We start from the raw sequence: 115343 nt of genomic DNA on the forward strand, positions 1-115343 counted from the left end.
TCCTTCTGAAGCAACAGTAGATAGCCAGTCAGGCAGAGCCCGCTCCTTTCTGTTCTTTCGCGAAATAATTGGCGTCACCCCGGAAGGTTGGGCGAATTCCTTTGTAAATGTTGGAGAGTCTACAGGAACAATGACTGTAGAAATCAACCCAATTCTGAAGGTAGAGTACCTCAAAAACTATGTTAGCGAAGCTTACCTCGTTTCTGCCAAGACAGCAGAGAAGTTACGGTATCTTCAGCCTGCTCAGAGTCTTTTATCTTATGCACTACGTTGCTTGATAGTCTATGTAATGTTGCTCGGCTATGTTTTGACCTGCGTGGAACCGACAAAGCCCACCCCACAACCGACTGAAGTTGAGATGATCGGGGGAACTCTTCACGTGGACGCTTTGATTGAACGCTCGCAGACTCCAACTCAACAGCCAACTCCAACCAAAAAGACTGACCCAGAGCAGTGATTAGGGCGAGCGAACTCGTCACAGTTTTTGTCGATGCAGACAACACTCTGTGGGATACAGATAGAGTGTTCGCGAGCACTCAGCTCCGCTTGCTTCACGACGTTGAGGAGTCACTCGGACTCACATGGCCAGATGAAGATCGTCTTCAATTCGTGCGGGCAGCAGACCAAGAGCTTGCCTCCCTACATCATGATGGCTTGCGCTACCCGCCTGCATTGCTCGTACGTGCCCTAAGCTTGGCCCTGGATGGAATGGATCCGGTTCGGGCAGCGAAAATTGCGTTGCATGGAAGCGAGCCTGCAAAGATCTATGCCGACCAAGAAGGCGTAATCCTCAACCGCTATTTTCAATCTCTGAAGGCACTTCCACAACTTAAGAAGGGCGTTGCAGACGGCCTTAGGCAGATGAAGGAGCTTAACTGGAACATCTTGATGATCACAGAATCTGCTGTGACGCGAGCAAGGGAAACTGCCGACGCTTTGAGCATCTCTCAATTCTTTGACAGAGTACTTGAAGGCCGCAAACGCCCCGAACTGTATCAAAGAATCCTGAAACTAGTTGGCTCTCCGTCCAACGCCTACATGATCGGTGACCAAATTGATCGCGACATTGCACCAGCGAAGCAGGCGGGGCTCAAGACAATCTACTTCCCCGGTGGCTTTAAGCCCCGTTGGCACGACGAGGAGGCCTCGCCGCCTCCGGATTTCGTGATCTCCGATTTTAGAGAGGCTGTGCAAATTATTCGCTTGGAGCACGCATGCTGACTGCGGAAGCATGGTGCTGCGCCTAGAGGTTTGGCTTTATATACTTGATTGCCAAAGGCCTTCAGTCGATGAAGGGGCACTCCAAATTCTCTCAATCCGTGGGGCGTAGATTTGTCAAAAGGGCTCAGCGGTTCGACTATTAAATCGTGGTTCCAATACCGCTGCGAGCGCAAGACGCGCTATGAGCTAATGAATGCCACTGAGCGGGCTTCAATCCCGATTGGATCAGATACCCGCGAGCAGAGTTGGGCAATCCTCGGTGTAGACTACGAAGATCGAGTGGTGTCCAAACTAGCGAGGCAGCGGCAGGTTCACCTCAATGGGTCCGAGATTTGCCTCCCAACGGCAATCACCAATGCCTTCCTAAGAGGCGAAGGGAGCAAAACGTTTGCAGCTCAGGTGAATGTGCGCCCGAAACAGATTCCCTCTGTGTTTGGCGAGATTGCCGATTTCAACCTGCGAGACACATTCGCTGATCTCGTTCGCCGAGATTTCATCGATGGCAAACCGAGCTTCACGGTTATCGATATCAAGGCGACCCGCGCTGCTCGGTCTTTCCACAAGACCCAGGTTGCTTACTACGCGATTTTGTTGAGCCAGGTCCTTTCCGAGAGGAAAATCGAGGGAACCGTCTCCCAGTTTGGAGAAATCTGGCGAATTCCTGATAATGGGGATGCCTCTGGAGACGGCCACCAGGTCGACAGCTTCCCGCTTGCTCCATACATCCGGCTCGTCGAGAGCTTTGTCGGGCAGACGCTGCCCAAGATTGCCGCGCGAGAAGTGTCACCTGGCACTGACGAGACCTTTTTCCATCTATATTTCAAATGTGAGCAATGCGCCTATTTGACGCACTGCTTGACAGCAATCGATCCGGAAAGACCGCCCAACAAGCGGGACGTCTCTGCTGTTGCGGGTCTCTCACACGAAGGGAAGAGAGCCCTCCTCGATCACGGCATACGATCGGTCAAATCCTTGGCAGAGCGGGCGCAAGGCATCGGCAAAATGGATGGAGTCGGTTGGTCGCTTTCACGGCGAGCCGAACAACTGATTGCCCGTGCTCGCGCAATCAATGCCGGCCATATTCAAGCTGGGGCCGAAGAGCAGACTTTTCTGATGCCTCCGCGTTCTGACGTCTCAATCTACTTGCTGGCCGATCATGATCCAGTCGATGATGGTCTGGCGACGCTTGGCTATCTATTGGTCCGAGATGGAACTGTTGAAGAGACCATCAAAGTTCTTCCGACGGCTGACAGGAAGGCGGAGGCCGATGCGCTGATCGAGGTGTTCTCGAAAGTTATCGCCGATCTCCAAATCGTTGACGCGCACAATCAGGCGCTCTCCGACGATGATTCAGGTGCCTTATTCGCACATATCTATCTCTATGAGCCGAGCGAGGCGAACGCGCTTCAGAACGCGGTGAAGAGACATCTGTCCGACGCGAGGATCAGGACGGGTCTCTTACATCTCGTCCGCATATTTCCACCTGAAGAACTGGTGCCAGAGCCCGAGTTCAGGGGCATGAACCATTTGCCTGCGACTGCGGTGAGGACAGTTATCGAGCAGCTATTCGCGGTCCCAACGGCGGTATCCTATGACCTGCGGCAAGTATCACAGGCGATGGCAAACGATGGGCTCATCCCAAAGCCCTATGCCCCTAGCGAACCATTCCATCGCCCGTTTTCCTCACTTCTTTCAATTGAAGTAACACGTGGAATCCGAGAAGGACGCAAGGACCATGTGGCCATAGCCGACGTCGAAGATGACGTTCGAGGCCGATTGAATGCCCTTCGCGAAATCGTCGAGTGGCTGCAGAAAGACAATCGCGACCGCACTGATCGCAGCGAGCGACCCACTTTGCGATTGAACAAGCTACCCTTCCGTTTGCAGGCAACCTTCGACCCGCTTGAAGCCGGTGACCTCGATATCCTTCGCGCTTTGGAATTGTTGGAGAATCGAGCCGGAATGCTGGATACGTTGATCCGTCTCGCAAAGCCGGCCTCGTCCCGGCGCGATAATGGCAACGCAATCGGACCGCTTTTTCTTATCGGAATCAACAAGACCAAAATGGGCCGAGTCTTCGTGTTTCGACGACCCGCCGAAGCTATGGACGTTGATCTTGAGGGTGGGCTGGGCCTCGTCTTGAGCGATGGGAGCCCTGATGTACTCCTCGATCCGCGCCGATGGCCTGACCTGAGCTGCCAGCTGATGGATCCTGGACCGAACGATGACACAGGAATGCTCAGGGTCAGTGTATGGAATTCCGTCTTCGATAGTCCAACGATGAAAGACCTAGTGCGCCGCCTCGACAAAGATGGGTGGTGGATTGACCGAACTTTCGTCGACTTCAATTCGCCCAAGGTGGCACGCTTCATCGACTATCTTGCCGGAGAAGCAGCATGAGTGTTCGCACTGACGTGCTGCGGTTCTTGCAGGAGCCGAAGGCGTTCTTCGATGATGTCAGCGATGGCGATGTTTGGCTCGCAGGCCTCAACGAATTTGCCATCCCCTCGATCGAGGAGAAGGGAGACAGGCATCTCCGGGAGGCTCAAGTCAGCGCCTGGGAAGGCCTCGCCCATCGAAAGACAGGATTGATCCTTGGACCGCCCGGGACCGGGAAGACGTTTTTGCTCTCCTGGCTGATTGCTGGCTACTGTGCGGCCCGGCGTAAAGCGGGGTTACCAGCCCGAGTGCTCGTCACGGCGTTCACTCGCAACGCGATCGGAAACGTTCTTGATGCTGTGCGGGATCGGCAAGTGCTGCATGATCCGAGCGCACCGCCACCGCTTTTCCTCGGATCGCCGCCAGCAGGAGGGCTCGCGGACGGCGTGCTCACCTACGGCGCAAAGGAGCAAGGTCAGGTCATCGACCACCTCAATGGCGGCGAAGCTGTGACGGGGATGACAGTCTGGTCTCTCTACAGACTTCTGACGACAGGAAATCCGCCAGGTGGCGATGGCATGAGCGCTCCGCTTTTTGACCTGGTCTGCATTGACGAAGCCTCGCAGATGGTCCTCGGACACGGTCTACTTGCCATGGCTGGACTGGCCGATGCGGGGCGCGTGGTGGTTGCAGGAGATGACCAGCAATTGCCGCCCATCAGAGCAGGTAGACCGGTAACCATCGAAGGTCGCGAATTGGGCGGATCGCTTTATGCGTTCATGAAATCGGTTGGTGCCGACGAATTTGCGCTGGAAGAGACCTTTCGTCTCAACAAACCTCTCACATATTTCCCCGAGAAGACCTTCTATCCCGGCAAATACGTGTCGCGTTCTGAAGCCAGTAAGCTTGAATTGCGCGAGGACTGGCAAGCTGACTTGTCACAAACCATACGCTTGGCGCTAGCACCTGATTATCCGCTCGTCGTCCTTCTCCATGATGGCCCCACTGCCGCTACCGCGAACCCGTTCGAAACACAGATCGCGAGTGAGATTGCAGCCGCATTTGCCCACCGCCTGACAGCTGATGGAACTCCGCCGTCCGATCTCTGGAGCAAACGGCTCGCGATCGTCAGCCCGCACAGGGCGCAAAATGCGGCGATTAGAGCGGGGTTACCTGACTCCATTCGAGCCGACGCGTTTGTTGAGACAGTCGATCGCATTCAGGGCAAAGAGCGGGATGCAGTCATCCTATCATATTGCGTGGCGGACCCAGAATTCGCACTCACGGAAGCTGAATTCATATTTTCGCCTGAACGATTGAATGTTGCGGCGACGCGAGCGGGAAAGAAGCTGATTGTTATTGTCAGCAAGCGCCTCCTGGAAGCCGTACCATCTGACCAGGAACTGCTCGATAAGGCAGAACTCTTGCGCGAGTTTGTGTTTTCCTGCCCCTCGATCGTGACCTCTCAGATACAAGGTCCCGCGGGACGCTCCGTAGCGATTGATATCAGGGCGAGGGGCTTCGATGACAACGAAGCCGACGTTGATCTGACGCCTGATCCGCCGCCGGTGGAAGTGAAACACGAGATGACCGACCTGGCACGAGGTGTCCTCGAAGTCATCAATCGGCTCGCACTCGACAGCGCATATGGAAATGCAGCCTTGTCAAAGGTCAAGAGTGCCATGGCCTTACCGGCTGAGCCATTCGCTGAAGCGTGCCTGCTTCATCACCTCGGATGGATTTCGTTACGCCAACAACCCCGGCGCGATGGCAGTGAACCCTTCTGGGTCGCAAAGCCATTCAAGGAAGCTCGCAAGGTCTTCAGTGTAGACTACGACACCGTCAAGAGCCGCATCGAGATGTGCGTGCGCGAGGCCAAGACCAGGCGCTATGCATTTTACACGGACGTGCGCGATCGCTTTGCTTGGATGGACAAGGAGCGCAACGATCTTTTGGCTCCTGTAATCAGTCGCCTGGAGGAAGAAGATTTCTTACGCCTCGAACCTGTAGGCAACTCGTTTGCGATCGTTGTGAAGGCACTTGCAGAACTCGATTCTCTGCCGGAGCCGGAAGAGTTGGATGGGCTCGGCGACGAGGATTTTGCAGCGCTCAATCGCTTGGAAGAGCTCGAAGCAAGTCGCATCAATTTCGGGGTCTATGACAGCTGGGTGTCGACGGTCGAACTCGCTCGAGATCTCAAGGTCCCTCTCGACCAGTTGACCGCATCCTTGTCCAAGCTTGAGGCGCATGGCCACTTGCTTCTGGCGGATGAAGGCAGAGTGCGCAGTCGCTTCGCGGAGATTGGACGAGAACTTAAGCACGTTAAGCAGCGCTTTCGCAGCGACGATGCAGACACACGCCCCTATTTGGTTCGGAGCCTAAAGGCCGTCCTTCGAGAGCGAAACAAACCCACCCGATCCATTCGTTTGGCAAGCGCTTTCGATCAGGCTTCGAAGGGCACCGATTCCTCGATGGGACATGCTCTTTCGGGGATGGCGCGCGTTCTGCACGAGTTTTGGGGCGAGGAAGCAGCCTTAGCGAAATTCCAGGCCGACAGCCTGACGAGTATCGTTGCGGCCTGGCGCGGTGAAGGAGAAGACGCTTTTTCGATCGCCGCTGACACAGGGTCAGGGAAGACCGAAGCTGCAGTATTGCCGCTGATCGCGGGAGCTTTGGCTGACGGCATCGACGGGGTGATGGGCACTCGTGCGATCCTAGCCTACCCACGCATTCGACTGGCCGCCAATCAGGCACAGAGATTGGCCCACTACTTGTCGATGTTCGGAGCCGACCAAGAACTCCCAAAACTTACCCTCGGCCTTCAAGTGGGTGAGGTTCCTTGGGACTTCGAACGAATTCCAGAAAGGCTTCAATCCCTTTGGAAGGTTGCAGGGCCGAACGCGTTTGTCTTCCCATTCTTTGCTTGTCCTAGCTGTCAACATGAACTGATCCTTCGGCCAAGCGCAGGAGCCAAGGGCGCCGACCTCCTGGCCTGCAACGACTGCAAATGGTCATTTGATGGGTGGATCGGCTCGAAGACTCGGTTGGCCGAAACGCCCCCTAGCCTCTTCCTGCCGACCACCGATAGCTTGCACCAATGGCTTCATGATCCAAGATATGGTCGCATTTTTGGCGACGACATGGACTGTGCGGCTCCGCGTGCGCTTCTGGCAGACGAGATCCATCTCTACACCCATATCCATGGGGCTCAGGTGGGCCTTGCTCTCCAGCGCTTGGCAGCGCGTGCGCAGACTTCGAGAACCGATGGAAAGCCAATGCTGGCGATCGGGATGAGCGCCACGGTTGGCGACCCTGCGTCAGCATGGTCGAAGCTCATCGGCCGCGATCAGATAAAGGTCATCCAACCGAGCGAAGAAGATGCCGAACCAAACCCGAGAGGGCGTGAATACTTCTACTTCGTACAACCTGAGGTTGAATCTCGCGGAGCAGACATTGCCGGTGCATCTACGACCATCCAATCGCTTATGTGCATTGGCCACGGCATGCGACGACGAACTGGATCTGATGGCGGCTTTCGCTCCCTCGTATTCTTCGATTCAATCGACAAGATGCGGCGTCTGCACAGCGCATTTATCGACGCTGAGGAAGGAAGAGAGCTAGCTGCTTATCGCACCCGCGCATATGGAGATGATGCTGCCGGGGAGCCTCAGACAGAATGTTGCGGACAGCCGCTTGGCTGCGGAAGGTTCGCGGATGGGGAATGCTGGTGGTTTGCCGCAACTGACAATCGGCAAGTCGGCGCGAAGGGAAGAAGAACGCCGGGCCAACCGCTCGCGGTAGCTTCGTCGCCAATCTTCTCTGGTACTGGCGGTAACGCGGAACGCCTTGTGAAAGGCTCGGATGTAGTGTTCGCAACCTCCTCACTCGAGGTTGGGTACGATGATCCGGACATCACCCTCGTTTACCAGCACTATGCGCCGCTCAACCTCGCCAGCTTTGTGCAGCGAAAAGGCCGCGGCGGACGGGGCGCAGACGACCGGCCCACAACTGCGGTGACGCTCTCCATCTATTCGCCTCGCGACAACTGGTGGTTCAATAGACCTCAAGACATGGTCTCGCCTGTCGGCTTCGAGGCTCCGCTCAATCCATCAAATGCGTACGTCCGGCGAGGCCAGGCGGTGGCGACATTGCTTGACGGGCTTGCTCGGTTCGAACGAAGGGGTGGAAATGCGCTCAATCAATTCGGACAGCCGAACTCCGATGCCTTGGCATCGGCAAAAGACTTGCTCGATGTCATGTTCGGTGGAGCGATCTGGGACGAACTTGGGGTAAAAGACGCAGAGGCGCTATGGGCAAAGGCAACTGAGGAGCTTGACCTCACCACCTGTGACACCATCCCCCAAGTTCGGATGGCTCTAACATGGGTGCCGGGAGCACTGTTCGAGACCATCAACTTGCCGACACTCGACATCCTGGGCGAGGATGTTGTCGGGGGAGAGCGTCAAGACATTTCGCTGGCATTATCGACGGTCGCGCCAGGCAACGCTACGAGGCGCTTTAGCGGACATGCCGTCCACTGGATTGCGCCGAACGAAGGCAGGGCACCGTGGTTCGGCGAAAGCGATTACCTCGGGCGCGGTGGTCAAAGCCTGCGCGCATCGACGGAAGAGCTTCTAACCGAATTACCCATCGATGCCCGAGAGGCATTGGCAGATGTCCACGAAACTCTGTTCAGGCCGAGGGCTATCACGGTCAGTCGCCTCGGACGGATGCAAGGCGCTGAATGGGTCGGCGAGATCTGCCTGAAGCAAAATGACCCTCGCCAATGGACAGAGGTGACGAGGGATGAAACCTCTGTCCGCCATGATAGCCGAGGAGAACTAGCAGGCTTCGTCCTAGTTTCCGCCAACTGCGAACCCGCCGAACTTCTCTCAGTTGAGGATACCAATGGCAAACTCAGCAAGCTCGGCGTCTATCTGGCAGGCGTCACCGAGAACAAATCTTCGGGTCTCGACATTGCGAGAGTTTATTGGGGGGCCGACGCGGAAGTCCGCTTCGATTCACGAGACACTGAGCCAGTCGCATTTAATCAGACCTTCGTGCATCCCAAGACGCAGCGTGCGTTGCTGCACGGCTACAAGGTTACCACTGAAGGAATTCGGTTCGAACTCGGAAAGGACGCCATCGATCTGGCTGTCGAAGAGACTTTCGCGAAAATGGAACGCGACCAGCAGGAGCGCCGCTGGCGAAGCGCACAGTTCACACGCTACCTGGTAGACAGTCGTGCCCGTTCTATCGGGATTAATGCCTACGAAGCTCGTCGCGGCGCAGATTTACTTGTGGCCGCTGCCGGCGACCCCGAGCTGCGCACCGAACTCGCCAAGCTAGTCCGTAGGCGCTGGGATGATCGGCGCTTTTCATCCCTGCTGGAGGACGCAAGGCAGCGAGTGCTTTCCTGCCATCCGATGATGACGCAGCGCCGAGTAGAGCGAACTGCGGGCTTGCTCGCCAATGCCAGGTTTCGAGACATGCTCGATCAAATTTTGACTGAAGTTGGCGATGAGCAAAGTATGCGCGGCTATTTAAGGAGTTCGCTGCTGCATGGCCTTGCACTTCGTTTGAAGTCAGCAGTAGCGATGCTTGGCGGAGGCGATGAAGGCCGCATGTTCGCGCATGTTCGTCTGCCCCTCCAATTCGGCCAGGATGCGGAAGATCTGATTACGGTTGCGGAAGCGGGCTCTCATGGAGACGGCACGATCAGATCCGCGGTTTCTCAAACGGACAAACTTATGCAGATCTGGTCGAACCACCAACTCTGCGAATGTGGCAATGCAGTCGAAGACGCGATGCTTCGAGTTTTCTGGAGCCTGCGTTCAAAGCACGACCAATGGCGCAGCTTCAACCCTCGCGACCCATCCGCGCTAACGGCGATATCGCAAGAGCTGAGACCAGGCGCCGATAGGCCGCTTCCGGCTTCGATTTCCCGTGTCTTGTTTGGAACCGAGAGCGTCGGCGCGGAGACATTTTCCCTATATGATATCGCGGAAGACGTTGAACAGGCGCGAGATCGGACCATCGAGAGAATGGGACGAATCCCGACCGATTGGGAGCTTGCCAGTGCCGCTGTGACTGATGCTGAAAGTGGGGCAAGCGGCGAGTTAGCGCGGTTGTTGGAAGCTTATGGCCTCCTCGACGAACCGGACGAGGAATCCTTTAGTCCCACGGCCAGGCTCGCGGAACAGGTTTTCCGTTTGGGAGCATCGCTTTGTCACGATGGTTGCAGGGCTTGTGTGCACCAGTCGAGCGACCTCATGGGTGACTCCCTGGTCTATGCGAGCACCAGTCGGACACTGCTGGAACGCTTCCTAGCCTAAATGGGGCGAACTTTGAGGACATCCAAAGAACCATGTTCCTCAAGCCAAGCCCAAACTTCATCGGTCACGTGTTGCAAAGTTGCCTGTTCGTTTGCCAGAGCGTTGATAAAGAGTGCGACGTCCCCATCGCCCAACTCGTTTTCACGCTCAGCCTGTAGGGCTTCATAATCAGCAAACAATTGCTGAATTGTCGCAAGGAATTCTGAGGCCCTTGCGCCGTCTTGGACAGCAATAGCCTCTCGGCCACATTTCGCCATTTTGCTGCCGAGATCCGATTGCCCCAGCAAGCGATCGAGTAGGTCTCCAATCGGTATCAGCGATCGAAATTGCCTCTGGACAATGTCATCCCAACGGGCGCGGAGGTCTCTATCCAGTCCGTTCAGTTCGCGATTGAGATCCTGTTCATACGCGAAAACCGCCTTATCGAGGGCCGTGACATCGGCGGACTCCTCCAGCTGGTTGCCGACATCCCAAGCAAGCTCAAGCACATCGCTCAGCTTCTCTGCTCGTCTCGATTCAGAGGCATAGTCAAGGCGTGTCGCGATCTCTCTCAGCGCCTCGATACGCTTTACCCGCTCTGCTGCCGACGCCAGACTTGTCGTCGCCTTTCCCAAGTTCTCGCCGAATTTTCGCTGCTCGACTGCTGTTGGCAGATCGGTCAGGAGATGTTCGAGTTCTGCAAGTGCATCAGACATCGACTATGCTCACATCCTTAGTCCAGGCCGGTAGCCAATTTGATTTGCCGCCCGATCTCGTGAATTGCGGAGAGGGAAACTCCCTTTCCTGAAGCACTGACGCAGTCGCGCGCATGATCGCGCAACTCCTGGACAGCCTTTTCGCCTGATCGAGCGAGTTCAAGAATATCCTGAAGTTCGCGTGCTGGCTGTTCGGACAGCCAGGCAATTCGCAGCGGAAGCTTAGCCGGAATTTCATCGTCATCGAGAAAGGCGTCGATCAATTCTTCGACTGCAGGGAACCGCTCGGAGTTGCGCTCGATTGCTCGCGGCAACTCTGCCTTCCAGCTTGCAACCAATTCGAATGCCACGTTTGGAAGCAAATTCGACGACTGCGTGATTGCCTTGTCCAGTCGATCCAGATGGCTTTCGATTGAAGCCTTTCGCAGCAAGAAGTCGAGCGCTTCGGCGCGATCCTTGACCTGTTTGAACTCAACAGATGCGATCGTAGACCGGTTCTTGTTCCAGTAACCGGCCAACTCCTTGGCTTTGCGCATGTTCTCGGGCAGCCCGAGGTCGGCCTCAGGCGCTTCAACCATGAATCCGCTGTCCCTCAATTGGATGATCGCCGCCAGGGTTTCGCTTGAATCGATCAAGCCAGGCGATTCCGTCGAGATGAGTTGCCTCAAGTCGACTCGAATGCGCTCGTGCCAGTTCTTGGTAGCGTTCAACCAGTCGTTCCAGGGCTTGGAGCGCGCGCCAGGATCACTGACAGCTTCATCTTCATCACTGAGTATGTTGCGCAGTTGGTCGATCGGCTCTGCCTTCGGATCGAGCACGCCTCGCAGCCATGCCCGAGCCTGGAGAACCTGCGTCATGGCGCCGACCGGAGACCAGATCTTACTGTCTTCCGTCAATGGCAGGCGGCGTTCGAGATAATCGACCGCGAGGGTTTCCAGGCGGCGCATCAGAATTGACAGGTTCCGAAGATGGAAAGCCCGATCCTCGGTACCAAGTGTATCCCGGTCGATATCGAGAGTGAGATAACTTTCAAGCCCGACACGAACCCACTCTTCTGGCGGAATTACCAGATAGTCGCGCGATCCGGACGTGCTGCCGTGGAGCTTGACCATCTCCTGTGTGATGATCTTGTCGAACAGGAAGGGAGCAACGCCGGTCGAACGCTTATCGAGACTATCGACGAGTAAGTGCAGCAAGCCATTCCATTGGCTCGCGTTCTCAAGTCCTTTGCCTTGCACCCATTTGGCGAGATCGAGCCGCATCTGCTCGCGCTTGTTGCGAGTGGGCCCGCGGTTGCGAGGAGGGACGCTCGTCCGGTTCGTATTCCTCGAAGTGACCTCAGATATGAGACGCCGCCTTTGCTCACCTGGCTCTGCGACTTCGGTTTCCTTCGTTTCCTCCGTGGCTGGCGATGGTTCTTGAGAGGGAGGCGCAGGTGACGGGGCGACGGCTGGCCCAGCCATCGTCGCCTCATCTTGGCCAATCCAAGGCAGCCCAAACGCCTCGAAGATCGTTCGGGTAACGCCAGCGAAAGCGAGCTCGCCTTCGAGTTCGACCGTGTCAGCGGATTCTGGATTTCCCCAGTAGGTAACCAGCCGGCGGAATCTCCGCGCCTGATCATCGTCTTCGATTTGAGCGGCAATTATCTGCCCGAGACGGGGTGCCACAGCGATATCGGGCTTCCGTGACGGCTCAAACGCCGAATGCTCGATCAGAGGTCCAGGGAATCTCTGTTGTTCCAAGAGTTCCGGCTGCGAGAGGTTCGGTACAACAACGGCCTGCAATATACCGCGCGGCGTACGCCATGTCTGGCCATCATCATCCACCTTGAGCGCTTCGTAGAACCTCGCGAGAGCTGTTTCCGTAAAGGGGAATAGTCCAACACCTTCGCTATCGCCGAAAGTCTTGAAACAACTCTCCTGTTTAGCGCAGGCATTGCAGGGATTTGGCGGTGGCTCGAGCCCGCTTGAATCTTGGTTTGCTGTTCGCCAGGCTCTCAAGGCATCGGATCCTGCACGCACCGCGTTAAGATAGCGCGATACGAAGGCGACACGTTCTTTACCTTCCAGATCGTCGACATCGCCTCCGGCCATTTCGCCCAACCGGATCTCATGCGTGATCCGTTGGCGATAGTTGGCCTGAAGTTGTCTATAGTACGCGGGCGTAAGGCCAACGACCGAGATCAATGGACAAACGTCCTGCTCCGCCTCGTCTCCTCGTGCCGTAGCGTTGAAAACCAGCACGTCGATCAGGCTGTCATCGAGGCCTTCCCAACTTGTAATATCCTCTAGCAGAAGGACGAGGCGCATATCCCGGGTTGCCAACGCCTGTCGGACCTTTCGGAAAAGGGTCTTGAGACCCTGTGCAGAAACGCCAAGGACATTCTGGATCGCATCGTTTCTTCGGCGATTCAGCGACGCGATCAACTCCAGCGTGGTAGGAATTTCGTCCGCAATTTCACTGGCGATTTCGTCGGGAAGCCAGTTGTCGCGCTTTAGGCTCTTGATCTTGTCGGATTCGGTCGCGAGAGCACTACCGAGTTTCTTGGCTCCACCTAGGAGTTGTGACGCATATTTGTAGGTGATGTCTCCAAGTTCAGCGACGTCGAATACATTGAAGGAGGCGCTTTGCTGATCACGGTTGCCATCGGCTCCGTCCAGCAATGTCAGTATCCGAGAGGGAGCAGACCATTGGCTCCGTATCTGGCTGTTCCCGAGCAATTCATCTGGGCGATAGCGCTCGCACCACCGTTCGTCAGGCATCTCTTCCTCGAAATGCCCTGGGGCCATCATCGCAGAAAGCGTGTTCAGAAAGATATTGGCTCGCCCCTGCAGGGTCGCTCGCTGGGGCGTGCCGAGCCCTTCGAAATGCTCGTGAAATTCTTCAGGGAGACGGTCCTTTAACTGTCGTAGAGCTCCTTCGAGACTCCCGTCTGCGCGTCTCAGAAGGAGCTTTACGTCTTTACCTTTCGGCCAATTGACCGAGAGCCATCGTATGAGGTGTGACTTACCTGATCCCGGCTCACCCTGAACCACACAAAAAGCATGCTCTCTATCGGGATCGGATAGGGAAGTGAGTACCGCCTGCTCATCTGCCCCCTCCAAGTCCGCCGCGCTGGTGCCACTGACCTCGAAACCATGGATTGGCGTATGTGTCGCGAGAAAGACTGCATCATCGCCCTCAAGGGCCTCTGTAACCAGCATCGAGCGCGTTTGTTGTGCGGTCCAGCAAACGCGGAAAGGATGTTCACTCATCAGTGCTTCACCTCGGGCCAGATTTCGACCTCATCGAAGCTTACGCTGCGCGTGGTGGGATCCGGGCAAAGCGAGATTGCATCGGCGGTATCCCGCGACAGCTTGAGCGAGATCTTCCCTTCCGAACTCAGGTCCCGCAGAGCGTTGCTCAAAACCGCTGAAAGCGTCCTGGTGTCTGCGGTGTAGCCTTTCCTTGCGCATGCCTGCCTAAACAGTCGCCCCCTATCCAAGTAAGGACACCGGTTCGCCAAGAGGTCAACAAAGGCTCCGGCCGGCATGGAAGTTTGCTCTTCGACGCCGGCTCTCCGCATCTCAATCTCGATCCGCCTCGCCGGCAAAGGATAATCCACCAGCCTAGCGTCAGGCATCTTGACGCTCAGTCCCATGAAGAGCAGCCAACGTCTCCACGCAGGGACTTTGGTCGGATTCATTAGCCGCCCGTCCTCGTCCTCGCCGACCAATCCAGCATCCACGAGATCGGCGAATTCAGCAGCCCCCAACTCATAGAGCCAGCCCAAATCACGCCGGGAATGGCTTTCGACCACCAGCCACGCATAGGCTTCGGCAATGACCGCTTCGATATTGCCTTCATCTCGACTGCAAAGAAAATCGTGGACGTAGTCCGCCAACTGCGCCGGTGTCTTTAGCTCGCCCACATCGTGCAATTGGATCTCGTCTCCATTGCGTTCGACCAGTTCCAGCGCTGTCGCGGCCCCTGTTCCGTTTGCGGCATTCGTCGCCTGAGCCGCGACCTGCTGCCCTCCAGCGGAATAGCCAGGGTTTAAGATGGAAGAAAATTCACCGCGCGGAAGTCTCCCACCCAGAGCGCCTAGTCCCGCAATCAAAGACCAGACACGCTCTGGCGTACCTTGAGGGTTAGAGAGAATACTCATTCCTAGAACTCAGCCCCCTGCCAAAGACATGAGAAATTCTTGTGAGATTGGTGCGTGATGGGAAACCCACTGGTCAAATCTACGCCCACGATACTGCCTGTCCCGCCTTGCAACGACAATAGAGGTAAATGCCGCATCCTTAGCCCATTGAACAAAGCGTTCTACGTGCCACCCGTTTCTTTCATCAGGAGAGACGAGCAATGCGGTCGGCAGATTGGCAAGTTTGCGGCCTTCGGTCCATTCATCCAGTGTAAGAATAAGTCCGAGCACTTTAGGATCTTGACCAAGGGCATCCGCAATCCCCTCGGCGAGTTCTGCATCGACCACAAATTGCTGGATCCCGATGCTCGTGATTGTGTGGACCAGCGCTGGCAAATTGGTCTCAAGAGTACGATCCACGGGTTCGACCAAATGCACGCCATGAGAGATCTTCGAGTTTTCGAAGGCGGGCGTGTCCTGCCAGGCCGCCTCCAGGCCCATGGCCTCAACATGCCGCGGGGGCCTGATCAACTGATCTCTGCAGTGAGGACAACGACCGCAACTCGGCAGGCAGGTATTGGGCTCGATGAGCTCGAAGGCTGTCCTCACCATGCATGCATCAAGCGGCTTGCGGACGAGATTGAGCCAGGGTGTTAATTCGTCTCGTGCGTTGGCCACTTCTCGATCGCGATGCTCATAAATCTTGTCCCAGGCCGATGTAGGGTCATCGGACAGAAGGCCGCCGTCACTGATTTCGATCTCCCATACGCGCGCTTCGTCACCGCCCTTTGGCTTCACGGCTTTGATTGAAATGGCCTGAGCGCGCTGAAGAAGCGTGAGCAACGCCATGTTCCAATTTCGATTATAGTCTGTCGATTCTGGCCGAAGGCCCTCTCTGATCGCGTTGAGGTCGACGCTCATGTGCCATTTGCCGCCCACCCAGCCTTGGTCCGTTGCTGAGGATCGCATCGCCGCCCATCGCTTCTCGGCCAACTCGCGCGTCAACCAGCCGCCAACGGCCATCCGTCGAGCTGTTGAAACATCATCTCCGCCTTCTCTAGAGCCAGTAAACAGCAAGGCGGCGAATGCTTGCCCACCATCGCGCGCGGCGCGACCGATTTCCTGATACCAGCGTGCCGCGCTCTCCGGCAGGCACGCATGAATGACGGAACGGACATCGGCCTTGTCGATGCCGATACCAAAAGCAGACGTTGCAACGATCAGATCGTAGTGATTGTTTGACCAATCCTCGATGATCCGCCGTCTATCTGCCGAACCCGTGTCACCCGTGAAGAGAGCCATCTTTTGGTAGCCTCGATCATCGGACAACCATTTGAAAATGCGTTCTGCATCGACCACTTCGGTCGTGTAAACAATTGCTGGGCGAGGGGCACGATCGACCACGAACGACAGCGCTTCCTGCCTTTCCTCGTCGGAACTGCACTGGCTAACAACGATATCATGTTCGTAGCGCGGGACCCTGGCGTCGATCTCCAGCCACTCGCCAGTTAGCGACCAATCGCGCCGCAGGATTGCTCGTGCTGAAGGTGGCATGGTCGCGGACAGCAGCACCGCACGCACGTCGGGGTTGGATTTACGAAGCTCCGCGAGCAATCCGGGAAGGCGTTGGAAGTCGGGACGAAAGCTTCTGCCCCAACTCTCAATTATATGCGCTTCATCGACAAATAAGTGGGTAAGGCGGCCGTTAAGTCCAAATGCGGCGGCTTCAGGCGAAGCGACCTCTACTAATCGACTGACAATATCTGAGCGAAGTGCAAGCTCTGGACCCAGAAGCAAGATAGGGATTTCTCCGCGCCTGAATGCATCGACCACATCTCGGATACCTTCACTGCCGAGATCTCCGATCAACGCGCGGCTACCCTCCAAACCCGGGATTCCCCGCAAAGTTCGCTCATGGTCGAGTGCTAGCGCTATTGTCGGTGTCACAACGACTACGCACGAACCCACGTGCGATTCCCTTCCGTGAAGGGCTGCCAACTGAAACATCAAGCTTTTACCAGCACCTGTCGGGAGCGACACAAGCAATCCCGATCCAGCAGGGGCAGTAAAGAGAGCCCGGACCGCGGCCTTTTGGGAAAGTGATCGATAGCCGGGAAGACTGGTCAGACGACGCAGAATGCCATCGCCGACACCTTCCTCAAGATAGCGTCGACTCTGGGAATCGACGTGGATCTGAGGCCACCAGAACGGTCCGTCCTCGTCACGTATCCGGATCGCGCTTGGACCGATCCTAGCGAGACCAAATCGCGCAAGACCCTCATCGCTGAATCCAGAAAACTCGTGATCGTCAGATTCAAATCTTCCACCACTCAGCCATGCCAACGTCCGAAGCAATGCAAGCCGATCACACTCACTGGTGCTCCGGTCCAAGGCCGCCAGAGTTCGCGTTCTCAATGCCGGGGCCCATGCCTGTGAGAGCCATGGATTGTAACGGGCAGGTTCTGATCCAGTGCTCATGGCTCTCACTTCTTCCAGAGCCAAACACAAAAATCAAAGCATCATCGCTACATCTTGTTGAACCAAAAGAGGATTGGCCCATCGATCGCGACAAAGGGCTAATCAGGCTGTTTCTTCAATCTTGGACCATGTGAAAGATAGCGCTCAACCTTCTCCACGGTTCGCCGGCGCGGCCGGCGGCCAGCCCTTAGATCAAGCACAAAGCGCGGATCACCGACGGCGCGGCGCCCGAACCGCGTTGCCGAAATGTGCGTTTCCTCGAGATGACGCTCGATGCGATCCAGCAATTCCATAATCCACCTCGACTCACTCGGCACTTGTGTTCCTGTTTTGTTCCTATTAGGAACGACCCGATGAGTCTAGGAAATTTCCTTTATCCCGGCATCGGCCGGAAGGGTGCAAGCGATGGAACAAGTACGGGAAGAACTCGACAGGCTGATCCAGCAAAGGCGGCTTGGTTATTCCTCGATCTCCCGCATGATCGGCCGCAACTCGTCATATATCCAACAGTTCATCAAGCGGGGTTCTCCACGTCGATTGGACGATGCCGACCGCCGTACGCTGGCGAGTTTCTTTGGTGTCGATGAGCAACTCCTGGGCGGACCGCCTTTGCCGGTGCGCGATGGCTTGATCGAAATCCCCGTGCTCGATGTCGATGCATCAGCCGGTTTCGGAGCAATTGCCGAGAGCGAAACTGCGCATACACGTTTCGGCTTCGACGAACGTTGGCTCGCTCGGCTGACGCCTGCAAAGAGCCCCAGCCTCTCGATCATTCATGTCCTGGGCGACTCCATGGAGCCTACGCTTAGCGACGGAGACGAGGTCATGGTCGATGCGTCCGACCACGGTTCCCGGTTGCGTGACGGGATTTATGTCCTGCGCGCCGACGATGCTCTCGTCGTCAAGCGCGTCACCCTCAAGCCTGGTGGGCGCAAGATAACGATTAGCAGCGACAACCCGGCCTACCCGAGTTGGGACGACGTCGACAGATCTGAAATCCAGGTCGTCGGTAGGGTCATCTGGTTCGGGCGTGCGATCTGAGATCGGTTGCCAGGTTTCAGATACCGATCTCGAAAGGCTTTACCCTTTCCTTTGTCAGTTCGGGCTTGTCACTTGCAGGCGAAGCGCTGCCAACATCCCTGTCTTGTGAAAGACCCTTGGCAGCTGCCGCCTTGAGCCTTTGCGTTACTTCGAGGGCCGAAGCTTTCTCGCCGCTGTTGGACTTGATAGCCCGGCCGAGTTTCTCGGCATTGTCTGCAATCAGCGTAAGGCCGTCGCGAAGCCGGGTGACCGTGACCAGGAAGGTCTGCCGATTGGCGAGATTGCGCTCGCGGCTGTCCATCACCGCGATCCCGCGATCGGAGGTCAGTCCCTGCGCCATATGCGCATTGAGGGCATAGGCGAGGTCTATGCGTTTGAGCATGGGGTCACCGCGGCTCAGGCGGAGCTCTTTGCCCGCTGATGTCTCCACCAATACGCCCTTTGTGTCGATGGCCACGATCCTCGCCTGGTCGGCGTTGAATAGCCCGCGCTTGTGGTCGTTGTCGGTCCAACGGATCTTATCACCCTCAATGATGGACAGCGATTTGCGTTCGAAGAGCGACAGCCGGCTATCGTCTGCGCCCGGCCGCAATCGCGCGGGATTGAACTTCCGAACTCGCCCCTTCCTGTCCTCAAGCACGAGCTGCTTGCGCGCATGGTCGATGGTTTTGACGGTGTAGTCGCCCTTGGAGAGTTTCTGGGTGCTTTCGCGCGAGCGAAAGTTGAGGACCATGCCTGGCTGGTATGTGCGAAGGTATCGCAACTCCTCGTGTGTCACATTCATCCGCGAATGAACGGTCAGACGGCCCGATCGTGGGCCGAGCTCGCCATTGGCCTTGAGTCCGCGCTGGACAGCCTCGTTAACCGCAGACCGTAAGGCCCGTCCCGACGCGTAGATCGAGGTCCGATCCCGCTCCGCCGGGCTGAGCGAAAGCCACTTTTCGGCAGCAACAATCGCACTGTCCCCGCGAGCCTCGATGGTTGAAGGAGAAAGAGCCTGGAGCGCATCGTCGATACGTCCCTCCTGCGCGGCGGCCTGGGCTCGCCGCAGGACGGGATCGCGGCCGCGCAAATTCACATCCATGTTGGCGCGCTTGATCCCGGCCTGCTGGACAAGGTCGAAGGGCTTACCGGCATCGACGGCGCCTAGCTGTCGCTTGTCACCGACGAGAACCAGACGATGGACTTCGGCTAGGTTTGCCAGCCGTACCAGCTTGGCCTTGTCCTCGTTCGACACCATCGAGGCCTCGTCGAGCACCAGGACATGGTCTCCGAGCGCGCTCCGAGCCTCACTCAGCAACGTAGCATTTCCCGGCTCGTGCAGAAGCCTGCCCCATTGGGCAAGAAAGCGGGCGATGGTCATCGAACGGATGCCGGTGTCGCGTTCGAGCATCTGGATGAGCGTGTTCTGCACCGCGAGCCCCAGCACTTGCTTGCCTTCCTCGCGGAGCAGCTGGGCGACCGGCTTCATCACGCTGCTTTTGCCCGCCCCGGCTATGCCCTGGATCGCTACGATCCTGTCACGCGATGAAAGGACAAGGCTCGCCGCATTCTCCTGTCCTTCGTTGAGCGAAATTCCGTGGTTGATCGCTGCAACAGCCTGAACCCGTTCTGCTGCGTCTTTCCGATCCAGGATGGGCAACACTGCACCTCGTCCCTGGTCGACATTCGCGAGAATGGTGCTTTCAAGGTCAAGCGCCTCGCGGCTCGCCAGCCAGCCTTTGTGCTCGCCTTTGCCGGACTCGAGTGCGCCGCTTCTGACCAATGCGTTCACACGGATTTCGACATGCTCCACCGTCGTCGGCAGCCCAAAATCGAGCGCAGCCTTCAGCAATCCCTCACGCGGGAACGCTGCCTCGCGCTGCGAGAGATGGCGTACCGCAGAGGCCACAGCTTGTGCGGCCGCGATGGTCGGCGCATCCTGCTTGAGGACATGGGCAGGGATCAGTGGATCAGCCGGATCGCCCTTGATGCGCTGCGCAAACTCCCTCAGCTTCGCAATCCCGCGATGAAGGAGGCTTTGCTCTTTCGAGGCTTCGGAAGCCTTCGCCGCGGCACGCATCTGGGATGCATCAATCAGACCACCGAGATCGAGACCGACCTCTTCGGCTCGCTGGCGCCACGACGAAAGAAGACCCTCGCGATCGCGCACTGGCTCTTTGCCTTTGCGTGTTTCCAGCGTTGCGACAATCCCTGCCTCAAGTCCGCCCCCTCGCCTGGCTGCGAGGACTTCTTCGCGCCGCGTTGAAAAGGCCATGACCTGCTCGCGGGCAATGCCCGCTGCTTCGAAATTGCCATGCTTTCCAACCGGCCCTGCTTCGTAGCCCATTTTCTCGACCGCCAGACGAAAGCGCGCCATGGTCATCGAGTTGAGCAGGGTGTTGAACGACCAAAGCTTGTCATTGCGAAGCGCGCGCCACTTCCCGTCGCTGCCTTGCGTGACATTTGCCACGACCGCATGAAAATGCAGGTTCGGCTCCTGGTTGCGGTTGGTGTCGTGCTGGAAAAGACCAATCGTCAGATTATCTGTCGCGACCTTCCCGTAGCCAGCCTGACTGCCCATCCGGGTCTGCGCCGCGTTGTTTTCTGCCCAGCGCAAGGTCTCGATGACGGCCTCGCGATAGGCATCGATTATCCGCTGGTCGCCACCCACCAGCGCGAGCAACGACCAGCTTTTCGGCAGTGAGAATGTGAGGTCGGTTCCCGGCCTGTGGGCTTGGCCCGCATTGCCGACCTGGATACCACCGGGAAGTTCTCCCCGCAGCAAGGCATCGAACTGCTCGGCGCTGACGCGGCCCTCGAGACCAAGTCGTTCCGCTCCCTTCCCGATCCAGGTTCCGGACCGATCGGCATCGGCGCCGATGTAGTAATTGTCTGCCGCGAAATAGCTCGCGGCGGCGGAAGGGGAGCGCACATTGGCGACGGAAAGCATTCTGTCTAATCCTCGTCGGGCTCCCCTCGCGGCCAGGTAATCCCTCCCCATTTTCCTTTCACATGTCGGGCTCGAACTCGCCGAAATCCTTTTCCGGAGGATCTGCGACCGCACCTTCACGCAGGTCCTTTTCGACCGGCGTGAGTGGCTGGCGCCCGTTGGCAGCTGAACGGCCACGTTGCGTCGAACCAGCCTTGCCAGCTGCGTCATCGCCGGCGGCTCCTGGTTCGGACGGATGCTGTTCCGCGCCCATTGCTGGTGCATCCTCACCGGTTTGCACGGCGGCGAGAGGTAGCGTTGGACCTGCATCCAGATGCGAAACGGAATGGGTTTCGGCACCGAGATCACCAGCAGCGCGGCCTGCGTTCAGCTTTTCAAACGGCACAGGCTCCTGCCGATCTTGCAGTTGATCGGCGACGCGGCGCTGCCCCTCCAGGTCGAGTTTGTGCTGCCTTAAATCGACAGGCTTACCAGCACCGTCATCGTTCGAGGCGGGATGCTCGTCATTCGGTTTCGAACCCGGTTTTGCCTGGAGCGTAGCTGCCGCCGGACCCTGGCCAGACTTTTTGAGCGGTTTCTCGCGGGCGATGAATCCCTCGGCAATACGGCCACGCGTGCGCGGAATGAGCGATACCGGCGCAGCGGGGAATCCGTCGGGAAACTTGATGTAGGCCGACAACCGCGGAAGGTTCATGAACTGGTCGGGTAGAAGCAACGGCTCGATCTGCCGCCTCGGCGTCAGGCTGACTGCGTCGCGCGCATTGTTGTACCCGTAGCTGTAGCCTTCCTCCATGTCGCGCACCTGGCGGTGGCCGATGAAATCGGAGCACCAAGTCGCCGTTTCGCGATCGGCTGTCGCCAGGATGAGCTTGGTGCGCGCAAGCGAGGACAGTGTCATGGCCATGTTCTCGCCGTAGACTTCCTTGAGCTTGGCAAACGCATGCACCCCGGTGACGATCGCTCCGCCGAAGTTGCGCGCAGTTTGCAGCCCCTTTTCGAGGGCCGGTAGTCGGTGAAGGGCGCCGAGTTCGTCGATCAGAAACCACATCCGCAGGTCCTGTGTGCGCTCGAGCGTCATCAGCGTATTCATCGCCGTGTCGAGCCACAGCGTCAGCAACTGCGAGGAGATACTCATGTCGACATAGCGGGCAGAGAGGAACAGGATCGAGCCCGCTTGGCAGTCGCCTTTGACCCAGTCGCGGACCGAAAAGCGCGGTCCGGATGAGGGCAAGAGCTTGAGCACTTTCGCATTCGCATTAAACACCGCGCGGATCGATTCCGCCATGCGGGCCGCCTCCGGAGCGGTCAGCGGATCGGCCATGGTACCGCGCATCAGCTTATGCACTTCGGACAGGTCAGCGGTCATCAGCCGCCGTGCCAAAGCCTCGTTGGTTGCCGTGCCGGCACGGGCAAGATGGAGACACATCTCGACGAACAGCATGCGCGCCGCAAGCACCCAGAATTGTTCTGAACCACCCCCGTCATGGGGCACGAGCGCCTCGGCAGCGGCGTGAAACTCAGCTTCCGTCGTGCAGTCGTTGAACACGCTCCATAGCGGACATCGAACATCGACAGGATTGAGAATGATGTCGCGCGCGGGATCGTAGAAGGCCTCAATGAATGCCCCTGTGAGGTCGAAAATGACCGCGCGCTGGCCGCGTTCACGCGCTTCGGCAACTAGCTCGGTTAGCGCCACGGTCTTGCCGGTTCCGGTTGTGCCAATAAGCATGGCGTGGCTCTGCTCGAGCCGCCACGGCCAGCTTACACCGGCGAGATGTGCGGGTTGGTAGTGGCCCGCTTCGGCGAGCGCCGACGAGCTCGCAAGCCGCCACTTCCAGCCGAACTTGCGTCCCAGTTCCTCGGCCCGGAATGCCTTGTTGTGACGCTCAATTTCTTCTTCGAGTTCGTCGAGCGAAACAAGCATTGCCCCGCGCTCGTGCTTGCGCTCCTTCGACCGCCCGCCAAAGCGCTCGGCGAACCACCAGAAGAACACGAATGCGGGGATCAACAGCACCGCCGAGACGAGCAATCCCTGCTTCACTGCCGCACGAAACGCTTCGACCGCCCCGCGCATCGGCGGGAACTCGCGAACGATGTCAAACGGGAGGCCGACTCTTTCGCCGTCAAGCAGCTCAAGGTTGACCAGTTTGGCCGGATCGAACTCCATGAAGGCATAGAGACTGGCGTAGATATGCATCCAGACCAGGTAGATCTGGTGATCACTCAGAGCCGACCGCACTTCCCAATAGCAGGTGCCGACCGCAACCAGGCCGGTGACAATCAGAGGACCCTTAAGCCCCGCGGCAAACATGAAACCGAAGTGGCCGAGCAGTTGGCTCCCGCGGGTGAAGTTCAGGAGATTATGCTTCATGGGAATGGCCTCCCATGTTCGCGTTGACGGGGAGGCCAAGACGCTCGAGGCGTCGCCGGTACGCCTCGTGAGTACGATCGCGCAAACTCGCGTCAGAATGGCTGGCCAGAAGCGCATCGAGCGCCACCGAAATGAAGATAGCCTGGCGCGCGGGATCGAGCCCTGCGGGGCGGTCCTTCGCCTCGTTATCGCGCTGCCACGCTGCAACAATGAGGTCGCGAATAAAGACGCTGACACTCACGCCATGGTCCGCGGCACACTGGCGAACCCAGTTACCAACGGAGAGAGATACGAATGTCTGAAGCCGATCTTGTCGGGTCATGAAACAGGTTCCTTGTCGGGCCGACGGAACCTGGCTCACCTTGCGGAAGGTGCCGATGAGAATAAATCGTGAACAACTCGCAGTCAATCGAAAGATTCGGACTATATTTCAAAATGATAGATGTATGTGAGTTGTCAGCGGATCAGCGCAAACCCGCTCTACTCGCAGACGGGTTGATTTCGCCCAAAACCATATTCTTCAGCAATAACAGAGAGATAAATCCCGAAATCGCGGGGTACGGTGTGCTCCCTTGTTCCCATGTGCTCGGGGTGGTCCAGACAGTGAGGGGGATTGATCAAGGACGACCTTTTCCGACCTGCTCGTTGGAGCGCGAGCAACCGGGCCTGGCAGCTCACCGCATGCAGATAGTAAGCAGTTGGACGCCTCCAGCCAAAGACAGCACCTGCGAAAGAGGCAGCGGCCAAGGGCGCGTGGGAAGCAAGGCAAGCGGGGCATGTCGCCTGCCCAGCTTCCCGCCGCCCGACCCGTTGCCGGTTCGCAAGTGCGCGCGGGCCCCAGGAACAAATCACGCCGCACCCTCAGGAGCGCATCGCAAGATGCGCGGGACAGAGTGCGTCCACAGCCCCGCTCCATTTATCGGGCGCCGCCGCATTGCGGTGGGCGGCCGACAGAGCAACCGACCGAACCGATTTTTTGCGCTTGATTGGACTACCCGGCAAACAAGAAAAAAGGGCAGGAACCGTTCCCGGTTCCCGCCCTGTCGGAAGTCTCAAAACTCGTCGAGCATGCCGCCATGCACCGTGTGGACCACCCGCGCTGCGAGATGAGCTGGCAACATGTTGTAGTCACCCTCGTCGAGGGCAAAATACCCGAGTTCGTCATCCTCGATAACGTGCTGATCGAAGAAGCTGTGCAGCGCTCTCTTCTCGGCTGTTTCCAGAGCCTCGAAGTAGCTCCGGGACGCAACGGCGCAATGCATCGAATAAGCCATGATAATCCTCCTGATTTCTGTCGTGAGACGACAGGAGGTGCGCGCGATGGTCTTGTGCATCCCGGGTCAGGGATCGCCCGAATGGGCGACCGCGATAGCGGCGGTGGGGGTAACGATTTTGTTCGCTGCCGGATGCAATCCGGTGGCGGGCGAAATGGTGGGGCCCCGCCGTCCTTGAGGCGGGAGGCGCAAGGCCATCATGCTGGGAGAACCGTGAGCAAGAACCCACCACCTCCGCCCAGATCAAACATCTGCTGGGTGCGAATTGCCTTTCCTACACCCCGAGAACGCGGGCATGGAAACAACCGGGGAGCAGATCCGAGGGGGACAAAAGGACAATTAACATGCCCCGAAACAGGAGCGCGATTGCAGCCCTGCAAAAGCTCGAAGCAGACCGCGAGGCGCTCGACGCCAAACAACGCGAACTTGAAGTGCAAGCGGCCAGAGAACTCGGCGAAATCATCCTGGGAAGCGGCCTCGAAAGCTTCTCGAAGAAGGGCCTGAGGAAGGTTGCTGAAGAACTCGGGAAACTCGGCGAGGATGCCGCGATCGAGAAACTGACGGGGCGCGGTGCAACCCGTGCTTCGCATCCAACGCCGGGAACCCAGTAACCACAGAAGAAGAGGCCCTGCCGCTTGCGGCAGAGCCTCTTCGTAAGGGGGACGACCGGGATCGATGTCAGTCGATCTCGGGAGCGTCGGTGTTGTCGTTCTCGTCACCCGAGCCGTTGCCGCGGGAGAGGAAGTCGACCTTGTCCGCGAGGATCTCGGTGCCGTAGCGGGTGACCCCGTCCTTGTCCTCCCACTGGGTGTAGTGGATGCGGCCCTGCACGCTGACCAGCTGGCCCTTGGAGCAGTACTGGCCGACGGTCTTGGCGAGGCCGTTGAAGCAGGTCACCCGGTGGAACTCGCTTTCCTTGGCAGTGTAGCCGTTCTCGTCCTTATAGGTCTTGCCGTCCTTGTCCCGTGCGGGGCGATCGGTGACGACGGTGATCCCGGTGACATTGGTACCGCCTTTGGTCTCGCGGGTGTCAGGATCGCGGGCGATGCGGCCGGTGAGGATTGCGATATTGGTCATGGTGTAAGTCCTTCAGTTCTTCAAACCGGAGACCATCTCCGGCTTGCGAACATCCAGAAGAAGCAGGGCATGGGAGGACTGCACCGCAGGCCTGTAAGGCCGAAGGGGAACCTGTTCATGACGGGTGGTGCGGGCAGGCAGCGCAGCTGCCAACACGGCCGGAAAGGAACGGGTTGCTGTCCTCAGCTGACCTGATTCAGGACTGTTCGCGAAGAAAGCCGGATGGGTATCGGGTGCGGGTCTGAAGGTGCCGTGACCGGCGCTTGCAATCAGGCTTCGCCTTCCGATGCCGCCAGCAGATCCATGAAATTGCGCGCGGCCTCCCGGTCCTCCTCGTTTTCGAACGCCACGTCGAGATCGGGGGCGGACCCGAACATGTGCAGGAACGACCACAACGCAAAGCGCTTTCCCCGGTCCTCCTCGAGCCCGAGATCGACCCGGCAGTGCTCGATGCCAGCTGACAACGTGTCGGTGGCAACCCCGGAGAGGTCGGTGGTGGCAAAGTAGCGCTGCAGCAGATCGTCAAGTTGCATGACCGGTCCATAGTCGGGTCTGCGCCGAATGCACATCCGGGCAATGCAGTTGCAGATTGTAAAGGCCCCCTCAGGACCCGGGAGAGGTGCCCAACAGACCGCGACGATCGACCACTGTGATCCGACGCGTCTTAGCATCGATCACCAGTCGTTCGGTCACGCCATTGCCAGGAAATGCGACAACGTAGCGTGGATTGAGCGAGAGCATCTGCTCGTTGCGCTTGAACCCGGCGCGGGCACCGAGACGACGATCGAGCGAATAGGTCAGCTGCTGGACTTCGCGGCGCTCAGCCCAGCTCGCGGCGAGGCGGTCGGCACCCTTGCCGTCGCCGCCATGGACCAGGAAGAGATCGGGAACCGCATCACGAACCTTGTCGAGTGTCGCCCAGATATTGTCGGCGTAACGCTTCGCGTCCTCGGCGCTCTCGAAGCTCTGACGACCACCGGCGAAGACGACCGGAGTTCCTTCCGGAATCAGAGCGTGACGCCGGTTCTCAGCGCGTGCGCGAAGGAAATCGCGGGCATCGATTACGGCCGAAGTGAGATTGCGCGAATGACTCGAGCGCGACCCGGAAACGGGCTTCCACGAGGAACCGGTCTCGTCGCGGTATAGTGCTGCCGCCGCCTCACGCATCTGCTCGAAGGCCAGCATGCTGGCTTCGGCAGCCTGCGCGCGCTCGACCTGCTCTTCGAGATTGCTCGAGTGCACTTCGGAGCCATCGGCTGATGCGAGGAGGACCCGGATCTCGTCGCTGGCCCGGTCGAGCTGAGCGGACTTCCGGCTGGCGGCACGGTGAAAGAGGTTGACCATACCCCAGGCGATATCCTCGGCATCGGCTTCCAGGGCCGTGTCGGAAAACATCGCGAAAAGGTCGGACCATACGGCGCCAAGCGTCTGGTCGATCGCATCCTCGCAGGGAAAGTCGGTTGGGTTGAGGGGAGCTGGCCTGATGCTCAGGCCTGAGAAGTCGAGGCCGCTCAACTGGTCGATGAAGCTGTCGTACATGGGTGTCTCCTGATCTGATCGTGCAGACAAGGAGAGGAGGCACCATTGCCTCGGCCTTGTCCGCCGGAGCCCGATCAGGGCCGGGACAAGGGGCGAGGCGCACCGCGTAGCGGGAAACCTGCGGCCCTAGGCTGGCGCGGGCAACACGGGCCGACGGGCCGCAGGTTGCGGCTCGCCCCGACCGGCCCAAGGGCCTCTTCCGGCGGACTGGAAGGAGGCAGGATCAGAATCCAGTGTTGCAGGTGGATCGGGAGCGCTCGAAGATCGCTTCGCCATTCGAGAACCGACCGACCATGCGCAGCTCACCGAACAGGTCGATGAACCTTCCCGACACCTGGCCGAGCCAGTGCCGTGCCCTCGGCACTCGCGGGTTGTAGAAGTCGGCCTCCCAGTACCGCGCATCGTCGCGTTCGGCGAGCCAGATCGCGGCAAGGCCGCAATAGGTCGATATGCCGCAATCGGCGAAGGCGTTGCGCAGGAGGATACGGTCCTCGCGGCTGCGCCATCCGTCGAAGCGCTCGAAGCTAGGGAAGGTCGCCTTCGCGGTATCGATGATCTCGTCGACGAGGCACTCGTAGACCCAGTCGACATCGTCGTCTTCGCTGCCATCAAGCAGACGAAAGGCCACCACGGCGCCGGTCGGATAGCTGACGGAACGTCCCATCTCACTGCTCCTCAGGCTGCATTAGCGAGATCAATGTCGGGCTCGCTTTCGCTGGATTGGTGACCCCCAAGGTCAAGCAACAGGCTGGCCGCTTCCTCGGCCTTGGCCGCAGCGGTGAGGATCGCGCGCTCGTCCGATTTGAGGATCTTGAGCCAGGACGCGATGTAGCTGGCGTGATGATCGAGGTGGGCAACCGGCAGACCCAGTTCGGCTCCGAGAATGGCTGACGACAGTTCGGCGATCAGTTCTTCGGCAGCATAGGCCTCGCTGCCGAAGCGGTTCTTGAGATCGCGATCGAGCCGCGAAGAATGACCCGTCCAGTGCGACAGCTCGTGCGCGAGCGTCGCGTAGTAATGGTCGTAGGCATCGAAGAGTTCGGCTGGCGGCATGGTGACGCGGTCGCGCAGCGGCTCGTAATAGGCCTCGGCTCCATGGTGGCGCAGATCGGCGCCGACGTGGGCAAAGAAGGCATCGAGCCGTTCTTCGCGCCCTTTTGGCTCAAGGGCGGCAACCAGCGGCTTGGGATGGTAAAATTCAGGGAGGCCGTCGCATTGGTCGGCGTTGAACACGGCGTAGGCCTTGAGCACGCGCCGGTTCTCGGTGTCAGCTTCGCCTTCGGCGTTAACGAGCTCCTTGGTGTAGCTCTTGTAGAAGATCGCGATGGTCGATTTCTCACCCTTGCGGACCTGTCCGCCGAGTTTCTGGCACTGGTGGTAGGTCATCCAGTAGGGCGAGGCATAGCCACAGCCATCGGCCACCATCCAAAGCCAGAAGGTGTTCATGCCGCGATAGGGCGTCCCGCAGGAGCGCAAGGGCCGCGAGACCGGCACACCGCGCCACGGCTTGACCCAGGGCTTTGTGCCTTGCTCGAGCTTTTCAATGATGGCGGCGGTGATGCGCTGGGCTGGGGAAGCTGAAGCAGTGGGACGGGACTTGGTCATGGAAGTTCTCCTGATTGCCGGGACGGGCATGTCCCGGTTCAGGAAGAGCAAAGCTCCCTCCCCTCTCATGCAATGATGACCTCCTTGCGCCCGCACGTTGGACACATGAAGGAACTCGAGTTGTTTCCAGGAGCGGCTATAGAATTGAGGAAGCACTAGTCATGATGGTGAGCGACTGGTGGTAAGAGGTGCTTGGTAATCAAATTGAGGTCTGCAAATGGGTTTTGAAGATGCAATGCGGGTTGCGGCCCACAGCGCCGAGCAAGCCGTCAGGAGAGCGATGGGGAAGTACCGCGATGGCCTTGTAACCGACGAAGACGACCTGACCGGTGTCTTAGTGGGCAATCTCGATGCCGAATTTTCGGCGAAAGGCGCGAAAGCCATTGGAGGACTCCAATGGTCTAGCTCGATCCTGCGTCATCGAAAGGGGGTGGCCGCGGAGGAGAAGTGTATTGGCGCTGACATGATCATCCATGTTCGGGTCGATACGCCGATTCAGACATATTCGAAGGCAGTCCTAGTTCAGGCGAAGCGCCAGGAGCCGGGCGACCAGATGAACACGAAGGAGCGGAACGATCTGCTAGCGCAGTGCAAGAAGATGCTGGCGGTCAGTCCGGCTGCGTTCATCTTCGATTACGCGAAGGGCAACATGCGGTGCGCGTCGGCGACCAAGATAGCCGGTTCAACAAACAAGGATCTCTACGCCGCCTGCAACTGGACAGCCTATCGGTTCTTCTTGGAGCTTTTCCGCTGCCCGATAGGCGACCCAAGGATCACGTCGGCCAAGGCCTCGGATCTCCCGGTCCCAATTGTTCTGAAACTCGCGGGAACTGGCGAGCTCACCCAGGAATAGGCGACGCCGGCGAACATCCTCTCGCATAAGCGATGAGCACTGACCCACTTCCCTTGGCAGCAAGCCCATTATGATGGTCGAAGCGCATCACTGATTGCGCATAAACTGGTCGAACGTGTCGAAGGGGCGATCCTCCTCTTCTTCCTCGTCGAAGCGAAAGAGCCTGCGCGGAGGATCGTCAGGGTAGATCAGGAGCGAGATCGCCATGTCGTGATATTCGGAGAAGATCGTCGACTCATAAACGCTTTCCCGTTCCGCCCAGACACCCTCGGCCAGTTGAGTCCCGTTGGCCGGATCGGAAATCGTAACCTTGCCCGAAGCTAGCGAACCGTCGGGAACGGGAATAACGGTCTGCCGCGCCCGGAAGAATACGCCGGAACGGAAAAGCGGTTTGCTGCCCCAAGACCAGTCGATGAACCCGTCGCGACTAACCACGATCATGGCGCGCTTCTTGGTGATATCGAGCCACTTCAAGATCGCGGCAGTGAGCGACACTTCATAACGCTTGCGCAGGAACTCAAACGCACCGATGTTCGGGAGGTCCAGACCGGATATCTGGGCGCGAAAATCGTCGAGCGGCATGAGCAGGAAGGAAGCGAATTCATTCGCCTGCGCTTCCATCAACCCGTAGTCGCTGTCCCAGGCCCACATATCGCTCTTGGCGCAATAAATCGGCTCGCCGCTGAGTTGCCGATGCAAGAGGTAGTGCCCGAGTTCGTGGGCGAGCGTGAAATTGATCCTGCCTTTCGACGAAAGGGCGGAATTGTAGAAGATGCCCCACTCTCCGTTCTGTGCCGGGTGCGGGATCAACGCGCCTTCGAATTTGTCGAATGCCTGACCTTCGATCAACGTGATCGGTTCGTCGGGAAAAACGTTCGCCGAGAATTCCCTGGCAACGGCGGACACGTCGATTGGGAATCGGTCGAGGCCGTGCAGTTCGTGAAAGACTTTGACGAGCTGGGATAAACGGATCGCCCATCCCTGCGGCGTCGTGGGGAGCTTTATTTTGGCTTGGCCCATGCGTCGATCATATCCTGAATACGTTGCTTGTCGCCTGCGTCGAGCCGGTTGAATTTCCTGAAGAAGGCTTCCTTCACAAACTTGTCGTCGAGGTCAGCGTTCTCGTCGAGCAGATATTCGGTCGTAACGTTCAGAACCTCGGCAATCTTCGTCAGCTTTTCAGCGGATGGTTTTCGCGTTTCGCGATTCTCCAGTTCCCAAAGATAGCTTTTGCTCGACCCCGACAATCTGGCCAGCTCGTCCAGGGAATATCCCAACTCCAGCCTATGCTTTTTGAGCTTCTCTCGCAGTGGAACAGCCATGTTTCTCCCGTTTTGCAGCCCCTGTTTCCTTGTTCGATGATATCGAACGAAATCCTACTTGACAAGCGAGTAGGGTTCGTGTTCGATATAGAGAACATAAACCTATCGGACACGAGGATTCAATTGTGGCGAAACGAGGACCGGATACGCATCATGTCGTTCCCAACCGCGAAGGCGGCTGGGACGTGAAGCGTGGTGGAGCAAGCCGTGCGAGCAGCCACCATGAAACCAAACAGTCGGCAATCGATTCCGGGCGCGATCTCAGTCGCCGCCAGGGGACCGAATTCCGCATTCACAACAAGGACGGACGCATTGCGAGCAGTGACAGCCACGGTCGCGACCCGCATCCGCCCAAAGGCTAAATCAAGGAGATTTCAAATGGCAAACAAGCCCGATCATATCTTTATCGACCGCAAGAAATACGACTGGGATCAGCCGACCATCACGGGTCTGCAGATCAAGAACCTCGCAGGGGTCGATGTCGCGACCTACAATGTCTGGCAGGATGTCGCGGGTCCCGAGGACATTCCCATTGCGGACGATTTTCCGGTCGATCTGACCCAGCCCGGTGTCGAAAGGTTCTTCACCGGCAAAAAGACTTCAACGGAGGGCTAAATGAGCTTTCTGCCGCCTGACGATCTGGAATATCTCGAAACCAAGGGCATCGTCTTTGAGCAATGCGTTGACGGTAACAAGAAAGGCATCGTCATTCGCGGGTGGTTGTTGCCGGAGGGAATGTACGATCAGGAGAGGGTCGATCTCCTGATCCTTATTCCCAATGGCTATCCCGATGTACGGCCCGACATGTTTCACCTCATGCCTTGGGTCAGGCTGGTCAAGGGCAACAAGTATCCCAGCAAGGCCGATCATGCGGTAAATTTCGGGGGCCAGTCCTGGCAGCGCTGGTCGCGCCATTGCGATGACTGGCGCCCGGGTATCGACGGCATCTGGACAATGCTCAAGCGTGTCGAACATGCGCTGCTGGTGGCTGCATGACTCAGTACAGCGCCACCCTGCAGGACCGTCATCTCGAAAGGGTAAAGGCCCTGCTTCACCGCGACGACGGCAAGGAACATGCCGCTTATGTTTTCTTCAGCGCTGCAAAAATTCAGCGCGACCCATGGGACCGGGAGTCCCACGAGAAATACCTTTCCATCAATGTCAGGGAAATACCCTCCGAGGACATCATCAGCGCCGATAGCGCCCATGTGAGCTGGTATACCGATTCATATGTGAAGGCGCTGCGCGATGCAGAAGCCAACGATCATATCGTCGGCATCGTCCATTCCCATCCGCGAGGCTGTCTCGAATTTTCGGCACAGGACGACGAGAACGAGCAGGATCTCGTTCAGCTCGCCGTCAACCGCAACGGCGACGGAACCAAGCTCATCAGCATGGTGCTCTGCGGAGATGAATTGTTGGGCCGTGTCTGGCTACATCCTTCGGAGACAGGCTGGGCAAAGCTCCGTTCGATCAAATCGTGGGGAAGCGACCTTCGCTTCTGGTTTGCTGATGGCCAGAGCATCCAAAGCTCGAAAGTTCTGGCAAGGCAGGCATTGGCATTTGGCGACTCGCTCAACCACAATCTCAGACAGATGCGCATTGGCGTTGTTGGATGTGGCGGAACGGGTAGTGCCTTAGCCACGCTCCTCGCACGGCTCGGCGTCGGACAAATCGCAGTCTTCGACAATGACATTGTCGAAGCATCCAATCTCAATCGTCTGCACGGCGCAACGCAATTCGATGCCGACGCAATGCGCCCGAAAGTCCAGGTCATTGCCGAAGGCATTGCCCGCATGGGTCTAGGCGTAAGGGCCGTCGCATTCGAAGGGTGGGTCGGCGATGAGCGGAATCGCGATGCGTTGCGCTCGTGCGATCTCATCTTCGGTTGCACAGACGATCATGACGGTCGCATGTTTTTGAACCGCTTCACGTATTATTACCTTACACAGGTGATCGACATTGGCCTGGCCATTGATGTCTCGGACGCCGATCCGCCGCAAATCGAAGCGATGGACGGAAGAGTGACGGTGCTTGGCCCCGACAATGCTTGTCTGGTCTGCGCGGAACTGGTCGAGCCGGAAATCGCGCGCGCCGAAGCGATGAAGCGGGACCAACCCGACGACTACGAGAAGCTCAAGCATGAAGCATATGTCGTCGGGGAAGGTAATCCTGCTCCGGCGGTTGTGACGTTCACGACCGAGTTGGCCTGCATGGCGGTGAACGAAATGCTGCAAAGGATGGTCGGGTTTCGCGCTGTCGAAGGTAGCACGCCAAATCGCGTGCGTAAGTTCCATCTGTGTGAGGATCGCCGTCCGGGTTACAAGCCGAGAACCGGTTGCCGGATCTGCGACGATGACGGACTGTGGGGACGCGGCGATGTCGATCCATTCATTGGGCGGGTGAGTTGATGGCTGAATGGCTCGTTACTGCGATCCGGACTTTGTTGATTGCAATCGGGCTGATTGCGAAACCGGAATACCTGTTCCGGCTTGTCGGCGAACACCCTGTCGATGACGAAATCGAAGATGGTATTGTTTATGTTGTTGGCGGCAAGGACTACCAGAAATGGGCGTATTTTCGCTGCCCTACAGACAAGTCCGAGATCATCCAGCTTTCCCTGATGCAAAAGCACAGGCCGTGCTGGCGGGTAAGCTCAGACTGGCTACGACGCGCCACGATATATCCGTCAGTCAGGCAAACGGCAGGCTCGTTTGCCCATTTCTGGATGGCCAAAGGCGAAGTCAGTCTCTGTGCGGATAGCGGCGCTCAGCCGCGACAGGACTGGCTGGCTTGATCGTAAGTGGGCCGGTGATCCAGAAACATCTGACTGGATGTAGGTTTCCAAACAGCGGTCTCGAAACTGAGGACGGCAACCATGTCGACGACTGCTGACTGAGCGGTTGGGTCGCCCGAATTTCTGCATTCCTAAGACTGGTAGCCTAGCCCCGACTGACCGCCACCAGGTGAATTCGGCTCAGAACTTGACATGGAGAAGGGCGGCCCGTCCCAAAAGGGACGGACCGCCCGCCGAGTGACCTGGACCTGTCAGGAGGGGTCAGGCAGCCTGCTCGGCAATCTCCTCAGTCGAGTCGTCGGTGGCCGCTTCGTCTGCAAGGTCATTAACAGGAGAGCTACACTCAGCATTGGCTAAACGCATGATGGCAGGGACCCAGGCCTGCGCCCGTTGCTTGACATCGGCCTCGCCAATGAAGTTGCCCGAGAAAATGCGCTCGGCAGCGCTCGTAAGCTCGGCTTTCTTTGAGGCAGCGTATCGACTGACCAGTTCGGGACCGCCGGCGGCATCGAGCGCTTCGAGCGTGCGGGCCTTGGCCACGCGGTCGAAGTAGTTCGCCGCCGTGGGACGCCACCAATGCGCGGTCTCGATTTCGAGGAGGGAGCCGAGCGCCTCGTGCAGCGGCACCGAGCGTTCGCCTTCGCAGGCCAGGCTGGCAACCAGTGTGCGCGAGACAACGTGGCCAAGCCACGCCGAGCGCGCCTCGTCTGACAGCGCCCGGAACCTAGCAAACCGTTCAACGTCGCTTGTCCCAGCACGCCAGCTTTCATCCAGCGACCCGGCGAACTCAACCAAAGCAGCACTCGCCGGTGCGTCCTTGGCCTCGAACCCAGTAACCGGGCCGGACGCGACCGAGCCAACAAGCGTCGACGCTTTCTTGGCGCGCCAATCATGCCGATCGGCATCGGCGAGCGTGAAAACCAGGAAGTCGAGCGCCAGTGCCGGATCGTTTGCGAGATGGATTGCCAGGATGTCGCGGCGTTGCATCGCGAGCTCGTCGAGCAAGCGCTGGGACAGCGAGCTGCTCTTGGGCTTCGCCTTTCCGCTATCCTCGACTGCCTCGATAGCGCCATCGTCGTCGGTGAAGACTTCGGTCTCGGTGTAGAACTGCGGGACCAAAGTCGGCTCGCCATTGCGCGCGAGGACAAGGAAGGCACCAGCCTCGGCCTTCAACTCGTCTGCCAGCACTGGGGGACGATCATTGAGCGCGCGCATCGCGCGGTCGATCACCACGAGTTCCTGTTCGGCCTTTGCCACCTCGTCCTCGTCGCTGTCTTCGTCTTCGAGCACGGCGGCGACGCGGTCGTAATCGGCCTCAAGCTCGCCGAGTTCCTTCGCTTCCTGTTCGGTCATCGGCGCAGGCTCGCATGGCAGACGGCCGAGACCTTCGACGAGGTCATGGCTGACGTAGTTGCCAAGCGTCGGGCGCACCCAGGCAAGGCCATATTCGATCGCGGTCTTTTCCGCCGCCTCTTCCATGGCCTTGTGCGCAAGGTCTTCGAGCAGTGCGATATCGATCCAGCTCTCGCTGGCATCGTCGTCGAACAGTTCGCGTTCGATCCTGCCACCCGCAGTGAGGTAGGCATCGCGTCCGACGAGAACAGCTCGCGGATCGGAGCCACGAACAGTTGCGTCGAGCACCATGCGGCGGATCGTGTCGGGCGTGACCTGGTACCAAGCGTCCTGCAGTTCGGCATAGACATGCGCCTGGCGCTCGACGTCGGAAATCGCGCCGTAGGCCTTGGCCATGTCGAGCGTGATCGTGCCCTCGGCAAGTGCTTCGAAGACGCAGGGTGCGAGGCTTGCCAGGCGCAGACGTCCTTCGACGAACCGGACAGTGAGGCCGAAGCGGCGGGCCACGTCTTCCGTCGTAGCTCCTGCTTCGATGATGGAGGCGAAGGCCTGCGCCTCGTCGGCGGGGTTCATCGCGAGACGCTGGAAGTTCTCGGCAAGGCTGGCCTCGCGCACTTCGCTTTCCTCGCCTTCGATGACGAGGCAAGTAACCTCGTGGCTTTCGGGCAAGGTGCCCTCTTCGGCAAGCGCCTGCAGCGCGGCGAGACGGCGACCGCCTGCTTCGACCTCGAACTTGCCGCGCTTTCCTTTGCGCACGACGAGGTTCTGCAGCAGGCCGCGCGCGGCAATGTCTGCCCGCAGCTGGAGGTCGGCCAGCACGTCGCTCGACTTGCGGACGTTGCGCGGGCTCGGGACAAGCTTCTTCAAGGGGATCGACTGGATCATGGGTGTTCTCCTGATGGAATGAAGGCGCAGGTGAGGATCACGAGGCCCACAAGCCCAAAGGGCTCCCTCCACTCTCATTCTGAGATTGGGGTCTGCCCGAGAGATCAGGCGGCAAGCGCGGGCAGAACCGACGAGGCATTCGACACCGGGACGAACAGGCGCGTGCGGTAGCGGATGATCTCGGTGAAGCAGCCTTTGCCCTTGTACCAGTCGAGCCGATCGGGCGAGAACCCGGTCAGTTCAAGCCGCTGTTCGCCTCCGACCAGCGATCGCTTGACGGTCAAGGCATCGTGGCTTGCGAGGCCCATCGGCTTGCCGCTGGCGATGACGAGGTTGCCGATCTGCTCAGGCGCCGGTCCGGATACTCCGGAAAGACCAAAGGTCTCGGCGATTGCGGCGAGATCGATATCGAGCACTTCACGCCCAATGATCGACTGGCCGTCCTCGGCAACGAGCCGAGTGACGCGGACATGATCGCCAGGCAGGCGCTTCCACACCGGAAGCAACAGCCCGGTGGCGAGATGGACGCGCTCGGTCACCGGTGAAGCAGAGGCCTCCTCTTCCTCGGCCCGCCAGGCGCTCGTGAACGCGGTGACGCCAATTTCTTCCCAGTGGCTCTCACCGAGTGCCTCAAGTGTCCAGTTCGCGGACTTGAGCGGGCGCAGCAGGCGGCGGCGTTCGATCACGGCCCCGTCGTCAGCAATGAGGCGTCGGGCCGGAACCGACAGTGCGACCATGCCAGAGCGCGCATTGCGCATCGGGATCGCGTGCGAACTGCCAATCTCGTGCATCCGCACCAGGCGCTTCAATCGCAGAGGCCGAAGGTGCCTCGTCACTTCGAGCGAGACGAGACGGGTCTCGGCACCGGTCACGGGGTCTGTGCGCAGGAGTTCATCGGCGAGGACCGTGAAACGATCAACCCTGACGGTTTCCAAACCCTGGTCGAGCGTTCCAGCCTCGCGCGCAGCTTCGATCCGCGCTTCAACGAGGCCGAGATATTCATCGAAGATCGCGTTCTGGAGCGCGATCGGCAGCGCGAGAATGCGGTTGAGCCAGCGCTGGATTGTTGGGAGATTGTCGGTCAGCCCGCAATCGGGGCTTTCAAGCCGGAGGCCGGTCCGCTCGACGAAATTGCCGAACGTGGTGGCTTCGAGCTTGCCGTCATAGAGCAGCTGGAACCAGCGGCTGAGCGCGTCGCGCGCATAGTCGCTTTCGAGATTGTCGGCCGGGTCGAACAGGTTCTGTCCGCCGGTCTGGCGCTGGCCGCGCGTCAGCGCGCCCAATGCATCGAGCCTTCGCGCAATAGTCGAGATGAACCGGCGCTCGCCCTTCACATCTGTGGTGACCGGGCGGAAGAGCGGGGCCGAAGCCTGATTGGTGCGGTTGGTACGGCCGAGACCCTGGATGGCGTTGTCGGCGCGCCATCCCGGTTCAAGCAGGAAGTGAACCCGGCGCTGCTGGTTCCGGCAGCCAAGGTCGGCATGGTAGGATCGACCCGTGCCGCCTGCGTCCGAGAAGACCAGGATGCGCTTGGTGCCTTCCATGAAGCTTTGCGCTTCGGCGACATTGGCGCTGGGGCTACGCCGTTCGAGGCGTTGCCGACCATCGCGGCCCAGGACAAGTCTGCGGGTCCGGCCCGTGACTTCGGCCACTGCGTCGGTTCCGAAATGCTCGATAATCGCATCGAGCGCGGTGGCGATGGGCGGCAGTGCGCAGAGTTGTTCGATCAACGCATCACGCGCGGCTACGGCGCGCGGGCAAAAAACGGGATTGCCCTCCTCGTCGCTCATCGCCTCGGAACGAAGATTGCCATCCTCATCGGCGAAGACCTGCATCAGGCGCACCGGGAAACTCTTGGTAAGGTAGTCGATCACGTATTCACGCGGGGACAGATCGATATCGAGAGCTTCGCGTTCTTCCACGCTAAGGTCGGCAAGGCGCCGGTCGAGCATGGCCTCCGCGGTCGAGACCAGCTGCACGACAACCGAATGGTCTTCGCCAAGTGCGGCTTCCATCGCGGGGATCAGGCTCGGCAGTTTCATCGAGAGCAGGAGCTGGGCAAAGAATCGCTGCTTGGTGCCTTCGAAAATCGACAGCGCCGCAGCCTTGGCGTTGTGATTGAGCGTATCGCCGCTGTCCTCGTCGACCACGCGGGTTGCTTCGAGCGCAGCTTCGAGGTTGCGGTGAATGATCGCCCAGGCATCGGCATAGGCATCGTAGATCCGCACCTGTGCTTCGGTCAGGCTGTGTTCGAGGATTTCGTACTCGACCCCGGCGAAGGACAACGCACGGGCGAGATAGAGGCCCTGCGCCTTGAGGTCACGGGCGACGAGTTCCATCGCCGCGACGCCGCCGGCGCGGATCTCGGTCATGAACGCCTCGTGGGTCGGAAAGGCGGTCTCCGGTCCCCACAGGCCAAGCCGTGAGGTGTAACCGAGGTTGGCTATATCCGAGGCGCCAGTGGCAGACGCGTAGAGTACGCGGGCGCGCGGCAGATGGTTCTGCAGCCTGAGGCCGGCCATGCCCTGTTCGGATCCTTTGATCTTGCCGCGAGTGGAGGAGCCTCCAAGCGCATTGGCCATGGCGTGGGCTTCGTCGAAGGCGATCACGCCATCGTACTCCTCGCCCGCCCAGGCAAGGATCTGGTCAAGCCGCGTATCCTCGGCGCGGCCCGAGCGCAGCGTCGGGTAGGTGACGAAGAGAATGCCTTCGGACATCGTGACAGGGTGACCGAGTTTCCACCGCGAGAGCGGCTGGAGATCGAGCGGCGGCCCGCCAAGCGCTTCCCAGTCGCGGCGTGCATCTTGGAGCAGCGCCTCGTTCTTGGTGATCCAGACATGCCGGCGCTCGCCTGCGAGCCATCGGTCCATGATGACCGCGGCGATCTGCCGTCCTTTGCCCGCTCCGGTTCCGTCCCCGAGGAAGAAGCCTTGGCGGTAGGAGTGTCCGTCCTCGGAGAGTTCCAGCGAGGTGCCTTCCTGGCTCACCTTGAACTGACCCGGAAGATCGCGCGCAAATGCCTGGGCAGCGTAGACCAGTGTCTCGCATTGCGCTTCGGACAGAAGGCCCTCGGCCTGCCAGCAAGCGGGAAGGCGCGGTGTGACGTCCGGCTGGGGCGCCGCGACCGAACCCATGGCAACCGATTCCACGAGCGGGGTGGGATGGATCGGAGCATCTTCGAAGGCGATGCGGCTGGGCCCGTAAGGCAGGTAGATGCCTGCCTGTTCGGGCACAGGCGCGGGGTCGGCGAGGACCGAATAGGCAAGGTCGATCGCATTCGCCGTGGCTGCTGGTGTCGCGGCGAACGGCGCCACCGGCCGAACCGGCGCGCTTTGGGCCGAAGTCTTGCCAACGAGGCGCACTGGCTTGCCGAGCGGCAGGCGATGGATGTTGGCGGAGGTCTGTACGCGTGGCGGAAGCGCAGTGATAAGCTCGTGGAGCGAGATGAGGTCGGCAGTATCTCCGGTGATCGCAGGCGAGGACGCGGGCGTCGTCTTGTCGAACACAACCAGGCGAACGGCGATCCCCGTCCCTGTCCGGCGAAACATTTGTTGCAACCGAACATCGAGGAGCAGCGATGCTTCGTCCTGTACCTTGGCGAAAGTGGAAGCATCGAAGCCTTCGGGCATGATGGCGACCATCCGCGCCCCATTTGCAGCCGTTCGGATCGCACCGCGTAGGTGACGCATGGCGGTCTCACCGTCCTTGCCGCGTTCCTGGCTGTGAGCGAACGGCGGGTTCATCAGCACGACCGACGGAACAGGGGCGCGAAGCAAGTCGGCGATCAGTTCCCCGTCATGCGCAGTGATGGTAGCCGTTGGGAAGACGTGGGCCAGACCGTCTCGTCTTGCCGGATCGATCTCGTTGAGGAGCAGCAAAGCGTTCTGGAGGCAACCCCAGAGAGCAAGGGCACCATTGCCTGCGGACGGTTCGAGGAGCGTGTCTTGCGCGCAGACAGCTGCGGCCTTCGCCATCAGACAGGCCAGCATTGGCGGGGTCGAGAACTGCTGGAGCTCGACCTGTGCTTCGCTGCGAACGTGCCGTGGCGGCAAGGCTGCTTCGAGCCAGTCGAACCGCGCTTCGGCTTCGTGTACATTCGTCGCCAGATCGATCCGTGAGGACTCTCGAAGCCAGAGTAGTGCGCCCATCTCAACCGCGCTGTTGTAGTCGTCGATCGTCCAGGCACCTCCCCAGTCCAGAACACCGGTCTCTTCGGCGAACAGCCCGGAAATGTCGGTACGGGTAAGATGACGTCCCGAAGCAAGAAGCGCGGCAACTCGGGTGCCAATGGCATAGGCCAAGGGCATGGACGGCAACTGCTCGCCGGCGGGAAACAGGTCTGATTGAAACATGGCAATTCGTCCTCCTGATGGGGGCATCGGGACACGCCCTCTGCCGGATCAGGAATTCGAGAAGCTCTCTCTCCTCTACCGCGCCGCTTTGCGGCGCAGCCATGCTGTAAGTTCATCGTTCCAATCTGTGTCGCGTGACGACGGCTTGCGAACGTGGATCGTCCGCCCATCGCGGGCATAGGCGGCCAGGGCACGCGACGCGGCCAGCTCGCCGCCAGCATCGTGATCGACGAAGAGGTGGAGTTCGGTCACGCTATCGGGCACGCTCACGAGGCCGAAACGCTCATTGCCCAAGGTAGCCCAGACGGGGATGCCGGTTAGCGCATAGGCCGACATCGCGCTCTCGATACCCTCGGCAAGGCCGAGCTTTCCGGAAACCGGATCGAAGAGGCGGACAGCAGCTTCACCGAGCGCGCCAAGTGCGCGTTTCGGCTTTTCGAAAGCGGCCTTGCCTGAAGCCTCGGTAGACAGGAACGTGCGGTGGATGGCGATCGGGCCCTCGTCGAGGCTGACTGCCGCGATCATGGCGGGCAGAAAGCGGGCCCGTCCTTTCGGGCCAAGCGGCGTTCGTGGATGGAAGCGGAGCGCCGGAGATGCGGCGAGGATGCCGCGGCTTTCAAGATATGCCTTTGCCGGACTGGCACGCAGTGGCTGTGCATCGCGCCAGATCCTCAGCGCTACCGCCGAGGGTTTGCGGGTGCTGATCGATTCGGGTTCGTTGGTGGTCGCAGAACCTGAAAAAAACGCCGGTGCCTCGAAACCTTCACGCGCCAGAGCAGCCAGCACGCTCTGCTGATCGCATCCCGCGAAACAGTGGAAGAGGATGGCCTGTCGGCCGAGCGACACACCGAGTGACGGCGTGCGGTCATCATGCGCGGGGCAACAGGCCATGCCCTTTGTGCCGGACCATTTGCCCCCTCGCGATTCGCAAATGCGACGGGCGGTCTCGGCAAGCGACCGGTTGGGATGAGTTTGGACAGACAGGGACATGCGAGCTCCTCAGCATGCAAAGTGGCCCCCTCATCAGCGTTCCTCTCCTCTCCCAAAGGCAGGCATTCGCGGCTTTCCTACAGGCACATGTTCTTTTTATGTTCTCTTTCGATTCGAATCAATGGAGCACAAGTCGAGATGAACTGCCTCAATTGTCTGACCGCGCTAGCGGTCGCCTGTCTGGGGATGATCGCGACCTCCTCACAGCAAGTTCGCGCCCAGGATTTCACCTTGTTCGAGCACGCGATCGTTCCGCCGAAGACGGACCAGCAGTCGGCAAGGGAATATCTTCCCGCAATCTACCAGGCCGAGCCAGCAACCGTATCCTACCGGGAAGGCTTGTATATGGCGGCGATAGCCGAGGCTGAACGCCGTTACGGGCTTCCGACCAACCTGCTTCGTGCTCTTATCTGGGCTGAGTCCCGCTTCAATCCGATGGCTGTTAGTCCAGCCGGTGCTGCCGGGCTGGCTCAGCTTATGCCGGCCACGGCGAGAGAACTGGGCGTCCGGAACCGTCATGACCCTCTTGCATCGATCGACGGTGGCGCCAGGTACCTTCGCGATATGTTGGACCGGTTCGACGCAGTCCACCTGGCCTTGGCTGCTTACAATGCTGGCCCAGGTGCCGTCTCCCGATCACGCGGCATTCCCAACAATGGTGAAACGCCGCAATATGTCTGGTCTGTGTTGGGACGTTGGCAAGCAATTGGTACGTACAATTGACGAAACTACCTGATTTCCGGCTATTGTCTGAAATCATGTGCCGGAATGAAGACGGACAACGCCAGTGAATGAGACCCCCGGTGAGCCGTTCGACTTTCGCAAGGCGTTGAAGGCACAGAAGCGCCGGAAGCTGAGAAAGGAGATCGCGTTGGGTTTGGGAGCATTCGCGATCGTATTTGCTGGAGGGATGCTGGCACTCAACTGGCCAGTCCATGATGCCAGCCTTGCTAACGACGATCAGCAGCCTCAGACTTTATTCCAGCAAGCAAGCTCCCCGCAATTCGACATCTGCGGATCCACCCGGCGCACATGCGTCGTGGATGGAGATACTTTCTGGCTTGATGGCGTGAAGATCCGGATTGCCGACATCGACACTCCTGAGATCAGCGAGCCTCGTTGCGACTATGAATACCAGCTCGGCATGCGCGCGACGCACCGCCTTGTCGAATTGCTGAATGGCGGGCCCTTTGAACTGAGGACCATCGGTAGCAGAGACGAGGATCAGTACGGTCGCAAATTGCGGGTTGTAACGCGCGGCGGCCGCTCGCTTGGCGATCAGCTGGTCAGCGAAGGCTTGGCGCGAACCTGGACCGGGAGACGTGAACCATGGTGCTGAACCGCGAGCAGGAATTGTGGGCGGTCGCGCTCTGGGTCGAAAAGAACCATGGCAAAGAGGGACCCGCGTATATCGCGCAGCAAATCGAGCGGCTATCAATCGAAGGGGACGAGGCAGGCATAGCAACGTGGAAGACTGTTGCTGAGCGCTTCGATCAGCTTAGCTGCCAAAGCTCTACGAACTGAGGCTCTGCACGATGCGGAATTGGCTTAAAGTCTGGGGCATCAGAATTGAGTTCGCCTTGCTCGCGTCAGTGTCCCTGATAGGGCTGGTCCTGAGCCTTCAGTCCTGCACTGGCTGAGAAGAAATTCGTTCTTCCGATCAACCCTTCGCAAACTTGCCCTGGATGACCTTTCCTCCTGTCCGGAGCTCATCGAGGTGGTCGCTCCACCATTGAGCCATGCGCACGCGCTCGTCCCAATGTTTGCCGCGATGATAGATGCCCCGCACGACATTGCTGTCGCCATGCGCCAAAGCACGTTCGATTGCATCCGGATTCCAAAGTCCCGACTCGTTCAGGAATGTCGATGCTGTCGCCCGGAGTCCGTGCGCGGTGACTTCTTCTTTCGAGTATCCCATGCGACGGAATGCGGCATTGAGCGTGTTTTCACTCATGGGACGCCTGGAGCTGCGCGCAGATGGGAAGACATATCCTTCGCGGCCGAGCATCTCGGCCAGATCAGTAAGATAGCCTCTAACTTGCTTGGAAAGCGGGACGGCATGCGCTCGGCGCGCTTTCATTTTACCGGCAGGGATTTTCCAGACCCCATCGACGAGGTCGATCTCATGCCATTCGGCGTGCCGGAGTTCGCCGGGGCGTACGAACACATGCGGCGCTATCTGCAAAGCTAACTTCGTCACCATGTAGCCAGTGAAGTCGTCGATTGCGCGCAGCAGCCCGCCTAACTCGGTGGGCTCAAGGATGGCTGCATAATGCGTGGCTCTCGGCGTTACGAGAGCACCCTTCAGCATACTGGTCGGATCGGATTTGCAGCGGGTAGTAGCGACACCGTAGCGAAACACGCGGCCTGCGAACGAGCGGCATTTCTTCGCAGTCTCGTGCTTACCAGTGGCTTCCAGCCGTTTCAGAGGAGCCAGGACTTCGAACGGCTCGATCTCGTGGATGGGTCGGTTACCGATGGCAGGCGCAAGCTTGTCGAGGAAATAATTGGCCTTGACGATCGTGCCATCGGCGCGGCCATTCTGGACCATCATCTGCTCGATATATTCACGCGCGACTGCCTCGAACGTCTGTGCAGAAAGGAACTCGGCGCGGATTTTCCGCTTCCGCTTCTCAAAGGCCGGGTCGCCCCCAGAAGCAACAGCTCGTCGTGCCTCGTAGGCTGCGTCTCGGGCTTGCTTGAGGCTGATGTCAGGATAGCTGCCGATGCAGAGCTTCTTTTGCGCACCACCGATCCGGTATCGGAATCGCCAAAGCTTGCTGCCGGTCGGCGTGACCTCAACATAAAGGCCGCGCTCATCGGTTACCTTGTACGGCTTATCTTTGGGCTTGAGTGCGCGGAGGCGAGTATCTGTCAGCGGCATGTGGGGGCCTTTTCATCTGGGCCTTTGCGAAACGGCCTCAAAAGGCCCACAAAAGTGTCTGGAACCCCCGAGAACAGGCGGGACGATCCGGAACGATCCAAGGGCCAAATCCCTAGGATTTCTGCGGGTTTTATAGATTATTTGGGAGAACGTGAGAAGAACAAATGGTGCCCAGAAGAGGACTCGAACCGCTCTCAGAATGCCGCAAAACTGCGAGAATCTTGACCTTGGTTACTTAAGTGAGGCCCCCGTCGGTGCCCCCAGATTGCATTTTTACCAGAGGATTTGGGTCCCATCCTCGAAAAAGTCTAATGATTTCAATGCCCGTTCTTTACAGCAAATTTACGGGAAAGACCAGCCATTTTGCCCCAATCGAGTGACTGAATTCAGGAGCTATCCGCGCGCCTTCGCCCACTCCTCCCAGTAGGGCAATAGCTCATCAGGCAGGCTTTTCACAAACTCGTGGCCCAATGAATAATGAGGCATCGCCTCGGAAACCGCGTCGAGCAGCGCCGCTCCCTGCACCCTGTCCTTGCGCCGCTTTAGCGGGTTCCGCTTTGCCTGAGCGCCCAACCACAGTTTGTGGAGCGCGAACCAGCGGGGATCAGGTGCGACGATACGCGCCGGGCTGCCATCGCGGCACGGGACGACCTGGTCCACCCGTCGACCCGGCAAGAGCCATTCCTGTTCGGGTAGCGGAACTGGTCTTGGCCGATCCTTCCCGGCAAGCGTCGCAACGCGCGATGGCGCGACTAGCAATTCGACCTCATAGGCCTTCGCGTTGCGCGCTTGGAATTCCCGTTCGGTATTGATCGTGAACGTCGGATCGACCGCCTTGAGCATGTCCCATAGCTGAGTCCCATCTTCCGGCTCGTCCGCCGCCCAGGCAAGATCAAAGTCTTCGGTTTCATCGGGCACATCGCGAAACGTGCCTGCCGCTTCGATGGCATAGGCTGCCATTGCGTTGGTGCCGACAACAAGCAGGTGACTACCGAGAAGCGACCGTCTGTCTGCCTCACGGAGAATGGGTCCGGCGTCCGCTGACAGCATCGGCAAGCGCAATGCGCGAGCAATCCGGCTGCTCTCATTAAGAGCATCCCGTGCGCCGTCGCGGCGCTCCTTCAAGGAAGCTTTTGCAGCCTTGTAATCCTCAAACTGGACTTCCTTTTCGTCGTCCCACGCGCCGAGACTTTTGCCGTTTCCTACGCGATCGAAAACCTCATAGAGGTACTCGTACTCGCCGATCTTCTTGCGCTTCAGGTCGTACGGCATCGCGAAGAGTTCGCGCTCGGCTTCGATCCACACATCGTATCGCTGGCGCATGTTGATGAGCGCTCGTTCCTGCTCTGCGGAGAAGGGGTGGATGATGGCCATACGCGAGTTTTATCCCGCAAATCTCCAATTTTCAATAAACGCGGGATAAATGCCCCTTGGCATCATACTTCATCGACCATCCTTGCCTTGACGGTCCAACCGGATGCATCTTCCTTTATGGGATTCTTTGGGTGAGAGTTGCAATGAGCAAACTAGCCGCACAGGTGCTTGCAGCAGTGAATGGTCCCTATCGAACCAAGCAATCCGCTCAGCAACTCGCGGCGCTTATCGGAGACCCTTCGAGCGCGCAGACACACAATGCCGCTGCTTTCGCTTTCTTCTCAGAGATTGCACCGGCAGTCCAGTTGGCCTTCATGGCAGAAATGGGTGTCGATGAGGCCAAGGTGAAGGCAGTCGCACGTCAATTTGCCGACATGGCCGGGTACCCGTTGTCTCTGGCACCTTGAAGGCCAGGGACAGCTGAATTCAGCATTCACTCAGCCCCAATATCCGCCCATTCAAGAACCAGTTTGTCACCCTTCACATGGGGCAAGGCCTTGCGTGGAATGAGCTTCCCGCGAACCTCGAAGTCAGACGTGATCTTGACCAGAAAGACCATGCTGAAGTTCCGTCTGAGGTTCAGCGTGACCCGGTCATTGCTCTTGAAAGGCGTGATTGTCTTGACCTCGACCAGGTCATTGCCGAGCCGTCCGTCCGATCCTTGAGCGTAGTTGCGGTGCAGCTTTATGCCGTGCGTGATCGCCCCGTAGAGTTCTCCGATATCGCCATACACCTGAAGGTGCTTGCCTGTGTGAAGGTGATAATCTTCAGCCGTGGCGATCAGGTTCTCGAAGATCGAGACCAGCGACAGATCGGCATTGGGATATTTTGCCCGCCATTCCTTGTACTGGATTTGCTCGTTGATCTCGTCCCAGCTGATCCATTCGCCATCATCCCAGATGGCATTGTCCGGCCCAAGTTGCTGCATCCGCAATTCCGCTAACGTGTAAAGATTTTCGCGTTTTCTTTGCATGTCCGCATCAACGTGCAAAGCGAAAGCGCATTTGCTGGTCATATCGGCTCAAGCTGCGATTCGCGCCAAAACCGGACTTCCGCTGCACCAGAACCGTAGATTCGGACCTGCATTGACCCGGAGCGGGCACTGGCAGGAAAATTTCTTTCAGTCCCGGACTGTCCATAGCGATCCAACACCGTCCACCCGCCATTGCGGAACGGCATTAGTTCTCTTTTTGTTCTTTCCTACAGCCTTGCGATTCGCATAGTTTGGCCAGCGTCACCTAAGCCAAGGGTGGCGCTGAGTTGAACATCTGATCGCACGGTCCGCAACGGCAATTTGAGAACCAACCCATCGTCGCAGGGGAGTGCGGCAACGGTGACAGAACCCTGAAGCAAAGGAGTCTGTCATGTCGAATATCGAATTACTCACCTGCCATGAGGTTATGCGCCTCACCGGCATTCGCAGCCGGACAACGATCTGGCGACGCATCCGCCGGGGTGCCTTTCCTCATCCCATCGACATTGGCGGCGGACGTATCCGCTGGCGTTCCACTGACATCGAGGAGTGGATCGAGGCCCTCCCCCTGCGCAGCTATTGACCCCTCCAAGGCGGGCAATGGCCCGCAGAAAGCATCTCTCCCATGTCTATCCTTTCCCTGATCAACGCTGCCCTGCGGAAGCATGGCTGGCTGATCGCTTGCCTTCCGAGCGACGACGAAGAGCGTGCGGCCCAGCTCATCAAATTGCTCGTTGAAGACAATGCCGATGGGCGCGCCCGTCGTCACACATTGCAGCCCTGGCTCTGGTACGAACGCCCGGTTCGGGAGCGGTTTGAGGGGCAAGATTGTTGCCTCACCGTCGAGGGACCGATCTACCGGAGCCGGGACGGAACCGGATTTCCGCTTGGTAGCCAGCTTCGTACCGAATTCGGGTGGCTCGACCTCACGCCAGAAGAGACCAACCTGCTCGCAGATGACGTTCGATCAGCGATCGACCTCGTACTTCTTCGCTGGTTCACACGCCCCGATATGGCGGAACGCCAGCTGCCTACGCGCCAATCCCGCGAACGGTATTTTGACGACGATGTCGCCCGCAATCTGATCCTGTCTGCGACGCCTCCAACGGCAAGCATGGAGCAAGACGCCCATGTCAGTTGACCGGAAAAAGACTGGAGAGAGGAAGGGCCACGATACTGCGTATCGGACCCGTAATTTTCATACACACCCCACGCACCTGTGCACCGAGGATTTCTGCGGGTTTGAGGCGATGCGGATAGCATCGCGTTCAGGCCACTTGCCCAAGACCCTCGCAATTCCGCCATTCTTCGCGATGGCGGATAGCATCGCCACCGGAGCGAAGCGATGAGCGCGCGTGCGCAGACGGTGCGCCTCAGTCCGTCGCAATATCGGGTGCTGGCTGACTTCGCCAGGCGGAAGGGCCTGAGCGATTACGCCATGCTGGCGCGGGTCGTGGAAGCAGGCTTTCTCGCCATGCTCCACGGCACCGACAAGGAGACCGATCTTGCCGAACTGGCGCGCGAGATCGGGTCGATATCTGAGCGCATGGCAGAGGCCGAACGGGTGCTCGATCGCACCCTGTTCACGGCCTGTGCGGCCTACGCCTACACCCGCCACGCGGCGCTGGGGACCAAGAAATCCGACGAGACAATTGCAGCCGAAGCGCGCGCCGCATTCGAGCGCCAGCGCTCGCTTGCCCTGGAGATCGAGCCATGAATTCGAACATCGATTTTGTCACCCGCGCCCATGCCTTGTGGCGTGTGCGCATGGCGCAATGGCAGCAACGTTTTCGCTTCTTTTCCACGATCACTCTTGGTGCAGCAGCGACCGGAGCAATCATCGCCCCGCAGTTCCTGCTGCACGGCCCCGCGATAACGACCGCATTGCAGTACGCATGGGCCAATGTGCTGACCTTGCTGGGCTCGCTGACAGGCAGTGACATCAAGATGAACATTGCGATGGAAGGCCAGCGCTGGACCGTTTCCGCGGCCTGGTTCGCCTCTGAACCGCTCTTCACCGATACCTTCTGGCAGGTCGTCAAAGTGATAGCTGGCGGTGCAATCACCGGCCTTGTGATAGGCTTCTTCACGGTCTGGGTGCTCCAGCGAACCATGTCCGAACAGGGCAAGGATACGCTCGCCGACCGGGTAATTGGCGGCACCCGCGTAGCGGATGAAGATGATGTCGCCGCACAGACGACATTGCTCTGTGGCAGGGACGCGCTGCGCATTGGGCCGGTCCCCGTTCCGCGCCGGATCGAGACTCGGCACTTTGCCTTTCTCGGCACCACCGGCAGCGGCAAGACCACTGCTCTTCGCCAGATGCTTGATGGCATCGAGAGGCGCGGCGAAGCGGCGCTGGTCTATGACACATCGGGCGAGTTCATCGCTCACTATTACAACCCTGCGCGAGGGGACATCATCCTCAATTCATTCGACGCGCGTTGTGCATTCTGGACGCCCTTCGACGAGATATCGCATCCCGCCGACGCCGACCGGATTGCACGCCAGCTGGTCTCGGAAACCAGCAGCCAGGATGACGATGTCTGGCTGGAAACAAGCCGTATTCTTGTCGCCAACATGATCCGCTCGCTCTGGGCGGAAAAGAACTGCAGCCTCGAAGCCTTGCTCGAAGCCTTGCAGGTCAAGGACAAGGAGCAATTGAAGGAATGGCTGGGGCACACGTCGTCGGCCCGCACCTTTGCCAATGACGCCGACCGCGCCACCGGCAGCGTGCTGTTCATGCTCGCCAAGGCCGCGAACCTGATCCAGTTCCTGAAGGTCGAAGATGAGGGAGAGGACCGCTTCGCCTTCCGCGACTTCATCGCCAAACTGGACGAGTGCGAAGGTGCAAAGCCCTGGATCTTCGTCCCTCGCAAGGAAGACTACTTCGAAGCATCCAAGCCGCTCATGGCGTGCTGGCTCGAATGCGCGGCAAGCGCGGTGCTGGGTCTGTCGCCATCGCCAGACCGCCGCATATGGTTCGTGCTCGACGAGCTGGCAGATTTGCCGCGCGTCGAGAACCTTGCCCGTCTGCTACCCGAAGGTCGCAAGTTTGGTGCGGCGATCGTGCTCACCTTTCAGGCCCTCGGTCAGATGCGTAATCGCTACGGCGCCAACATCGCCGAGGCCATGCTGGCCTGCTGCAACACCAAGCTGTTCCTGCAAACCGTCGATCAGGAAACCCGCAAATGGGCGAGTGAGACCATCGGCCAGTGCGAGGTGGAATTGCGCGTTGCCACCGACACGCTGTCGATTGGCAGAGAGGTGCCGCGCACGACCATCGCGACCCAGCGCCAGTTCCGCCCCGCCGTGCTCGAAAGCGAACTGCGGCTAAGACCGCACCAGGGCTATCTGCTCCTGCCTGATGGCCTGCCGGTCGCGCGCATCGGCCTGACTGCCGATCACATCACCCGGCATGGCGAGCCTCGCCAGCCTGGTTACGTGCCAGGCGATCCGGCGGGCACACTGTGGAGCCGGGTTAGCGAGATCGCGAAAGGTGCCGAGTCCGACGCAAAACCGGGACCGGTGTGATGGTCGCTTCGGTCTCGGCCCTGTCGAGCGCCGGTCAGGCCGCGAGCTATTACGAAGCCGACGACTATTATGCCGAAGGCGGCATGGCTCCGTCCGAATGGTTAGGCGAAGCAGCGGACAAACTGGGCCTGTCCGGTGAGGTGGATCGCGAGAAGTTTGCCGAACTACTCGAAGGCAGGATTGCCGGACAGCAGCTCGGCACCACGCGTAATGGCAAGGTCGAGCACCGGCCAGGCTGGGACATCACCCTTTCCGCGCCCAAGTCGGTGTCGATCATGGCCGAGGTTGCGGGCGACAAGCGGCTGATCAAGGCCCATGGCGCGGCTGTGAAAGTGGCGCTCGCCCATGTCGAGAAGCACATGGCGGCAACCCGGATCAGACAGGGCGGCGAGGTCCGGCGCGAAGCGACCGGCAATCTCGCTATCGCTACCTTCCGCCATGCCACGAGCCGGGCGCAGGACCCTCAGTTGCACACGCATGCCGTCGTCATCAACGCCACGCAGGACAAGGATGGTAGCTGGCGCAGTCTGGAGCCGCGCGCCTTCTACCAGCTCCAGAAGGAGATCGGCACGATCTACCGGCAGGAACTGGCGCACGGCGTTTCCGCCCTGGGATACAAGATCGAGGCCGGGAAAGACTCGCTGTTCGAGATCGCAGGTGTACCAGAAAATGCCATCGACGCACTGAGCCAGCGCACCGCAGCGATCGATGCCCGGCTTGCCGAGCGCGGCACGAGCCGCGCGGAGGCGAGCGCTGCCGAAAAGCAGATCGCCGCGCTCGATACGCGGGAAGCCAAGAGCCATGCCGATCATCGCACCTTGCGCGCTGACTGGCGGGCGACTGCCGACAACAACGGGTTCGACAAGGCAGCGCGAGACAGGTTGGTCGGTCAAGCGAGAGAGCGGGCCAAGAGCAGCGATGCTACTGCCAGCCCCGATCTGCTGGCACGGCAGGCGGTAGCCTGGGCCGCTGCAAAGCTGTCCGAGCGAGAGGCTGTGTTCTCGGCAAGCACGCTGGCACGCGAGGCCGGAGACTTTGCCTTTGGCAAGGCCGGGCACAGCACAATCAGCGCAGCGATTGCCGAGGCCGGAGAACGGGGCGAGCTTGTCCCGCGCGCTTTCCTGGACCGGCGCGGCGCGGAGTTTGCCGGGTTTACCACCCCGCAGGCTATCGCAACCGAGCGAACCATGCTGCGCCTTGAGGAAGCCGGGCGCGGCATGGCGCAATCGCTTGCCACTCCGGTGGCGGCAGCACGAACCATCGAGCGGGCTGCACGGCAATCGGCACGATCCGGCTATGCCTGGACCGAAGACCAGAAGCGGGCGACCGCAGACTTGCTCACCTCGCGCGATCGCGTAGCTGCCGTCCAGGGCTATGCCGGGACTGCGAAGACAACGACGGTGCTCGCTACCTATGCGCGAGAGGCCAAACGACATGGATTGGCCGTGACTGCGCTCGCGCCGACCGCATCGGCAGCAACCGTTCTCGGCGAAGCGCTCGGTTTGCGAGGCGATACGGTAGCGCGGCATTTGTTGGCACCGCAGACGAAGACTGCAGGCAAGGAGGCCGTCTGGATCGTCGACGAAGCCTCGATGCTCTCGGCCCACGTCATGGCAAAGCTCATGACCCGCGCTGACAAGGCCGGAGCCAGGCTCGTTCTTGTCGGCGACGTCAAGCAGCTGGGTTCGGTGGGTGCTGGCGCAGCCTTCTCCCAGTTGCAGCAGGCAGGCATGACGACCGCGAAGCTTGCCGAAGTCGTCCGGCAGACCAACGCCGAAACCCGCGAAGCCGTGATGGCCTCAATCGAAGGCCATGCAGGCAAGGCCCTGGCCGCACTGGAACGTGGCGGCGGCAAGGTGATCGAAGGTGCAACGCCGGACGAGCGACTTGGAGCATTGGCCAGGCATTATCTGGCCTTATCGCCAGCAGAGCGTGCCCGAACGCTGGTGGTCGAGCCATCGCGCGAAGGCCGCGACCGGCTCACCGGCATGATCCGCGCGAAGCTGACCGAGCGCGGCGAACTGTCAGCGGATGCGGTCCGTTTCCTCGCTCTTGAAGCGAAAGGCCTGACCCGTGCCGAAGCGCGCGAGGCATCAAGCTATGCCATCGGCGATGTCGTCAAGTTCAGCCGCGACTATGCCGCCAAGGGCGTGCGACGGGGCGATAGCTTTGCCATTGCCGCAGTCGATCCCGAGCGCGGGCGCATTGCCCTTGAAGGCCGCGATGGACGGTTGCTGGACTGGCATCCCCGGCAGTGGGGCGCGAGCAAAGCCGAGGTATTCGAGCCGAAACTAAGGGAGCTGCGCACCGGCGACCGCGTGCAGTTCACCCGCAACGACCGGGAAGCGGGGCGGGTCAATGGCGTTGGCGGGACCGTCACAAACATCGATTCTGACCGTGGCCGGGCAGCGGTGAAGCTCGCCAACGGACGCGAGCAGACGCTCGATCTCTCCGATCCTCGCGACGCCCATTTGCGCCACGCTTATGTTCAGACCGCTCACGCCGCCCAGGGTCAGACCGCCGAGCGGGTCCTGATCCACGCCGACAGCCGCTCCACCAATCTGGTCGATCAGAAGATGCTCTATGTCGCGCTTTCGCGCGCCAAAGCGGAGGCGATAGTGGTGACCGACGACAAGGAGAAGCTCGTCCGGGCGATCTACGAACGCGCAGGCGAGAAGCAGACGGCCATGACCGCGAGCACGCCAGACGCCGGAAAATCTAAGGCGATGGGTGCCGGGCTGGGATAGGCCATCGGCGCACCTGTGCCATCATCGATGGCAGCACATCCTTCGGAAAGGTGCAAAAGAAGGTCCGAGAAATCCGGACAATTTAGCTCACAAGGCCGCCAACATTTCATAAATGTGTTGCATATGTCGGAAATGTTGCCCATATCGCCAAAACGGAGATTCGATATGGAAAAGAAGCGTGAAAATTTCGTCAGACTTGCGGAGCAGAGGGTCAACCGCGCCCTCAAGGAAATCCGCTTGATCGGAAATCTTTCTAACAGATCGGCATATTTCTCGACAGACGAGGATGTGAAGAAGATATTCCGGGCCCTTCAGAAGGAACTCGACACTGCCAAGGCTCGCTTCGGGGATGCCGAAAGCGGCAGCGAATCCCTGTTCAAGCTCTGATCACGCGGCGAAAAGGAACGGACATGACTGGACCAGTACTGGAATTTTTGCCGAATCAGGCAGGTGAGAGCGAAGGCCTCGGCGACGCAGGGATCGAGCCTTTCGCGACAACCCTTATGCGAGTTGTGGCCGCGAAGCCGGGCAGAACAGTGCTGACGCCGCTGTCGACTTTCCCGTGAGGATGAAATTTGACGTGCTCGACGTGGCAACTTCAGAGCTGCCGGGCATCGCTGTCCTGACCGACACAGTCGAAAGATGCCTCGCCGATGCCAAGCAGGAAAAGGACGAAGACTTTTTCTCCCAGGCGAAGAAGCTGCTCGAAAAGCCGACCACCAAGATTCTCAGGATCAGTGATTTCAATACGAAGGGCCTTGCCGGACCTTCGGGTCAAGAAGGCACTCCATTCCATTCGCTGCTGAAGGGTGCAGGTGTTAGCAACAACAAGACAGAGACGTCGGGGGGCTCATTCGGCATTGGCAAGAACGCTTCGTTCGCGATCTCCGATCTTCAGACTGTTCTCTATTCGACAGCGTACCGCGATCAGGCAGACGAGTTGCGGTTTGCGGCTCAAGGCAAGTGCCGGATGGTCTCCCATGTCGATAGCAACGGTGAAAGGAGACGAGCCACCGGCTACTGGGGAAACCCGGATGGATATGTCGCTGTCGAAGATCCGGCAGACGTGCCGGACTGGATGCGCCGCGACGAGATCGGGACAAGCATTTTCAGTGTGGGCTTCAGACAGAACGACGGCTGGGCCTGGTCTATCGCCTACTCATTGCTGACTAACTTCTTCGCGGCGCTTCACCGGGACAGGATGGCGTTCGAAATCAACGACGGCGAGATCAAGCTCAATCACAATACAGTTGCGGCGATGTTCGACGACCCTCGCATCATCTCGGCAGCCGAAGCGGACGGTCAGAAAAGCCAGCTCGATTTCTCGCGCGACCTGTTCCGCTGTCTGACCTCGCCCGATGCGACGGAAATTGAACAGGAGGTTCAGGGTCTAGGCAGGATGCGCTTCCGTATTCTTGTCGACGATGGCCTCCCCAAGCGTGTTGGCATCGTCCGCAACGGAATGTTGATCACCTCAGAGCTTCAGCAGTTCGGGGACAAGCTTCAAAGGTTTGTCGGCACGCGCGAATTCGTAGCATTCGTCGAGCCGGTCGCCGACGCCGCAAGCAAGCTCATGAAGTCGATCGAGAATCCGCGGCATGACAGCTTCTCAGCCAACCGTCTTTCCGATCCGCTGAAGCGGCAAGCTGCTGAAAGCGCTATGAAACAGCTCATCAAGGAATTGCGCAGACAGATTGAACAGACCGCTTCGATCGAGGAGGACGACGAGGTCACGCTCGACGAACTGGCAAGGTTCTTTGCCGAGGATGCCAGCGGCACGCCGCCGCCCGACCCCGATGCCGAGAATGATCCCGAAAAGTACGTGTACAAACCGGCTCGCAAGACCAAGACAAGAGCGCTGCGACCGCAGGAAAACACCGGCGATGATGGCGGTGGTGGAGACAAGGAAACACGTGAGACGGGCGGGAAGCGCTCCGGTGACCAGAAAGGGCCGGGAGCCGGAAGCGGCGGAAGCGGCACGCAGGGCAAGGTGCCGCCACTGAAGCTGCGGGGTCTCAGGACGGCGATACCTTCCGGCCACCCGGATGCGCTGAAAAGGACCATCTGGTTTACGCCCACCGTCTCGGGGGCAGCTGTGGTGCAGCTCGAAGCTACTGGACTCAACACGGGAGAGCCGCTTCCTGTCGTTGCCACCAGCAACGGCGCTGTACACAATGGAACAGTGGCAATTGAACTGACAGAAGGGGAGCGGATCTCCCTCGAGGTAACGTTCGACGCGCCCTATCCGGGACCGGTCGAAGTGTTCGCCACTGCTGAATTGCAGGAGGCCGCAGCATGAAGTTTTCCGATGACATGCGTTTCGCCCACCCGGTACTGACGGACGAGACCGGCGACTTCAGCGAAGGGAGTTTTGCGCTCGATACCGAAGTCGAGGAGATCATAGAGACCGGCAAGGTCAGTATCCGCTACAGCATCGATCTCACCGAGACATCGATCCGTGAGCTTGTCGAGAATGGCAAGGCCTCTGTCGGGATTTTCGTCCGGTGCGGCGATACATTCTACTCCGAGCTCCGGGAACTTGGTTGGCCAGAGGGCAAGGTGGAGTTCGAGAAAGGCTCGCTGTTGAACCGCGTAACGGTTCGCCCCGTCATCTGGCTTTCACAACCGCTGCCGAAATGGGAGCCGGGCAATGTGCACCCGGAATTTACACTGCCACTCAGTCTGGTTGCCGGAGATATTCTGGCCTTTGACGATGAGCAGGTCCTAAGCGTCGGCCAGGCAAAGCTGGCGCCGATGGAGAGCATCTTTGCGCTTGTCGCATCCCCCTCCCAGCCTGAAGGTCAGCTCAGTGTGAAACTGGACGACGAGAAGATCACAATTATTGCCGGGGAGGAGACATTCAAGATGATCAACGGGCTACGACATTCACCGGCCAAGGCAGCTGTCCTGAGTTCGGTATACTTGCCCGCCGTGATGGAGGTCCTCGACACGCTGCGGGACAACCCAGACGCGCACGAAAACCGGCGCTGGAAACAGCCGTTTGCAGCGAAATGCACGGTTGCCAACATCGATTACAACGGCAGTCTCTTTGATAGCGCGCAGACGCTGCTGGAAATGCCGGTCAGTCGGCTTGAAACGATTGCGGAGGCCAAGGCGTGAGCAAACTCAAATTCCTCTCTCAAGATGTCATGGACAGCCTGCAGGCGCAGGTGACCGCCAATCGCACCCGGTACGAAACCGGCGACTTTCTTGATCTCGAACTTGGAAATGGATGGGCGATCGAGGTTTCATCGGTATCTCTCGATGGGGCGGCCATTGCCGACCTCGACATGTCTTCGACAAAGCCGGAGATCGAAGTCCAGAATTCACTGAAAGTCTTCGAAGCGCTTCCCGGAATGACTCCGGCCATAGCGCGCGAGGGCCGCATCTGGACCAGGCTCACCCATGTAGAGGGCCTTGAATACTCGCGGGCGCGGTGGCTCTCAGGCGCTTCCGGAGAGGCAATCGACAAGGCTGTCCTCGACCATTTCTTTGGAACGGGGCTCACTTCGATAAGGGACGACAATGCAATTGGCCGTCTCTGGTGGAATGCGCGGGTGGCGAAGATTGCGGCCGGCGCTGGTGACCACGAGAACGCGCTGAACCTTATCCTCAAGAGCGCTGACATTCGGAGTAACTTCGTCGAGCGCTCCCGGACCACAAGCAGGCCCCAACTGGCACAGGGCCTGATCCGGATCATGACCGCAGAACCCTGGGTAACTTCGGATGAGGCGAGCTTTCGCCATTTCATGAAAGTTCTGAACCGGAACGGCGGAGGAATTCTTTTCGAGGTCATGAGCGAATCTGAAATTGACAAGTTTTTGGCGGATACCGCAGCACTGGCAATGCAGCAGGCCGAAAGAGAGCTGAGAGCTGCCTAGGCTACCCTGTTGGGCAACCTGCTCTACCCGCTGGCGCGAACCGGGCCTGTAGTCCCGTCCCATCCGGGTGACGATCAGGAGCAATTGGAAGCGGAGCGGGAATTCCTGATGGACGCGCTCTGTCCCGCGCATTCTGCGCTCCTGAGGGCGCGGCATTCCTGAGCTAACCCGCAGGCACTCTTGCCTCTCTCATTGCCGGAGGCCCGCTGGCGCACTGATCGCGCGCGCAGGACTTCCGTCGGCTTCGCGCCGTTGCAAGGGTGCCGATTTTTGTGTGGATCGCAGGGCGATCCCTTGAGGGAACACCAAAGGCTTTGCCCTCTCGTTCCCGAAACCGGAAGTAGACACCCCCGTGTGGCGGGCTTCGCCCGCTGGCCCGCGCCAGGGCATCGATTCCGGTTTTCCCTCCCCCTCCCATCCTCGCCGGAAGGCAGGCCGCATGCCGCGTGTCGGATGCGGCTTTGCCGGAAGGAGTAGGCAGATGGACGATCAAATCTTGAACTACCGGTCTTGCGGGGCCGAGTGCCGCGAGGACTGGTTGCGGATGCTGGCCAACGAGAACGGCTTGCCGTTCGGGACGGTTCGGCGTCTGGCCGAGGAGCTGGGCGAGAGAGAAGATTTCGGCGAGCTGGTCGATGTATGTGAGCGTGGCGGGAGGGCGGTGCAATGACTGCTGGCACTCTTTCCCGCAGCGAGCGGATTGCCCGGCTCAATGACCGGGCGCGGCAGGCGATGGGCCTGGCCTGTGTTGCCGTTGCAACCGAGGGCTTCCGGGCCTTGTCTGATGAAGATCAGTCGCGGGTGCGCGAACTGGTAGAGACTTTCGATGCATTCACACCGGACAACGACCCGTATGGCGAGCGCGATTTTGGCGCGATTTATCGGGACATCGAAGGTCGCTGGACGACCATGCGACCGGCGCGGTCTGCCGAAACCGTATTCTGGAAGATCGATGCCTACGATCGTAAATTGCAGTTTGCCAGCGAGGACCCGGCCAATCCTGCGGTTACACGGCGGGTGCTAACCATCATGCTGGCCAGCGAGTACTGACCGGAAGTGTCCTGTGGAAATTTGTTCCGCGGGACTCTTGCGGATGTTCTCCAAATGTTTCATCACTGGGTCTGGATTGGACATCTTGTCCTTTCCAGACCCAGTGGAGATGCCTGTGCTTGATCGCCGCACCGAGTTTACCAGACTGAGGGAATGCGCCGGATTGTCGATCGAGGAGGCAGCACAGCTGCTCCACGTGACCGAACGAACGATCAGACGCTACGAGACTCCTGGATCACGCGGAACAGATCCATCACCGCTGGCGATGGATTTCGTTCGCCGTATGGCACAAGCCGCTGCGCGTGCGAACTTTGTGGACCGCGAAAGGCCAGCATTCCGCTTCATCGATCTATTCGCCGGGATCGGGGGTTTGCGGAAGCCGTTCGAGGAGATTGGCGGAAAGTGTGTATTCACCGCCGAGTGGGACCGCTGGTCTCGCAAGACCTATGCCGCCAACTATCCTGACAACCCTTTCGATCACGAGTTCGCTGGCGACATCCGGCCCTATGCCGACGAGCCCTGGAAGGTTCCCGAGCATGACGTCTTGTTGGCCGGTTTTCCTTGCCAGCCATTCTCGATTGCCGGGGTCTCGAAGAAGAACGCGCTCGGTCGACCTCACGGTTTCCTGTGCGACACGCAGGGGACGCTTTTCTACGACCTCGCCAAGATCATCGCCCATCATCAGCCCAAGGCATTTCTGCTTGAGAACGTGAAAAATCTCGAGCGGCATGACCGGGGCCGGACTTTCGCCACCATCATGCATGTTCTCACACAGGAGCTCGGCTACAAGGTCCAGTACCGGGTAATCAGTTCCGCGCCTTGGGTTCCGCAGAAGCGCGAGCGCGTGTTTATCGTCGGATTCCGGGAAGAGACTGATTTCAGCTTCGATGACCTGGCATTGCCCGAGAGCCGGGAGCCCGTGCTGGGCGACATTCTGGAAGAAGATGTAGACGCCAAGTATACGCTGAGCGCGCATCTGTGGGGCTACTTGCAGGGGTACAAGGAGAAACACGCGAAGAAGGGCAATGGCTTCGGCTATTCGGTCTTCGGTCCCGGCGATGTTTCGCGTACGCTCTCGGCGCGCTATCACAAGGACGGGTCCGAATGCCTGGTTCTGCAACCTGGCAACCGGCCCCGCAGGCTGACCCCGCGCGAGTGCGCGCGCCTCATGGGTTTCGACGAACCGCAAGGCAGCGACTTCATTATCCCCGTTTCTGACACCCAAGCCTATCGCCAGTTCGGTAATGCCGTAGTGGTGCCGGTCGTCCGCGCGGTGGCCAGGATCATGGCGCCCCATATTGTGGGCGAGCCTGCTGCTAAGGACGCTATCAGCGAACTAGTTCGCGAACCGGTCTACGCCCATGGCTGATGTGGTCTCACCGGCTGTCCGCAGCCGGATGATGGCCGGAATCAGGGGCAAGGATACAAAGCCGGAAATCATCGTCCGGCGCGGATTGCATGCACTCGGCTTTCGCTATCGCCTTCACGACCGCAAGCTGCCTGGAAAGCCGGACCTTGTCTTCCCGGCGAGACGGGCAGTTATCTTCGTAAACGGCTGTTTCTGGCATGGCCACGACTGCCAACTCTTCAAGTGGCCTTCGACACGCGAGGACTTCTGGCAGGCCAAGATCACCCGAAACCGCGAGAATGATCGCAAGCATTCTGCGGCATTGAACGAGGCTGGCTGGCGTCAGGCGACTGTCTGGGAATGCAGCCTCAAGGGCAAGACGCGTTTAGCCGATGGGCAACCCGTGAGACTGCTCGCGGACTGGCTTCGATCGGACCAGGCGTCTATCGAGATCCAAGGACAGAACACGTCCGGACGGAGCGCAGATGCCTGAACAGTTTGATCTTTTCGCAGAGGATGAAAGTAGCGTTCTTGCAGAGCTGCTGCGCACGTCGCGCAAGCTTTTCGTCAAGAAGTTATCCAACAACGACCGCGACTGGGCGCGGCTGACCAACAAGCACCAGGGCGGTGTCTACGTGCCGCCAGCTCAGCGCGACAGCGGGTTCTTTCCGCCACTTGTCGCCAAAGAACGGGACCACCCGGAGGCCGATGAAATAAGGGAAGCGTGGTTCCAGACCGATTGGCCGCAGTACGGCATCGAAAGGAAGACCCGTCTGGTGCATTACACTAGCAAGGGCACCGAAACCCACATGACGCGGGTGCCCAAAGAGGCATTCGCCGAATTGTCTCCTGCCTCCTGGCTCGTCATGTCGACGGCAGAAAAGCGCGGCGAGCCGCGCTACATTTGCCTGACGATCGATTCCGCCTCTGACGACGCGACCGTCCTTCTCGACACACTGGGTATCGATGCCGCCTTCACGGTGGGAATCCTCGATCCGGCAGCTGCGATCGCGCGCGAACGTGACGAGATACTGGACTTCGCAGAAGAAGTGGCGCTGGCCTGGCTCGTAGGCGAGATCGCAGGTTTTGCAAACAATCGGGCAACAATGCCCGCGACTGCCGACCTCGCCCAGCTAGCGCGGGCGAACTTTCTTGATCGCTACAAGCTCCTTTCGCTCAATCCATTCGAGCTGGAGTTTCCTGGCGACGCAGTCCGGGAGATCAGCCGCAAGATCGAGTGGGACCTCTTCCGCGAATTCCAGCGCCGGGAGCGCGGCGTCGAACTGGTTCGTATTGTGCTCGGCGATGATCCGATCAAGATCGACATGAAGGGTGTCGTGCGGCGTCTGGTCGATGCAACCGGCGCGGTCGACCGCCTGATGCTTTCGGCCAGCCAGCAGCGCAAGTCACGCGCCGGATACTCGTTCGAGCACCACATCGAGGCCATGCTTGAAGCGGGCAACATTCCCTTCGCCAAGCAGGTCGTAATGGACGCGAAGAAGCGACCTGATTTTGTGCTTCCATCGCTTGCCCATCTCAAGAAGCCTTACGAAGGTGCGCAGCGCGGGCTTATCCTGAGCGCGAAGACCACGCTTCGCGAGCGCTGGAAACAAGTCCAGCGTGAAATGGGCGGCAGCGACCTGTTTCTCGCAACGGTCGATGAATCTATCGCGGCGAATGCGATCGAAGACATGGCATCGATGGGCATCAACCTTGTCGTGCCGGAAACCCTCAAGAAGTCGAAGGACACCGAGTATGTTCGCCATGACAACGTGCTCGACTTCGCCACGTTTTTCCGCGGGGAACTGCAGGTGAAGCGCTTGCCTGCCTGGGCCTGATAACTCTTCGTTGCCTTGGACTCGTATTGAGCACCCTCACTGGCCGCACGCGGTCAGTCTTCAATGCCCGGCCCGTGCCGGTTCGCTCCGCTCACCCGTGTTGGACATGAATCCTGGCCTGAGCCGTGCGGCCCTTCTGTTTGGTGCAACGAGCCACCAGACACGAAAGGACATCATCATGGCACGCAGCACTACCGCACCCGCGCAGGAGACCAATCCGCCGGACTTCCTCGCCTGGCATGTCGCCAACAAGAGCGACAAGGGCTTCTGGACCCGCATCGGAGCCGCGTGGTTCCATCGCGACCGCAAGGGACTATCGCTTCAACTGGAAGTCGTGCCGATCAATGGCCGGATCGTCCTGCGCACGCCGCTGGACGATGAGAAGAAGGAGCCGGGCGCTTAGCGCCCGGCCTTCGGGCAATTACAAAGGTCAGAGCATCGTTCCACTGACTTTCTCTCAGATTTGCTTTGAGCAAGAACGGAAACTGGCGGTGCATAAATCCTGTCGGCGTCGACTATTTCTGCAGGCTCTCTCCCGTTTGAACAATCCGTTGACTATGTTTCAGAAATGCTGACCGAAATGATTCTTGGCGCCCTTGGCGAAGCAATCGTGACCCATATCGGTTCCAAGGGCTTCGCGTGGCTGAAGTCCCGCGACGCTAAAGAGGAACTGGCTTCGATCGCCGCGAACGCAATCGAAGCTGCAATATCCGAGGCTCCCTCACTTGCTGAAGATCTTAGATCAGAGAGTTTTGTCAAGCAGGTGATCGTGCCAACGCTTCAAGCTCTCGTGTCTGACCCTTCCCAATTGCCAGACCCGGAGCGATTGGCCGATCAGTACGTCAAGATGTTTGTTGAACGCTTTGCAAGGAATGATGGCGTCGATGCCGCGCTCTCCAGAATTTTTCAGACCGAGCCGACGGACCTGAATCCTGCATTTGTCAATTTTTTTAGAGAGCTCCGTTCAAGGTTATATCAGTCCAAACACTGGCGTGAATTGGGGCACTTAGTAACGACCGAGGCCACATTCAAAAACACGGAAACTATCATTTCGGTTTTGGAGGGGATGGCTCAGCGCCACGAGGCTGATGCGATCGACCTTGATCGCGCCCGCCAGGATGCAAGGTCGGGGTCAGATGAACTTCGCAATTGGCCTAGAGCGATTTCAGGCCATGAACTTACAAGGCCAGAGCTGGAGCGTCTGAAGACTCACATACTCGCTGAGGCGAGTGCAGCTACCTTGCTGATCGGTGAAGCTGGCTCCGGCAAATCTGCCCTCTTGGCCAAACTTACCGAAGAACTGGAAAACCGAGGCTCAACAGTCTTTGGCATCAAAGCCGACACCCTGCCTGCGGATGTAGCAACTTTTGATGACATTGCGCGGGCATTGGGCATGACAGGTTCACTTCTGCCTGAGCTATCTGCGTTGGCGCGCAACGCGCCGGTCGTCTTGATCATCGATCAATTGGACGCCGTAAGTGACGTGATGGATCGGACTAGCCAGCGAATGAAGGTTCTGCTCCGGCTCGTTAGACAGGCCCAAGAACAACGATTGCCAGTTCATGTTGTGGTCTCATCACGGCCTTTTGAAGCTGCGCATGATGCTCGTTTCCAACAGCTACGTGCCGAAGAGTTTCATCTTGCCTTGCCCGCCGTAGAAGCAGTGCAAGCCTTCCTGACGGATCTGGGAATTGACTGGAGCGATGTCCCCCAACCGTTGTGGCAAACACTCCGAAGGCCGTTCGCTCTGAAGCTATTCGTCGAGGTGATCCAGCGGGGTGCTTCCCCGTCTTCGGTTGATAGCGGAAGCTTGCTCGACCGATGGCTTGCGACCGCACAACTCGGCACCGATCCACAACGGCAAGATGTGCTGCAGCTGATGGATCGATTGGCTGGAGAGATGTTAGAAACAGAAACTCTCTGGCGACCGATGGATGCCTACGAGGCGGCGCACAAGGATGCTTTGGTACGTGCAGAAGCTTGTGGACTTGTCGTTCGCAGCGGAGCCAAGATCGGTTTCTGTCATCAATCCTGGCTCGACGATTTTCAAGCGAAAAGCTTCAAAACAGGCAAAGACCTGGCCGAATACACTTGGCGCAATCAAGACAGTCTCTTCGTTCGCGCAACGGTTTTGAGATCATTGGAGCGGCTTCGACAGATTGATCCAGAGGCTTATCATCGAGCCGTTTCGGCACTTCTTTGGAGCACTACAACCCGGCGACATGTGAAGCATCTTGTTGTCGATGTTGTTTCGACATCGGCCAATCCTAGCGACCAGGAGGGCGCTTGGGTTGAGACACTGATTCGCGACGATCCTATCCTCGCAAACCGTGCATTTGGAAAAATCACCGAGCGCTGGTCAAGCTGGCGTGCAATGCTTCGAAAATGCCTTTCGACGCTAATGAAAAACGAAGAATTCCAATGGAGAGCAACACAGGGGCTAGCCGCAGAAGCAAAGGAGGACCCAGATTATGTCGTCGATCTGATACGTCGGCATTGGAGTCAGCCTGACCAGGACGGGCTGGTTTTCCGGGTGGCCGAACAGTCCGGCGTATTAACTCCGGCAGTTGAGCAACTGATTAGCGAAATCCTGAGCCGAACTGCGATCGATCCATACGCCGTATCGCATTTTGTCACCACGCTCCGAGCGGAGCAACGGTATGCGGAAGCATGTCGACTAGTGGGCCTTTGGTTCGATACCCAAGAGATCGATAATCACAAAGATCCGACACTTCATGCTGTCGAGAAACTTGCCCAAGAGGCCCCATTGGAATTCGCGGAAGCGCTCCTGCCGCGATTTCTTGCTATCGCAAAACGAGAAGTTGCGCCGTACTACGAAGGTTACAAGCGATTTCCCAAAGCAAAGCAGCTACCTTGGGATTGGGATTTCGACAGAGATCGGGATAGCGTGCTGAAGGCTTTTCGTGACGCAATGAAGGCCGTCGCGGCAGCTAGACCCCACGATGCGTTGCGCCTCATCCGGGAACTGGAAGCAATCGAAATTGATCAGGTGCAGGATGTCGTCGCGCAAACTTTCATCGCGGGCAGCGCAGCGTTAGCCGGAGATGCATTCGCATTTCTGATGGCCGACGAGCGCCGTCTCCAAATAGGCGATGCACACGTCAATCTTGAACCCGGATTATCCTCCACTGAAAGCGGGCTCTCGTCTCAGGAGTTGGTGGAGGCAATCGCGCCACAGCTCAGTGAGGAAGTGGTAGGTCGATTGCGTGATCGCATCGAAAGTTGGTCGTTGTACGGTCCCGAATTCGGAAAGGACGACGAGCCGAGGACGCGCCTTCAACGGCTGAAATGGGCTGACCAACATCGAATGGAACTGCTCGAACGTCTCCCTGATCGTTTCTTGAGCGCTCGAAGACGCCGTCAGATCAATGAATGGCGGGCAGCACAACGTCACCCCATTCCCCGACGAAGAGCCGGCGTGTCGATGGCGACATTCGTCGGATCGCCCATGTCTCACGAAAAGATGGCGAGAGCCCGCGACGAAGATATCTTCGCGATTCTTGATGAGATCAACGATGAGGCTCCTGAGCGTTCGCGCCGCCGCCGCATTTCGATGGATGGCGGAGTAACGGAGTTATCGCGTGCATTCGGGGCGTTCGCAAAGGAAAATCCCGAGAGGGCAGTTGCCCTATGTGAAGAGAAATTCGCTCCCGGTCGCCACGAGCATGCTGCGGCGCAGATGGTCGAAGAACTGTCCAAGTTGGAGGGCTTTTCAGCTGAGCGCTTGTTGGCGCTTATTCACGAACTCTCGGAGCGAGGCTTTGCGTCGCGCACCTGGAAGACATTCTCTTCGTGGGCACTTGCAAGGCTTGCGGGAAAGCTGTCCGGACTTCCGGATGAGACGATCGAGTTGCTGGAAAGTTGGCTCGAAAACGACCCGACAGAAATCGCGGAGAAAATTGACCGGCGGCTCGCAATGGATGCCGAGAATGAACGTAGAAACGCTCGTGAAAAGACTGTTCCGGATCCCATTGTCTTTGCGAGCCATCGGCTTGGTGGCATGCGGATCGTTCCGCAGGACAACTATTCTATTCTCGACGCGATTTTTCACGGTCTGATTGGTCGAGATGATCGCGCCTTCGATCAATGGTTGACCATCCTTGAGCGCCATGCTGCGCGAGCGGAAGACCCACATATATGGTCGTTTCTTCTCCTAAGCGAAGGCAGGTGGCTTTATTGGGCTGACCGAGAGCGTGTGAGGCAACTTCTTGCCGACCTTTGGAAAATGGACGAGCGAGTATTTCTCAGCGTCGATCTGGGAGGGACGCTTTGGTCAAGCCGGGCGATGATTCCGGAGGAATTGATGACCACAGTGATCAAGGCTTGGTCCGCCAGCGGCGGTGAAGATTGGCGACAGGCGGCAGCCGAACTAGCCGAGGCATATCGGCTGACCGAGCCTACATCTACGGTATCGCTGGCGCTGACTGACGTGCTGCTTGATGAGCCTTCTCCAGAATTGACCGGTCGGCTATTCACGGCAGCTTCTGCCTGGCAGGACAGTGACACTGATCTACGGAAAACTGCTCACACCTTGCTCATGACCTTCGTTTCCAAAGCGCAAGGCGACCAAGCTCATGCGATTTCATCGGCGGTCGATAGAACCGACACACTTCAACCTGACGAGATGACGAAGGAATTGATCCTGCAGATTGCCGAGAATGCGGCAGTGCTCGGCGCTTCACTTACAGGAAGATTTGCCGATGGTTTGCAATCCCTGCTGCTCTATCCGGGTTTCGACGATCCTGTCATGCAGGTAACAGAGCGTGTCGCTGAATTGATAATCGACAAGAAGGGCGGCAAAAGCCGAGGCTTCATTGACAAGGACTTCGTTCAGGTCGCGATAGCTCTTCAACGCAATGATGGGCCTCTTCGGTCGAGGGCGATGGACGTTTACGAGAAGCTATTGGATGCTGGCGCATATGGAGCTGAGGAAGCAGCCAAGGATGTAATTGGGCGCTAACTCAGCAAGAGCCCATTGCCTACCTCTTGGGCTCAGACTTAGACTTACGCTGCCGAAGTGCATCAAGATGATCGCTCCACCATTGAGCCATCTTGACGCGTTCATCCCAGTAGTTACCCCTATTGTAGACACCGCGGATGGCATTGCTGTCGCCATGAGCCAGTGCCCGCTCAATCGCATCGGGATGCCACAGACCGCTTTCGTTGAGCATGGTCGAGGCCGTTGAACGAAGGCCATGCGCCGTCACTTCGTCCTTGGTGAACCCCATACGCCGGAATGCCGCGTTGATAGTATTCTCGCTCATGGGGCGCTGGCTTGTGTGAAATGCAGGGAAAATGTAGCCCTTGCCGCCGGTGATCGATCTCAGCTCTCGAAACAGATCCAGCACCTGGCGAGATAGCGGCACCACATGGGTCCGGCGTGCCTTCATCTTGCCTTCCGGAATTGTCCAGGTGGCCTTGTCCCAGTCGATCTCGTTCCACTCGCCGTGGCGAAGCTCACCGGGTCGGACAAAGACATGTGGCGCGATCTTCAGCGCGAACTTCGTCGCCGGGTAGCATTCGAAATCATCGATAGCGCGGAGCAGCCCGCCCAACTGCTCAGGCTCAAGGATTGCTGCGTAGTGCCGTGCTTTTGGCGTGACCAGCGCGCCCTGAAGGATCGATGTCGGATCGGTTTGGCACTGGCCAAGAGCGGCTCCATACCGGAACACCCGGCTTGCGAAGGATCGGCATTTCTTCGCAGTTTCAAGATTGCCTTTGGCTTCGAGTTTCTTGAGCGCGGCCAGCATCAACTGCGGATCGACATCATTGATTGGCATATTGCCGATTGCGGGCTTGAGCAGGTCAAGGAACCAGCGCGCCTTGCGCAGCGTGGCCTCCGCCCGACCTTCCGGTACCATCTTCTCGTCGATGTACTTATTGGCGATGACCTCGAAGGTGTTCTCTGCGCCGAGCTTGATTCTGGCCTTCTTGCGCTTCCGCTCAAGCATCGGATCGATGCCATCGGAAACCTTGAGCCGCGCCCGGTCGCGAAGCTGACGCGCTTGCGACAAGCTGACCTCTGGGAACGCGCCGATGGGCAGCTTCTTTTCCTTCCCGCCGAAGCGGTACTTGAAATACCAGAGCTTGGAACCGTTCGGCTTCACCAGAAGCAGCAGCCCCCGCGAGTCGTATTTCTTGTACGACTTATCGGCAGCCCGGAAGCCTTTGATTTCCTGCACATTGAGGCTCATTTGGGGGCCTCGCTTTCGTGCAAGTTGGGGCCTTTTGAGCTGGAGCCCCCAGCCGAGGCCCCCACAGACGTTGGAACAAAGCGGAACAAAACAAGACCTCGCTTTTCTGCGCTTGAGGTCAAGAATGGCAGAATTCCGCCATTTCTGCAATGTTTTGGAACGTTCTGATGAGAACAAATGGTGCCCAGAAGAGGACTCGAACCTCCACGCCCTTGCGAGCGCCGCCACCTGAAGACGGTGCGTCTACCAATTCCGCCATCTGGGCACGGGCTGCTTCGGAAAACCTCCGGAACAGCAGGTAGGAGCGGGCCGATAGCGGTGGGGGCGGCAACCTGTCAACAGCGGATACGACGTTAGGGTGGGGAATTTTTCCACTATGGCGCGAATGGCGCCTCCGAGGCCACTTTTTCAAGGGACTTCAAAGGAATTGAAGCTCCGTCCGATGTGCTGAATTATCTCCCGGGTGCCGGGGCGGACTGCCGCACTGGGAATGTATAGGCCAGATATGGGCCCGTGCTGGGGGATTCGCTGTGTGGTGCGCCTTGTGGGGGGATCTGGCCGAGCCTTTCCCCAAGCTATGTGCAGCCGCTGCGTGGGAGAGGTTGCTTTGCGCAGGCATGGCGGGCTTTTCAGGCGCAAGGCGCGGCTGTGCGGGTGGTGGGGCTGTCGTTCACCTTCTGCGGAAGAAGGCGGATATAGACTTCAGGGCGGTCGATCCGGCGGGGAGTGCCCGCCGGATATTCCAGTTCAGGCCGCTACGGACTGCGGCTTGCCGTCGGCCTGATCCTGGCCATAGGCAGTAGGAGCGGCAGCGTCGGCTTCTTCCGCACCGGCGCGATCCACATCCTCCAGAGCGGCTTCGAGCCGGGCGAGCATGCGGCGGAACTGTTCCGTCTCGGCAGGGCTGAATTGCGCCAGCACCAGCCGTTCCATTTCTTCGATTTCAGAAGAAATCGCGAAATAGATCGTGCGGCCCTTCTCGGACAATTCGAGCAAATGGGAGCGACCATCAAGGCGATTGGGCCGTACTTCCACCAGATCGCCTTCCTTGAGGCGGGCGGCGGCGCGGTTCACGGCAACCTTGTCCAGCTTGGCGAGGTCCACCAGATCTCGCTGGGAGCCGAGGCCCAGCTCGAACAGGCCGGAAAGCACCAGCCAGTCGCGCAGGTCGAGACCGTGCTGGCTCAGAACCTCCCGGCTCGCAATGCTCCGCATCCTTGCGGATACCGCGCAGATACGATGCAGGAACGGATCCTGCGGAACAGGCCGGAGATGGGCTGCATTGGCAATGCCTGAAACCGTGTCGGCCAGGCGAAGATTCTTCTTGTCCATATGCATCTTATGCCATTTCCCTGCTGTGAGATCGTCTCATAATTGACTAGATTGCGATGAGATGTGAGAAATCGATCCGAAATCAGGGTAAATTATGAAACAGATTATCGATCTTGATCGGGTGGACCGGAAGATACTCGCGCTCATCCAGCGGGACGCCACGCTCAGCCATGCCGAGATCGGAGAGCGGGTCGGGGCATCCAGCGCCTCGTGCTGGCGGCGGATCAAGGCGATGGAAGCGGCGGGCTATCTCGTGGCCTGCGTGCGTCTGGTGGACCCGGCTATGGTCGGGCGCGGGGTGACGGTGATCTGCAACGTCCGGGCCAAGGATTTCTCCCCCGCTGCCTCGCAGGCCTTCGAGGAATTCGTGCGGGACAACCCTGAAGTGGTGGAATGCTATTCCATGTCAGGTGATTGGGATTTCCTGCTGAAGATCGTGGCTTCCGACGTGGCGGATTATAACAGCTTCCTGATGGACAAGCTGCTGCGCCATCCCACCGTGGCCGGCGCGTCCTCCCACTTCGCGTTGGAAACGCTGAAATACACCACCGAACTGCCGGTCTGATCCGGCCTGTCATGCGAGACCCGCGTGCCGAATATAATCGCAGTACCTAGGTGAATTCCGTAATCAACATTACGTAAAGCGTCATTGAGCTGATATTTTATTTTCCAGACTTATGGATGCCATCGAACCACGGGGATGTTCATTATCCCGGCGGATACAGGATGGGCATGGCATGCAGATGAACGGCGGTCCGCTCTGGAACCGATGAGTGGGGCAGCCATCCGCGGTTGATATCCGGTTTTCTGAGCGCCGGACCGGCGGACAAGGCCCGGCTCATATTGTCCAGCCACAGATCCCATCCGTAACGAGCGTTCGGGGGGCAGGTCGGCATCCATTCAATTGCAGCAAGAATTCCTGGGGGTTTCAGCTCCCCGAAGGTGCTGTGCGTATAAATGGAAAATTAGAATTATGAATTTATCAGCTGTCGATAGTGGAGGGCAAGGCTCCGGTTTTTGTCCTTCTGCGGAGATGGATATGATCGGTTTGCGTTTGCCGGGCGAAATGGGCCCTGGTGCCGCACCAGGGCGGCAGCAGCTCTCTATCCTCGTCATCGACGACAATCCGGGCGATCGTCGTCTGGCTGAGATGTCGCTGAAAGTCGGTGCGCAGGATGCGGGCGCCGATTGCGATGTGCTGCTGGCCGCCTGCCTGGCTGACGGCGCCGCTCTGCTGGAAACGCTGGCGGCTGGCGGGCCCGATGCGATCCTGCTCGATCTCGGCCTGCCCGATGCCTGCGGTTTTGCCGGGCTCCATACCCTCAAGGCCCTGCGGCCGGACGTGCCGGTCATCATTCTCACCGGGCTCGATGAAGCCGCCACAGCAGCCACCGCCCTGTCCAGCGGGGCGGCCGATTATCTGGAAAAGGACGATATTCGTCCCCGCTCGCTCTGGCGGTCGGTCAGCTATGCGCTGGAACGCAAGAAGTTCCAGGAAGAGCTGATGCATCTCGCCCGGACCGATCCGCTGACTTCGGTGAAGAACCGGCGTGCGCTGATCGAGGGGCTGGAACTGAGCATGGATAATGCCACCCGCAGCAGGACCTATTGCGCGGTGCTGATCATCGACATCGACAATTTCAAGCAGATCAACGATCTGCTGGGCCATGATGCGGGCGATGAGTTACTGATGACGGTGGCGCAGCGCATTGCCGCTGTCATTCGCCGCACCGATCTGGTCGGCCGCCTGGGCGGGGACGAATTCGCGGTGATCGCCACCAATCTTCCCAATGCGCATGGTGCGCTGGAACTGGCCGAGAAAATCGCCGGGGAAATCAGCTCGGTCGCCATGCTCAAGGGGCGCAGGATCGAAGCAGGCTCCAGCATCGGCGTCGCGCTTTATCCCTCCGGTGCGGTCAATCCGGGCGATATGCTGACCCATGCCGATCTTGCCATGTACAAGGCGAAGAAGCAGGGCAGCCGGGCAATCTGCCTGTATGACGATAATCTGCACCGCGAATTGCGCCAGAAGCTGCAGCTCAAACGGGCCATGCTGCGGGATATTTCCACTCCCAGCTTTTATCTCGATTATCAGCCAATCGTCGATTGCCGCACGCATCGTATCGTCAGCGCCGAAGGTCTGGCCCGCTGGCGCCAGCGGGATAACCGGGTGATCATGCCGGGCGATTTCATCCCCATTGCCGAGGAGAATGGCTGGATTTCCGATCTGGGCATGCAGATGATCGATCAGGCATGCAGCTTCCTGGCAGAATCCGTTGCCGCCGGGGCGCCCATCGTGCCGATCTCGATCAATGTCTCGCCGATCCAGTGCCGGGACAGCGCCTTTGCCGGCCAGTTCACCGCTGCCATCGCCCGCCATGGGCTGGAGCCCGAACTGTTCAATATCGAGATCACGGAATCGACCTTCATGCAGAATATCGAATCCGCAAGGCGCGGGCTCGAGGCACTGATGAGTGTCGGCATCGGCATTCATATCGACGATTTCGGGACCGGCTATTCCTCGCTTTCCATGCTGCGCGATCTGCCGTTGAAACACCTCAAGCTGGACCGCAGCTTCGTTTCCCGCCTCATCGGAGATATCGGCACCCAGCGGATTACCGAGGCTGTGGCCGATCTGGCGCACAAGCTGAATTTCAAGACCGTTGCCGAAGGGGTGGAGACGGCGGAGCAGGCCGAATTGCTGACCGAGATCGGGGTCGATTATCTGCAGGGCTATTATTTCTCTCCCCCGGTGAGCGCGATACGGCTGAGGGAGGAACTCGTGCTGTTCGGCCCGCACGATGCCGTGATCGCGGCGCCTCGCCGCACGGCGCGAAGTTCAAGAGCCGCCAGCCATTGAGCGGATCATGACCGCTTCCCACGATTTGCGGGGCTCCATTTTCAAGGGGATGGGCCTCGCCACTCGCATCGCGCTCGTCGCGGGGCTGGTGGGGCTGCTTTCGATCGTGGCGCTGACGGGGTTCATTCTGCGCGGCAGCGAGCAGATCCTGCTGGACCGCGATACGCAGAGGCTCGCCGGGAATGTCGCCGTTTCGGCTGAACGTCTCAGGTCGCTGATCGAATACGGGCGGCAGGACGCATTGCTGCTGGCCAAGACACCGCCGGCGATAGGCACGTTCCGCGCAATGGGAAATGGCGGCACGGACCCGCAGGATGGCTCCACCGAAGCCTTGTGGCGCGACAGGCTGGCAGCGATCTTCGAAGGGATGCTGGAAGCGCGGCCCGAATATACCCGAGTGCGGCTGATCAGTTTCGGCAGCGACGGCTTGAAGGATGGCCACGAGATCGTGCGGGTCAACCGCCTGCCCGGAGACGCCATCCGCCGTGTTCCCGAAAGCGAGCTTCAGGACAAGTCGACTCGCCCCTTCGTGATCGACACCCGCAAGCTGGCGCCGGGGGAAGTCTATCTGTCGCCCATCGATTTCGAGCAGGATCAGGGCCGCATCGTCACACCCCATGTGGCCGCCATCCGCGCGGCCACTCCGGTCGTCGATGAACGGGGGCGCAAGCTCGGCATGGTACTGATAAACATCGATATGGGGCGGATCTTCACCATCGTGCGTGGGCCCAGAGTGCAGGGGACGGATTACTTCATCACCAATCAGGATGGCGATTTCCTCGCCCATCCCGATCCTGCCCGCAATTTCGGTTTCGAACGGGGCATCCGCTATCGCCTGCAACAGGATTATCCTCAGCTGGCCCCCTTCCTGAAGGATGGCGCGCGGCGCTTCACCGGCACGCTCGATACGCCTCAGGGGCGGGTGCTCGCCATGGCGGTGAAAGTGGATTACGATCCGCTCAATACTTCCCAATTCGCGATCATCGGGCAGACCATGCAAGCCAGCGAGCTGGATGCGAGCCTGTTGGCGGTTCGCAATCGCGCGCTGGCCGCCGCCGCTGTGGTGCTGCTGGCCGGACTGCTGGCAATCGCCTGGCTCACCCGCTCGCTCTCCCGCCCGCTGCGGGACATCAGCGACATGGCCGTGGCGGTCGCCCGCGGGGAACGGCAGATCGATCCGGGCGCGGCCCGCCAGCGGTCGGACGAAGTTGGGGCGCTGGCCCGCAGCTTCGAGACCATGGTGCAGCGAGTGGAAGAGCGCGAACGGGATCTGCTGGAGGCGGAGGCGCGCACATCCCGCGTGATCGATGTCATGCCCGAGGCGATATTGGTGACCGACCGGGATGGGATCATCCGCCGCGTGAACGACAGGGCGATAACGATCTTCGGCTATGGCCGGGACGAACTGCTCGGTCAGCCGGTGGAGATGCTGATACCCGAACGTTCCCGCGCCGGCCATCCCGCCCAGCGCGAAGCCTATGTCGCCTCTCCCGAAATCCGGCCGATGGGGGCAGGGCGCGATCTTTACGGGCGCCGCAAGGATGGCCGTGAAGTGCCGGTTGAAATCGCCCTGGCGCCGCTGGGCGGCCAGGGGGCGGGCGGCCAGGGCGGGGACGGGCAGATCGTGGTTTCGGTGGCGGATATCACTGCCCGCAAGGCCGCGCAGGATGTGCTGCGCGATACCAATGAGAAGCTGGCCCGTTCCAATCAGGAACTGATGCAATTCGCTTATGTCGCCTCGCACGATTTGCAGGAGCCGCTGCGCATGGTGGACAGCTACATGGGGCTGATCGAGCGGCGCTATAAGGGCAAGCTGGATTCCGATGCGGATGAGTTCATCGGCTATGCCGTGGATGGCGCAAGGCGGATGAAGCGGCTGATCAACGATCTGCTGGCCTATTCCCGCGTCAGCAATCGCCCGCTCAGGATCGGGCCGGTGGATGTGCGTGCCGTGCTGGACGATGTGCTGGCGCTGTATGACGTGCAGATCCGGGGGAGCGGCGCCGTAGTGGAACTGGGCACCCTGCCGGTGATCGAAGGCGATGCCGGCCAGATCGAGCGGCTCTTCGCGAACCTGGTGGGCAATGCGCTGAAATTCCGCAGCGATCACTCGCCGCACATCAGCATCGGCGCCCGGCGCAAGGGGGATATGTGGGAATTCACCATCGCCGATAACGGCATCGGTATCGACCCGGAATTCAACGAGAAGATTTTCGAGATATTCTCCCGCCTGCACAGCCGCGAGCAATATGAAGGCACTGGCATCGGCCTCGCCGCCTGCAGGCGCATCGTGGAATTGCACGGGGGGATGATCTGGGTGGAACCCGGCCGGAATGGCGGATCGCTGTTTCTGTTCACTCTGCCGGAACGCCAGAAGGAGCAGGAAAGCCAGAAGGAGGAGGCCAGCTGATGACCCAAGTCCATGCCCCGATCGAAATCCTGCTGGTGGAGGATAATCCCGCCGACATCCGGCTGACGCAGGAAGGGCTGAAGGAAGCCAAGGTGGCCAATATCCTTCATGCGGTAACCAATGGCCGGGATGCCCTGGATTTTCTGCACCAGAACGGGGCCTATGCCGCATCTCCCCGGCCGGACCTGATCCTGCTGGACCTCAACCTGCCGGGGATCAGCGGCCATCAGGTGCTGGCGGAAATCAAGCGGGATCCGAACCTGCTGACCATTCCGGTGGTGGTGCTCACATCCTCTGAATCGGAAGGGGACATCGTGAAATCCTATGAGGAGCACGCCAATTGCTTCATTGCGAAGCCGGTGGACTTCTCCAGCTTTCTCGACATCGTCTCGCGGATAGAGAATTTCTGGTTCTCCATCGTCCGCCTGCCCCAGCCCGGCTGAGGCGCTTCGGCCATCCCACTGGCGGCGACCCGCTTTTGCTGCCAAACGGGAATGGACATAAGAAAAGCGAGCCGTCCCATGGCGACCGAGAAACGCCGCCCCACCATCATCGACATCGCCCGCAAGGCGGAGGTTTCGTTCAAGACCGTTTCGCGCGTGCTCAACGAAAATCCGCGCGTGGGCGCGGATCTGCGCAGTCGGGTGCTCAAGGCCATGGCGGAGCTGGATTACCAGCCCAATCTCGCGGCCCGCTCGCTCGCCGGGCGGAGGGGCTATGCCATCGCGCTGCTAGTGGACGGGTCCGAATTCTTCCGGGAAGACGATGCCAATGCCTATTTCTCGCCCTATCTGGTCGATCTCCAGGCGGGCGCGCTGATCGCCTGCCGCCAGCAGGGCTATCACTTTTTCGTCGAACCCTATGATTTCACGGCGGAAGGCTGGGCAGGGGCATTGCGCGCCCAATTGTCGCGCATTGCGCTGGATGGGGTCATGCTCGCCCCGCCTTCGGCCGACCGGCTGCCGCTGCTCGATGCGCTGGACGATCTGAACATCCCCTATATCCGCTTCGCGCCGGGGCTGGAGCGGGAACGATCCCCTTGCGTGGCGAGTGACGAATATGGCGGCGCCCGCGCCATGGCGGAACATCTGCTGGCGCTGGGCCATCGCCGCATCGGGCTGATCGGCGGGCCGCAGGACCACATCGCCGCCGCCGTCCGCGTGGTCGCATTTCAGGAGGCCGTGCAGGGCCGGGCGGAAGTGGTCTTCCACCCCGGAGATTTCACTTTCGAGGGCGGGCTTGTGGCAGGAGACGCGCTGCTGGCCGGGGATGACCGCCCCAGCGCGATCTTTGCCACCAATGATTTCATGGCCGCCGGCGTGGTGACGGCAGCGACCCGGCGCGGGCTGAAAGTGCCGCAGGATGTCTCCATCGGCGGCTTCGACGATTCCGCCGTGGTCCGCTTCCTCTGGCCCCCGCTCACCACCGTGCGCCAGCCCATCCGCAAGATGGCGGCGGCGGCAGTGGACTATCTCGTGGCACAGGCCAGCGGGCGGGAACTGCCCGCGCGGGAGGTTGAGCTGGCGAGCGAACTGGTGGTTCGGGAATCGACGGGGGCAGTTTAGTGGTTTTCCCCTTTCGTCATCCCCGCGCAGGCGAGGATCCAGTTCTGCCGTCGCCTCTAGATTCCCGCCTGCGCGGGAATGACAAAGGTAGGGTTGGGGGAACAAGGCGCGCCATCCCATCCGGCGGCGAGCCCGGACGTAACGCCAGCGTGTAGAACAAACCAATCGCGCGGCCGGCACGGCGTCAGGAACTGAGGCGCGTGCGGAGCGGGCGGAGGGAGTTGCGAGAGACCGGGCGCCCATCCGCAGCGCCTTGGGTTCGGCCCTTTGATCGGTGATCGGCCAGGAAAGGCGCCACGGGCTCGCGTGCGGCGTGCTTTCCCTCGCGAGTGATCATCTCGCGCCACTGGCGGTGGTCCGTCCCGGAGAGCCCGTCCTCCAGGGACAGGTGTGCACGGGCAGAGGAGAGCACCACACATCCGATCATCCGCGTCTGAGCGCTGGGAGGCATTGCCATTGGGAGAACCGCCCAAGGGAGCACACACCCGCGCCGGCCGCGTTGTTCATGGAACAAGGGAGGCTTGCGGTCGACTACGCGCACCTCCGGACTGGTAGGTAATTGCAGGTTTGCTAGTCCTGCAATGTGCCGGGGCATATAACCGAAACGGTTCGCAATGTCAAGTGAAAACGCCAATCCTGTCAATCGTCCTCCGGGCGAAGGTCGGGATCGCTGGCCGGATTGCGTGGGCTGATGTGGAAGGGTTTCACGCGGAGACGCGGGGACGCGGAGAGAGAGTGGGCGCTCGCAAAGGCGCAGGGAGCGGCTGGGCGCTTTCCCTCTGCGCCTCCGCGTCTCCGCGTGAGTATTATTGGGTTCGCGCAAAGAGCGCGAAGAACGCTGAGGGGCTGCGCTAAACTCAGCCCCCTCGTCATTCCCGCGAACGCGGGAACCCAGTTCAATGGTTGCTGCTAGGTTCCCGCATTCGCGGGAATGACGAACTAATGAGGCCAAGCGCCACATCTTCGCGCGCTTTGCGGTCTTTGCGCGAACCGGAAACACGCCCCGCCAGTGTCAACCCCGCTACTCCGGCAAAGTAAAAGCACTCTGGCCCAGTTCGGCATCACCGCCCAGCACGCGATACAGCTCGATGCGGTTCTGCACCGCGATCAGCTGGATCGCCACTTCCTGTCGCCGCGCAGTATAGAGGCTGCGCTGCGCCACCAGATTGGCGAGGAAGCTGTCCACGCCGCCGCGATAGCGCAGTTCGGTGAGGTTGGCCGTATCGGCGGCCGCTTCGGTATTCATGCGCGCCGCGCTGAGGCGGTCGGCAATGGTGCCCTTGGTGGCCAGCGCGTCGGCCACTTCGCGGAAGGCGGACTGGATCGCCTTTTCGTAAGTGGCAAGGGCCGCGTCGCGATTGGCCTCGCTCACATCCACGCCCGCGCTTCGCCCGCCGCCCGAGAAGATGGCATAGCTGGCATCGGCCCCGGCAGAGGCGGCGAAGGCCCCGCTGTCGAACAGGGAACCCAGCGCGTCGCTGGCAAAGCCGAGCAGGCCGGTCAGCGAAATCTGCGGGAACAGCCGGGCGCGGGCCACGCCGATATCGGCATTGGCGGCGCGCAAGAGATATTCGGCCTGCGCCACGTCGGGGCGGCGCAGCAGCACGGTGGAGCTGGTTCCGGCGGGCAGGGTTTCGACACTGCCCAGCACTTCGGCAAGGCTGGAGGGCAGCAGGGCCGGATCGATCTCCGCACCCACCAGCAGGCGCAGAAGGTTGATGTCTTCGGCCAGTGCGGCCTTCTGTGCGGCAAGATCGCCTTCCGCTGTGGCGAGAATCTGTTCTGCCTGCCGCAGGTCGGAACGGGGCGCTATCCCGCCTTGCAGCCGCGACCGGGTAAGCTCCACGCTGCGTCGGGCATTGGCGGCGCTGTCTTCCGCGACGGCCAGAAGATCCCGGTCCGCCGCATAGGTAGCCCATGCGCTGGCCAGGCTGGCGACGAGACTGAGCCGTACGGAGCGGGCAGAGGCTTCGCTGGCAAGGGCGCGTTCGCGCTGGGCGGCAGTGGCATTGGCCAGCCGCCCGAACAGATCCAGCTCGAAGCTGGAAATGCCGCCCTGCAAGGCATAGCTCTCGCCGCTGGTCCCGCCATTGTCGCGGACATCGGCCGAGGCGCGCACCGAAAGTTCGGGGAACTGGGCGGCGCGCGTTACCCGCACCTGCGCGCGGGCGGCGGCGAGATTGGCGGCGGCGAGGCGCAGATCGCGATTATTGGCCAACGCCTGCCCGATCAGGCTTTGCAGCCGCTGGTCGCGGAACAATTCGGTATAGGAAACCGAGGGCAGGCTGGCCTCTCCCTCCACCGGATAGGCTTCGCCCACCGGCCATGCCGGGGGCACCGGGGCTTCAGGCCGGGCATAGTCTGGCGCCATGGAACAGGCGCCTAACGCGGCGGGCAGAACCAGAGCCAGCAGCGGAAGGGCGGGTTTGCGCATCATCTTGCCTGCCGCGCGCCTCATGCCTGGGCCTCCCTGTTACGACGGAAGCGGTTGAACCGCTCGCGGGCGGCTTTCATCCCGTCCCTTGTGCTGCGCCGGACGAGCACGAACAGCAGCGGAATATAGAAGATCGCCAGGATGCTGGCGGTCAGCATGCCGCCGATCACCGAAGTGCCGATGGCGATGCGGCTGTTGGCGCCGGCCCCGGTAGAGATCGCCAGCGGCAGCACGCCGAAGATGAAGGCAAAGCTGGTCATCAGGATCGGGCGCAGGCGCAGGCGGGCGGCGGCCAGAACCGCCTCGATGATGCGCTTGCCCTTCTTCTCCTCCTGCTCCGCGAATTCGATCATCAGGATCGCGTTCTTGGAAGCGAGGCCCATTGTGGTGAGCAGGCCGATCTGCAGGAACACGTCATTCTCCAGCCCGCGCAGGGTGGCGGCAAACAAGGCGCCGACAAGGCCCAGCGGGATCACCAGCAGCACGGCCACAGGGATGGACCAGCTTTCATACAGGGCTGCAAGGCACAGGAAGACGACCAGCACCGACAGTGCATAGAGCAGCGGGGCCTGGCCGGAAGACTGGCGTTCCTCATAGGAAGAACCCGTCCAGCCCACGGCGGTGCCGGGGATTTCGGCCGCCAGCCGTTCCATTTCCGCCATGGCTTCGCCCGAGCTGACGCCGGGCGCCGCCTGGCCGGTGATGCCGAAGGACGGCACGCCCTGGAAACGGCCGGTGGAATTCGGCGTGGTCGCCCAGCCGATCTTCGAGAAGGCGGAGAAGGGCGCCATGCTGCCGTCCCCGGCGCGGACATACCATTGCGAGAGGTCTTCCGGCGTGGCGCGATATTCGGGCTCGCCCTGGACATAGACGCGCTTCACGCGGCCATTCTCGATGAAGTCGTTCACATAGCGCCCGCCCCATGCGGTGGAGAGGGTGGTGTTCACGTCGCTCGAATTGATGCCATAGGCGGTGAGGCGCTGCGTATCGAGATCGACCTTCAGCGTGGCATTGTCCGGCAATTCACTGGAGCGGACCTGCGTAAGCAGCGGGCTTTTCTGCGCCATTTCCACCAGCTTGTCGCGCGCGGCCACGAATTGGTCGCGGCTCATGCCGGTGATGTTCTGCAGGTTCATGTTGAAGCCGGCGCTGTCGCCCAGGCCACGAACCGATCCGGGCACCATGAAGAACACCTGCCCGTCGCGCAGGCCGCTGAAGGCCATGGTGGCGCGCTGGGCAATGGCGTCTGCCGTGTTTTCCGGCCCCGGCCGCTCGTCCCAATGCTTCAGGTTGATAAAGCCCTGGCCGCTGTTCTGGCCGCCGCCGCCGCCGCCCGCGACGAGGAACTGGGTGCTGACATTGGCCTTTTCGTTCTCGGCCAGATATTTCTCCACCATGTCGCGCAATTCGATCGTGCGGACCTGAGTGGCGCCGGGCGGCAGGCGGAATTGCACCATGATGCGGCCCTGATCCTCATTGGGCAGGAAGCCGCCGGGCAGATGGACGAACAGCGCGGCCAGCACCGCCAGGATCACGCCGTAAAGGCCCAGGAAGCGCCACTTGCGGTCCACCACGGCTTCCACCGCCTTGAGATAGCGGCCCACCATCCGGTCAAAATTGCGGTTGAACCACACTTTCGCGCCTTCCAGCGCGTTTTCCACGCGGGCGAAGCGGCCGTAATGGCGGTGAAATTCCTTGTCCTCGTCGCGACGATGCTTCTGCTTCAGCACACTGGCGGTGATCGCCGGGCTGAGGATCAGCGCCACCAGCACGGACAGCACCATGCAGGAGATGATGGTGACGGAGAACTGGCGATAGATCACCCCGGTCGATCCGCCGAAGAAGGCCATCGGCAGGAACACCGCGGACAGGACGAGCGCGATGGCGATCAGTGCGATCTGCAATTCGTCCATGGACTGGATCGTCGCCTCGCGCGGGGACATGCCGGGGTTTTCTTCCAGCAGGCGCTCCACATTCTCCACCACCACGATCGCATCGTCCACCAGCAGGCCAATGGCCAGGACGAGGCCGAACAGGGTCAGCGTGTTGAGCGAGAAGCCCGCGAGATAGAACACCGCCATGGTGCCCAGCATCACCACCGGCACGGCGATGACCGGCACCAGCAGGGCGCGCCAGCTCTGCAGGAAGACGAACATCACGATCACCACCAGCCCGATCGCTTCAAGCAGGGCGACCTGAACTTCGCTGACCGACAGGCGGATGAAGTTGGTGGAATCGTTGGCATAGGCATAGGCGAGGCCATCGGGCAAATTCGCGCCCAGCTCGTCCATCTTCGCCTTGACCAGATCGGCCGTGCGCAATGCGTCCGATCCGGGTGAAAGCTGGATCGCCATGCCCGCGCCGGGGTGGCCGTTCATGCGCAGCAGGATATTGTAGTTTTCCGCCCCGATCTCGACCCGGGCCACGTCCTTGATCTTCACGCTCGACCCGCTGGGCAGCGTCTTGAGCACGATGTTGCGGAACTGGTCCGGCGTCTGCAGGCGTGACTGCGCGGTGACCGTGGCATTGAGCAACTGGCCCTGCGGGGAGGGCAGGCCGCCCACTTCGCCCGCGGCGATTTCGGTATTCTGGCTGCGCAGCGCGTTGATGACGTCGCCCGGCATCAGCTGGAACGCCGCCAGCTTGATCGGATCGAGCCAGATGCGCATTGCGTGCGGAGAGCCGAACACGTTAACGTCGCCCACGCCGTCCACGCGCGAAAGCGTGTCCTGGATGTTGGAGGAGAGATAGTCCGACACGTCCTGATAGGATCGCGTATCGGTCTCGTCATAAACGGCGACCAGCAGCAGCGTGTCCGAATTGGACTTGGTTACGCGCACGCCCTGTTGCTGTACATCGGCCGGCAGGCGCGAGATTGCGGCCTGGATCTTGTTCTGTACCTGCACCTGCGCGATGTCGGGATCGGTGCCCTTCACGAAGGTGGCGGTGATGTTCGACTGGCCGCGCGAGCTGGAATCGGAGCTGAAATAGAGCAGCCCGTCGATACCCGTGAGTTGCTGCTCCAGAATCTGGGTGACGCTGTTCTCCACCGTTTCCGCCGAGGCGCCGGGATAAGAGGCGCGGACATTGACGGTAGTGGGGGCAATGTCGGGATATTGCTCGATCGGCAGGGCCGTGAGCGAGCCGATGCCCGCCATCATCACAATGATCGCGAGCACCCAGGCAAAGATGGGCCGGTCGATGAAAATCCGCGACATGGCGCCTTACCCCGGCTTTCCGGGCTGGGCGCCGGGTTTGCCGGGAGGCGGGCCGACGCGCTGGGGCGCGCTGGCCGGAACGGGGCGGACATCCGCATCCTGGCGGACATTGCCCAGGCCCTGCGTGATGACCTTGTCGCCCTGCTTGAGGCCGGAAGTGACGACCCAGTCCGTGCCGCTGGTGCGATCGGCCACCACCTTGCGGCGCTTGGCCTTGTTGCCGCCCTTGCCGTCACTTTCGACGACATAGACGAAGGCGCTGCCGTCAAAATCGCGCTGCACGGCGCCTTGCGACACCAGGAAGGCCGAAGGCTGCACGGCCTGATCGAAGATCGCGGTCACGAAGCTGCCGGGCAGCAGCAGGCCCTGCGGATTGGGGAAGCGCGCGCGCAAAGTAACGGTGCCGGTGCTTTCATCCACGGTGATGTCGGAAAATTCGACAGTGCCGGGCAGGGGATAGGTCGTGCCGTCATCCAGCTTCAGCCGCACGCTGGTGCTACCGGCGCTGAGTTCGCCCTTGGCAAGGGCCTGCCTCAGGGAGGTCAGTTCCGCGGCGGATTGCTGGATATCGACATAGATCGGATCGACCCGCTGGATCACCGCGAGCGGCTGGGCCTGGGCTGCGCTGGCGAGCGCGCCTGTGGTAACCAGCGAGCGGCCGATGCGGCCGCTGATCGGCGCGGATACGGTGGTGAACCGCAGGTTGATGCGGGCCGTTTCCAGCGCGGCGGAAGCCTGGGCGACCGAAGCCTGGGCCTGCCGGGCCTGCGCCTCTGCATCCACGTAATCCTGCTGGGATACGGCTTCCTGCGCTGCCAGCGGCTTGTAGCGATTGGCGCGGGCTGTCGCCGCCTCGGCCGATGCTTTGGCGGCGGCGAGGTTGGCTTCGGCCTGACGCACTGCGGCGCGATAGAGGCTGGCGTCGATCTGGTAGAGCGGCTGCCCCGCGCGGACGAAGCTGCCTTCCGTGAACAGGCGCTTCTGGATGATGCCGTTCACCTGCGGACGGACTTCGCTGGTTTCGAAAGCGACGGTGCGCCCGCCCAGCGAAACGGCGATGGGGACGGCCGATGGCGCGACCGTTACGAAGCCGACCTGCGGGGCAGGGCGTTCGAACGGCTTGTCGCCTGAAGAACAACCGGCAATCGCTGTCGCGGCAAGGCATAGGCCCGCGCCAAGGATGGCCGCACGAAATTTCTTCATCTGGTGCCCTTCATTCCAACTGGTAAACCGAGCGATCCGGCCAAATCCGTTCTTTTCAACGGCCCGACCACCGGATCGCCAGCCCCGATTCGAAACATTGCCGTTGCAGCATGTTTGTTTCAGGCACCAGCATTGTCCCCCGCTAACGAAACCGTTCCGGAACCCCTTGCGGGATGCCGGGCGGCAAATTGCCGCGTTCCGCCTTACGTCCTTTAAACACGAATAGCCGGACAGACCATGGCCTGCCGGACTGGCAGCTTAACGGCCTGCGCTCCATAGCGTTCCCGCCCTTTTGGGCAACGGGTTTCCCTTGCGTCGCCAAGACGCGGCGGGTCACGCGGAGCAGTGCTTGACAGCGTTGTCCCGTTTCAGCAGTTTCCCCGCGATACCAGATATACGGACGGCGGCGTTTTTCCGCGTCTTTTCAAGGCATAAAGGAAGATCGCACGCATGGCTCTTGCTCCCGACATTGCGAGCAGCACCGATCCGAACCCGCTGGAGGAATTCGGCGCCCCGGTCCATGCGCCGGGTCTGCAGGGTTTCGTTTTCGCGCTGTTCTTCATTTTTGGGGGCATCACATCGCTCAACGACGTGATCATTCCGAAGCTGAAAGAGCTGTTCACGCTGAATTACACCCAGGCCATGCTGGTGCAGTTCTGCTTCTTCACGGCCTATCTGGTGATCGGCATTCCCGGCGCGAAGCTGGTCAAGAAAATCGGCTATATGCGCGGCGCGGTGGCCGGGCTGCTGACGATGATGCTGGGCTGCCTGCTGTTCATTCCCGCTTCGCAGACGGCCACTTACGGCCTGTTCCTCTTCGCCCTGTTCGTGCTGGCCAGCGGAGTGGTGGTGGTGCAGGTGGTGGCCAATCCGCTGATCTCCCTGCTCGGCCCGGCAAGCACGGCGCATAGCCGACTGACCTTTGCCCAGGCATTCAATTCGCTGGGCACCACGCTGTTCCCCATTTTCGGTTCGATCCTGATCCTGGGCAGCCTCGCCGCGATGAGCGCCAGCGAGCTGAGCGGCCCCGCGCTGGATGCCTACCGCACGCAGGAAACCTCCACTATCGTGAAGGCCTATGGCGGCCTTGCGGTCGCGCTTGCGCTGGTGGCGGGGGCGGTCTGGATATTCCGGAACCAGCTGAAGGGAGAAAGCCATTCCCAGAGCGGCGGGCTGGCCGGGCTGGACCTGCTGAAACGCCCGCGCTTCGGCTACGGCGCCTTGTGCATCTTCCTCTATGTCGGGGCGGAAGTGTCCATCGGCTCGCTGATCGTCAGCTATCTGATGCAGGCCCATGTGCTGGGGCTGGGGGAACAGGCTGCGGGCAAGCTGATCGGGCTCTATTGGGGCGGGGCGATGATCGGCCGTTTCGCGGGCTCGGTGCTGTTGCGGATGCTCAGTCCCGGCAAGGTGCTGGCCTGTGCGGCGGCGGGCGCCATCACGCTGCTGCTTGTTTCAGCCAATAGTTCCGGCGCCGTCTCGGGCTATAGCCTGCTTGCCATCGGGCTGATGAATTCGATCATGTTCCCCACCATCTTCACGCTCGCCTGCGAGAGGCTGGGCGCGCGTGCGGCGGATGGATCGGGCATCCTCAACGTGGCGATCTCGGGCGGGGCGGTTGTGCCGCTGGCCACGGGGATGGTCGCCGATGTCAGCGGCAGCCTGGCGATTGCGCTTACCTTGCCTGCCCTGTGCTATGCCGTGATCGCAGGGTTCGGGATATTCGCCCGCAGGCCGGCCTGAGGCCCGCTTGGTCGGCAATTCCCGCCGCTCCTGCAAAGAGCGCCGCGCGAAACACGGCCAGAGGAGGTGTTTCGGCAAGGCGGGAGGGCAGGCAGGCTCATGGATAATTTCATCGACCGGGTGCGGGGCGGCAAGCGCGGGATCATCGGCACCTGGGTGAAAATTCCGGCGCTGGAAACGGTCCAGCTGCTGGCTCATGCCGGGTTCGAATTCGTGGTGATCGACATGGAGCACGCGCCCCATGCGCTCGACCGCGCGAACGAACTGGTCTTCGCCGCGCAATCCATGGGCATGGCGGCGGTGGTGCGCCTGCCGGACCATACCGGCCACGCGATCCAGCCTCTGCTCGACGGCGGGGCGGATGGCCTGCTTATTCCGCGTGTGACCAGCCTGGACCTTGCGCATGACATCACCTCCCGCATGATCTTCGCCCCGCGCGGCCTGCGCGGGCTGGGCTTCACCTCTCGCGCGGGCAAATGGGGGCTGGGCTCCATCCCGGATTATCTGAAGCGGGGGGATGAACAGTGCCTGCGGATGATCCAGCTGGAGGACTGGGCCTCGCTGGAACAGACCAGAGCCTTCGCGGAGCTGGAGCATGTCAACGGCGTGTTCATCGGCCATGGCGACCTGTTCCTTTCCAGCGGCAAACCCGCCAGCGATCCCGCCGTGTGCGATCTTACGGCCCGTATGCTCGCCGCCACCAAGGAGGCGGATGTCCTCTCGGGCATCGCCGTGGGTAGCCCGGCCGAAGCGCGCGAGGCGCTGGACATGGGATTCTCGCTGGTGATGGTGAGCAACGACACTACCCTGTTTGGCAAGGCTGCGGCCGAGGCAGTGCGCGCCACGCTGGAGGGGCGCTGAGCATTTGCTCCACGGGGCGTGCAGATTTTCCCGTCGCGGCATGGCGGGCAAATTGCGTTGCTGCCCATACCCGCCTTTCCTAGCCCGGCGGGGTGAGGAGGCGGCCAGTTCGCCGTCCGAAGGAGATGACGATGTACGAAGCCGACGATCCCCGTTCCCGCCTTTCCACTGCTGGGGGAGGCACCGGCCCGGCATCGGCCTTCGGCGAATCCACCTATGCCGAATTCTGTGACAAGCCCCCGCAGGAGAGCGGGCCGGGCTGGAAGACCTGGTATGTGCGCGGGCAGAACTTCGTGGTCTGCTATTCCCTGGTGGAACCGGGCGCCGTGCTGGAACGCAAGGGGCAGGTGGATGAATATGTGCTGCTGCTGCATGATCCCCAAAGCTCAGCCACGGTGGAAGCGGACGGGGAGCAGGTGCAGGTGCCCGGTTATTCCATCACCATGATCCCGCCGGGGGACAGCCGCATCACAGTTACCGGGGGCGCTTATCTGGTGCGGATGATTTCCACGCAGAACGCGGATATTACGGCGAAGGCACCTAACAACGCCAAATATGCCGGGCCCCATCCGCAGATCCCGCCTTTCAAGGCATGGCCCGATCCGGTGGGCGGTTTGCGCATCCGCAGCTACAGCCTGGATGTGCCCGATCAGGAAGGGCGCTTCGGCAAGATCTTCCGCTGCAGCACCTTCATGATCAACGTCTTCCCCCCGCAGGGGCCGCGCGATGTGACCAAGCTGAGCCCCCATCACCACGACGATTTCGAGCAATGCTCGCTCGCGCTGGAAGGGCTCTATGTCCACCACCTGCGTTGGCCGTGGACCGCGAACCAGCATGACTGGCGGGAGGATGAGCATGTGACGGTGGGCTCGCCTTCCGTCTGCGTGATCCCGCCGCGTGTGATCCACACTTCCGCCCCCTCCGCGGCGGGTTCCAACGTGCTGGTGGACATCTTCGCCCCGCCGCGCGTGGACTTTTCGGAAGTCGCGGGCTGGGTGCTGAATGCGGATGATTATCCGATGCCGGCGGCGAATTGAGCTACCCTGTCACCCCGGGCTTGTCCCGGGGTCCAGCTTACTTTGTGGCGCTTGTTGAAGAAGCTGGATCCCGGAGCAAGTCCGGGATGACCTAATAAAGGGGCCTAAAACCCCACCGCGTCCCCGCCCTTGAGACCGAGCATCTCCCGCGCCTCGGCCGGAGTGGCGATCTCGCGGCCCAGCGCTTCCACTACCAGCCGGATCTTGGCGACCTGTTCGGCATTGGAGGTGGCCAGCTCGCCCCGGCCGATGAACAGGCTGTCTTCAAGCCCCACGCGGACATTTCCGCCCAGCAGGGCCGATTGGGTGCAGAACTGCATCTGATGCCGCCCGGCAGCAAAGGCGGAGAAGATGTAATCCTCCCCGAACAGGCTGTCGGCAATCGTCACCATATGGGCCAGATTGCGCGGGTCCGCGCCGATCCCGCCCAGAATGCCGAACACGCCCTGGATCAGGAAGGGCGGCTCTACAAGGCCCAAGTCGGCGAAATGGGCGAGGGTGTAGAGATGGCCGATATCGTAGCATTCGAATTCGAACTTCGTGCCGAATTCGCGGCCCACTTCCAACATGATCCGCTCGATAAAGGCGTTGTCATTATACATGATCCGCCCGCGCGAACCGGCGACATAGTCCTGTTCCCAGGCGTGCTGCCAGTGCTCCACGCGCTTTCCGGCGGCGGAGAAATCGAAGATCAGCGGACCCATGTTGAGCGAGCAGACTTCCGGCCGCGCGGCCTTGGCCCCCTCCAGCCGCGCGTCCAGCGACATGGTGGCGCTGCCGCCGGTGGAGATGTTGATCACCGCGTCGCTCGCCTGCTTGATCCGGGGGAGGAACTTCATGAAGTCCTCCGCACGCGGGCTGGGGCTGCCGTCCACATCGTTGCGGGCGTGGAGATGCAGGATCGCCGCCCCCGCCTGTGCGGCGCCTATGGCGGCTTCCGCAATCTGGTCCGCCGTCACCGGCAAATGCGGCGACATGGAGGGCGTATGGATCGAGCCGGTGGGCGCGCAGGTGATGATGACTTTCGAATGCTTGCGCATTGTGCCTCCTAAAGGCCTGCGTGGCAGAGATATTTGAGGTTCTGATATTCGCTCAGGCCGTGATGCGATCCTTCGCGGCCGAGGCCGGACAGCTTCACTCCGCCAAAGGGCGCCAGCGGGCTGGAGACGAGGCCGGTATTGATCCCCACGATCCCGCTTTCCAGATCGCGCCCGACACGGGCGATGGTCGCCGGATCGCTGGAGCAGAGATAGGCGGCCAGGCCGAAGGGCGTATCGTTGGCCAGCTTCACGCCCTCTTCCACGCTGTCGAAGCCAATCACGCCCGCCAGCGGCCCGAAGGTTTCCTCCCGCGCCAGCAGTGCATCGGGGCGCACACTGCCCAGCAGACTGGGCTGCGCAAGGCGCCCGCCGGGAGAGGCCCCGCCCGCGAGCAGTTGCGCGCCGCCGGAGATGGCATCTTCCCGGTGGGCATCGACCTTGGCGATGGCGCGTTCGTCGATCAGCGGGCCGATGTCGCTTGCCTCGTCGAACCCGTCGCCCGCTTTCATTGCGGAAATGCGGGTGGCGAGGGCGGACAGGAAGCGCTGCTCGATCCCGCGCTGCACATAGATGCGATTGGCTGCGATGCAGCTCTGCCCGCCGTTGCGGAACTTGGCGACCATGGCGGTTTCCACTGCCGTATCGAGATCGGCATCATCGAACACCAGCAGGGGCGCATTGCCGCCCAGCTCAAGGCTCAGCCGCTTGATCGTGGGGGCGCAGGCTTCGGCCAGGAAGGCACCCACCGGGGTCGATCCGGTGAAGGACAGTTTCCGCACCACCATGCTGGAAGTCATCACTTCGCCGATGGAGCGCGAATGGCCGGTCACCACGCTAAACACGCCCGCCGGAACTCCGGCCTCCTCGCCCAGCTTGGCAAAGGCGAGGGGGGTGAGCGGGGTCAGTTCCGCAGGTTTGGCCACCATGGTGCAGCCCGCCGCCAGTGCGGGGGCGACCTTGCGGGTCAACATGGCGAGCGGGAAGTTCCATGGCGTGATCGCCACGCACACGCCCAGCGGTTCCTTCTCCACCAGCAGGCGGCGGCCGGAAACGGGGGAGGGGATCAGCTCGCCCAGATCATGCGCGGCATAATCGGCGTAGAATTCCATGAAGCCGTTGCCGTAATCCACTTCGGCGCGGGCTTCCTTCAGTGTCTTGCCGTTCTCGCGGGTTATCAGCCGGGCAAGGTCTTCGCGGTGGCGCAGGATCAACTCGCCCCAGCGGCGCAGGATGGCGCAGCGTTCCTTGACCGGGCGGCGGGCCCAGGCGGGGAAAGCTTCCTGCGCTGCATCGATGGCACTGGCCACTTGCGCCTTGGAAAGATCGGGGATCGTGCCGATAGTCTCCAGCGTGAAGGGATCGTCCACGCTGATCGGCGCGGCATCGGACCCTGTCCATGTGCCGCCGATATAGGCCCTGTTCAGCAGCAGCCTGGCTTCGTCCAATGCGCCTCTTTGCCCGGTCATAAATCCTCCAGCCTCAATCGTCGTCGAGATTGGGGTTGGTTACCGGAACATCGCCCTCGAACAGATGCTCGAAGCGGCGATAGGTGCACAGCCAGCGGCCATCACGGCGGACATAGCGGTCGGTCGCCAGCGAAATGGTGATCGGCGCGTGGGAGGGCTGGATGCGCTCGCCATTGCGGGCATAGAGCATCAGGAAATTGGTGGCCTCCGCGCTATCTGCCCCGGTGAACCAGGCGCGGAAATTGGTGAAGGAATGGACCGAAAGGCGCGGGCCCTGGGCAATGCGCCAGTCGTAGAATTGCTGGATTTTCTCCACGCCGAGATAGGAGGCATATTGCCCGTGGAACTCGGCATCCTCGACATAATAGCCTGACGCGTTGCGTCCGCCATTGAAGTCGATCTCATGCCAATATTCGGCGAGCTGGAGCGACAGCTCCGCATTCAGTTGCAGCAATTCGGCGTCAGCCATTTCCATTCCTCTTGTCAAAGTGCCGCTTCGTAGATCGCCCGCGCATCGCCTTCGGTGACTTCGCGCGGGTTGCGCATCAGCAGGCGCTGCACGGTGATGGCCGCGGCGGCCATGTGCGGGATCGTGTTGGCGCTGATTCCGAATGCGGAAAGCCGCCGCTCGATGCCGATGGCGGCGGAAAGCCGCTCTATCTCCTCGATGCCGCGCAATGCATCGGCATGGTCGTCGCCCGTGGGCGTAACTCCCATCGCATGGGCCACGGCGGCATAGCGCTCTGGCGCAGCTTCCAGATTGAAGCGCAGCACGTGGGGCAGCAGCAGAGCATTGGCCACACCGTGGGCGATATGGAATTCGCCCCCCAGAGGATAGGCCAGCGCATGAACGGCGGCGGTGTTGACCGGGCCAAGGCACTGCCCGCCCAGATGGCTGGCGCGCAGCATCCCCTCCCGCGCTTCCATGTCGTTCCCGTCAGTCCAGGCGCGTTCGAGATAGCGGGAGATGAGCGCAATGCCCTCCAGCGCCCAGCCATCCACCACCGGATGAGCAAAGCGATTGGCATAGGCTTCGATGCAATGGGTCAGCGCGTCGATCCCGGTCGCGGCGGTTACACTGCGCGGCATGCTGCGCGTCAGCTCGGGGTCGAGATAGGCGAAATCGGGCACCAGATGCGGGCTGACCACGCCCTTCTTCAGCAGGGCGGCGGTATCTTCCACGATGGCGATGGGTGTCGCTTCGCTGCCCGTCCCGGCAGTGGTGGGAATGCAGGCCAGCGGTAAAGCGCGCCGGGTAAGCAGATCGGTGCCGACCACGTCGAGCACCTGCTGCTTGCCATCGGCCAGTGCGGCGACCAGCTTGGCCACGTCCATCGCGCTGCCGCCGCCGAAGCCGACAATGGCCTGCGCGCCGAATTCCAGCGCGGCGGCTATGGCGGCGGCAAGATCGTCCAGCGTCGGTTCCCCGTCGCGCGCTTCGTGAATACGGGCCACGCTGCCGATTGCGGCGAGCGCCGCCTCCAGCCCTTCGCACAGGGAACGGATCGGTGCGCCCGTGACGATCAGCACGCGCCGGCAGCCCAGCCCCGCGAGATCTCCGGCGCATTGGGGGGCGACCCCCGGCCCGAGGCGCAGGGTGCGAACATTATGCAGAGTTAGAGTGGCAGGCGGTTTCAAGAGGGGTTCCCCCGACGGTTTCCGCCCTCTCTCCACTTGCATCACCGGCCTGTCTTGACCGTAACGGCGCGCTTATCGCACCCGATCAAAGCGCCGCGACATACCCCCCGTCGAGCGGAATGGTCGCGCCATTGACATAGGCCCCCGCGCGCGATGCCAGGAACACCACCAGCCCTTCCACATCCTGCGCGCTGCCGGGCCGGCCGAGCGGTATGTAGGTGGCCACGCTTTTCTTCACCGCATCGGAATCGGTGTCGGTCAGACGGGAAGGGAAGGGGCCGGGGGCAATGGCGTTCACCGTGATCCTGTCCGGCCCCAGCGCCTTGCAGAGCGAGCGGGTGAGGTGGTGAATTGCCGCCTTGGAGGTGTTGTAGGCATGGGCTTCCCAATTGGGGATGTGCAGTCCGCCGATGGAGCCGAGATTGATGATCCGCGCCGGATCGTTCTCGGTTGCCGCCGCCTTCAGCAGCGGCAGGAGCTGCTGGGCGAGGAAGAAGGCGGCGCGGACATTGACGTTCATCACCATGTCCCAATCGGCCACGCTCATTTCGGCCAGACTGCCCGGGCCGTTCGCCCCGGCATTGTTCACCAGCAGGTCGAGGTGGGGTTCCGCTGCCGTCAGTTGCGTGGCGAGGGAGGCTGGCCCATCCTCCGCGCCCAGATCGGCGGCGAGGCCGATACAGGTGCCGCCCTCCGCCGAAAGCTCGGCTGCGAAGGCTTCCGCGCGAATGGCATCCCGGCCTGAGATGTAGGTTTTCACTCCGCGGCCAACCAGCCCGCGCGCGATCATCGCGCCGATGCCGCTGGTGCCGCCGGTGACCAGTGCGGTCTTTCCGGCGAGGGAAAACAGGGGATCGGTATGGCTCATCGCAGCCTCCTTGCGAGCGTGAAAATCCAGCGTGCGATGGCTCAATAAGAACGGATTTCCGCCGCTTGCAAGTAGGCAGAAGCGGGCTTGCGAATATTGATAATCCGTCAATTCGGGGTGCCGCGACAATCAAGCCGGAGTGGTGGAGAAGATTAGATAACGGGGCGAATGCCCATGCAGGCAATCTTCGCGCCACCGGACTCGCCAATCTCCACAAGGGTGCTAGTTCGTTTCCTAATCAATAAAAAAGCAATCCTTGGGGGATGCAGGATGTTCACCTGGTATCGGGAATCCGACAAGAAGACGCGCCGCCTGTTCTGGACCTGCGGGGCAGGCTGGGTGATGGATGCGGCGGATGCGCAGGTCTATCAATATCTCATCCCGCTGCTGATCGGATCGCTGGGCCTCACTCTGACCGAGGCAGGCTCCATCGCCAGCGCCAATTATTTCTCCGCCGCCATCGGGGGCTGGCTGGGCGGTTGGCTTTGCGACCGCTATGGCCGCGCGCGGATATTGCAGCTGACCATCCTGTGGTTTTCCGTCTTTTCCTTCCTTTCCGGCTTTGCGCAGAATTACGAACAATTGCTGGCGATCCGCATCCTGCACGGGATCGGTTTCGGTGCGGAATGGGCCGTGGGGGCGGTGCTGCTGGGCGAGATGATCTCCCCGAAACATCGCGGCAAGGCGCTGGGCGCGGTGCAGGCGGGCGCGCCCATCGGATCGGGCATCGCCGCATTGCTGGCCGGGCCGGTGGCGGCATGGTTCGATCCTGAAACGGGCTGGCGCGTCGCCTTCTGGGTCGGCCTGCTGCCCGCCCTGCTGATCTTCTTCGTTCGTCGGGGTTCGGACGATTCCGATGTCTACAAGCGCGCGCGCGAACGGCAGAAGGCCACCGCGCGGGCATCGCGGCTGGCGGACATCTTCACGCGCCGGGTCATCGGCATTACGCTGCTTGCCTCGCTGCTCTCGCTAGGCGTGCAGGGCGCGGCCTATTCCGTGGCCAATTATCTCACCACATTCATGACGCAGGAACGCGGGCTGACCCAGTCCGTGGCGGCCTATCTGGTGCTGGTGAACAGCGCGGGCGGCTTCCTGGGCTGCATGGTCAATGCCTATCTCAGCGACAAGCTGGGCCGCAGGGCAGTGTTCCGCCTGTTCGGCCTGGGCTTCCTGATCATGGCCTCGATCTATCTGTTCGGCCCGTGGGGCGGCAATGTCGCCATCCTGATCCCGGTGGGCATGATCTACGGCTTCTTCCAGTTCGGCATGTATGCCTCTTTCGGGCCCTATTTCACTGAGCTGTTCCCCACGGAGATTCGCGGAAATGGCCAGGCCTTTGCGTATAATTCCGGGCGTGCAGCGGCTTCGCTGTTCATCATGGGCGTGCCGCTGGTGGCGCAGTTCATGTCGCTGAGCGCGGCGATGGCGACTTTGGGGATCGTGGGCATCATCTGCGCGCTGATTCCCACGCTGATCCTGCCGGAAACCGTGGGCCGCGAACTGCGCGATCTGGATGGGGAAGCCCAGCCCCGGCCCGCTCCGGCCGAGTGAGTGCCGGCCGGTCCGGCTTCAGGGCCGGACCGGATCGCTCGACGGCCAGAAGCGCGAGGTGGAGGCGGGCAGGAAGCCGAAGAACGCGTTGATCGCACGGATTTCGCCGCCCCACACCTTGAAGCCTTCGAAGGTGACGAGAGCATTGCCCGGCCCGTAGGAGCCGGTATCGCCGAAGTTCATCCATAGCAGCACGGTGCCGTTTTCCTCATCCACCGCAGCCACGCTGGGGATGATGGCGGGATGGAGCATCAGGCGCTGCGAATACATGCCGCAATCGTCGCGTCCGCAGCCGTCCCCGGCCGTTATGACGCCGTTCTCCACCCGGTAGGTGCCGTCCGCGAAACGCGTGCCGGCATCGGTGAAATTCCCGATCCTCAGCCCTTCGGTATAGCGTAGCGCGGTGGCGATCATGGTGGCACGGCTCTGCCGCTTCTCCGCCGGGACGGGATTGTTCATGCCTTTGATCGGGGCGCCCAGCTCGGTGGGCTGGAAGCGGGAATCGGGCTGAATGCGCTGCACGAGCGTTTCGATCCCGGCAATCAGGCCACCTTCCAGATGGAGCACGGCGGAATAGAGCACCGGGATCGTCCCCTCGCGCAGTTCCACATGCGTGGCCGCGATCTGCTTTTGCGGGTCGAGATAGTCCTGCCGAAAGCTGGCCTTGCCGCTGACTGTCTGCCACAGGCCCTCGCCGAGCTTCAGCTCCTTGCCATCCTCGGTAAAGCGCGCCTTGCCCGCGAGTTGCAGGCGGGCGGGATCATGGGCGAGCAGGGCGTCGAGATAGGCAGTGACCGTGCCTTCGAGGCATTTCCGGTCGCACTCGGCGGCGGATGCCTGCGCCGGGGCGAGCAGCGTACCGAACGCAACAAGGGCGGCCAGCGCCGCCCCTGTCTTGAGTCTGTTGGATGTCCTGACCATTCATTCGCCTCCGTCCATCACCATCGCGTCGGGCGGTGTCAGTTCGATCCCGATCCCGTCGATTTCCGGCCCGTTGGGCGGCATCTGATAGCCATTGGCGATCAGGCGCGACTGGGGCAGCAGCAGGCTGGGCGTGCTGTCCGGCCAGTAATTTTCCGGCTCCCGCCCGCTGACGGGGTTCTTGTAATGGAACCACATGGGCAGGATGCCCGGCCAGTTGATCGTCTTGCCAGTGCCGCCCCGGAAATGCTCCGCGCGGCGGCCCAGCGCGGTCATCAATATGTCCGGCGGCAGGCGCTTCACCAGCGGGCTCGCGCCCGATCCTTCGCCGCTTTCAACCGGCTTCACGCCGGACCAGCCGCCCTTCCAGCCGGCCATGGTGAAATAGGGCTCGTCGATGGTGAGGCTCCACAGCCGCCAGACGCCATCCTCGTTCACGGCCTGATCGTTGGGATACATGCCGCCGAACAGGGACGAGGAATAGAAGCTGTTGCCATCGCCATCGGGCTTGGCCGTGCGCGGCTGGAACAGGCGGGTGCGCAGATTGGCGGAACGCCCGTCATAGGAAACATGGATCACCGGCTGGGTGCGCCAGTGGTAGGAAATGCCGGGCCGCGTTTCCGGTGGTTTGCCATACATGGCGGTGGCCGCTGCCCTGATCCGTTCCTGCCCCAGATAGAAGCCGGCGAAGGGCGAATGTTTGTTGCCCTTCTTCGCGAAGATGGAAGCCATTTCCATCCACTGGAAGTCGGTCAGGTAATAGCCATAGGCGTGGGAGACATTCTCCACCGCGTCGAAGGCGGCGGAGCGGCGCAGCTTGCGCTTTGCCTCCAGCAGGCGGACCTCGCCTTCCGCAACGGGACCGGCAGGAGCAACCGGAGGGGAAGCCGCGACGGTGCTGCCCTGCGCCACGATCCGCGCACCTGCCAGCGTCACTTCCTTGCCGGTCACAGGGTTGGGTTCGATAAAGGCGGGCAGCAGGCCGTCGGCCGGGCGCGCAATGCCGCCCTTGCCCCAGCCGGGGCCGAAGTCGGCCTTCAGCAAGGGGTAGAGGTGCAATTCCCTGATCTTCCACAGGCCCTGATCCTTCACGAAGCGATTGCGGAAGATCGTGAATTCCCAGGAAGCGGTGCCCTTGTCCGCTTCGCCCACCATGCCCAGTTCCAGCCCGCGCGAAACAGCTTCCATCCCGCCGGGCAGCACTTCCACCATGGTGCCGAACAGGGGCCGGTCATTGAGCTGGCCGTGAGTGAGCCCTTCCGGGCCCATCAGTTCCATCGCCCGGCGCGCGCCTTCCTTGCCGCTGAAGGTTCCCTCCCCGGCGATCTCCACTACGGCATCGTCCGTGAACAGATCGGTCACGTCGGTCCACATCTTGCGGTCCACGTAATAGCCATAGGCGTTCTGCAGATTGCGGACCGCGTCTTCCTGGTTGAGCAGGTCGATCCGTTGTTCCAGCTCGCTCAGGCTGGCCGGGCTTTTCGGCGCCCGGCCCTGCGCGGCGGGGATCGGGATGCCCGTTTCGTCCACGGTGAAATGATAGGGGATCTGGGGCAGATCCTTGCCCCCGATATTGGACCAGCCCTTTTCGTAATCCCCCTCATATTGGGGGTAATAGCGCATCAGCGAGAGCTTCCACTTGCCGTCTTCCAGCACATATTCGTTCTCGTAGATGCCGCCTTCGATGCGGGTCTTGCCTTTGCCGTCCCCCATCATGGCCATGGTTTCCCAGCGGCCCTTGGCGCTTTTGCCATCGACGGAGAGGTTGATGATGTCATCCTCGATCAGTTCGCTGTGCAATGCGCCGGGCGGCAGCCCTTTGGCCCCGCCGACACGGGCTTTCAGCCAGTCTGCAATGGCCTTCGGGCCGGAAATGGTCTTGTCCCCCCACACAATCCGCGCATCCCGGGCGAAGAGGGGAGCCATCTCGTCCCACAGGGCAAATTGCGCATATTGGGCATAGCTGCGCTGAATATCCTTCACGGCGCGGACGGATTCCACGCGCTCCACATCGCGCGCCAACTGGTCCAGCTGGGCGGAAGGCACTTGTTGCGCCTGGGCTGACGTGGCGTTCAGGACCATGAGCGTCGCGGTCAGGGGTATGAGGATACGCGGCAATTCTGCCAAACCTTGCGTCACGGCATCGCTCCCATATTTTGTCGAGTAGAGGGCCTCCCGCTGCGAGCCATGCGGGGCGGGGGCGGGTTGGGCAAGGTTCGATTGCCCCCGCGTCGCCTCAGGGCCGATCATTGCGCCATTTCAGTCAAGAGTGGCGCCGTCAGGTCAAAATCCATCAAGTGTCATTGCCTCGCGAGTAAAGCTTGGATTGCGCCGACATGCGAGCCAATCTGGCATGATCCGTGTGAGTTGACTTACACAATTGCAGGTGCGACCACTCGCCCACGGATTTGCGGGTTACCGTCCGGAAAGGATGGGGCCCACCGGGAGGAATGGCCTGATGGAGTTTTTCAGCACACTGGGCTTACCCGCTGCGGGGCGCGCTGCGGCGTGGAACGCCATTTACGCCACGCGGATGAGCAAGGTGGAATTCACGCCGGGCGACAAGGACAAGTTCGACGCCGAATTGCAGATCGGCCAGCTCGGCCCGGTCAAGCTGGCGCGGCTCTCCGTCGATCGTTGCAGTGTGGAACGCAAGCAGAGCCACATCGCGTCCAACACTCCGCGCATGTATAATTTCCTGCTCCAGGCGGAAGGGCAGAGCACCTTCTATCACTGCGGCAAGGAAGCAGAGCTGGTGGCGGGCGATTTCGTCCTGTGCGACACTGGCCTGCCGCATTATTTCCGCACCAATGACCGCTCGGTGACCGTGATGGTGCGTGTGCCGCCCGAAGTGTTGCGCGCCTATCTGCCAACGCCCGAGCAGTTCTGCGGCCAGCATCTGGGCCGGGCGACCGGGCTCACCGGCACGGTTGCCGCCATGGTGCGCGAACTGAGTGCAGGGGTTGGGCGGGATTTCTCGCCGCTGCATGAAGACCGGGTGGCGCGCTACCTGCTCGAGATGATCTCCATGTCCTACACCATGGGGTTCGATGCCCGGCAGGATGCTTCAGCCATCGCCTGGCAGCGCCGCAAGGACGTGATCCAGTTCATCGAGGATAATCTGCGCGATCCGGACCTGTCCCCGGCCAGCATCTCGACTGGCCTCAGGGTTTCGCCCCGCTATCTGCGCACCGTCTTTGCGCCGGGCGGCGAGAAGATGAGCGCCTATATATTGCGCCGCCGGCTGGAGGAATGCGCCCGGCAGATGTGCAACCCGGCGTGGAATGCCCATACGCTGACGGAGATCGCCTTCTCCTGGGGGTTCAACAGCGCGGCCCATTTCACGCGCACTTTTCACGAGAAATACGGCATGGCCCCGCGCGATTACCGCAAGGCCGGCCTGACCATGATTTCAGCCCTGGCCGAACCTGTGGGCTGAATTATTCGGCATCCTCAAAAAGGGTGCCGGCAATATGGGGGAGGGCGCACAGGCGACTGTGCGCCCTTTGCCGTTCTGCTGTTGCGCCATTCGAAAAGTGAGGTTCCTTCTTTTACCTGGCTTCCCCTTTTAGTTGACGCAGGCGGAGTGAATTCTTGCCCATATCACTTGGCCGAACCTGCCCGGTTCCCTGCCAAGGCGGCATTTGCGCAGCGATGATGATCGAAAATGTTTGTTGAAAACAGATTGTTATTTCTTATCTCATCCGTCTGAATGGGCATGAGGGGTGAGCGAATTTCCCGTCGCGAAAGGCCCTTGAACCCACCGTTTCGCCTTATGCAGAAGCAAACAAATTCTTTTGCCCGCGCAGTCAAGTTACCTGGCGCAGGCCGGAATACCCCACCGCCAACATCACTAAGAAACGGTGGGAGGGATTTGATGAAAAAAGGATTGGCATTGGCGGCGATTTCGCTTGTCGCCATGGCGAGCGCGCAACCCGCATTGGCGCAGGACAACACCGCGCCTGCCCCGAAAGAGGAAGGCATCAAGGATATTGTCGTAACCGCCACCCGGCAGGCGACCAATCTCCAGGACACCCCGATCGCGATCACAGCCGTCACTGCCGAAGCTCTGGAAGAGCGTGGCGTTACCAATATCGGCGATCTGACCTCGGTAGTCCCCAATGCGCAGTTCCGGCGTGTGCAGGGCGCCTTCGGCCCCGGCGTTTCGGCTTTCATTCGTGGCATCGGATCGGGCGACACCAGCCTGGCGGGCCAGCCGCCCGTCGCCTTCTATATCGACGATGTCTATTACCCGGTCCTGCTGGGCGCCAATTTCGATCTGCTCGATATCGACCATATTGAAGTTCTGCGCGGGCCGCAGGGTACGCTGTTCGGCCGCAACTCGCTGGGCGGTGCAATCAACGTGGTCGCACGGCAGCCTCGCACGGGCGAGGCGTCCGCCTATGGGGAAGTAACGGTCGGTTCCTACAACCGCACGGATTTGCGCGCTGGCTTCAACCTGCCGATAGGCGAGAGCGCGGCCCTGCTCATCTCGGGCCTGTCCAAAAAGCGCGAAGGTTATCAGAAGCAGCTGGACTTCACCTGCGAGATGAACCGTCGCGGCACTCCTGAACTTGCCGGCAGTTTCCCCTTCACGACTCCGCTCCAGAACTCCACGAAGTTCGATAAGGTGGACGATTGCACCATCGGCCACTTTGGCGGCGAGGATGTGCGGGCGGTTCGCGGCAGCTTCCTGTGGGAGGCATCGCCGTCCATCAAGCTGACCCTGACAGCCGACTACCTGCGCGACCAGTCCGAGAACCCGGCTGACTCCGTGGTGGATGTCGATCCTGCACGGGCGAACAGCAACATGAAGAGCCAGGCCAATTACTGGGGGCTGACAATCGACAAGCGCTTCATGACCGGCGATCCTTACACCACTTACGTGACCTATACCGATCGGATCGCGGCCTGCACGGTGATCCCGGGCAACACCTATTATAACGGTTCGGTCAACGAACGTGGGCAATGTACCCGTGGCGGTTATGCTCTTCCCGATCATAACAACCTGCGGAACTGGGGCGTTTCAGGCAAGCTGAACTGGGATCTGGGCGGCAATATCGATCTGACCGCGGTGGTGGCCCATCGCGATCTCGATGAAACGCACACTTTTGACACGGATGGCATGCCGATCGTGGTCGAGCATGTGATCAACCACCTGATGCAGAAATATACCCAGGCCGAAGTTCGGCTGTCGGGTACGTCGGACCTGATCGACTGGGTTGTCGGTGGTTTCTATTTCGATGCGGATGGCGATCAGCATGCTTCGCTGATCCAGGCCAGCTCGGGCCTGCAACGGGCGCTGCACACCACTTACAAGCCGACCAGCAAGGCGGTTTTCGCTAATGCCACGGTTCGGCCCTTCGGGGAACGCTTCGGCATCGTGCTGGGCGGCCGCTATTCCGATGACAAGATGGTCGTCAACTTCAGCAACATCTCCGATGTCAGCTGGCAGACCACGGCTTCCGACATCGTCTTCAAGGTGGTGCCGCAAAGCAAGAAATTCAGCTGGAAGCTCGGCGCCAATTATCAGCCGAACAACAACCTGATGTTCTACGCATCGGCGGCCACGGGATACAGTCTGCCGGGTTATAATACCCGCCCGCTGCAATTCACCCAGGTGGAGCAGAGCGAAGCCTCGGAAGACATCGCCTATGAAATCGGGGCCAAGCTGGACCTGTTCGACCGGCGGGTGCGCCTGAACCTCGCCGCCTTCTACACCGATTTCAAGAACCGCCCGACCACGATCAGCGGGGCAGAGGCATTGCTGAACGACAATGGCCAGCCGCAAGCGGGCAACCAGCAGCTTGAACCGCTGCCGGGCGGCCCTCCGGGATCGACCCGTTGCAGCACCACCACGCTGCCCGGGAATACCGGCATTGTCTGCCTTGGCCGCAGCTATTTCCGCAACCAGCCCGCCACGATCCGCGGCGTGGAAGCGGAATATACGATCAACCCGATCGACGGGCTGGAAATCAACGGTTCCGTCGGCTGGTCCAAGTTCATCTCGCCCGATATCGAGGCTCGCACGGTCAATCGCCGCCAGAGCAACCCATTCTGGACCGCCAGCGCGGGCATCCAGTACCGGATCGAGGCCGATGCACTGGGCGGCTCCATCACGCCGCGTCTCGACTGGACCTTCGAGAGCAGCCAGATCGTCAGCGGTCTGTCGACCAAATATAACGATCTCATGCCGGCGAAGTCGCTGTTCAATGCGCGCCTCACTTACGAGAATGACAAACACGGCTTCACGGTGGCTGCGGGCGTGGTGAACCTGTTCAACAAGTTCTACTATCGCAATGTCTTCGACTATCAGGGCCTTGGCTATCCGCAGACCGATGCGCAGCCTGCACCGCCGCGCGAATGGTCGCTTACTCTCAAGAAGCAGTTCTGAGCCCATGTGCCCCGGCCATGCCCTTGCGGGTCTGGTCGGGGCCACTGGAATGCAGTTGCAGGCGGGGCGTTCGGGGCCTCGTCACGATTTGAAGATTACGTCGGAAGGCCAAGCCTGAAGACAAGGCCGGTCCGTCCGGCAAAGCGAGGAACTGGGAGGATGGCGCTCCACCTGCTCGATACGCATGCACATTTGATTTCCGATGACTGGGACAAATATCCGCCCAGGCCCTTCGTCCCCAGCTTGCCGACGCCCGAACGCACGAAGTTTTCGGTTACGGCGGAAGCCCTGATCGACATGATGGACGCCAATGGAGTGACGATGTCCTGCGTGGTCCAGCGCGGGCATATCTACGGTTACGACAACAGCTACATTCTGGATTCCACGGCGCGCTATCCTGATCGTCTGCGCTCCGTGGTGATCCTCGACACGCAGGATCCGGAAACCCCCCGGGCCTATCGCGAAATGGTCCAGGCCGGGCTGGCCTGTGGTTTCCGCATGGCCACTTCGCGTCCCTGGTTCCTCGATACGGCCTGGATGTGTTCACCCACGGCCATGGAAGTGTGGGATGCCTGCGCCGAGCTGGGCACGCCCATGACGCTGATCTTCTTCAACAACCAGCTGCCTTATCTGCTGCCATTGCTGAAGCTGCTGGCCGAACGCTATCGCGATCTTCCCATCATCCTCGATCATGGGGCGATGCCTTACGGCATGTCGCAATATGAAGTGGCCCTGCGGGAGGAAGCGGGCGAAGTGGTAGTGATGCCGCCGCCGCCCGATTACGGCATCAACGATACGATCGCCCTGTTCCGCGACCTTCCCAACATCCATTTCAAGATCACCGAGATCAATATGGAACGGCTGGTGAAGGCAGGCGTGAGGGCTGCGGATCTGGTGCGCTTCATGGTCGATATGTTCGGGGAAGACCGGCTCGTGTGGGGGTCCGATGTCGGCCAGAGCATGCTGTGGACCTATGACGAGAAGGTCAGCATGGCGCTTGCCGCGACTGAGCTGCTCACGCCCACCGAGGCGAGCAAGTTCCTGCATGACAATGCGCAGCGCATTTACGGCTTCGGGGGATAATTCGCTGGAAAGCTGAAAAATCCGCTCTGCCCGCCGACCATCTCCCGGGGGGCGGAAACGGCACTGGCTGCGTCTTTGCCAGAACCCGCAACCTCCCAGCGGGCCTGCAAAGACGCAGCATTCTCTTTTAAGTCCCCATCAATGGGCGGTGAGCCAGGCCTCTGCCTTTTCGTCCATATCACGCACCGGGTTCTTGGGGCCGGAATTGCGCTTGGGAATGAACTCATTGAGGACGCGGCGCTTGGCGAACAGCCAGTGCCCATCCACGCGGGTCAGCTCGTCCTCATAGATGCCGTAAGTGCCCATCTTCATGGTGTCGCCGGGGCCATGATTGGCCATTTCGACCCACAGGGTGCGAGCCCAGGCGCGATCGCCTTCCACGCGGATGGAAGATTGCAGCACCACATGGCGCAGCTTGGCGGGCTTGCCGTCTTCCGTGTGGTAATATTTGCCGATGCTTTCGGTGAAGCTCATCACCGTCTTGCGGATCGCCTCGCGGCCCTTGGTGGTGCCATTGGCGAACTCAAGCTCGCCATCTTCGGCGAAAGTGGCGACGTAGGCGTCCCAGTCGAAATAATCGATGGCGAACAGGTAACGCGCCATCAGATCCTCGATCTCGGCCCGGTCCTCCGCATAGCGGGGGCCATAGGTCGGCTCGGCACTGATGGCGGCCGGAGCAGCGGCGCCCAGCAGCAGGGCGGCGGCGAGCGCGGCCCCGCGGATTGTCCTTGCGGTGTTCATGCGCATGATCGCTTCCTTCTCCCTAGTTACCGTTCCAGTCGATATTGGCGCGGGAAATCACATATTGATGGATAGCCTCGGCATCTTCCTTCGACAGGATGTCGGCAAAGCTGGCCATGCCGTTCGCCTCGCGCTTGCCGCCGATCACGATGTCGAGGAATTCCTGATGCGTTTCAGGCGTCATGTGGCGCAGATCCTTGACACCGCCGCGCGCGGCAACACCATGGCATAGCGCGCAATTGGTGCCGTAGAGCTCCTCGCCCCGGGCCACCACTTCCGCGCTTGCGGTCACCTTGGGCGGGGCGGACAGTTCGGTGACAGCGCGCGATTCTTCCGGCAGCGGGGGCAGGGTGGCCTTGCCGCCCAGCTTGAACACCAGCAGGCGCGGCTTGCCGAGGAACAGGGCCGCATAGTTCGAGCGTTCGACATGGGCGAGCCCGCCGCCCCAGCCGGCATTCACCGCAACATATTGCTCGCCATCGACCATATAGGTGATCGGGGCCGCGATCGGCACGTTCTGCACCGGCATTTCCCAGACCTTCTCGCCCGTATCGGCGCGATAGGCGGCAAAGGTCGCGCCGATGGTGCCTTCGAACACCAGATTGCCCGCCGTCGCCAGCACGCCGCCACTGCCCTTCAGCGGAGCGGGAACGCGCCAGGCTTCCTTGCCGGTGCGGGGATTCCAGGCGGAAAGCCATGCCTTGGAATGTTTGTCGGCATAATCGGTGATCGCTTTGCGCTCAGCCTCATAGCCGGTGTAGTTCGCACCCGTGCCGGGATTGGCCGGGTCGAAGCTGGAAGCGGCGGCATAGCCCATGTAGGTTTCGGTAACCGGGATATAGACCAGCCCGGTCAGCGGGCTGTAGGCCATCGGGTTCCAATTGTGCCCGCCGCCCGCGCCGGGCGAGATCAGCACCGGCACTTCGCCATAGCGGGCCTGCGGATTTTCCACCGGGCGGCCGGTCTTCATGTCGACATGGCTGGCCCAGGTGATGGGCACATATTTCTCGGCGCTCAGCAATTCGCCGGTCACGCGGTCCAGAATGTAGAAGAAGCCGTTCTTGGGCGCCTGCATCAGCACCTTGCGCTGCTTCCCCCCAAGCTCGATGTCGGCCAGGATCATCTGCTGGGTGGCAGTGTAATCCCACTCCTCGCCCGGCGTGGTCTGGTAATGCCAGACATATTTGCCGGTGCGCACGTCCAGCGCCATGATGCTGGCCAGGAACAGATTGTCCCCGCCGCCGGGGCTGCGCCACTTGCGCACCCAGGGCGAGCCATTGCCCACGCCGATATAAAGCAGATGGGTTTCGGGATCGAAGGCCAGGGCATCCCACACGGTGCCGCCGCCGCCTGCCTTCCACCATTCGCCGGTCCAGGTCTTGGCGGCCATTTCCATGGCTTCGTTTTCAAATCCCAGCGCCGGATCGCCCGGTACGGTGTGGAAGCGCCAGGCCATCTCGCCGGTTTCGGCATCATAGGCGCTGACATAGCCGCGCACGCCCTTTTCGGCGCCGCCATTGCCGATCACCACCTTGCCTTCATAAACGCGCGGGGCGCCCGTGATGGTGTAGCTCTTGGAATTGTCGACCGTCAGTGTGGACCAGACCTGCTTGCCCGTCTTCGCATCCAGCGCGATCAGTCGCCCGTCCAGCGTGGCGACAAAAATCTTGCCTTTCCAGGCTGCTAGTCCGCGCGAGACGATGTCACAGCAGGCCAGTCGTCCAAACCTCAAGGGAACTTGAGGATCAAAACGCCAAAGCTCCTTGCCCGTCTTCGCGTCATAGGCGGTGACGATATTCCACGGCTGGACGTTGTAGAGCACCCCGTCGATCATCAGCGGGCTGGCTTCCATGCCGCGCTCCGTATCGATGTCGGCATACCAGGCGAGGCCCAGCTGGCCGACATTCTGGTCGTTGATCTGGGTCAGCGGGCTGAAATGCTGCTCGTCATAAGTGCGTCCGCCGCTCAGCCACTGGCCGGGATCGGGCGCGGCCATGCGTGCCTCGTCCACCCAGGCCGGGCCGGACGGAGTATCGGCCCCGGCCCATGCACCCGTCAGCGCGGTACCAGCCAGCGCCAACACAGCTGCGGCAGCGGTCGCGCCGCGCCAGATCGTCTTCATAATCGTCTCACTCACGCAATGGGGGGAAGGTCGCTAGAATCTGCCCAGAAGCCATGAACCTGGCCGACACATTTGAACGGCATCTTTACCCGGGCCACGGGCCCTGCGGCAATGTCCTTGGTGTCGAACAGGATAAGATCGCTGCGTCCGGCCTCCTTCTGGCTGCTGCCGAGGCCGATTAGATAGCCATCGCCTTCCGGTGCGTCTTTCCTGCGGGGCACGAAAGTCATTTCGGAGAGCGAATAATCAGGCACCGTCGCCACCTCTACCTTGCCGGTGTGGTGGTCGAACATGGCCCAGCCGCCACCTCCGCCGCCGCGCGCGCCGGTGGTGTTCAGGAAGCCATAGCGATAGGGCACGGTGTGGTAACGGTCATCCTGCCGGGCCAGCACGCCGGTGATCTGCGGATAGAGCGTTTCCACCTGATAGCGGTCATTCGTCTTGCTGGAGAGATCCACGGTGAAACGGCGGACATAGCCAGTGCCCTTCACCGGATCGAAGGGTTCGTGCAGGCTGGGGAAGAAGGGGAACTGGTTCCCTTCGCCGCCGTCCATGTCCACCGTCACCTTGTTCCCATCGGTCCAGGCGCCCATCACATGGGTGCAGAACAGGTTGGGGCCGGTGAACCACTTAAGGTCGCTGCCATCCCCACCCCGGCGCATGATGCCCAGATAGCAGGGGCGCTTGCTGTCATAGGAGAAGTGGACCCCGCCCGCCTTGATCCGGTCCATGTCGGAGATCATGTTGGGGAGGTAGAAGATCACGTGTTTCTGCGTCACCGCGAAATCGTGCATCATGCCGGCATAGGGGGCCTGCACCTTGGCCGACCAGTTCACATTGCCGTTCCGATCCGCCGAAAAGACGAACAGATCCCTGGAACACAGGCCCGTCGCCTCGTAGCCGAAGCTGAAATATTCGCCGGTTTCGGAATCGATCTTCGGGTGGGCGGTGTGGGTCTGGCTGTCGAGCTTGCCGCCGAACGTGTAGTAATCGTCCAGCGTTTCCAGCGTGTTCGGGTCCATATAGACCGGCGGGCTGTCTTCCTTGAACACCAGCAGCTTCTTGTGATGCACGAACAGCTGGGTGTTGGCCGTGCCGCGGCTGAGGCCCTTGACGCTGGGATCGTCGGTGAAGGGATTGCGATACATGCCGAACAGCGAACGGCGCGCCTCGTGCTGGGCCTTCCAGCGCTGCGTCTTGGCATAGCGCGTGCGATAATCCACATGCCCGTCCTTGAGGCGGAACATGGAGACATGGCCTTCGCCATCGAACACGATGTCGCTCTCGTGCTCCTTCGTCTTGGGATATTGCGGGTCGGGCCCTACGCGATAGAAAGTGCCGTCGAGGCCGGTGGGAAGCTGGCCTTCCACTTCGCAATCATAAAGATCGATCTCGGCGCGGACATTGGTTCCGGCCGGGCCGCCACCGAAGGCGCGCGGGTCGCTAGGGAAATCCACTTGCGGAGCGGGGGAGGCAGGCGTCGCCGCGCTGGCCGGAACGGAAGCCGCGCCCATACCTGCCAGTGCCGCCCCGGTGCCGAGGGCGGCCACGCCCAGGAAATCGCGCCGTGCCAGATTGGCGGGCGCCTGCGACTCATCGGAAAATTTCGACATGGTTTCTCCCCCACGATTTATGCGGTCTCATTATCCCGCATTGCGGGTTTGACAACTGGAAGCCGGCGGAATTTTCACGATCGTGATGATGGGCGCCGCTCCGGTGGCGGTGCAGCACCTCCAAATTGGAGCCAGATAGATCGAAAGGGGTTCCATCCCTGCTTGAGTGCGTGCCGCCGCGCTCCATAGGCTTGCCGCGCAAGAAGGGGGATTTGGGATGGGCGCGGATCGGGCGCTGGGCTTCCTGTATGAGGCATTGTGGACCGGGCTGGTTATCTCCGGTCCGGTGCTGATCGCCACTTTGGTGGTGGGCCTGCTGGTCTCGATCTTCCAGGTCGCCACGCAGATTCAGGAAATCACGCTCAGCTATGTTCCCAAGACCTTGGTGGCGGGCGTCACGCTGGTGGCGCTGGGCCCGTGGATGCTCGCGCGGCTGACCGATTTTGCCCGCTCGCTCTATCTCGTCATCCCCAGCCTCGGTCATTAGGGGCGCGGGTGGAAGAACTGGCCCTCCGGATCGAGGCGGTGCTGCTCGTCAGCCTGCGGATCGTACCGACGCTCGCCTTCGCGCCCCCATTCACCCTGCTGCGCCTGCCTGTGCCGATCCGACTGCTGCTGGCGCTGTCGCTCGCCATGGCGCTGGTGGCGGGCAATCCGGCCGCCGCTTCGGGCGCGCTGGAGCAGGGGCAATCGCTGCTGTCGCTCGCCGCGGGGGAATTGCTCGTCGGCATAGCTATCGCACTCTCGCTGCAGATCGCCTTCGCCGCGATCCAGTGGGCGGGCGGTGCGGTGGATATTCAGGCGGGCTTCGGCCTTGCTACCGTGGCCGATCCCACCACGCAGGCGCAGATGCCGCTGGCGGGAACGGTATTCTCCTATGCCGCTGGGCTGATCTTCTTCACTTCCGGTGGGCCCTACGATCTGCTGGCCTTGTGGTCCGCCTCGCTGGAGGCATTGCCGGTGGGCCATGGGCTCCGCGGCGGCGACATGGCGGCAATCGGCGCCTTGCTGGGCAGTTCGTTCACGCTGGCCATGGGGCTGTTCGCACTGGTGATGCTGGTGCTGTTCCTGCTCGATCTCGCCATCGCCTTCATGTCGCGTACGCTGCCACAAATGAACATGCTGCTGCTGGGCTTTCAGGTGAAGTCCATTGCCATGCTGGCCGCACTGCCTGTGGCGCTCGCCCTGTCCACCGGCCTTGCCCTGCGCCTGCTGCGGCTGGCGGTGGAGCGGGCGCCGGGCCTGCTGGGTGCCGGGGGCTGAGTATGGCCGATGGGCAGGACCAGAACCGCAGCGAGGAAGCGACGCCGTTCCGCCTGAGCAAGGCGCGCGAGAAGGGGCAGGTCGCGCGCGGCATGGACCTGGGCTTCATGGGCAGCCTTGCCGCGCTGGCCGCGGTTTGCCTCTTCGCGGGGGAAGGTTTCATGGCGCGGATCGCCGCGCTGATGCGGCTCAGCTTCACTTCGGGCATCGATCACACACGCGAAGCGGATGATGTGCTGGCCAGCATCGCCGCGCTCTATTGGCCCGCCTTTCAGCCCCTGATCATGCTGGGACTGGTGGCGATGGGCCTGCTGATATTGCTGGAACTGCTGCAATTGCGCGGCTTCATTTTCACTGCCGCGCCGCTCAAGCCGGATTTCAGCCGGCTCAATCCGGCCAAGGGGCTCAAGCGGCTGTTTTCCCTGAAGATGCTGAAGGAAACGGGGAAGAACCTGCTCAAGCTGGCGGGCTATACCGCCGTCACTTGGCTGCTGATCGACTGGGCGGTGCGCAGTTTTGCCGACAGCATGGGCGATGCCGCAACGCTGGGCCGGGCCATGGGAAGCGCGGCAACCCGGCTGGTGCTGGCGTTTCTCGGCGCGGCCTTTGCCTTCATGGTGCTGGACCAGATCATCGCCCGCAGTGAGTTTCGCAAGCAGATGCGGATGAGCAGGCGCGATGTTACGCGCGAGGCGAAGGAGCGGGAAGGGGAGCCGCGCCTCAAACAGAAGCGCCGCCAGCTGCACGAGGAAATGCGCAAGCAGTCCGAAGGGCTGGGAAAGCTCGACGGGTCCGATTTCCTCGTCGTCAATCCCGAGCACTTCGCGGTGGCTCTGCAATATCGCCCGGGCGAGATGGTGGCGCCCATGGTGCGCGCCAAGGGGCGCAATCACTTCGCCCAATTGCTGAAACGCAAAGCTCGCTTGCTGGGCCTGCCGGTGATCGCAGACCCGGCGCTGGCCCGCGCTTTGTTCCGCGATTGCGAGGCCGGGCGACCCATCGGGGCGAAGCACTTCCACGGCGTGGCCCGCCATTATGCAAGGCTGCGGCGGGAACTCGCCCGGCCGGAGGAGGTCGGAACCAATGGGTAAGCTGCTGGGCAGGAACAAGGATCTGGTGCTGGTGATCGGCACGGTGCTGATCCTGCTGATCCTCTTTTCGCCCATTCCCCCCGCGCTGCTGGATCTGGCGATCATCATCAATTTCGGCTTCGGGCTGACGATCATGCTGCTGACTTTCTATGTCGGGAAGCCGGTGGAATTCTCCACGTTCCCCTCGCTGTTGCTGGTCGCCACGCTCTACCGCCTGTCGCTCAACGTCGCGGCCACGCGCCTGATCCTGACCGGGGCGGATGCGGGCGACGTGATCGACGCGATCGGCCATTACGCCGTGCAGGGCAATTTCGTGATCGGGCTGGTGGTGTTCTTCATCCTGATCGTGGTGCAATATGTGGTCGTCACTTCCGGCGCGCAGCGCGTGTCGGAAGTGGCGGCGCGCTTCACGCTGGATTCCATGCCCGGCCAGCAGATGAGCATCGATGCCGATCTCAATCTCGGCCTGATCGACCAGAAGCAGGCGATACAGCGGCGCGAGGAGCTGGAGAAGGAAGCCAGCTTCTACGGCGCGATGGATGGCGCCTCCAAATTCGTGAAGGGGGACGCGATTGCCGGGATCATCATCCTGCTGATAGACATCGTGGCCGGGCTGATCGTGGGCGTGGCGCAGATGGGCATGGGCTGGGGGGAGGCGCTGGAGCGGTTCACTCTGCTCACCATCGGTGACGGGATCGCCACGCAGCTGCCCGCCCTGATCATCTCCATCGCCACCGGCATCATCGTAACCCGCTCGGCCGCGGACAAGGAACTGAGCACCGAGATATTCCGCCAGATGGCCTCCGAACCCCGCATCCCGGTTATCGTGATGGTGGTCATGAGCCTGCTGATGTTGCTGCCCGGCATGCCCAAATGGCCCATCGCGATATTGCTGGGGATCGTGTTGTTCGCCTGGCTGCGCATCCGCAAGCTGCGCCGGGAAGAGGCGGAGGATATCGGGCGGGAGAGCGAGGAGGAACAGGCACCTGCCGGCACTGTTGCCCAGCCGCCGCTGGAAATCGCCTTCGGGGCGAAGCTGGCGGAGGCATGGGCCCATCGCAAGGCCCTGCTGCTGGAACGCATCTCCACCAGCCGCGTCGCGCATGAACGCGCCTTCGGCCTCGCCTTCCCCGCCGTGCGTTTTGTGGAGAGCGAGGATCTGGGCGGGCTGGATTACCGCGTGAACATTCACGGCACCACTTTCGGCATGGGGCAGCTTCACCCGGACCGGGTGCTGGCCATCGCCCAGCGGGAGGATGCGCCGCGCCTCGCAGGGGGGCTGGCCGGGCGCGATCCGGCCTTCGGCATCGCCGCGACCTGGATCGAACCTGCCATGGCGAAAGAGGCGGGGCCGGCAGGCTACAGTGTGATCGATCCGGAAACGGTCATGATCACCCATTTTGTGGAGATCGTGCGGATGGAGGCGCCCAGCCTGCTGACCCGCGCGGTAACGGGGGAGTTGCTCGACGCCCTGCGGGAACGCCAGCCGGGGCTGGTGGAGGAACTCATCCCCAACATCATGACCCTGTCCGATGTGCAGCGCATCCTGCAGAACCTGCTGCGCGAGCGAGTGTCCATCGCCAATCTGGACCTGATCGTGGAAACGCTGGTGGATGTCGGCCGGGGGGAGCGCGATCCGCTGGAACTGACGGAGAAGGTCCGCCAGGCGCTCAGCACCGCGATCTGCAACGGGCTGAAAGGCCAGAACGCTCAGCTTTCCGTCCTCAGCCTCGATCCCCGGCTGGAAAACCGCATCATCGCGGGCGCTGGTACGGCAGAGGCGGCGGCCCTGGGCATGGAGCCGCGCCTTGCCGAACAATTGCTGCGCGGCCTCGCCCCGCTGGCGGAGGCGATGATGCGGCAGGGCAAGGCGCCGGTGCTGCTCTGCGCCGGGCCGATCCGGCGGCTGCTGGTGAAGCTCACCCAGCGTTCCATCCCGCAGCTTTCGGTCCTCTCGGTGGACGAAGTGCCGATGCGCATTGCGCTCCATTCATTCGATGTTGTTAAGGTGGAAGGCTAAGAGGGAAGGGTGATGCACGCAGAAACGCAAGACCGGCTGGAGCGATTGCTCTCCTACCTCGGGCATGATCCCGATAATCCCCATTTGCTGCGCGATTGCGCCGCCGCCGCGATGGAGCTGGGCGATCTGGCCAAGGCGAAAGACCTGTTCGCCCGCCTGCGCGATGTTGGCGAGCTTACCGATGCCGACAGCAATCTCTGGGCCATCGCCGCCATGCAGAGCGGAGAGCCGGAACTGGCGGCGGAAACTTTCGCGGGCCTGCTGGAACGCAATCCCGGCAATCACGGCCTCGCCTTCAACCTCGCCTGGGCCAAGGCGCTGGCGGGGGACAATGAAGGGGCGCTGGCCCTGCTGAGCGAGGACTTGACCGAGGCGCTGCCGCAGGCCGCCCAGCTCGAAGTCCATCTGCTCCACGCGAGTGGCCTGTTCGAAAAGGCAGAGCACCGCGCCCGCGCGCACCTCGCGCAGCATGGCGATTATCCGCCCTTCGCCGCCGCCGTCTCCGTCCTCGCGCTGGATGTGGAGGATGAGGCGCTGGCCCGCGCCATGGCGGAAAAGGGTGGCACCCATCCCGATGCGCTCACCACGCTCGGCACGCTCACTCTGGGCGATCAGCAGCCGGAAGAGGCGCGGGCGATGTTCGAACAGGCCCTCGCGCTCAGCCCCAATTCCCCACGCGCCTGGGTGGGGCTGGGGCTGGCCGATCTGCTGCAAGGCAATGCGGCCACAGCGGGGGAACGGCTGGACAAGGGCGCGGAGATTTTCGGCGATCACCTCGGCAGCTGGATCGCGGCGGGCTGGGCTTACCTGATCGCGGGAGACCTGCCCACGGCCCGCGCCCGCTTCGAACAGGCCGTGGCGCTGGACGGCACTTTCGCCGAAGCCCAGGGCTCGCTCGCCGTGGCGGAACTGCTGATGGGCCAGCGCGAAGAGGCCACCCGCCGCGCCGAAGTCGCCCTCCGTCTGGACCGCCACTGCTTCTCCGCCGCCTTCGTCCAGATCCTGCTGAGCGCCGCCGACGGCAATCCCGAGCGCGCGCAGCGGATCATGGAAATGGCGCTCAAGCAGCCTTTAGGCGCGGATGGCCGGACGATTGCGGACGCGATTGCGCGGATGGCGCGGTGAGGGGCGAGGAAGTGCGCTCTTGATTTACTAAGATGGGTTGCCAAGAATGCTCGTCGCACGGGAGAGTTTCAATTTAGAGGACGGTGACAGTTCATTTCTAAGCTGCTGCAAGATATGCCTCAAGTTGAGAGTCGAGAACTAATAATAGAGCGCTAAGGCCCAGTACTTTTTTTCGGCGATCAAATGGGTCGAATGTCGTGCCGATAAGTGCTCTATGGGAATTGTGCGCGTGGTCTCCGCGAAGCGTTCCAAACGCTGTTAAGTCTGCGAGAAGGACGCTGTCTACGTTGGTGGTATTAAACCCAACGGGTGATAAAAGCTCACAGAAATTTGTCTCTTTGATGCCGTGATTCCGAGAAATCACCCCGCGCTGCTTTGCGAGTGCCTTGCCTACCACTTCGTTCCATACATCTTTCTTGGGTACCGAAGTGAGAGCCGCTCGACCTTCGTGAAACGTGCAGATGTGGACAAGTGGTTGTGTTGCGCGCCGTGATTTCCAAGATGTATCTGCCAGATCAACAAAAGTTGAAGCCCACCCCTCCAGATAACTTTCGATTTCTGCATGGCAGAAAACGGTGTAGGCTGCCGCCATTGTAAGTTGGCGCTCTGTATAGTTTCCAGAAGGTCGCGGGCTGAAATTAAGAAATGCGCGCTCAAGGCGCGTCAGGCCTTGTGACAAATTATCGTAAAGCGCTGAGGGCATCGGATTACTGAATTGGAGAAGTGATGGGTAGTCCTGTGATTTGACTCAAAATTTCTCCCCAGACGGCAAACCGCGTCCGATTTGCTTCGATTGATTTAGTTGTGGATTCTAGTGAAGAGCGAAACTCTTGATTTTTTGTGCACTCTTCTTGGAATGCTTGTTTTAACTCGGGCGCGTGTTGCAGGGCGGCGGCGCGAACCATGATGTCGGAGAAATAGTAGGTCATGATGTCGAAGACTGCCCGGTTAATTCGTCTTTCATAGGATTGACCGTTCCATTTACGCAACTCATCACGATCACCGAAAATTTGACGAGTGGTTTCTAGAGAGCGGTCAAAATCCAGAGCTTGCTGTTGCAATTCTGGTTGCTGTCGATCCCAATCCTTGTTGAAATAGGAAGTCGTGTTATCCAAGAATTTCTTTAGTTCACCTTTGTAATCGCTTGCAAAATTTTTGTAGGCAAACCAACGCAAAACCAATTCGACATCCCGCATTCGAAAATCGGGTTGCTTGAGGCCAAGTGCGGACTTTAGTGGTTCTGAATTAACGGATATGTCATCTATAAAATCAGAGAATCCCCCTGGGTGGAGCGCTTGCCTTAGTTCTTGTGGTGAAAGCTGAACGCTGCCAGTATTTATTCTTAAGAATACAGAATAGAGATATTTTTCATATTCCCAGCCTCGAATTACAACGGTTCGAATCGTTTGATTTTCGAAACTGTTGAGATCGTCCCGGAATTCCGGCTCAGTGCGAAGCTTTGGATAGCTTACTCCGTTAAGATCATCTCGGTCTTCAAGTCCGCTAAGGCGAAGCTGAGGAAATTCAGAATCATCTGGATCTGAAGCAAACTGACGAATGGCAAGGAGTCGTTGTTTTCCATCAATAACAATAAAGCGACCGCGCTGATTGAGCTCTTCCGCTAAAATGATCTGTGGAATAGGTAGTCCAAGAATAAGCGACTCAATAAAGAGGCTTTTTCGAGCTGTGCTCCAAGCGTTTCTACGCTGATATCTCGGATTGAGGTTGATGTTCCCGCGCCGAAGTTGAGAGATAATTGTCTCGGTAGTCCAATCTGTGCCCCAAAGCGTGGGGCCGGAAAACCAATCCGGCTTAAGATTGAGGTCGCTAGCATCCTCCTGTTGGTCGGCCGGCAATTCCTCAAAAAGATCCATCATTTGAACTGCTCCTCTAGTACCTCATCAGCGTCCTGAGCGCCTGCCGTCAAGGGCTACCTGAGTCTAAGCTTTGCGCTGTGTGGTAGTAGCGAACGCCGTGTGACCTAAAGTCCTTAAGCTGCAAGCGACCAAACTTGCCGGTTTCAGTTCACCCAAATTTGAACTGGTTTTGGATTTTCATTTCGTTCTCAGGTCTCGCCAGCTCAATCACGGAATAAGGCGTGGGGTTTCATAGCTGATTAAGAACCACTTTCCTACACACCCCAAAATCGCGTTTATCCTGCGCGATGGACAGCCTCGTCTCCGCCTCGCCCAACGCCTCTCTCACCCGCCACAGCCCGGTTTTTCGGGCCGCGTGCAGGCTGCACGAAACTGCAAAACGAAAAGTCACACCCAATCCTACAGGCGGAGCCGAAAAACGGCTCGAAACCGGGCCTTGCGGAAGGGTCGGGCGAAAAGTTTCACCGGTCGTTTTGCGTCACTTTCGGTTGACACTTCACCCCCGGATCAGAGGCCCCGGATTACCGACCCTGGCATCCTTGGCCTGCTCAGATCACCGGCCAGACTTGCTTGTCCGGCAGGCCGGTGCGGGCGATCACGGCTTTACCGGCGCGGGTGGCTTCGGCGTAGAGCTTTTCCTCGTCCACGGTGGTGGAGCGGTGATTGTCGATCACGCGCTTGCCGTCGATCCATACGGAGTGGACGCCTCTGCCGTCTGCTGACCAGATCAGCTGGTTCACCACGTTGAACAGGGGCTGCCATTCGGGCCGCTGCGTGTCGTGGAGGACGAGGTCGGCCTTCTTGCCCACTTCGATCGATCCGATGCTGTCCGCCATGTTCAGCGCCTTTGCGCCGTTGAGGGTCAGCATCGTCAGCGCCTCATGCGCGGGGAAGGCGGCGGTGTCGCGCCTTGCGTCCTTGAACAGGGCCGCAACGAGGTAGGAGGCGCGCATCAGGTCGGAACTGTTGGAATTATTGTTGCCGTCCGTGCCCAGGATCAGGTTCACGCCCGCGGCCTGCAATTCGGGGAACTTGCCCGCCGGGGTAAGGCCATAGGCGCCTTTCAGCCCGGACATGGGACAATGGGCGACATTGGCGCCGAAGCTGGCGAGGGCAGCCACTTCCGCATCGTCCAGATGGACGGCATGGGTGAGGCAGACTTCGGGGCCGAGCGCGCCGATTTCGGCCAGATGCATGATCGGGCGGCGGCCCACATTGGCCAGATACCATTCGGGATCGGCCTCGACCGGGCTCATATGCGCGGCCACGCGCCCGCCCTTGGATTTGGCCAGCGCGACGGCGGCCTGCCACATCTCGTCCGTCGCGGTGACGTGGCCGACCAGCAGGGGCCATACGTCGATCCGGCCATCGCTGCCGGTCAGGCTGGCGACGGCTTCCTCCATGGCGCGGATGGCGGCGTCGGTCTTGGCTGTCTGGCTTTCGGACGGGTCGAAGGCGCGGTCTTCCGTCCATTTGCCGATGCGGCCGCGAACGCCGCTGGCGTGCAGGGCCTCGGCCACCGGGCCGATATGGCGCACCGTGCCGCCTTCAAGGAAGGAGGTCGTGCCGGTGCGCATCATCTCCAGCGCGGCGAGCGTGGCGGAGGTCGCCTCCTCCTCCGGCTCCTGCGCCTGGTAGAGGGGGACGAGCCATTGCCAGACATTCTCGTGCCAGCCCGTATCGTCAGGCACGAAGCCGCGCGTGATCGGCTCGCCCGTGATGTGGATATGGCCGTTGACGAAGCCGGGCGTCATCACGAAGCGGCTGCCGTCGATGACTTCCTTCGGGGCGACGAGGGGCAGGATGTCGGAGGTCTTGCCGACGTGGCTGATCCGGTCGCCCGTGATGGCAACGGCGGCATCGGTGATGATCTGCCTTTCGGCATTCATCGTCACCACCATGCAATTGCGGATGATTGTGTCGACCGGGACGGGCGTGGGGATGGTGGTGTCGGTCATCAGAACGGCTTGTCCCCTGCGATCTGCACCCGGTAGCCGGATCGGGTTTGCGGGAAGTAATCCCAGATGGCGGAATGCTGGACGGATCGATTGTCCCACAGGGCCACCGAATGCGGCTTCCAGCGGAAGCGGCACTGGAACTGCGGCTGCTGCACGTGCTGGTAGAGATAGGCCAGGATGGCGTCGCCTTCCTCGCGGGGGAGGTTGTCGATCTTGGTCGTGAAGTCGTCATTCACGAAGATCGCCTTGCGGCCCGAAACGGGATGGGTGCGCACCACCGGGTGGGATGATTTGGGCAGTTCCGATCCGGGCGGGGCAATGTCGCCGAAATTGCGGCGGGCATCATGCGTGGCGGTCAGCCCTTCGAGATAGGCCTTCATCTTGTCCGACAGCGCATCATAGGCGGCAAACATATTGGAAAAACCCGTGTCTCCGCCGGT

At 60.6% G+C, this 115343-nt stretch carries 89 protein-coding genes and 1 tRNA gene (2 of these 90 cut by a window edge); 49 read left to right on the forward strand and 41 right to left on the reverse strand.

Annotated features, from left to right (window positions below; all coding sequences use genetic code 11):
• From H0274_RS00530 to H0274_RS00545, 4 genes are all read left to right on the forward strand, one after another.
• Positions 1-457 carry the final stretch of a hypothetical protein gene (locus H0274_RS00530; protein WP_226792094.1) on the forward strand. Its footprint begins 572 nt before the window's first position, so 457 of the gene's 1029 nt are visible here — the last part of the coding sequence; its start codon lies off the left edge, out of view; its stop codon occupies positions 455-457.
• Positions 454-1221 (forward strand): HAD family hydrolase, encoded by a 768-nt coding sequence (locus H0274_RS00535; RefSeq protein ID WP_226792097.1) that lies wholly within the window; start codon positions 454-456, stop codon positions 1219-1221. Before H0274_RS00530 ends, H0274_RS00535 begins: the two co-directional genes overlap by 4 nt.
• Before the next feature lie 189 nt (positions 1222-1410).
• Positions 1411-3621, forward strand: a complete 2211-nt coding sequence (locus H0274_RS00540) for a hypothetical protein (protein WP_226792101.1) — start codon at positions 1411-1413, stop codon at positions 3619-3621.
• Positions 3618-9935: an AAA domain-containing protein gene (locus H0274_RS00545; RefSeq protein ID WP_226792104.1), complete on the forward strand. Its 6318-nt coding sequence runs from the start codon at positions 3618-3620 to the stop codon at positions 9933-9935. The genes H0274_RS00540 and H0274_RS00545 overlap by 4 nt, the downstream gene beginning before the upstream one ends.
• Here H0274_RS00545 and H0274_RS00550 read toward each other — a convergent pair.
• From H0274_RS00550 to H0274_RS00565, 4 genes are read right to left on the reverse strand one after another with little or no spacing between them, the layout of a single operon-like run.
• Positions 9932-10630, reverse strand: a complete 699-nt coding sequence (locus H0274_RS00550; RefSeq protein ID WP_226792107.1) for a hypothetical protein — start codon at positions 10628-10630, stop codon at positions 9932-9934. The genes H0274_RS00545 and H0274_RS00550 overlap by 4 nt on opposite strands.
• Positions 10631-10647: 17 nt before the next feature.
• A complete protein-coding gene (locus H0274_RS00555) occupies positions 10648-13884 on the reverse strand; it encodes a hypothetical protein (RefSeq protein WP_226792110.1) in 3237 nt (1078 codons plus the stop codon).
• Positions 13884-14777 carry a hypothetical protein gene (locus tag H0274_RS00560; protein WP_226792113.1) on the reverse strand — a complete coding sequence of 298 codons (894 nt, stop codon included), beginning with the start codon at positions 14775-14777 and terminating at the stop codon, positions 13884-13886. Before H0274_RS00560 ends, H0274_RS00555 begins: the two co-directional genes overlap by 1 nt.
• Positions 14778-14786: 9 nt before the next feature.
• Positions 14787-17234 (reverse strand): DEAD/DEAH box helicase, encoded by a 2448-nt coding sequence (locus H0274_RS00565; RefSeq protein ID WP_226792118.1) that lies wholly within the window; start codon positions 17232-17234, stop codon positions 14787-14789.
• 405 nt (positions 17235-17639) lie between these two features.
• On the opposite strand from H0274_RS00565, the gene H0274_RS00575 reads away from it, so the two are divergent.
• Positions 17640-18275, forward strand: coding sequence for a S24 family peptidase (locus tag H0274_RS00575; protein WP_226792125.1), 636 nt, complete (start codon positions 17640-17642; stop codon positions 18273-18275).
• A gap of 16 nt (positions 18276-18291) precedes the next feature.
• Here H0274_RS00575 and mobF (H0274_RS00580) read toward each other — a convergent pair whose 3' ends face one another.
• From mobF (H0274_RS00580) to H0274_RS00595, 4 genes are all read right to left on the reverse strand, one after another.
• Positions 18292-21207, reverse strand: a complete 2916-nt coding sequence (mobF, locus tag H0274_RS00580) for a MobF family relaxase (RefSeq protein WP_226792128.1) — start codon at positions 21205-21207, stop codon at positions 18292-18294.
• Between the two features lie 58 nt (positions 21208-21265).
• The gene (locus H0274_RS00585) at positions 21266-23578 is read right to left on the reverse strand and encodes a type IV secretion system DNA-binding domain-containing protein (RefSeq protein ID WP_226792131.1); all 2313 of its coding nucleotides are present in this window, start codon (positions 23576-23578) and stop codon (positions 21266-21268) included.
• The gene (locus H0274_RS00590; protein WP_063511268.1) at positions 23568-23900 is read right to left on the reverse strand and encodes a hypothetical protein; all 333 of its coding nucleotides are present in this window, start codon (positions 23898-23900) and stop codon (positions 23568-23570) included. The genes H0274_RS00585 and H0274_RS00590 overlap by 11 nt, the downstream gene beginning before the upstream one ends.
• Positions 23901-24630: 730 nt before the next feature.
• Positions 24631-24852 (reverse strand): hypothetical protein, encoded by a 222-nt coding sequence (locus tag H0274_RS00595; protein WP_226792133.1) that lies wholly within the window; start codon positions 24850-24852, stop codon positions 24631-24633.
• Between the two features lie 344 nt (positions 24853-25196).
• Between H0274_RS00595 and H0274_RS00600 the strand changes: the two genes are divergently transcribed.
• Positions 25197-25463, forward strand: a complete 267-nt coding sequence (locus tag H0274_RS00600) for a DUF6437 family protein (RefSeq protein ID WP_226792135.1) — start codon at positions 25197-25199, stop codon at positions 25461-25463.
• A 67-nt stretch (positions 25464-25530) separates the two neighbouring features.
• On the opposite strand, the gene H0274_RS00605 is transcribed toward H0274_RS00600, so the two are convergent.
• The 5 genes from H0274_RS00605 to H0274_RS00625 form a co-directional block, all read right to left on the reverse strand.
• On the reverse strand, positions 25531-25929 hold the full coding sequence (locus H0274_RS00605; protein WP_226792137.1) for a single-stranded DNA-binding protein: 399 nt from the start codon (positions 25927-25929) through the stop codon (positions 25531-25533).
• A 269-nt stretch (positions 25930-26198) separates the two neighbouring features.
• Positions 26199-26462: a hypothetical protein gene (locus H0274_RS00610; protein ID WP_226792139.1), complete on the reverse strand. Its 264-nt coding sequence runs from the start codon at positions 26460-26462 to the stop codon at positions 26199-26201.
• A 70-nt stretch (positions 26463-26532) separates the two neighbouring features.
• Entirely contained in the window at positions 26533-27468 is a 936-nt protein-coding gene (locus tag H0274_RS00615) for a DUF2493 domain-containing protein (RefSeq protein WP_226792141.1), read from the reverse strand.
• Positions 27469-27691: 223 nt separating this feature from the next.
• The gene (locus tag H0274_RS00620) at positions 27692-28132 is read right to left on the reverse strand and encodes a hypothetical protein (RefSeq protein WP_226792143.1); all 441 of its coding nucleotides are present in this window, start codon (positions 28130-28132) and stop codon (positions 27692-27694) included.
• An 11-nt stretch (positions 28133-28143) separates the two neighbouring features.
• The gene (locus tag H0274_RS00625; RefSeq protein WP_226792145.1) at positions 28144-29073 is read right to left on the reverse strand and encodes an ArdC family protein; all 930 of its coding nucleotides are present in this window, start codon (positions 29071-29073) and stop codon (positions 28144-28146) included.
• Between the two features lie 217 nt (positions 29074-29290).
• Here H0274_RS00625 and H0274_RS00630 point away from each other — a divergent pair, with 217 nt between their 5' ends.
• On the forward strand, positions 29291-29926 hold the full coding sequence (locus H0274_RS00630; protein WP_226792147.1) for a hypothetical protein: 636 nt from the start codon (positions 29291-29293) through the stop codon (positions 29924-29926).
• 87 nt (positions 29927-30013) lie between these two features.
• Here the strand turns inward: H0274_RS00630 and H0274_RS00635 are convergent, their stop codons facing one another.
• Both H0274_RS00635 and H0274_RS00640 read right to left on the reverse strand, forming a co-directional pair.
• Positions 30014-30946 carry an ImmA/IrrE family metallo-endopeptidase gene (locus H0274_RS00635; protein WP_226792149.1) on the reverse strand — a complete coding sequence of 311 codons (933 nt, stop codon included), beginning with the start codon at positions 30944-30946 and terminating at the stop codon, positions 30014-30016.
• Positions 30928-31248, reverse strand: coding sequence for a helix-turn-helix domain-containing protein (locus tag H0274_RS00640; RefSeq protein WP_226792151.1), 321 nt, complete (start codon positions 31246-31248; stop codon positions 30928-30930). Before H0274_RS00640 ends, H0274_RS00635 begins: the two co-directional genes overlap by 19 nt.
• Positions 31249-31373: 125 nt before the next feature.
• Between H0274_RS00640 and H0274_RS00645 the strand changes: the two genes are divergently transcribed.
• The 5 genes from H0274_RS00645 to H0274_RS00665 are packed head-to-tail and all read left to right on the forward strand — an operon-like array spanning position 31374 to position 34045.
• Positions 31374-31610: a DUF2188 domain-containing protein gene (locus tag H0274_RS00645; protein WP_226792153.1), complete on the forward strand. Its 237-nt coding sequence runs from the start codon at positions 31374-31376 to the stop codon at positions 31608-31610.
• A gap of 16 nt (positions 31611-31626) precedes the next feature.
• Positions 31627-31863, forward strand: coding sequence for a multiubiquitin domain-containing protein (locus H0274_RS00650; RefSeq protein WP_226792155.1), 237 nt, complete (start codon positions 31627-31629; stop codon positions 31861-31863).
• Entirely contained in the window at positions 31864-32244 is a 381-nt protein-coding gene (locus H0274_RS00655) for an E2/UBC family protein (protein ID WP_226792157.1), read from the forward strand.
• On the forward strand, positions 32241-33659 hold the full coding sequence (locus tag H0274_RS00660; protein WP_226792159.1) for a ThiF family adenylyltransferase: 1419 nt from the start codon (positions 32241-32243) through the stop codon (positions 33657-33659). The genes H0274_RS00655 and H0274_RS00660 overlap by 4 nt, the downstream gene beginning before the upstream one ends.
• Positions 33659-34045, forward strand: a complete 387-nt coding sequence (locus H0274_RS00665; protein WP_226792161.1) for a DUF6527 family protein — start codon at positions 33659-33661, stop codon at positions 34043-34045. The genes H0274_RS00660 and H0274_RS00665 overlap by 1 nt, the downstream gene beginning before the upstream one ends.
• Before the next feature lie 261 nt (positions 34046-34306).
• Here H0274_RS00665 and H0274_RS00670 read toward each other — a convergent pair whose 3' ends face one another.
• The 3 genes from H0274_RS00670 to H0274_RS00680 all read right to left on the reverse strand — a co-directional run bounded on the left by H0274_RS00670 (position 34307) and on the right by H0274_RS00680 (position 41625).
• The gene (locus tag H0274_RS00670; RefSeq protein ID WP_226792163.1) at positions 34307-36283 is read right to left on the reverse strand and encodes a ParB/RepB/Spo0J family partition protein; all 1977 of its coding nucleotides are present in this window, start codon (positions 36281-36283) and stop codon (positions 34307-34309) included.
• A 104-nt stretch (positions 36284-36387) separates the two neighbouring features.
• Entirely contained in the window at positions 36388-40635 is a 4248-nt protein-coding gene (locus tag H0274_RS00675; RefSeq protein WP_226792165.1) for a strawberry notch family protein, read from the reverse strand.
• A gap of 75 nt (positions 40636-40710) precedes the next feature.
• Complete coding sequence (locus H0274_RS00680) at positions 40711-41625, reverse strand: DUF7146 domain-containing protein (protein WP_226792167.1); 915 nt, start codon at positions 41623-41625, stop codon at positions 40711-40713.
• A gap of 138 nt (positions 41626-41763) precedes the next feature.
• Between H0274_RS00680 and H0274_RS00685 the strand changes: the two genes are divergently transcribed.
• From H0274_RS00685 to H0274_RS00695, 3 genes are all read left to right on the forward strand, one after another.
• Entirely contained in the window at positions 41764-42348 is a 585-nt protein-coding gene (locus H0274_RS00685; RefSeq protein ID WP_226792169.1) for a lytic transglycosylase domain-containing protein, read from the forward strand.
• 64 nt (positions 42349-42412) lie between these two features.
• Positions 42413-42964 (forward strand): thermonuclease family protein, encoded by a 552-nt coding sequence (locus H0274_RS00690; protein WP_226792171.1) that lies wholly within the window; start codon positions 42413-42415, stop codon positions 42962-42964.
• A complete protein-coding gene (locus H0274_RS00695) occupies positions 42955-43149 on the forward strand; it encodes a DUF6961 family protein (RefSeq protein WP_226792173.1) in 195 nt (64 codons plus the stop codon). The genes H0274_RS00690 and H0274_RS00695 overlap by 10 nt, the downstream gene beginning before the upstream one ends.
• A gap of 136 nt (positions 43150-43285) precedes the next feature.
• Here the strand turns inward: H0274_RS00695 and H0274_RS00700 are convergent, their stop codons facing one another.
• Entirely contained in the window at positions 43286-44509 is a 1224-nt protein-coding gene (locus tag H0274_RS00700) for a tyrosine-type recombinase/integrase (RefSeq protein ID WP_226792175.1), read from the reverse strand.
• A 393-nt stretch (positions 44510-44902) separates the two neighbouring features.
• A complete protein-coding gene (locus H0274_RS00705; RefSeq protein ID WP_226792177.1) occupies positions 44903-45883 on the reverse strand; it encodes a GSU2403 family nucleotidyltransferase fold protein in 981 nt (326 codons plus the stop codon).
• A gap of 143 nt (positions 45884-46026) precedes the next feature.
• Here H0274_RS00705 and H0274_RS00710 point away from each other — a divergent pair, with 143 nt between their 5' ends.
• Complete coding sequence (locus H0274_RS00710; protein ID WP_226792179.1) at positions 46027-46290, forward strand: hypothetical protein; 264 nt, start codon at positions 46027-46029, stop codon at positions 46288-46290.
• 26 nt (positions 46291-46316) lie between these two features.
• Here H0274_RS00710 and H0274_RS00715 read toward each other — a convergent pair whose 3' ends face one another.
• Entirely contained in the window at positions 46317-46811 is a 495-nt protein-coding gene (locus H0274_RS00715) for a hypothetical protein (protein ID WP_226792181.1), read from the reverse strand.
• 436 nt (positions 46812-47247) lie between these two features.
• Between H0274_RS00715 and H0274_RS00720 the strand changes: the two genes are divergently transcribed.
• The 16 genes from H0274_RS00720 (at position 47248) to H0274_RS00795 (ending at position 66235) form a co-directional block, all read left to right on the forward strand.
• Positions 47248-47439, forward strand: coding sequence for a helix-turn-helix transcriptional regulator (locus H0274_RS00720; RefSeq protein ID WP_079640299.1), 192 nt, complete (start codon positions 47248-47250; stop codon positions 47437-47439).
• A 42-nt stretch (positions 47440-47481) separates the two neighbouring features.
• Positions 47482-47997, forward strand: coding sequence for a hypothetical protein (locus tag H0274_RS00725; RefSeq protein ID WP_226792183.1), 516 nt, complete (start codon positions 47482-47484; stop codon positions 47995-47997).
• Positions 47998-48201: 204 nt separating this feature from the next.
• Positions 48202-48573 (forward strand): hypothetical protein, encoded by a 372-nt coding sequence (locus H0274_RS00730; protein WP_226792185.1) that lies wholly within the window; start codon positions 48202-48204, stop codon positions 48571-48573.
• Positions 48570-50390, forward strand: a complete 1821-nt coding sequence (locus tag H0274_RS00735) for a type IV secretion system DNA-binding domain-containing protein (protein ID WP_226792187.1) — start codon at positions 48570-48572, stop codon at positions 50388-50390. The genes H0274_RS00730 and H0274_RS00735 overlap by 4 nt, the downstream gene beginning before the upstream one ends.
• The gene (mobF, locus tag H0274_RS00740; protein WP_226792189.1) at positions 50390-53137 is read left to right on the forward strand and encodes a MobF family relaxase; all 2748 of its coding nucleotides are present in this window, start codon (positions 50390-50392) and stop codon (positions 53135-53137) included. Before H0274_RS00735 ends, mobF (H0274_RS00740) begins: the two co-directional genes overlap by 1 nt.
• Positions 53138-53302: 165 nt before the next feature.
• A complete protein-coding gene (locus H0274_RS00745; protein ID WP_226792191.1) occupies positions 53303-53524 on the forward strand; it encodes a hypothetical protein in 222 nt (73 codons plus the stop codon).
• Positions 53525-53705: 181 nt separating this feature from the next.
• Positions 53706-55436, forward strand: coding sequence for a hypothetical protein (locus tag H0274_RS00750; RefSeq protein ID WP_226792193.1), 1731 nt, complete (start codon positions 53706-53708; stop codon positions 55434-55436).
• Positions 55433-56257, forward strand: a complete 825-nt coding sequence (locus H0274_RS00755) for a hypothetical protein (protein WP_226792195.1) — start codon at positions 55433-55435, stop codon at positions 56255-56257. The genes H0274_RS00750 and H0274_RS00755 overlap by 4 nt, the downstream gene beginning before the upstream one ends.
• On the forward strand, positions 56254-57018 hold the full coding sequence (locus H0274_RS00760; protein WP_226792197.1) for a DUF6339 family protein: 765 nt from the start codon (positions 56254-56256) through the stop codon (positions 57016-57018). Before H0274_RS00755 ends, H0274_RS00760 begins: the two co-directional genes overlap by 4 nt.
• A gap of 481 nt (positions 57019-57499) precedes the next feature.
• A complete protein-coding gene (locus H0274_RS00765; protein WP_226792199.1) occupies positions 57500-57688 on the forward strand; it encodes a hypothetical protein in 189 nt (62 codons plus the stop codon).
• Positions 57685-58068, forward strand: a complete 384-nt coding sequence (locus H0274_RS00770; RefSeq protein ID WP_226792201.1) for a DUF3768 domain-containing protein — start codon at positions 57685-57687, stop codon at positions 58066-58068. The genes H0274_RS00765 and H0274_RS00770 overlap by 4 nt, the downstream gene beginning before the upstream one ends.
• A 115-nt stretch (positions 58069-58183) precedes the next feature.
• Positions 58184-59437 carry a DNA (cytosine-5-)-methyltransferase gene (gene dcm, locus H0274_RS00775; RefSeq protein ID WP_226792203.1) on the forward strand — a complete coding sequence of 418 codons (1254 nt, stop codon included), beginning with the start codon at positions 58184-58186 and terminating at the stop codon, positions 59435-59437.
• Complete coding sequence (locus H0274_RS00780) at positions 59430-59909, forward strand: very short patch repair endonuclease (RefSeq protein ID WP_226792205.1); 480 nt, start codon at positions 59430-59432, stop codon at positions 59907-59909. The genes dcm and H0274_RS00780 overlap by 8 nt, the downstream gene beginning before the upstream one ends.
• A complete protein-coding gene (locus tag H0274_RS00785) occupies positions 59902-61254 on the forward strand; it encodes a type II restriction endonuclease (RefSeq protein ID WP_226792207.1) in 1353 nt (450 codons plus the stop codon). The genes H0274_RS00780 and H0274_RS00785 overlap by 8 nt, the downstream gene beginning before the upstream one ends.
• 178 nt (positions 61255-61432) lie before the next feature.
• Positions 61433-61657 carry a hypothetical protein gene (locus H0274_RS00790; protein WP_226792209.1) on the forward strand — a complete coding sequence of 75 codons (225 nt, stop codon included), beginning with the start codon at positions 61433-61435 and terminating at the stop codon, positions 61655-61657.
• Positions 61658-61822: 165 nt separating this feature from the next.
• A complete protein-coding gene (locus H0274_RS00795; protein ID WP_226792211.1) occupies positions 61823-66235 on the forward strand; it encodes an AAA family ATPase in 4413 nt (1470 codons plus the stop codon).
• A gap of 19 nt (positions 66236-66254) precedes the next feature.
• Here the strand turns inward: H0274_RS00795 and H0274_RS00800 are convergent, their stop codons facing one another.
• The 3 genes from H0274_RS00800 to H0274_RS00810 form a co-directional block, all read right to left on the reverse strand.
• Complete coding sequence (locus H0274_RS00800) at positions 66255-67469, reverse strand: tyrosine-type recombinase/integrase (protein WP_226792213.1); 1215 nt, start codon at positions 67467-67469, stop codon at positions 66255-66257.
• A 178-nt stretch (positions 67470-67647) separates the two neighbouring features.
• Positions 67648-67734: transfer RNA gene (locus tag H0274_RS00805), tRNA-Leu, on the reverse strand.
• A 482-nt stretch (positions 67735-68216) separates the two neighbouring features.
• Positions 68217-68801, reverse strand: a complete 585-nt coding sequence (locus tag H0274_RS00810; protein ID WP_226792215.1) for a MarR family winged helix-turn-helix transcriptional regulator — start codon at positions 68799-68801, stop codon at positions 68217-68219.
• Between the two features lie 94 nt (positions 68802-68895).
• On the opposite strand from H0274_RS00810, the gene H0274_RS00815 reads away from it, so the two are divergent.
• The 5 genes from H0274_RS00815 (at position 68896) to H0274_RS00835 (ending at position 75636) form a co-directional block, all read left to right on the forward strand.
• A complete protein-coding gene (locus tag H0274_RS00815; protein ID WP_226792217.1) occupies positions 68896-69366 on the forward strand; it encodes an Lrp/AsnC family transcriptional regulator in 471 nt (156 codons plus the stop codon).
• A gap of 474 nt (positions 69367-69840) precedes the next feature.
• Positions 69841-71661, forward strand: a complete 1821-nt coding sequence (locus tag H0274_RS00820) for a putative bifunctional diguanylate cyclase/phosphodiesterase (protein WP_226792219.1) — start codon at positions 69841-69843, stop codon at positions 71659-71661.
• Between the two features lie 7 nt (positions 71662-71668).
• A complete protein-coding gene (locus H0274_RS00825) occupies positions 71669-74071 on the forward strand; it encodes a sensor histidine kinase (protein ID WP_226792221.1) in 2403 nt (800 codons plus the stop codon).
• A complete protein-coding gene (locus tag H0274_RS00830; protein ID WP_226792223.1) occupies positions 74071-74514 on the forward strand; it encodes a response regulator in 444 nt (147 codons plus the stop codon). Before H0274_RS00825 ends, H0274_RS00830 begins: the two co-directional genes overlap by 1 nt.
• A 78-nt stretch (positions 74515-74592) precedes the next feature.
• Entirely contained in the window at positions 74593-75636 is a 1044-nt protein-coding gene (locus tag H0274_RS00835) for a LacI family DNA-binding transcriptional regulator (RefSeq protein WP_226792225.1), read from the forward strand.
• A 1021-nt stretch (positions 75637-76657) separates the two neighbouring features.
• Here the strand turns inward: H0274_RS00835 and H0274_RS00840 are convergent.
• From H0274_RS00840 to H0274_RS00850, 3 genes are read right to left on the reverse strand one after another with little or no spacing between them, the layout of a single operon-like run.
• Positions 76658-78094, reverse strand: coding sequence for an efflux transporter outer membrane subunit (locus H0274_RS00840; RefSeq protein ID WP_226792227.1), 1437 nt, complete (start codon positions 78092-78094; stop codon positions 76658-76660).
• Positions 78091-81288 (reverse strand): efflux RND transporter permease subunit, encoded by a 3198-nt coding sequence (locus H0274_RS00845; RefSeq protein WP_226792229.1) that lies wholly within the window; start codon positions 81286-81288, stop codon positions 78091-78093. Before H0274_RS00845 ends, H0274_RS00840 begins: the two co-directional genes overlap by 4 nt.
• A 6-nt stretch (positions 81289-81294) precedes the next feature.
• Positions 81295-82491 carry an efflux RND transporter periplasmic adaptor subunit gene (locus H0274_RS00850; protein WP_226792231.1) on the reverse strand — a complete coding sequence of 399 codons (1197 nt, stop codon included), beginning with the start codon at positions 82489-82491 and terminating at the stop codon, positions 81295-81297.
• Positions 82492-82941: 450 nt separating this feature from the next.
• Between H0274_RS00850 and H0274_RS00855 the strand changes: the two genes are divergently transcribed.
• The 3 genes from H0274_RS00855 (at position 82942) to H0274_RS00865 (ending at position 86132) form a co-directional block, all read left to right on the forward strand.
• Positions 82942-84234, forward strand: a complete 1293-nt coding sequence (locus tag H0274_RS00855) for a sugar MFS transporter (RefSeq protein WP_226792233.1) — start codon at positions 82942-82944, stop codon at positions 84232-84234.
• Positions 84235-84333: 99 nt separating this feature from the next.
• The gene (locus H0274_RS00860) at positions 84334-85095 is read left to right on the forward strand and encodes an HpcH/HpaI aldolase family protein (protein WP_226792235.1); all 762 of its coding nucleotides are present in this window, start codon (positions 84334-84336) and stop codon (positions 85093-85095) included.
• A gap of 131 nt (positions 85096-85226) precedes the next feature.
• Positions 85227-86132 carry a cupin domain-containing protein gene (locus tag H0274_RS00865; protein WP_226792237.1) on the forward strand — a complete coding sequence of 302 codons (906 nt, stop codon included), beginning with the start codon at positions 85227-85229 and terminating at the stop codon, positions 86130-86132.
• 104 nt (positions 86133-86236) lie between these two features.
• Here the strand turns inward: H0274_RS00865 and H0274_RS00870 are convergent, their stop codons facing one another.
• From H0274_RS00870 to H0274_RS00890, 5 genes are all read right to left on the reverse strand, one after another.
• Positions 86237-87172 carry a beta-keto acid cleavage family enzyme gene (locus H0274_RS00870; protein WP_226792239.1) on the reverse strand — a complete coding sequence of 312 codons (936 nt, stop codon included), beginning with the start codon at positions 87170-87172 and terminating at the stop codon, positions 86237-86239.
• Between the two features lie 8 nt (positions 87173-87180).
• A complete protein-coding gene (locus H0274_RS00875; RefSeq protein WP_226792241.1) occupies positions 87181-88638 on the reverse strand; it encodes an NAD-dependent succinate-semialdehyde dehydrogenase in 1458 nt (485 codons plus the stop codon).
• Between the two features lie 13 nt (positions 88639-88651).
• The gene (locus H0274_RS00880) at positions 88652-89107 is read right to left on the reverse strand and encodes a nuclear transport factor 2 family protein (protein ID WP_226792243.1); all 456 of its coding nucleotides are present in this window, start codon (positions 89105-89107) and stop codon (positions 88652-88654) included.
• Between the two features lie 14 nt (positions 89108-89121).
• Positions 89122-90276: an iron-containing alcohol dehydrogenase gene (locus H0274_RS00885; protein WP_226792245.1), complete on the reverse strand. Its 1155-nt coding sequence runs from the start codon at positions 90274-90276 to the stop codon at positions 89122-89124.
• Between the two features lie 85 nt (positions 90277-90361).
• On the reverse strand, positions 90362-91144 hold the full coding sequence (locus H0274_RS00890; RefSeq protein WP_226792247.1) for an SDR family oxidoreductase: 783 nt from the start codon (positions 91142-91144) through the stop codon (positions 90362-90364).
• Positions 91145-91414: 270 nt separating this feature from the next.
• Here H0274_RS00890 and H0274_RS00895 point away from each other — a divergent pair, with 270 nt between their 5' ends.
• Positions 91415-92695 (forward strand): MFS transporter, encoded by a 1281-nt coding sequence (locus tag H0274_RS00895; RefSeq protein WP_226792249.1) that lies wholly within the window; start codon positions 91415-91417, stop codon positions 92693-92695.
• A gap of 18 nt (positions 92696-92713) precedes the next feature.
• On the opposite strand, the gene H0274_RS00900 is transcribed toward H0274_RS00895, so the two are convergent.
• Positions 92714-93616 carry a hypothetical protein gene (locus H0274_RS00900; RefSeq protein WP_226792251.1) on the reverse strand — a complete coding sequence of 301 codons (903 nt, stop codon included), beginning with the start codon at positions 93614-93616 and terminating at the stop codon, positions 92714-92716.
• Positions 93617-95866, reverse strand: a complete 2250-nt coding sequence (locus H0274_RS00905) for a nuclear transport factor 2 family protein (RefSeq protein WP_226792253.1) — start codon at positions 95864-95866, stop codon at positions 93617-93619. It abuts the gene before it with no gap.
• Positions 95867-96074: 208 nt separating this feature from the next.
• Between H0274_RS00905 and H0274_RS00910 the strand changes: the two genes are divergently transcribed.
• The 3 genes from H0274_RS00910 to H0274_RS00920 all read left to right on the forward strand — a co-directional run bounded on the left by H0274_RS00910 (position 96075) and on the right by H0274_RS00920 (position 101093).
• Positions 96075-97055, forward strand: a complete 981-nt coding sequence (locus tag H0274_RS00910) for an AraC-like ligand-binding domain-containing protein (RefSeq protein ID WP_226792255.1) — start codon at positions 96075-96077, stop codon at positions 97053-97055.
• Positions 97056-97493: 438 nt separating this feature from the next.
• Positions 97494-100010, forward strand: coding sequence for a TonB-dependent receptor (locus tag H0274_RS00915; protein ID WP_226792257.1), 2517 nt, complete (start codon positions 97494-97496; stop codon positions 100008-100010).
• Positions 100011-100169: 159 nt separating this feature from the next.
• Entirely contained in the window at positions 100170-101093 is a 924-nt protein-coding gene (locus H0274_RS00920) for an amidohydrolase family protein (protein WP_226792259.1), read from the forward strand.
• A gap of 138 nt (positions 101094-101231) precedes the next feature.
• On the opposite strand, the gene H0274_RS00925 is transcribed toward H0274_RS00920, so the two are convergent.
• Genes H0274_RS00925 through H0274_RS00935 form a run of 3 tightly spaced genes read right to left on the reverse strand, consistent with a single transcriptional unit; the run spans position 101232 to position 105569 of the window.
• Positions 101232-101840 (reverse strand): nuclear transport factor 2 family protein, encoded by a 609-nt coding sequence (locus H0274_RS00925; RefSeq protein ID WP_226792261.1) that lies wholly within the window; start codon positions 101838-101840, stop codon positions 101232-101234.
• A gap of 16 nt (positions 101841-101856) precedes the next feature.
• Entirely contained in the window at positions 101857-103956 is a 2100-nt protein-coding gene (locus H0274_RS00930; RefSeq protein WP_264295493.1) for a PQQ-dependent dehydrogenase, methanol/ethanol family, read from the reverse strand.
• Positions 103957-103967: 11 nt separating this feature from the next.
• Entirely contained in the window at positions 103968-105569 is a 1602-nt protein-coding gene (locus tag H0274_RS00935) for a carotenoid oxygenase family protein (protein ID WP_226792265.1), read from the reverse strand.
• A gap of 217 nt (positions 105570-105786) precedes the next feature.
• Between H0274_RS00935 and fliQ the strand changes: the two genes are divergently transcribed.
• Genes fliQ through H0274_RS00960 form a run of 5 tightly spaced genes read left to right on the forward strand, consistent with a single transcriptional unit; the run spans position 105787 to position 111068 of the window.
• Entirely contained in the window at positions 105787-106056 is a 270-nt protein-coding gene (fliQ, locus tag H0274_RS00940) for a flagellar biosynthesis protein FliQ (protein WP_226792267.1), read from the forward strand.
• An 8-nt stretch (positions 106057-106064) separates the two neighbouring features.
• A complete protein-coding gene (locus tag H0274_RS00945; RefSeq protein ID WP_226792269.1) occupies positions 106065-106832 on the forward strand; it encodes a flagellar biosynthetic protein FliR in 768 nt (255 codons plus the stop codon).
• Between the two features lie 2 nt (positions 106833-106834).
• Entirely contained in the window at positions 106835-107923 is a 1089-nt protein-coding gene (locus H0274_RS00950) for an EscU/YscU/HrcU family type III secretion system export apparatus switch protein (protein WP_226792271.1), read from the forward strand.
• Positions 107916-109943, forward strand: a complete 2028-nt coding sequence (locus H0274_RS00955; RefSeq protein WP_226792273.1) for a flagellar biosynthesis protein FlhA — start codon at positions 107916-107918, stop codon at positions 109941-109943. The genes H0274_RS00950 and H0274_RS00955 overlap by 8 nt, the downstream gene beginning before the upstream one ends.
• A gap of 12 nt (positions 109944-109955) precedes the next feature.
• The gene (locus tag H0274_RS00960) at positions 109956-111068 is read left to right on the forward strand and encodes a tetratricopeptide repeat protein (RefSeq protein ID WP_226792275.1); all 1113 of its coding nucleotides are present in this window, start codon (positions 109956-109958) and stop codon (positions 111066-111068) included.
• A 97-nt stretch (positions 111069-111165) separates the two neighbouring features.
• Here H0274_RS00960 and H0274_RS00965 read toward each other — a convergent pair whose 3' ends face one another.
• From H0274_RS00965 to H0274_RS00980, 4 genes are all read right to left on the reverse strand, one after another.
• Positions 111166-111771, reverse strand: a complete 606-nt coding sequence (locus H0274_RS00965; protein ID WP_226792277.1) for a hypothetical protein — start codon at positions 111769-111771, stop codon at positions 111166-111168.
• 4 nt (positions 111772-111775) lie between these two features.
• Positions 111776-112945, reverse strand: coding sequence for a DUF262 domain-containing protein (locus H0274_RS00970; protein WP_226792279.1), 1170 nt, complete (start codon positions 112943-112945; stop codon positions 111776-111778).
• Between the two features lie 548 nt (positions 112946-113493).
• Positions 113494-114903, reverse strand: coding sequence for an amidohydrolase family protein (locus H0274_RS00975; protein WP_226792281.1), 1410 nt, complete (start codon positions 114901-114903; stop codon positions 113494-113496).
• A protein-coding gene (locus tag H0274_RS00980; RefSeq protein ID WP_226792283.1) for a TauD/TfdA dioxygenase family protein crosses the window boundary here: on the reverse strand, positions 114903-115343 show its 3' portion. Its footprint extends 372 nt past the window's final position; only the last 441 of its 813 coding nucleotides appear in the window; the start codon falls outside the window, past its right edge; it ends in the stop codon at positions 114903-114905. Before H0274_RS00980 ends, H0274_RS00975 begins: the two co-directional genes overlap by 1 nt.

This window comes from Fulverythrobacter ferritrahens (assembly GCF_020539485.1).
In the GTDB taxonomy this organism is placed as follows: Bacteria; Pseudomonadota; Alphaproteobacteria; order Sphingomonadales; family Sphingomonadaceae; genus Andeanibacterium; species Andeanibacterium ferritrahens.

Bases quoted from the DNA above. Each gene is read 5' to 3' on its own strand.
- H0274_RS00540 (WP_226792101.1), top strand. From the start codon at position 1,411: ATGAATGCCACTGAGCGGGCTTCAATCCCGATTGGATCAGATACCCGC.
- H0274_RS00545 (WP_226792104.1), top strand. From the start codon at position 3,618: ATGAGTGTTCGCACTGACGTGCTGCGGTTCTTGCAGGAGCCGAAGGCG.
- H0274_RS00550 (WP_226792107.1), bottom strand. From the start codon at position 10,630: ATGTCTGATGCACTTGCAGAACTCGAACATCTCCTGACCGATCTGCCA.
- H0274_RS00555 (WP_226792110.1), bottom strand. From the start codon at position 13,884: ATGAGTGAACATCCTTTCCGCGTTTGCTGGACCGCACAACAAACGCGC.
- H0274_RS00560 (WP_226792113.1), bottom strand. From the start codon at position 14,777: ATGAGTATTCTCTCTAACCCTCAAGGTACGCCAGAGCGTGTCTGGTCT.
- H0274_RS00565 (WP_226792118.1), bottom strand. From the start codon at position 17,234: ATGAGCACTGGATCAGAACCTGCCCGTTACAATCCATGGCTCTCACAG.
- H0274_RS00575 (WP_226792125.1), top strand. From the start codon at position 17,640: ATGGAACAAGTACGGGAAGAACTCGACAGGCTGATCCAGCAAAGGCGG.
- mobF (WP_226792128.1), bottom strand. From the start codon at position 21,207: ATGCTTTCCGTCGCCAATGTGCGCTCCCCTTCCGCCGCCGCGAGCTAT.
- H0274_RS00585 (WP_226792131.1), bottom strand. From the start codon at position 23,578: ATGAAGCATAATCTCCTGAACTTCACCCGCGGGAGCCAACTGCTCGGC.
- H0274_RS00590 (WP_063511268.1), bottom strand. From the start codon at position 23,900: ATGACCCGACAAGATCGGCTTCAGACATTCGTATCTCTCTCCGTTGGT.
- H0274_RS00595 (WP_226792133.1), bottom strand. From the start codon at position 24,852: ATGGCTTATTCGATGCATTGCGCCGTTGCGTCCCGGAGCTACTTCGAG.
- H0274_RS00600 (WP_226792135.1), top strand. From the start codon at position 25,197: ATGCCCCGAAACAGGAGCGCGATTGCAGCCCTGCAAAAGCTCGAAGCA.
- H0274_RS00605 (WP_226792137.1), bottom strand. From the start codon at position 25,929: ATGACCAATATCGCAATCCTCACCGGCCGCATCGCCCGCGATCCTGAC.
- H0274_RS00610 (WP_226792139.1), bottom strand. From the start codon at position 26,462: ATGCAACTTGACGATCTGCTGCAGCGCTACTTTGCCACCACCGACCTC.
- H0274_RS00615 (WP_226792141.1), bottom strand. From the start codon at position 27,468: ATGTACGACAGCTTCATCGACCAGTTGAGCGGCCTCGACTTCTCAGGC.
- H0274_RS00620 (WP_226792143.1), bottom strand. From the start codon at position 28,132: ATGGGACGTTCCGTCAGCTATCCGACCGGCGCCGTGGTGGCCTTTCGT.
- H0274_RS00625 (WP_226792145.1), bottom strand. From the start codon at position 29,073: ATGACCAAGTCCCGTCCCACTGCTTCAGCTTCCCCAGCCCAGCGCATC.
- H0274_RS00630 (WP_226792147.1), top strand. From the start codon at position 29,291: ATGGGTTTTGAAGATGCAATGCGGGTTGCGGCCCACAGCGCCGAGCAA.
- H0274_RS00635 (WP_226792149.1), bottom strand. From the start codon at position 30,946: ATGGGCCAAGCCAAAATAAAGCTCCCCACGACGCCGCAGGGATGGGCG.
- H0274_RS00640 (WP_226792151.1), bottom strand. From the start codon at position 31,248: ATGGCTGTTCCACTGCGAGAGAAGCTCAAAAAGCATAGGCTGGAGTTG.
- H0274_RS00650 (WP_226792155.1), top strand. From the start codon at position 31,627: ATGGCAAACAAGCCCGATCATATCTTTATCGACCGCAAGAAATACGAC.
- H0274_RS00655 (WP_226792157.1), top strand. From the start codon at position 31,864: ATGAGCTTTCTGCCGCCTGACGATCTGGAATATCTCGAAACCAAGGGC.
- H0274_RS00660 (WP_226792159.1), top strand. From the start codon at position 32,241: ATGACTCAGTACAGCGCCACCCTGCAGGACCGTCATCTCGAAAGGGTA.
- H0274_RS00665 (WP_226792161.1), top strand. From the start codon at position 33,659: ATGGCTGAATGGCTCGTTACTGCGATCCGGACTTTGTTGATTGCAATC.
- H0274_RS00670 (WP_226792163.1), bottom strand. From the start codon at position 36,283: ATGATCCAGTCGATCCCCTTGAAGAAGCTTGTCCCGAGCCCGCGCAAC.
- H0274_RS00675 (WP_226792165.1), bottom strand. From the start codon at position 40,635: ATGTTTCAATCAGACCTGTTTCCCGCCGGCGAGCAGTTGCCGTCCATG.
- H0274_RS00680 (WP_226792167.1), bottom strand. From the start codon at position 41,625: ATGTCCCTGTCTGTCCAAACTCATCCCAACCGGTCGCTTGCCGAGACC.
- H0274_RS00685 (WP_226792169.1), top strand. From the start codon at position 41,764: ATGAACTGCCTCAATTGTCTGACCGCGCTAGCGGTCGCCTGTCTGGGG.
- H0274_RS00695 (WP_226792173.1), top strand. From the start codon at position 42,955: ATGGTGCTGAACCGCGAGCAGGAATTGTGGGCGGTCGCGCTCTGGGTC.
- H0274_RS00700 (WP_226792175.1), bottom strand. From the start codon at position 44,509: ATGCCGCTGACAGATACTCGCCTCCGCGCACTCAAGCCCAAAGATAAG.
- H0274_RS00705 (WP_226792177.1), bottom strand. From the start codon at position 45,883: ATGGCCATCATCCACCCCTTCTCCGCAGAGCAGGAACGAGCGCTCATC.
- H0274_RS00710 (WP_226792179.1), top strand. From the start codon at position 46,027: ATGAGCAAACTAGCCGCACAGGTGCTTGCAGCAGTGAATGGTCCCTAT.
- H0274_RS00715 (WP_226792181.1), bottom strand. From the start codon at position 46,811: ATGCAGCAACTTGGGCCGGACAATGCCATCTGGGATGATGGCGAATGG.
- H0274_RS00720 (WP_079640299.1), top strand. From the start codon at position 47,248: ATGTCGAATATCGAATTACTCACCTGCCATGAGGTTATGCGCCTCACC.
- H0274_RS00725 (WP_226792183.1), top strand. From the start codon at position 47,482: ATGTCTATCCTTTCCCTGATCAACGCTGCCCTGCGGAAGCATGGCTGG.
- H0274_RS00730 (WP_226792185.1), top strand. From the start codon at position 48,202: ATGAGCGCGCGTGCGCAGACGGTGCGCCTCAGTCCGTCGCAATATCGG.
- H0274_RS00735 (WP_226792187.1), top strand. From the start codon at position 48,570: ATGAATTCGAACATCGATTTTGTCACCCGCGCCCATGCCTTGTGGCGT.
- mobF (WP_226792189.1), top strand. From the start codon at position 50,390: ATGGTCGCTTCGGTCTCGGCCCTGTCGAGCGCCGGTCAGGCCGCGAGC.
- H0274_RS00745 (WP_226792191.1), top strand. From the start codon at position 53,303: ATGGAAAAGAAGCGTGAAAATTTCGTCAGACTTGCGGAGCAGAGGGTC.
- H0274_RS00750 (WP_226792193.1), top strand. From the start codon at position 53,706: ATGAAATTTGACGTGCTCGACGTGGCAACTTCAGAGCTGCCGGGCATC.
- H0274_RS00755 (WP_226792195.1), top strand. From the start codon at position 55,433: ATGAAGTTTTCCGATGACATGCGTTTCGCCCACCCGGTACTGACGGAC.
- H0274_RS00765 (WP_226792199.1), top strand. From the start codon at position 57,500: ATGGACGATCAAATCTTGAACTACCGGTCTTGCGGGGCCGAGTGCCGC.
- H0274_RS00770 (WP_226792201.1), top strand. From the start codon at position 57,685: ATGACTGCTGGCACTCTTTCCCGCAGCGAGCGGATTGCCCGGCTCAAT.
- H0274_RS00780 (WP_226792205.1), top strand. From the start codon at position 59,430: ATGGCTGATGTGGTCTCACCGGCTGTCCGCAGCCGGATGATGGCCGGA.
- H0274_RS00785 (WP_226792207.1), top strand. From the start codon at position 59,902: ATGCCTGAACAGTTTGATCTTTTCGCAGAGGATGAAAGTAGCGTTCTT.
- H0274_RS00790 (WP_226792209.1), top strand. From the start codon at position 61,433: ATGGCACGCAGCACTACCGCACCCGCGCAGGAGACCAATCCGCCGGAC.
- H0274_RS00795 (WP_226792211.1), top strand. From the start codon at position 61,823: ATGCTGACCGAAATGATTCTTGGCGCCCTTGGCGAAGCAATCGTGACC.
- H0274_RS00800 (WP_226792213.1), bottom strand. From the start codon at position 67,469: ATGAGCCTCAATGTGCAGGAAATCAAAGGCTTCCGGGCTGCCGATAAG.
- H0274_RS00810 (WP_226792215.1), bottom strand. From the start codon at position 68,801: ATGGACAAGAAGAATCTTCGCCTGGCCGACACGGTTTCAGGCATTGCC.
- H0274_RS00815 (WP_226792217.1), top strand. From the start codon at position 68,896: ATGAAACAGATTATCGATCTTGATCGGGTGGACCGGAAGATACTCGCG.
- H0274_RS00820 (WP_226792219.1), top strand. From the start codon at position 69,841: ATGATCGGTTTGCGTTTGCCGGGCGAAATGGGCCCTGGTGCCGCACCA.
- H0274_RS00825 (WP_226792221.1), top strand. From the start codon at position 71,669: ATGACCGCTTCCCACGATTTGCGGGGCTCCATTTTCAAGGGGATGGGC.
- H0274_RS00830 (WP_226792223.1), top strand. From the start codon at position 74,071: ATGACCCAAGTCCATGCCCCGATCGAAATCCTGCTGGTGGAGGATAAT.
- H0274_RS00835 (WP_226792225.1), top strand. From the start codon at position 74,593: ATGGCGACCGAGAAACGCCGCCCCACCATCATCGACATCGCCCGCAAG.
- H0274_RS00840 (WP_226792227.1), bottom strand. From the start codon at position 78,094: ATGAGGCGCGCGGCAGGCAAGATGATGCGCAAACCCGCCCTTCCGCTG.
- H0274_RS00845 (WP_226792229.1), bottom strand. From the start codon at position 81,288: ATGTCGCGGATTTTCATCGACCGGCCCATCTTTGCCTGGGTGCTCGCG.
- H0274_RS00850 (WP_226792231.1), bottom strand. From the start codon at position 82,491: ATGAAGAAATTTCGTGCGGCCATCCTTGGCGCGGGCCTATGCCTTGCC.
- H0274_RS00855 (WP_226792233.1), top strand. From the start codon at position 82,942: ATGGCTCTTGCTCCCGACATTGCGAGCAGCACCGATCCGAACCCGCTG.
- H0274_RS00860 (WP_226792235.1), top strand. From the start codon at position 84,334: ATGGATAATTTCATCGACCGGGTGCGGGGCGGCAAGCGCGGGATCATC.
- H0274_RS00865 (WP_226792237.1), top strand. From the start codon at position 85,227: ATGTACGAAGCCGACGATCCCCGTTCCCGCCTTTCCACTGCTGGGGGA.
- H0274_RS00870 (WP_226792239.1), bottom strand. From the start codon at position 87,172: ATGCGCAAGCATTCGAAAGTCATCATCACCTGCGCGCCCACCGGCTCG.
- H0274_RS00875 (WP_226792241.1), bottom strand. From the start codon at position 88,638: ATGACCGGGCAAAGAGGCGCATTGGACGAAGCCAGGCTGCTGCTGAAC.
- H0274_RS00880 (WP_226792243.1), bottom strand. From the start codon at position 89,107: ATGGCTGACGCCGAATTGCTGCAACTGAATGCGGAGCTGTCGCTCCAG.
- H0274_RS00890 (WP_226792247.1), bottom strand. From the start codon at position 91,144: ATGAGCCATACCGATCCCCTGTTTTCCCTCGCCGGAAAGACCGCACTG.
- H0274_RS00895 (WP_226792249.1), top strand. From the start codon at position 91,415: ATGTTCACCTGGTATCGGGAATCCGACAAGAAGACGCGCCGCCTGTTC.
- H0274_RS00900 (WP_226792251.1), bottom strand. From the start codon at position 93,616: ATGGTCAGGACATCCAACAGACTCAAGACAGGGGCGGCGCTGGCCGCC.
- H0274_RS00905 (WP_226792253.1), bottom strand. From the start codon at position 95,866: ATGATCGGCCCTGAGGCGACGCGGGGGCAATCGAACCTTGCCCAACCC.
- H0274_RS00910 (WP_226792255.1), top strand. From the start codon at position 96,075: ATGGAGTTTTTCAGCACACTGGGCTTACCCGCTGCGGGGCGCGCTGCG.
- H0274_RS00915 (WP_226792257.1), top strand. From the start codon at position 97,494: ATGAAAAAAGGATTGGCATTGGCGGCGATTTCGCTTGTCGCCATGGCG.
- H0274_RS00920 (WP_226792259.1), top strand. From the start codon at position 100,170: ATGGCGCTCCACCTGCTCGATACGCATGCACATTTGATTTCCGATGAC.
- H0274_RS00925 (WP_226792261.1), bottom strand. From the start codon at position 101,840: ATGCGCATGAACACCGCAAGGACAATCCGCGGGGCCGCGCTCGCCGCC.
- H0274_RS00930 (WP_264295493.1), bottom strand. From the start codon at position 103,956: ATGAAGACGATCTGGCGCGGCGCGACCGCTGCCGCAGCTGTGTTGGCG.
- H0274_RS00935 (WP_226792265.1), bottom strand. From the start codon at position 105,569: ATGTCGAAATTTTCCGATGAGTCGCAGGCGCCCGCCAATCTGGCACGG.
- fliQ (WP_226792267.1), top strand. From the start codon at position 105,787: ATGGGCGCGGATCGGGCGCTGGGCTTCCTGTATGAGGCATTGTGGACC.
- H0274_RS00950 (WP_226792271.1), top strand. From the start codon at position 106,835: ATGGCCGATGGGCAGGACCAGAACCGCAGCGAGGAAGCGACGCCGTTC.
- H0274_RS00955 (WP_226792273.1), top strand. From the start codon at position 107,916: ATGGGTAAGCTGCTGGGCAGGAACAAGGATCTGGTGCTGGTGATCGGC.
- H0274_RS00960 (WP_226792275.1), top strand. From the start codon at position 109,956: ATGCACGCAGAAACGCAAGACCGGCTGGAGCGATTGCTCTCCTACCTC.
- H0274_RS00965 (WP_226792277.1), bottom strand. From the start codon at position 111,771: ATGCCCTCAGCGCTTTACGATAATTTGTCACAAGGCCTGACGCGCCTT.
- H0274_RS00970 (WP_226792279.1), bottom strand. From the start codon at position 112,945: ATGATGGATCTTTTTGAGGAATTGCCGGCCGACCAACAGGAGGATGCT.
- H0274_RS00975 (WP_226792281.1), bottom strand. From the start codon at position 114,903: ATGACCGACACCACCATCCCCACGCCCGTCCCGGTCGACACAATCATC.